103 protein-coding genes, 12 tRNA genes and 3 rRNA genes (1 of these 118 only partly in view) are annotated in these 113,588 nt (G+C 58.3%); 39 read left to right on the forward strand and 79 right to left on the reverse strand.

What is annotated here, in order from left to right; all coding sequences use genetic code 11:
- The first annotated feature begins 1 nt into the window (after position 1).
- Positions 2-172: a hypothetical protein gene (locus ACP8J1_RS09360; RefSeq protein WP_005329175.1), complete on the forward strand. Its 171-nt coding sequence runs from the start codon at positions 2-4 to the stop codon at positions 170-172.
- Positions 173-211: 39 nt separating this feature from the next.
- A complete protein-coding gene (locus ACP8J1_RS09365) occupies positions 212-793 on the forward strand; it encodes an NADPH-dependent FMN reductase (RefSeq protein ID WP_005324045.1) in 582 nt (193 codons plus the stop codon).
- Between the two features lie 173 nt (positions 794-966).
- Here ACP8J1_RS09365 and tig read toward each other — a convergent pair whose 3' ends face one another.
- The 3 genes from tig to ACP8J1_RS09380 all read right to left on the reverse strand — a co-directional run bounded on the left by tig (position 967) and on the right by ACP8J1_RS09380 (position 3,439).
- The gene (gene tig, locus ACP8J1_RS09370) at positions 967-2,325 is read right to left on the reverse strand and encodes a trigger factor (protein WP_023020916.1); all 1,359 of its coding nucleotides are present in this window, start codon (positions 2,323-2,325) and stop codon (positions 967-969) included.
- Positions 2,326-2,415: 90 nt separating this feature from the next.
- Positions 2,416-2,489: transfer RNA gene (locus ACP8J1_RS09375), tRNA-Pro, on the reverse strand.
- Positions 2,490-2,623: 134 nt separating this feature from the next.
- Positions 2,624-3,439, reverse strand: coding sequence for a hypothetical protein (locus tag ACP8J1_RS09380; protein WP_023020915.1), 816 nt, complete (start codon positions 3,437-3,439; stop codon positions 2,624-2,626).
- Between the two features lie 122 nt (positions 3,440-3,561).
- Here ACP8J1_RS09380 and ACP8J1_RS09385 point away from each other — a divergent pair.
- The 4 genes from ACP8J1_RS09385 (at position 3,562) to ACP8J1_RS09400 (ending at position 6,044) form a co-directional block, all read left to right on the forward strand.
- Positions 3,562-3,636: transfer RNA gene (locus tag ACP8J1_RS09385), tRNA-Gly, on the forward strand.
- 104 nt (positions 3,637-3,740) lie between these two features.
- Positions 3,741-4,433 carry a nitroreductase family protein gene (locus ACP8J1_RS09390; protein WP_023020914.1) on the forward strand — a complete coding sequence of 231 codons (693 nt, stop codon included), beginning with the start codon at positions 3,741-3,743 and terminating at the stop codon, positions 4,431-4,433.
- Positions 4,434-4,559: 126 nt separating this feature from the next.
- Entirely contained in the window at positions 4,560-5,192 is a 633-nt protein-coding gene (locus ACP8J1_RS09395) for a hypothetical protein (protein WP_034655494.1), read from the forward strand.
- 18 nt (positions 5,193-5,210) lie between these two features.
- Entirely contained in the window at positions 5,211-6,044 is an 834-nt protein-coding gene (locus ACP8J1_RS09400) for an aldo/keto reductase (RefSeq protein WP_023020912.1), read from the forward strand.
- A gap of 86 nt (positions 6,045-6,130) precedes the next feature.
- Here ACP8J1_RS09400 and ACP8J1_RS09405 read toward each other — a convergent pair whose 3' ends face one another.
- Positions 6,131-6,604, reverse strand: coding sequence for a ribose-5-phosphate isomerase (locus ACP8J1_RS09405; RefSeq protein ID WP_023020911.1), 474 nt, complete (start codon positions 6,602-6,604; stop codon positions 6,131-6,133).
- Positions 6,605-6,720: 116 nt separating this feature from the next.
- On the opposite strand from ACP8J1_RS09405, the gene ACP8J1_RS09410 reads away from it, so the two are divergent.
- Complete coding sequence (locus ACP8J1_RS09410; protein ID WP_023020910.1) at positions 6,721-7,125, forward strand: hypothetical protein; 405 nt, start codon at positions 6,721-6,723, stop codon at positions 7,123-7,125.
- Here the strand turns inward: ACP8J1_RS09410 and ACP8J1_RS09415 are convergent.
- The gene (locus ACP8J1_RS09415; RefSeq protein ID WP_023020909.1) at positions 7,122-7,745 is read right to left on the reverse strand and encodes a mycothiol-dependent nitroreductase Rv2466c family protein; all 624 of its coding nucleotides are present in this window, start codon (positions 7,743-7,745) and stop codon (positions 7,122-7,124) included. The two genes, ACP8J1_RS09410 and ACP8J1_RS09415, sit on opposite strands and share 4 nt — an antisense overlap.
- Positions 7,746-7,843: 98 nt before the next feature.
- Between ACP8J1_RS09415 and pepN the strand changes: the two genes are divergently transcribed.
- Complete coding sequence (gene pepN, locus ACP8J1_RS09420; protein WP_023027893.1) at positions 7,844-10,360, forward strand: aminopeptidase N; 2,517 nt, start codon at positions 7,844-7,846, stop codon at positions 10,358-10,360.
- On the opposite strand, the gene ACP8J1_RS09425 is transcribed toward pepN, so the two are convergent.
- The 8 genes from ACP8J1_RS09425 to ACP8J1_RS09460 form a co-directional block, all read right to left on the reverse strand.
- Positions 10,357-10,482: a hypothetical protein gene (locus tag ACP8J1_RS09425; RefSeq protein ID WP_411707108.1), complete on the reverse strand. Its 126-nt coding sequence runs from the start codon at positions 10,480-10,482 to the stop codon at positions 10,357-10,359. The two genes, pepN and ACP8J1_RS09425, sit on opposite strands and share 4 nt — an antisense overlap.
- Positions 10,483-10,489: 7 nt before the next feature.
- Positions 10,490-11,137 (reverse strand): GntR family transcriptional regulator, encoded by a 648-nt coding sequence (locus tag ACP8J1_RS09430; RefSeq protein ID WP_411707109.1) that lies wholly within the window; start codon positions 11,135-11,137, stop codon positions 10,490-10,492.
- A gap of 74 nt (positions 11,138-11,211) precedes the next feature.
- Complete coding sequence (locus ACP8J1_RS09435) at positions 11,212-11,928, reverse strand: SDR family oxidoreductase (protein WP_023020906.1); 717 nt, start codon at positions 11,926-11,928, stop codon at positions 11,212-11,214.
- A 55-nt stretch (positions 11,929-11,983) separates the two neighbouring features.
- Positions 11,984-13,201: an alkylhydroperoxidase domain protein gene (locus tag ACP8J1_RS09440; RefSeq protein ID WP_023020905.1), complete on the reverse strand. Its 1,218-nt coding sequence runs from the start codon at positions 13,199-13,201 to the stop codon at positions 11,984-11,986.
- Positions 13,202-13,231: 30 nt separating this feature from the next.
- The gene (locus ACP8J1_RS09445) at positions 13,232-14,854 is read right to left on the reverse strand and encodes a dipeptide ABC transporter ATP-binding protein (RefSeq protein ID WP_023020904.1); all 1,623 of its coding nucleotides are present in this window, start codon (positions 14,852-14,854) and stop codon (positions 13,232-13,234) included.
- A complete protein-coding gene (locus ACP8J1_RS09450) occupies positions 14,854-15,666 on the reverse strand; it encodes an ABC transporter permease (protein WP_023020903.1) in 813 nt (270 codons plus the stop codon). The genes ACP8J1_RS09445 and ACP8J1_RS09450 overlap by 1 nt, the downstream gene beginning before the upstream one ends.
- Complete coding sequence (locus ACP8J1_RS09455; RefSeq protein ID WP_023020902.1) at positions 15,663-16,676, reverse strand: ABC transporter permease; 1,014 nt, start codon at positions 16,674-16,676, stop codon at positions 15,663-15,665. The genes ACP8J1_RS09450 and ACP8J1_RS09455 overlap by 4 nt, the downstream gene beginning before the upstream one ends.
- A gap of 3 nt (positions 16,677-16,679) precedes the next feature.
- Positions 16,680-18,335, reverse strand: a complete 1,656-nt coding sequence (locus ACP8J1_RS09460; RefSeq protein WP_023020901.1) for a TIGR04028 family ABC transporter substrate-binding protein — start codon at positions 18,333-18,335, stop codon at positions 16,680-16,682.
- A 202-nt stretch (positions 18,336-18,537) separates the two neighbouring features.
- On the opposite strand from ACP8J1_RS09460, the gene ACP8J1_RS09465 reads away from it, so the two are divergent.
- Positions 18,538-20,406, forward strand: a complete 1,869-nt coding sequence (locus ACP8J1_RS09465; protein WP_023020900.1) for an FAD/NAD(P)-binding protein — start codon at positions 18,538-18,540, stop codon at positions 20,404-20,406.
- 51 nt (positions 20,407-20,457) lie between these two features.
- Here the strand turns inward: ACP8J1_RS09465 and ACP8J1_RS09470 are convergent, their stop codons facing one another.
- Positions 20,458-21,615 (reverse strand): cystathionine gamma-synthase, encoded by a 1,158-nt coding sequence (locus tag ACP8J1_RS09470; RefSeq protein WP_034655498.1) that lies wholly within the window; start codon positions 21,613-21,615, stop codon positions 20,458-20,460.
- Positions 21,616-21,758: 143 nt separating this feature from the next.
- Here ACP8J1_RS09470 and ACP8J1_RS09475 point away from each other — a divergent pair, with 143 nt between their 5' ends.
- Together ACP8J1_RS09475 and ACP8J1_RS09480 are read left to right on the forward strand one after the other, a co-directional pair.
- Positions 21,759-22,769, forward strand: a complete 1,011-nt coding sequence (locus ACP8J1_RS09475) for a mechanosensitive ion channel family protein (RefSeq protein ID WP_034655500.1) — start codon at positions 21,759-21,761, stop codon at positions 22,767-22,769.
- On the forward strand, positions 22,770-23,153 hold the full coding sequence (locus tag ACP8J1_RS09480; RefSeq protein ID WP_023020897.1) for a globin: 384 nt from the start codon (positions 22,770-22,772) through the stop codon (positions 23,151-23,153).
- A 102-nt stretch (positions 23,154-23,255) separates the two neighbouring features.
- Here the strand turns inward: ACP8J1_RS09480 and ald are convergent, their stop codons facing one another.
- The 6 genes from ald to ACP8J1_RS09510 all read right to left on the reverse strand — a co-directional run bounded on the left by ald (position 23,256) and on the right by ACP8J1_RS09510 (position 30,426).
- Positions 23,256-24,347, reverse strand: coding sequence for an alanine dehydrogenase (ald, locus tag ACP8J1_RS09485; protein ID WP_023020896.1), 1,092 nt, complete (start codon positions 24,345-24,347; stop codon positions 23,256-23,258).
- Positions 24,348-24,637: 290 nt separating this feature from the next.
- Entirely contained in the window at positions 24,638-25,276 is a 639-nt protein-coding gene (locus tag ACP8J1_RS09490; protein WP_034655501.1) for a DUF8185 domain-containing protein, read from the reverse strand.
- 42 nt (positions 25,277-25,318) lie between these two features.
- Positions 25,319-25,735: an acyl-CoA thioesterase gene (locus ACP8J1_RS09495; protein ID WP_034660154.1), complete on the reverse strand. Its 417-nt coding sequence runs from the start codon at positions 25,733-25,735 to the stop codon at positions 25,319-25,321.
- A 25-nt stretch (positions 25,736-25,760) separates the two neighbouring features.
- A complete protein-coding gene (ettA, locus tag ACP8J1_RS09500) occupies positions 25,761-27,431 on the reverse strand; it encodes an energy-dependent translational throttle protein EttA (protein WP_023020893.1) in 1,671 nt (556 codons plus the stop codon).
- 119 nt (positions 27,432-27,550) lie between these two features.
- Entirely contained in the window at positions 27,551-28,192 is a 642-nt protein-coding gene (locus ACP8J1_RS09505) for a single-stranded DNA-binding protein (protein WP_023020892.1), read from the reverse strand.
- Positions 28,193-28,374: 182 nt separating this feature from the next.
- Positions 28,375-30,426, reverse strand: coding sequence for a bifunctional copper resistance protein CopD/cytochrome c oxidase assembly protein (locus ACP8J1_RS09510; RefSeq protein WP_023020891.1), 2,052 nt, complete (start codon positions 30,424-30,426; stop codon positions 28,375-28,377).
- Positions 30,427-30,492: 66 nt separating this feature from the next.
- On the opposite strand from ACP8J1_RS09510, the gene ACP8J1_RS09515 reads away from it, so the two are divergent.
- From ACP8J1_RS09515 to cmrA, 3 genes are all read left to right on the forward strand, one after another.
- Positions 30,493-31,410, forward strand: a complete 918-nt coding sequence (locus ACP8J1_RS09515) for a LysR family transcriptional regulator (RefSeq protein WP_023020890.1) — start codon at positions 30,493-30,495, stop codon at positions 31,408-31,410.
- 39 nt (positions 31,411-31,449) lie between these two features.
- Positions 31,450-31,523 (forward strand) — tRNA-Arg (locus ACP8J1_RS09520).
- A gap of 94 nt (positions 31,524-31,617) precedes the next feature.
- Positions 31,618-32,418: a mycolate reductase gene (gene cmrA, locus ACP8J1_RS09525; protein ID WP_023020889.1), complete on the forward strand. Its 801-nt coding sequence runs from the start codon at positions 31,618-31,620 to the stop codon at positions 32,416-32,418.
- On the opposite strand, the gene ACP8J1_RS09530 is transcribed toward cmrA, so the two are convergent.
- Positions 32,415-33,956 carry an alanine/glycine:cation symporter family protein gene (locus ACP8J1_RS09530; protein ID WP_023020888.1) on the reverse strand — a complete coding sequence of 514 codons (1,542 nt, stop codon included), beginning with the start codon at positions 33,954-33,956 and terminating at the stop codon, positions 32,415-32,417. The genes cmrA and ACP8J1_RS09530 overlap by 4 nt on opposite strands.
- Before the next feature lie 211 nt (positions 33,957-34,167).
- Here ACP8J1_RS09530 and orn point away from each other — a divergent pair, with 211 nt between their 5' ends.
- Both orn and ACP8J1_RS09540 read left to right on the forward strand, forming a co-directional pair.
- A complete protein-coding gene (gene orn, locus ACP8J1_RS09535; protein WP_023020887.1) occupies positions 34,168-34,815 on the forward strand; it encodes an oligoribonuclease in 648 nt (215 codons plus the stop codon).
- Between the two features lie 49 nt (positions 34,816-34,864).
- Positions 34,865-34,940: transfer RNA gene (locus tag ACP8J1_RS09540), tRNA-His, on the forward strand.
- A 28-nt stretch (positions 34,941-34,968) separates the two neighbouring features.
- Here ACP8J1_RS09540 and ACP8J1_RS09545 read toward each other — a convergent pair.
- Both ACP8J1_RS09545 and ACP8J1_RS09550 read right to left on the reverse strand, forming a co-directional pair.
- Entirely contained in the window at positions 34,969-35,925 is a 957-nt protein-coding gene (locus tag ACP8J1_RS09545) for an MsnO8 family LLM class oxidoreductase (RefSeq protein ID WP_023020886.1), read from the reverse strand.
- 29 nt (positions 35,926-35,954) lie between these two features.
- On the reverse strand, positions 35,955-37,229 hold the full coding sequence (locus ACP8J1_RS09550) for a L,D-transpeptidase (RefSeq protein WP_023020885.1): 1,275 nt from the start codon (positions 37,227-37,229) through the stop codon (positions 35,955-35,957).
- 167 nt (positions 37,230-37,396) lie between these two features.
- Between ACP8J1_RS09550 and ACP8J1_RS09555 the strand changes: the two genes are divergently transcribed.
- Positions 37,397-37,469: transfer RNA gene (locus ACP8J1_RS09555), tRNA-Lys, on the forward strand.
- Positions 37,470-37,585: 116 nt separating this feature from the next.
- On the opposite strand, the gene ACP8J1_RS09560 is transcribed toward ACP8J1_RS09555, so the two are convergent.
- The 6 genes from ACP8J1_RS09560 to ACP8J1_RS09585 form a co-directional block, all read right to left on the reverse strand.
- Positions 37,586-38,764 carry an IS256-like element IS1249 family transposase gene (locus tag ACP8J1_RS09560; RefSeq protein ID WP_005323424.1) on the reverse strand — a complete coding sequence of 393 codons (1,179 nt, stop codon included), beginning with the start codon at positions 38,762-38,764 and terminating at the stop codon, positions 37,586-37,588.
- Between the two features lie 275 nt (positions 38,765-39,039).
- Positions 39,040-39,801: an ABC transporter ATP-binding protein gene (locus ACP8J1_RS09565; RefSeq protein ID WP_023020884.1), complete on the reverse strand. Its 762-nt coding sequence runs from the start codon at positions 39,799-39,801 to the stop codon at positions 39,040-39,042.
- On the reverse strand, positions 39,792-40,847 hold the full coding sequence (locus tag ACP8J1_RS09570; protein ID WP_023027896.1) for a FecCD family ABC transporter permease: 1,056 nt from the start codon (positions 40,845-40,847) through the stop codon (positions 39,792-39,794). The genes ACP8J1_RS09565 and ACP8J1_RS09570 overlap by 10 nt, the downstream gene beginning before the upstream one ends.
- Positions 40,847-42,010, reverse strand: coding sequence for an ABC transporter substrate-binding protein (locus tag ACP8J1_RS09575; RefSeq protein ID WP_023020882.1), 1,164 nt, complete (start codon positions 42,008-42,010; stop codon positions 40,847-40,849). Before ACP8J1_RS09575 ends, ACP8J1_RS09570 begins: the two co-directional genes overlap by 1 nt.
- Positions 42,011-42,100: 90 nt before the next feature.
- Positions 42,101-43,378 carry a glutaminase gene (locus ACP8J1_RS09580; protein WP_023020881.1) on the reverse strand — a complete coding sequence of 426 codons (1,278 nt, stop codon included), beginning with the start codon at positions 43,376-43,378 and terminating at the stop codon, positions 42,101-42,103.
- 58 nt (positions 43,379-43,436) lie between these two features.
- On the reverse strand, positions 43,437-43,715 hold the full coding sequence (locus tag ACP8J1_RS09585) for a DUF3618 domain-containing protein (RefSeq protein WP_023020880.1): 279 nt from the start codon (positions 43,713-43,715) through the stop codon (positions 43,437-43,439).
- 96 nt (positions 43,716-43,811) lie between these two features.
- Here ACP8J1_RS09585 and bcp point away from each other — a divergent pair, with 96 nt between their 5' ends.
- Positions 43,812-44,279 carry a thioredoxin-dependent thiol peroxidase gene (gene bcp, locus ACP8J1_RS09590; RefSeq protein WP_005327287.1) on the forward strand — a complete coding sequence of 156 codons (468 nt, stop codon included), beginning with the start codon at positions 43,812-43,814 and terminating at the stop codon, positions 44,277-44,279.
- Between the two features lie 258 nt (positions 44,280-44,537).
- On the forward strand, positions 44,538-45,524 hold the full coding sequence (locus tag ACP8J1_RS09595; protein ID WP_023020878.1) for an HNH endonuclease signature motif containing protein: 987 nt from the start codon (positions 44,538-44,540) through the stop codon (positions 45,522-45,524).
- Positions 45,525-45,545: 21 nt separating this feature from the next.
- On the opposite strand, the gene bioD is transcribed toward ACP8J1_RS09595, so the two are convergent.
- Entirely contained in the window at positions 45,546-46,205 is a 660-nt protein-coding gene (gene bioD / locus ACP8J1_RS09600) for a dethiobiotin synthase (protein ID WP_023020877.1), read from the reverse strand.
- Positions 46,202-47,473: an adenosylmethionine--8-amino-7-oxononanoate transaminase gene (locus tag ACP8J1_RS09605; RefSeq protein WP_023020876.1), complete on the reverse strand. Its 1,272-nt coding sequence runs from the start codon at positions 47,471-47,473 to the stop codon at positions 46,202-46,204. Before ACP8J1_RS09605 ends, bioD begins: the two co-directional genes overlap by 4 nt.
- 43 nt (positions 47,474-47,516) lie before the next feature.
- Here ACP8J1_RS09605 and ACP8J1_RS09610 point away from each other — a divergent pair, with 43 nt between their 5' ends.
- Positions 47,517-48,947, forward strand: a complete 1,431-nt coding sequence (locus ACP8J1_RS09610; RefSeq protein ID WP_034655505.1) for a peptide MFS transporter — start codon at positions 47,517-47,519, stop codon at positions 48,945-48,947.
- A 131-nt stretch (positions 48,948-49,078) separates the two neighbouring features.
- Here ACP8J1_RS09610 and ACP8J1_RS09615 read toward each other — a convergent pair whose 3' ends face one another.
- The 5 genes from ACP8J1_RS09615 to pflB are packed head-to-tail and all read right to left on the reverse strand — an operon-like array spanning position 49,079 to position 54,788.
- Positions 49,079-50,227: an SPFH domain-containing protein gene (locus ACP8J1_RS09615; RefSeq protein ID WP_023020874.1), complete on the reverse strand. Its 1,149-nt coding sequence runs from the start codon at positions 50,225-50,227 to the stop codon at positions 49,079-49,081.
- Between the two features lie 59 nt (positions 50,228-50,286).
- Entirely contained in the window at positions 50,287-51,525 is a 1,239-nt protein-coding gene (locus ACP8J1_RS09620; protein ID WP_023020873.1) for an alpha/beta fold hydrolase, read from the reverse strand.
- An 11-nt stretch (positions 51,526-51,536) separates the two neighbouring features.
- Positions 51,537-52,406, reverse strand: a complete 870-nt coding sequence (gene pflA, locus ACP8J1_RS09625) for a pyruvate formate-lyase-activating protein (protein ID WP_023020872.1) — start codon at positions 52,404-52,406, stop codon at positions 51,537-51,539.
- A 2-nt stretch (positions 52,407-52,408) separates the two neighbouring features.
- Complete coding sequence (gene grcA2, locus ACP8J1_RS09630; RefSeq protein WP_005323969.1) at positions 52,409-52,660, reverse strand: autonomous glycyl radical cofactor GrcA2; 252 nt, start codon at positions 52,658-52,660, stop codon at positions 52,409-52,411.
- 40 nt (positions 52,661-52,700) lie between these two features.
- Complete coding sequence (gene pflB / locus ACP8J1_RS09635) at positions 52,701-54,788, reverse strand: formate C-acetyltransferase (protein ID WP_023020871.1); 2,088 nt, start codon at positions 54,786-54,788, stop codon at positions 52,701-52,703.
- Between the two features lie 313 nt (positions 54,789-55,101).
- Between pflB and ACP8J1_RS09640 the strand changes: the two genes are divergently transcribed.
- Positions 55,102-57,012, forward strand: coding sequence for a solute carrier family 23 protein (locus ACP8J1_RS09640; RefSeq protein ID WP_023020870.1), 1,911 nt, complete (start codon positions 55,102-55,104; stop codon positions 57,010-57,012).
- On the opposite strand, the gene ACP8J1_RS09645 is transcribed toward ACP8J1_RS09640, so the two are convergent.
- Positions 57,013-57,603 (reverse strand): hypothetical protein, encoded by a 591-nt coding sequence (locus ACP8J1_RS09645; protein ID WP_232212609.1) that lies wholly within the window; start codon positions 57,601-57,603, stop codon positions 57,013-57,015.
- A gap of 74 nt (positions 57,604-57,677) precedes the next feature.
- Positions 57,678-57,762 (reverse strand) — tRNA-Leu (locus ACP8J1_RS09650).
- A 90-nt stretch (positions 57,763-57,852) separates the two neighbouring features.
- Here ACP8J1_RS09650 and ACP8J1_RS09655 point away from each other — a divergent pair.
- Complete coding sequence (locus ACP8J1_RS09655; RefSeq protein ID WP_023020868.1) at positions 57,853-58,275, forward strand: hypothetical protein; 423 nt, start codon at positions 57,853-57,855, stop codon at positions 58,273-58,275.
- Positions 58,276-58,277: 2 nt separating this feature from the next.
- Positions 58,278-58,622 (forward strand): DUF3817 domain-containing protein, encoded by a 345-nt coding sequence (locus ACP8J1_RS09660; protein WP_023020867.1) that lies wholly within the window; start codon positions 58,278-58,280, stop codon positions 58,620-58,622.
- Here ACP8J1_RS09660 and rdgB read toward each other — a convergent pair.
- The 8 genes from rdgB to clpS form a co-directional block, all read right to left on the reverse strand.
- Complete coding sequence (rdgB, locus tag ACP8J1_RS09665) at positions 58,619-59,227, reverse strand: RdgB/HAM1 family non-canonical purine NTP pyrophosphatase (protein ID WP_023020866.1); 609 nt, start codon at positions 59,225-59,227, stop codon at positions 58,619-58,621. The genes ACP8J1_RS09660 and rdgB overlap by 4 nt on opposite strands.
- The gene (rph, locus tag ACP8J1_RS09670; RefSeq protein WP_005323955.1) at positions 59,221-59,949 is read right to left on the reverse strand and encodes a ribonuclease PH; all 729 of its coding nucleotides are present in this window, start codon (positions 59,947-59,949) and stop codon (positions 59,221-59,223) included. Before rph ends, rdgB begins: the two co-directional genes overlap by 7 nt.
- A 15-nt stretch (positions 59,950-59,964) precedes the next feature.
- A complete protein-coding gene (locus ACP8J1_RS09675; RefSeq protein WP_023020865.1) occupies positions 59,965-60,726 on the reverse strand; it encodes an MBL fold metallo-hydrolase in 762 nt (253 codons plus the stop codon).
- Between the two features lie 72 nt (positions 60,727-60,798).
- Positions 60,799-61,578, reverse strand: coding sequence for a glutamate racemase (gene murI, locus ACP8J1_RS09680; RefSeq protein ID WP_023020864.1), 780 nt, complete (start codon positions 61,576-61,578; stop codon positions 60,799-60,801).
- Positions 61,578-62,231 (reverse strand): rhomboid family intramembrane serine protease, encoded by a 654-nt coding sequence (locus ACP8J1_RS09685; RefSeq protein WP_023020863.1) that lies wholly within the window; start codon positions 62,229-62,231, stop codon positions 61,578-61,580. Before ACP8J1_RS09685 ends, murI begins: the two co-directional genes overlap by 1 nt.
- A gap of 13 nt (positions 62,232-62,244) precedes the next feature.
- Positions 62,245-63,171, reverse strand: a complete 927-nt coding sequence (locus tag ACP8J1_RS09690) for a P1 family peptidase (RefSeq protein WP_023020862.1) — start codon at positions 63,169-63,171, stop codon at positions 62,245-62,247.
- A complete protein-coding gene (locus ACP8J1_RS09695; RefSeq protein ID WP_023020861.1) occupies positions 63,171-63,707 on the reverse strand; it encodes a DUF2017 domain-containing protein in 537 nt (178 codons plus the stop codon). Before ACP8J1_RS09695 ends, ACP8J1_RS09690 begins: the two co-directional genes overlap by 1 nt.
- Positions 63,708-63,711: 4 nt before the next feature.
- Positions 63,712-64,038 carry an ATP-dependent Clp protease adapter ClpS gene (gene clpS / locus ACP8J1_RS09700; protein ID WP_023020860.1) on the reverse strand — a complete coding sequence of 109 codons (327 nt, stop codon included), beginning with the start codon at positions 64,036-64,038 and terminating at the stop codon, positions 63,712-63,714.
- Positions 64,039-64,160: 122 nt separating this feature from the next.
- On the opposite strand from clpS, the gene ACP8J1_RS09705 reads away from it, so the two are divergent.
- Positions 64,161-65,489: a nicotinate phosphoribosyltransferase gene (locus tag ACP8J1_RS09705; RefSeq protein WP_034655966.1), complete on the forward strand. Its 1,329-nt coding sequence runs from the start codon at positions 64,161-64,163 to the stop codon at positions 65,487-65,489.
- Positions 65,490-65,507: 18 nt separating this feature from the next.
- Positions 65,508-67,487 (forward strand): ATP-dependent DNA helicase, encoded by a 1,980-nt coding sequence (locus ACP8J1_RS09710; RefSeq protein WP_023020858.1) that lies wholly within the window; start codon positions 65,508-65,510, stop codon positions 67,485-67,487.
- Here ACP8J1_RS09710 and ACP8J1_RS09715 read toward each other — a convergent pair.
- The 4 genes from ACP8J1_RS09715 to nrdF form a co-directional block, all read right to left on the reverse strand.
- Positions 67,453-68,184: an aminoacyl-tRNA hydrolase gene (locus tag ACP8J1_RS09715; RefSeq protein ID WP_023020857.1), complete on the reverse strand. Its 732-nt coding sequence runs from the start codon at positions 68,182-68,184 to the stop codon at positions 67,453-67,455. The two genes, ACP8J1_RS09710 and ACP8J1_RS09715, sit on opposite strands and share 35 nt — an antisense overlap.
- The gene (gene serB, locus ACP8J1_RS09720) at positions 68,177-69,367 is read right to left on the reverse strand and encodes a phosphoserine phosphatase SerB (protein WP_034655508.1); all 1,191 of its coding nucleotides are present in this window, start codon (positions 69,365-69,367) and stop codon (positions 68,177-68,179) included. The genes ACP8J1_RS09715 and serB overlap by 8 nt, the downstream gene beginning before the upstream one ends.
- 102 nt (positions 69,368-69,469) lie before the next feature.
- Complete coding sequence (gene ctaD / locus ACP8J1_RS09725) at positions 69,470-71,164, reverse strand: aa3-type cytochrome oxidase subunit I (RefSeq protein ID WP_023020855.1); 1,695 nt, start codon at positions 71,162-71,164, stop codon at positions 69,470-69,472.
- Between the two features lie 342 nt (positions 71,165-71,506).
- The gene (gene nrdF / locus ACP8J1_RS09730; RefSeq protein WP_023020854.1) at positions 71,507-72,496 is read right to left on the reverse strand and encodes a class 1b ribonucleoside-diphosphate reductase subunit beta; all 990 of its coding nucleotides are present in this window, start codon (positions 72,494-72,496) and stop codon (positions 71,507-71,509) included.
- A 142-nt stretch (positions 72,497-72,638) separates the two neighbouring features.
- On the opposite strand from nrdF, the gene ACP8J1_RS09735 reads away from it, so the two are divergent.
- The gene (locus ACP8J1_RS09735) at positions 72,639-73,334 is read left to right on the forward strand and encodes a FadR/GntR family transcriptional regulator (RefSeq protein WP_023020853.1); all 696 of its coding nucleotides are present in this window, start codon (positions 72,639-72,641) and stop codon (positions 73,332-73,334) included.
- Positions 73,335-73,389: 55 nt separating this feature from the next.
- Here ACP8J1_RS09735 and nrdE read toward each other — a convergent pair whose 3' ends face one another.
- The 4 genes from nrdE to ACP8J1_RS09755 form a co-directional block, all read right to left on the reverse strand.
- On the reverse strand, positions 73,390-75,552 hold the full coding sequence (gene nrdE, locus ACP8J1_RS09740) for a class 1b ribonucleoside-diphosphate reductase subunit alpha (RefSeq protein ID WP_023020852.1): 2,163 nt from the start codon (positions 75,550-75,552) through the stop codon (positions 73,390-73,392).
- A 54-nt stretch (positions 75,553-75,606) separates the two neighbouring features.
- Positions 75,607-76,038, reverse strand: coding sequence for a class Ib ribonucleoside-diphosphate reductase assembly flavoprotein NrdI (gene nrdI / locus ACP8J1_RS09745; RefSeq protein WP_023020851.1), 432 nt, complete (start codon positions 76,036-76,038; stop codon positions 75,607-75,609).
- 22 nt (positions 76,039-76,060) lie between these two features.
- Positions 76,061-76,300, reverse strand: a complete 240-nt coding sequence (gene nrdH, locus ACP8J1_RS09750) for a glutaredoxin-like protein NrdH (RefSeq protein WP_023020850.1) — start codon at positions 76,298-76,300, stop codon at positions 76,061-76,063.
- 304 nt (positions 76,301-76,604) lie between these two features.
- Positions 76,605-77,510, reverse strand: a complete 906-nt coding sequence (locus tag ACP8J1_RS09755; protein ID WP_023020849.1) for an esterase/lipase family protein — start codon at positions 77,508-77,510, stop codon at positions 76,605-76,607.
- Between the two features lie 186 nt (positions 77,511-77,696).
- Here ACP8J1_RS09755 and ACP8J1_RS09760 point away from each other — a divergent pair, with 186 nt between their 5' ends.
- The gene (locus ACP8J1_RS09760) at positions 77,697-78,875 is read left to right on the forward strand and encodes an IS256-like element IS1249 family transposase (RefSeq protein ID WP_005323424.1); all 1,179 of its coding nucleotides are present in this window, start codon (positions 77,697-77,699) and stop codon (positions 78,873-78,875) included.
- 191 nt (positions 78,876-79,066) lie between these two features.
- On the opposite strand, the gene ykgO is transcribed toward ACP8J1_RS09760, so the two are convergent.
- Positions 79,067-79,189, reverse strand: coding sequence for a type B 50S ribosomal protein L36 (gene ykgO, locus ACP8J1_RS09765; RefSeq protein ID WP_003847162.1), 123 nt, complete (start codon positions 79,187-79,189; stop codon positions 79,067-79,069).
- Between the two features lie 120 nt (positions 79,190-79,309).
- A complete protein-coding gene (locus ACP8J1_RS09770; protein WP_023020848.1) occupies positions 79,310-80,665 on the reverse strand; it encodes a sugar porter family MFS transporter in 1,356 nt (451 codons plus the stop codon).
- A 27-nt stretch (positions 80,666-80,692) separates the two neighbouring features.
- Here ACP8J1_RS09770 and nadE point away from each other — a divergent pair, with 27 nt between their 5' ends.
- Positions 80,693-81,514: an ammonia-dependent NAD(+) synthetase gene (nadE, locus tag ACP8J1_RS09775; protein WP_023020847.1), complete on the forward strand. Its 822-nt coding sequence runs from the start codon at positions 80,693-80,695 to the stop codon at positions 81,512-81,514.
- Here the strand turns inward: nadE and ACP8J1_RS09780 are convergent.
- Together ACP8J1_RS09780 and ACP8J1_RS09785 are read right to left on the reverse strand one after the other, a co-directional pair.
- Positions 81,511-82,236 (reverse strand): fructosamine kinase family protein, encoded by a 726-nt coding sequence (locus ACP8J1_RS09780; RefSeq protein ID WP_023020846.1) that lies wholly within the window; start codon positions 82,234-82,236, stop codon positions 81,511-81,513. The two genes, nadE and ACP8J1_RS09780, sit on opposite strands and share 4 nt — an antisense overlap.
- Before the next feature lie 30 nt (positions 82,237-82,266).
- Positions 82,267-82,641 carry a DUF805 domain-containing protein gene (locus ACP8J1_RS09785; protein ID WP_023020845.1) on the reverse strand — a complete coding sequence of 125 codons (375 nt, stop codon included), beginning with the start codon at positions 82,639-82,641 and terminating at the stop codon, positions 82,267-82,269.
- Positions 82,642-82,719: 78 nt separating this feature from the next.
- Here ACP8J1_RS09785 and ACP8J1_RS09790 point away from each other — a divergent pair, with 78 nt between their 5' ends.
- Positions 82,720-83,628, forward strand: a complete 909-nt coding sequence (locus ACP8J1_RS09790) for an NAD(P)/FAD-dependent oxidoreductase (protein WP_023020844.1) — start codon at positions 82,720-82,722, stop codon at positions 83,626-83,628.
- A gap of 53 nt (positions 83,629-83,681) precedes the next feature.
- Here the strand turns inward: ACP8J1_RS09790 and ACP8J1_RS09795 are convergent.
- The 4 genes from ACP8J1_RS09795 to pgm form a co-directional block, all read right to left on the reverse strand.
- Positions 83,682-83,754, reverse strand: a tRNA-Ala gene (locus ACP8J1_RS09795).
- 76 nt (positions 83,755-83,830) lie between these two features.
- Positions 83,831-84,580, reverse strand: a complete 750-nt coding sequence (locus ACP8J1_RS09800; protein WP_023020843.1) for a DsbA family protein — start codon at positions 84,578-84,580, stop codon at positions 83,831-83,833.
- A 54-nt stretch (positions 84,581-84,634) separates the two neighbouring features.
- Positions 84,635-85,099, reverse strand: coding sequence for a MauE/DoxX family redox-associated membrane protein (locus tag ACP8J1_RS09805; RefSeq protein ID WP_023020842.1), 465 nt, complete (start codon positions 85,097-85,099; stop codon positions 84,635-84,637).
- A 16-nt stretch (positions 85,100-85,115) separates the two neighbouring features.
- Positions 85,116-86,732: a phosphoglucomutase (alpha-D-glucose-1,6-bisphosphate-dependent) gene (gene pgm, locus ACP8J1_RS09810; protein ID WP_023020841.1), complete on the reverse strand. Its 1,617-nt coding sequence runs from the start codon at positions 86,730-86,732 to the stop codon at positions 85,116-85,118.
- Between the two features lie 133 nt (positions 86,733-86,865).
- Here pgm and ACP8J1_RS09815 point away from each other — a divergent pair, with 133 nt between their 5' ends.
- The 5 genes from ACP8J1_RS09815 (at position 86,866) to ACP8J1_RS09835 (ending at position 92,516) form a co-directional block, all read left to right on the forward strand.
- Positions 86,866-88,287, forward strand: coding sequence for an alanine/glycine:cation symporter family protein (locus ACP8J1_RS09815; protein WP_023020840.1), 1,422 nt, complete (start codon positions 86,866-86,868; stop codon positions 88,285-88,287).
- Between the two features lie 10 nt (positions 88,288-88,297).
- Positions 88,298-88,600: a fluoride efflux transporter family protein gene (locus ACP8J1_RS09820; RefSeq protein ID WP_023020839.1), complete on the forward strand. Its 303-nt coding sequence runs from the start codon at positions 88,298-88,300 to the stop codon at positions 88,598-88,600.
- A complete protein-coding gene (locus ACP8J1_RS09825; protein WP_023020838.1) occupies positions 88,597-88,956 on the forward strand; it encodes a fluoride efflux transporter FluC in 360 nt (119 codons plus the stop codon). Before ACP8J1_RS09820 ends, ACP8J1_RS09825 begins: the two co-directional genes overlap by 4 nt.
- A gap of 61 nt (positions 88,957-89,017) precedes the next feature.
- The gene (locus ACP8J1_RS09830; protein WP_023020837.1) at positions 89,018-90,220 is read left to right on the forward strand and encodes an alpha/beta hydrolase; all 1,203 of its coding nucleotides are present in this window, start codon (positions 89,018-89,020) and stop codon (positions 90,218-90,220) included.
- On the forward strand, positions 90,207-92,516 hold the full coding sequence (locus tag ACP8J1_RS09835; RefSeq protein ID WP_034655971.1) for a bifunctional lysylphosphatidylglycerol flippase/synthetase MprF: 2,310 nt from the start codon (positions 90,207-90,209) through the stop codon (positions 92,514-92,516). Before ACP8J1_RS09830 ends, ACP8J1_RS09835 begins: the two co-directional genes overlap by 14 nt.
- Positions 92,517-92,570: 54 nt before the next feature.
- Here the strand turns inward: ACP8J1_RS09835 and ACP8J1_RS09840 are convergent, their stop codons facing one another.
- The 8 genes from ACP8J1_RS09840 to ramA all read right to left on the reverse strand — a co-directional run bounded on the left by ACP8J1_RS09840 (position 92,571) and on the right by ramA (position 105,688).
- Entirely contained in the window at positions 92,571-95,114 is a 2,544-nt protein-coding gene (locus ACP8J1_RS09840) for an ABC transporter permease (protein ID WP_023020835.1), read from the reverse strand.
- A complete protein-coding gene (locus tag ACP8J1_RS09845; protein ID WP_023020834.1) occupies positions 95,115-95,843 on the reverse strand; it encodes an ABC transporter ATP-binding protein in 729 nt (242 codons plus the stop codon).
- A 144-nt stretch (positions 95,844-95,987) separates the two neighbouring features.
- Positions 95,988-97,235, reverse strand: a complete 1,248-nt coding sequence (locus ACP8J1_RS09850) for an HNH endonuclease signature motif containing protein (RefSeq protein WP_023020833.1) — start codon at positions 97,233-97,235, stop codon at positions 95,988-95,990.
- Between the two features lie 415 nt (positions 97,236-97,650).
- Positions 97,651-97,768, reverse strand: a 5S ribosomal RNA gene (rrf, locus tag ACP8J1_RS09855).
- A 134-nt stretch (positions 97,769-97,902) separates the two neighbouring features.
- Positions 97,903-100,970 (reverse strand): 23S ribosomal RNA (locus ACP8J1_RS09860).
- A 468-nt stretch (positions 100,971-101,438) separates the two neighbouring features.
- A 16S ribosomal RNA gene (locus tag ACP8J1_RS09865) occupies positions 101,439-102,955 on the reverse strand.
- Together the 16S, 23S and 5S rRNA genes form the textbook arrangement of a ribosomal RNA operon.
- A gap of 603 nt (positions 102,956-103,558) precedes the next feature.
- Positions 103,559-104,827: a UDP-N-acetylglucosamine 1-carboxyvinyltransferase gene (murA, locus tag ACP8J1_RS09870; protein WP_023019848.1), complete on the reverse strand. Its 1,269-nt coding sequence runs from the start codon at positions 104,825-104,827 to the stop codon at positions 103,559-103,561.
- 21 nt (positions 104,828-104,848) lie between these two features.
- On the reverse strand, positions 104,849-105,688 hold the full coding sequence (gene ramA, locus ACP8J1_RS09875; RefSeq protein WP_005325834.1) for an acetate metabolism transcriptional regulator RamA: 840 nt from the start codon (positions 105,686-105,688) through the stop codon (positions 104,849-104,851).
- Positions 105,689-105,953: 265 nt separating this feature from the next.
- On the opposite strand from ramA, the gene cysK reads away from it, so the two are divergent.
- Positions 105,954-106,889, forward strand: coding sequence for a cysteine synthase A (gene cysK, locus ACP8J1_RS09880; protein ID WP_023019849.1), 936 nt, complete (start codon positions 105,954-105,956; stop codon positions 106,887-106,889).
- Positions 106,890-106,959: 70 nt separating this feature from the next.
- Positions 106,960-107,523, forward strand: coding sequence for a serine O-acetyltransferase EpsC (gene epsC, locus ACP8J1_RS09885; protein WP_034655513.1), 564 nt, complete (start codon positions 106,960-106,962; stop codon positions 107,521-107,523).
- Between the two features lie 40 nt (positions 107,524-107,563).
- Here the strand turns inward: epsC and ACP8J1_RS09890 are convergent, their stop codons facing one another.
- The 6 genes from ACP8J1_RS09890 to ACP8J1_RS09915 all read right to left on the reverse strand — a co-directional run bounded on the left by ACP8J1_RS09890 (position 107,564) and on the right by ACP8J1_RS09915 (position 108,735).
- Positions 107,564-107,854, reverse strand: coding sequence for a GNAT family N-acetyltransferase (locus tag ACP8J1_RS09890; protein ID WP_023019851.1), 291 nt, complete (start codon positions 107,852-107,854; stop codon positions 107,564-107,566).
- Positions 107,855-107,902: 48 nt separating this feature from the next.
- A tRNA-Phe gene (locus tag ACP8J1_RS09895) sits at positions 107,903-107,975 on the reverse strand.
- 19 nt (positions 107,976-107,994) lie between these two features.
- Positions 107,995-108,068 (reverse strand) — tRNA-Asp (locus ACP8J1_RS09900).
- Positions 108,069-108,151: 83 nt separating this feature from the next.
- The gene (locus ACP8J1_RS09905; RefSeq protein WP_023019852.1) at positions 108,152-108,466 is read right to left on the reverse strand and encodes a DUF4288 domain-containing protein; all 315 of its coding nucleotides are present in this window, start codon (positions 108,464-108,466) and stop codon (positions 108,152-108,154) included.
- Positions 108,467-108,550: 84 nt separating this feature from the next.
- Positions 108,551-108,624 (reverse strand) — tRNA-Asp (locus tag ACP8J1_RS09910).
- Positions 108,625-108,659: 35 nt separating this feature from the next.
- Positions 108,660-108,735, reverse strand: a tRNA-Glu gene (locus ACP8J1_RS09915).
- A gap of 82 nt (positions 108,736-108,817) precedes the next feature.
- Here ACP8J1_RS09915 and ACP8J1_RS09920 point away from each other — a divergent pair.
- Positions 108,818-109,150, forward strand: a complete 333-nt coding sequence (locus tag ACP8J1_RS09920) for a metal-sensitive transcriptional regulator (RefSeq protein ID WP_023019853.1) — start codon at positions 108,818-108,820, stop codon at positions 109,148-109,150.
- Positions 109,151-109,181: 31 nt separating this feature from the next.
- On the opposite strand, the gene ACP8J1_RS09925 is transcribed toward ACP8J1_RS09920, so the two are convergent.
- Both ACP8J1_RS09925 and scpC read right to left on the reverse strand, forming a co-directional pair.
- Positions 109,182-109,254 (reverse strand) — tRNA-Lys (locus ACP8J1_RS09925).
- Positions 109,255-109,364: 110 nt separating this feature from the next.
- Positions 109,365-110,867: a succinyl-CoA:acetate CoA-transferase ScpC gene (gene scpC, locus ACP8J1_RS09930; RefSeq protein WP_023019854.1), complete on the reverse strand. Its 1,503-nt coding sequence runs from the start codon at positions 110,865-110,867 to the stop codon at positions 109,365-109,367.
- A 191-nt stretch (positions 110,868-111,058) separates the two neighbouring features.
- Here scpC and dusB point away from each other — a divergent pair, with 191 nt between their 5' ends.
- The gene (dusB, locus tag ACP8J1_RS09935; RefSeq protein WP_023019855.1) at positions 111,059-112,204 is read left to right on the forward strand and encodes a tRNA dihydrouridine synthase DusB; all 1,146 of its coding nucleotides are present in this window, start codon (positions 111,059-111,061) and stop codon (positions 112,202-112,204) included.
- Positions 112,205-112,305: 101 nt separating this feature from the next.
- Positions 112,306-113,034 carry a phosphate signaling complex protein PhoU gene (phoU, locus tag ACP8J1_RS09940; protein ID WP_023019856.1) on the forward strand — a complete coding sequence of 243 codons (729 nt, stop codon included), beginning with the start codon at positions 112,306-112,308 and terminating at the stop codon, positions 113,032-113,034.
- 69 nt (positions 113,035-113,103) lie between these two features.
- Here phoU and pstB read toward each other — a convergent pair whose 3' ends face one another.
- A protein-coding gene (gene pstB / locus ACP8J1_RS09945) for a phosphate ABC transporter ATP-binding protein PstB (RefSeq protein WP_023019857.1) crosses the window boundary here: on the reverse strand, positions 113,104-113,588 show its 3' portion. The gene runs 289 nt beyond the window's last position; only the last 485 of its 774 coding nucleotides appear in the window; its start codon lies off the right edge, out of view; the stop codon is at positions 113,104-113,106.

The raw sequence follows: 113,588 nt of genomic DNA on the forward strand, positions 1-113,588 counted from the left end.
CATGCGGCTGTTGAATACATCCGCCGCACGAGAGGCCGTCCTCGGGGGGCTTCTAGGACTCATCGAACTGTACTTCCGCCATGAAGAAGGAGACAAAGTAGATGGCTTCCTCACCGCCGCCCACGCTGCCGGCCCACCACCGGCCTTTGGCTGCAAGCCTTTTCTCCCTTGACCACGTCTCCCTACACCCAACTAAGAAAGAAGGTTTACCATGACCACCCCACGTATCAGCGTTATCGTCGGCAGCCTGCGCCGAGAGTCATTTGCACGCAAGATTGCACACGAGGTGCTCACGATGATCCCTGAAGGCTACGAGGCAAACATCGTGGAAATCCGTGACTTGCCGCTCTATGACTTCGACTACGATGACCCCGCCGTCACGGACAAGCCCACTCCGGCTGAGTACACCACCTTTCGCGAGACCATCAAGAACTCGAGCGGGATCCTCTTCATTACGCCAGAGAACAACCGCACTATCCCTGCCTGCCTCAAAAACGCAGTGGACATCGGCTCTAAACCCAACTCAGATGTGGCGTGGAAGAACCTTCCCGCAGGTATCATTAGCCACTCTGTAGGCCGCATGGGCGGCTACAGTTCACAGAAGAACCTTCGCCTCGCTCTGTCCTACTTCGACATGCCGCTCCCTGGTCAGCCCGAAGTATTTCTGGGCCAATCCCCCACCCTTTTCGAAGAGTCCGGACATCTCAATCAACGTACCGCAGACTTTGTCAAGGATTACGTTATGCGCTTCCTGCAGTTGACCGACGAGGCCTTTAGAGCCAAGAACGGCTAGCGGTATCCCCAGCCAACACACATCACGCCCTCTTCGAAGTACTCAAAGACTCCTAGAGGGCGTTCACAATGACACAAACCCCGGATTCAGGCTCATCCTTGAGTTACCTGAATCCGGGGTTTCATGCGCGCTCGCCACCACACATGTGGCAGCAGCGCGTTACAAGCGGGAGATTACTTCTCCTCGGAAGCTTCTGCAGCGTCCTCTTCTTCGATTTCACCGAAGTACTGGTCAACGTCAACCTTATTGCCCTCTTCATCCTTGACGGTGGTGCGGCAGATAGCGGCAGCCAGTGCCTTGCCACGGCGCACGTCAGAGAAGAGGTTTGCGATCTGGCCGTTGGACTGCAGCTGCTGGATGAACTGGTTCGGGTCCATGCCGTAGGACTGAGCGGTGAACAGGATGTGGTCGGTCAGCTCCTGCTGGGAAACTTCCGGCTCTTCCTTCTCTGCTACGGCGTCGAGGAACAGCTGAGTGCGGACGGACTCTTCTGCCTGCTCACGAGTCTGCTTATCAAACTCCTCGCGGGAAGTGCCCTGTGCCTCAAGCAACTGAGCCAGTGCCTTCTCATCGTGAGCCAGCTGGCCCAGAATCTGGTGCAGCTGGGAGTGAGCCTGCTCGTCCACTACGGACTGCGGCAGTTCGAATTCGACCTCGGAGAGCGCGGACTTCAAGACCTCATCGCGAATCTGGGCAGCCTGCTCCGCCTTCTTGGTCTCCTCCACCTGGGTCTTGGTGGATTCGCGCAGTTCATCCATGGTGTCGAACTCGGAAGCCATCTGAGCGAACTCATCGTCCATGGCCGGCAGCTTGCGCTCCTTGGACTGCTGGACGTGAACCTTGATGGTGGCCTCTTCGTCCTTGTGCTCGCCAGACTGGATGGTGGAAGTGAACTCATTATCCTCACCGGTCTTCATACCACGCAGGGCGGTGTCCAAGCCCTTGATGAGGTCATCGTCACCGATGCGGTAGGACAGGCCCTCGGTGGAAGCGTCCTCGATCTTCTCGCCGTCAATCTCAGCGGTGATGTCGATGATTGCGTAGTCGCCGGTCTTCATCTTGCGCTTGGTGTCCTTGAGCTCACCGAAACGCTCTGCCAACTCCTCCAGAGCCTTGTCGACGTCCTCTTCGTCAGCCTTCAGGGCCGGGACGGTAACGGAAATCTTGGAGAAGTCTGGGACCTCGAACTCAGGGCGGATATCAACCTCGGCAGTGAACTCCACGAAGTCTTTATCTTCAATCTTGGAAATATCAACGTCCGGCTGGCCAATAACCTTCAGATCGTTTTCCTTGACTGCCTGCTCGTAACGGGAAGGCAGCATGTCATTGACAACCTGCTCCAGGATGGGGCCGCGGCCGAAACGAGCGTCAATAAGCTGGCGCGGTGCCTTGCCCTTACGGAAACCTGGAATAGAAACCTGCTGCGCGATTGCCGCGTAAGCTTGATCGATTTCCTGGTCCAGCTCCGCAAACGGAACGTTGACGGTGAGCTTAACGCGGGTATCGCTCAGCTTGTCTACGGTGGTCTTCACGAGTGAATCTCCCTGGCTTCATTGTTTTACGTACATAAACTTAAAGGGGGTCCGGAAATCCTTATTAGGGCATTTCCAGACCCCCATACGTCGGGGCGACAGGATTTGAACCTGCGACCCCCTGCTCCCAAAGCAGGTGCGCTACCAAACTGCGCCACGCCCCGTATGTAGGCCACCAAGTAACCTTGGCTGCGTTGCATACCTGAGACAGTGTACCGTGTCCGTTTTAAATCTCCTAAACGGACCCCCACTTAAAGGTATAAACGCAGCCCAGCGGCCGATTTTGACAGTGCTTCAGCTAGAAATCGAAATCAAACATTCCATCAAAGAAGCCGTCACCGTCGCCGTCAGTTAGACCATCGAAGAAACCGCCGCCATCATCGCCGCCACCAACGTCGCCAGCATCACCGGCGTCACCACCCACGTCGCCAGCGTCACCCATGCCATCGGGACCGCCCCAATCGCCGCTTTCTGCAGCAGCCGCAGAGTAGCCAATGCCCGACATGCCGGAGAAGAGGGCATTAAACATCATGGAGTAGCCAACCATCCACACGCCGGTGTGCAGCGCATCGGCCCACCATGGACGGGAGTACCAACCTGCCGGAACCGGACGCCCTGCCACGATTCCACCCGGGTAGTAGTTGGGAGTATTCGCAGAAGCATATGGTGAGGCCGTAATCTCTTGGCCATTTGCTTCGACCGTACGCTCTTCCGTCACCTTGCCAGCCGCACGCTGCCCCTCCAGCGGCGGGAGTTCTGGGCCTGGGTTCATGCCCATAATTTCGCGCGCGGCATTCACATAATGCATGCCTTCCAGGGCCGACTCACGCGCCAAATTCGCCTGCTTGGCGGTAGTAGCACGCGAAATCGCCGCGTTAGCTGCAGTGAACCGTTCAGAAGCATCAGCCATCGCTTGCTGGGAGGCAGAATCCGTGCCAGAAATCTGCATTACTTGGCCACCCAGGCGTTCAATCCACCGACGTGCATCAGCCTGTGCATCGGCCAATTGCTGTGCCTCGCGTTCTTCCCGACGTTTGTGAGAGCTACGGGAGGAAAGAAACCAGACGCCTCCACCAATTGCCAGCGCAACGAGCAAAATTCCCACTATGATCATCGCTTTCTATAGATAGATCCGTTCCTCTTATAACAACGGCTCAGGCGCCAGCCTAGTTCCCTATTTTCTTTTTTGGCCGCGGTTGCGCTAAAGTATGGCCCAGCGTTGATATAGCGCGTTGTGGGAATGTCGTATAGTGGCTAATACCTCAGCCTTCCAAGCTGAAGACGCGGGTTCGATTCCCGTCATTCCCTCCAGTTTTCGCCCACCTCTAGGTGGGCGATTTTTCGTTTTCCACCCATCATCATCGGATGTTCACGGTATACGGCGAAAACATGCGACGAAGTGTAAGGTGGCGCGCATGACTTCAACCAATAAGTATTCCGAGTTTATTCGCAGCCGCCATTCGCCCCGCGCGTTCCTGCCAGAACCCATGCCGGTAGAAGACATCAAGCAGGTTTTGCTGGATGCTCAATCCGCACCGTCCAACTCCAATACCCAACCGTGGGACGTGCATTTGGTGGGCGGAGAAAAGCTCAAGGAACTAAGCGCCGCGCTTATTAAGGAATTCGACACCAACGGGCTCAGCCCAGACTTCACCACCGATTATGGTGAGGGTATCCATCCCAAGCGCTCCCAAGAGCTAGCCGCCAAAATGTACGGCCTCCTGGGCATTGAGCGCGAGGACAAAGCAGGTCGCGTGGAATTCATCCGCGAAAACTTGCGCTTCTTTGGCGCACCCCATGCGGTACTTCTCTTTATCCCGCCGATGGGTGACCGCATTCGCGCCGCCTTTGACCAAGGAACCTATACCGAAAACTTCCTGCTTTCTTTGGAAGCACACGGCTACCACGGCATCCCACAGGGGATGATTTCCTTGATTGCGCCAACCGCGCGTGAATTCCTCGGCGTAGACGAGGACTACAAGCTGGTCACCGCTATTACCTTTGGTAAAGCTGATGAATCGAGCCCGGTCTTTAAAACGAATCCAGGCCGCGCGCCACTTTCGGAAACCGTGACAGTTCACGGCATCGATGGCCTCGACCTCGATTAGCCCCCGCCCCATCAGGAAGCTACTTTCAACGATTTCGTCCATCTAAACCACCGCAACCGTCGACGAGACAGGCGATCTGTGGGGACGAAATCGTTGAATCGCCTCGGCAAGCCTAGAATTATGGCTATGGATATCACTCTTGCGACCTTTGACCATGCGCCTGAGACTGCACTGCGGGGCGTACGCTTCAATAACACGTGGGTGCCGTCGGAGACGTACGCTGATTCCCGCCGCGGCACGCTGACTGGGCAGTATCCGCAACGCCAAGCCACCACGCGCATTAGCGAGATTTTTGCGGGCGTCGGTTATGAGGTGCGCGAGGATACGCAGCCGGCCGGTAGCGATGTCTTTCGCTTGCTAGAGCAGCCCAGCCTAGAAGAACTCAACGACGTCAATGGCGTCATCGCCGTCTGCTCGCTACTAGGTGGAAATTCACCTATGTCGGTGTTGTGGCCGGGTGTAGCCGAAAGCGGGGAGAATAATGAGTTGGTCTCCCCTATTGACTTAGCGCCTACGCTCGCTGCCATTGCCGGCCTCGACGTGCGCCCTAATGCGCAACTGTCCTTTGATGGATTGAACTTGGTGCCGGTGCTGCGGCACGGCGCCTCGGGGCACGCAGCGTTGTTCTTTGACAATGGAGTGCGCATGATTGATGCCTCGCTTATCGACGACACCGCTACCCCGCCCCATGAGCGTGCCCGCCTGCAGGATGAGTGGGAGACGTGGAATAAATTCATCACTCTCGGCCCGCTGCAATAGATAGGTAGTCTGGGGCGCATGAGCGTACCTAAAATCACCCTTAATGACGGCAATACCATCCCGCAGCTGGGCTTTGGCGTGTTCCAGATGGATCCGGAGCAGACCGAAGATCTGGTAGCTGAAGCCCTGCGCGTGGGTTATCGCCATATTGATACCGCCGCTATCTACGGCAATGAGGAAGGCGTAGGACGGGCTATTGCCAAGTCTGGCATTCCCCGCGAGGAGCTTTTTATCACCACCAAGCTGTGGAATGACCGCCAGACCGATGCTGCTGCAGCGCTCGATGAGTCCTTGGAAAAGCTCGGCTTGGAGTATGTGGATCTTTACCTCATCCACTGGCCTACACCAGCAAAGGGCACCTATGTTGAGGCTTGGCAGCAACTCATTGATCTGCAGAAGCAGGGCAAGACAAAGTCCATCGGCGTCTCCAATTTCGAGCTGGAGCACCTGGAACAGCTGGAGCTCAAGACCGATATAAAGCCAGCGGTCAACCAAGTCGAGCTTCATCCCTATCTGCAGCGCTGGAGGGAGCTGGACGCCTTCCGCGCCCACACCGTGGCTATCGAGGCATGGGGCCCGCTGGGGCAGGGAAAGAGCGATATCTTGGATGCCCCCGAGGTCACCGACGCCGCTGCAGCGCACGATGTCAGCCCAGCGCAAGTCATCATTCGTTGGCACCTACAAAATGGCGTCATCCTCTTCCCCAAGTCTGCGACGCCCTCGCGCATTGCGGAAAACTTTGATGTCTTCGGCTTTGAACTAACCGAGGAGGAGATGGCTGCCATCACCGCCTTGGACGAAGGCGAGGAGGGACGCGGCGGCCCGCACCCGAATGACATGAATGATGCCTAAGTCTTAGCGCCCTAGCTATGCCTGGCCGAAACACAAAGAAACGCCGCGGAACCAACTTTGTTCCGCGGCGTTTATTTTCTCAAGGCTTAGGCCTCGGGCAGCTCTGGGGCGATGCCGGTGCGCTCGTACTGCGCCAAGATGTCGATACGGCGCTGGTGGCGCTCCGCACGGGACCATTCTTGATCCAGGAAGGCGTCTACGATTTCCAGTGCCTGCTGCTCGGTGTGCATGCGGCCGCCGATGCCGATGAGCTGGGCGTTGTTGTGCTCGCGGGCAAGGCGGGCAGTCTCGGCGGACCAGGCCAGTGCACACCGGGCTCCCTTGACCTTATTGGCGGCAATCTGCTCGCCATTGCCGGAGCCGCCAAGCACAATGCCCAAGGAACCCGGATCATTGACGGTGCGTTGTGCCGCTTCGATGCAAAATGCCGGGTAGTCGTCCTCAGCATCATAGGTGTGGGCGCCGCAATCAATGACTTCGTGGCCCTGTTTAGTGAGGTGTTCAGCGATCAGGTTCTTGGTTTCAAAACCTGCGTGGTCTGCTCCTAGATATACGCGCATGGCCCTTATCCTACCGGCCCGGCGCGCCTTGAGGAGGCTTAGCGCCCGCCCTGTTTCGCATTACAAATTCCTGATAGGCTCGCGGACAAGCATTTTCGCGATAAGAGAGGAAAGCCATGCCTATAACCAAACCGGTCCTCACGCTATACGGTGGGCTCCTTCTAGCCTGGTTCATTATGCTCGGCGTTCAGGTTTCCGGAGGCGGAGGCTTTCTCCTACCGCTTATCGCCAGCACCCTAGCAACGTTGGCTCACGTGGGCTTAGGCATCTGGTGGATTGCCCAGAAGGTGCGCGGGAATCCGCGGGCAAATGGGGGCGCTATTGCGGCCGGCATTATCGCGCTTCTTGCCGGCGCCTCATGGGCTTCCTGGGTACTTGTTGCGTGGGACGACTTTCGAGCCGGCATGGCGCTGCCCGCTATCAATATCGCAGGTCTTCCGGCATTCATCTTGACCCCGCTGACCATCGCGCTGTGTGTCGGCGCCGCAGTTGAGCTGCGCCGCCGACAGAAAAGCGCTTAGTTCTCCTCTACCTGCGGCATCTCGGTGCGGGAGCGCTTGAGTTCGAAGAAGTAAGGGAACTGGGCAAGGCGCAAGGAGGCGTCGAAAAGCTCGCCTGCTTCTTCCCCGGTAGGGACGCGGGTAATGACCGGGCCGAAGAACGCGGTCTCCCCCAGCTTGATAACCGGGGTGCCCACCTCATCACCCACGGAAGAGATGCCATTGTGGTGGTATTCGCGCAGCTTCTCGTCATAGTCTTCGGTATTGGCTACCTCGGCGAACTCGGCCGGAAGCTCCACTTCTGCAAGCGCCTGAGCGATGATGTCATCATAAGCACCAAAGCCAGTTCGTCCGCCATTGCCCTTGGTGTGAACCAGGGTGCCCATAGCGGTATAAAGCTCATCTACCTTTTCTGGACGCTCGGCCTTTACCTTGGCAAAGACGCGGGCCGGACCCCAGTTAGCCTTCATCATGTCCATGTAGGTGGGGTCCAGATCGCGGCCGTCATTCAGCACAGACAGGGACATCGGCTCGAACTCGACCTCAATATCGCGAACCTTTTCTACTTCCTTGATCCACCGCGAGGTGGCCCAAGCGAAGGGACAAGAAACGTCGAACCAGAACTTTACTGCCTCAGCCATGATTGCTCCTTTGATTGATAAAAGTTTGCCCCACCAGCCTAGGCGCGCGACTACTGTGGATGCAGAACTATTTTCGGCACAGAAGGAGAATATATTCTATGACCTCCGTAAACCTGACTCGCACGGAAGCGGTTGAGCGCTCCCGAATGATTGAGGTGGGCCATTATGATGTCACTTTAGACCTCAAGTATTCAGATACCCATTTCCTTTCCACTACGAAGGTGAGCTTCACCTCGCGCGAGATTGGCTCCACCTTCATCGATCTGCGCGCCGAGGAAATCCAAGAGGTGCGCCTCAACGGCAATCCGCTGCCCACGAATTCTTATAACCCCACCTACGGCATTCCGCTTTCCGGCCTCCAAGTGGCCGACTACACGCTAGAAGTCACCGCGAAGATCCCGTATTCGCGCACCGGCGAGGGCCTGCACCGTTTTGTCGATCCCGCCGATGACAAGGTCTACCTCTATACCCAATTTGAAACCGCCGATGCCAAGCGGGTCTTTGCTTGCTTTGACCAGCCGGATATGAAGGCCACCTACGCGCTGCATTTCAAGGCGCCGGAGGATTGGACCGTCATTAGCAATGGGCCAGTGAGCTGGGAAGGAGACGTGGCCAGCACGGCTATCGACTACCCACTATCGACCTACCTGGTAGCCCTGTGCGCCGGTCCCTACCACGAGGTCACCGATACCTGGCGCGGCGAGCTGACCGCACACCCAGAGGGCAAGCCGGCCCAAAAGCTCGAGGTACCGCTGGGCATCTACTGCCGTGCTTCGCTCGCCCACGCTTTAGATGCTGAGCGCTTATTTACGGAGACCAAGCAGGGCTTTGATTTCTATCACCGCAATTTCGGTTTCCCCTACCCCTTTGGCAAGTATGACCAGATTTTCGTGCCGGAGTTCAACGCCGGCGCGATGGAAAATGCCGGCTGCGTTACCATCCGCGATGAATACGTCTTTACCTCCCAAGCCACGCACTATAAATATGAGCGCCGTGCCGATACCATTCTGCACGAATTGGCCCATATGTGGTTTGGTGATCTGGTCACCATGCAGTGGTGGGACGATCTGTGGCTCAATGAGTCCTTCGCCACTTGGTCGGCGGCCATTTCCCAAGCGGAAGAGACCGAATACGATACCGCGTGGGTAACCTTTGCCAACGTAGAAAAGTCTTGGGCCTACCAGCAGGATCAGCTGCCTACCACGCACCCGATTTCTACCGATGCAAGCGATATCGAAACCGTCGAGCAAAACTTCGATGGCATCACCTACGCCAAGGGCGCTTCGGTGCTGAAGCAGCTCCAAGCTTATGTTGGCCGCGAAAACTTCCTGGCCGGGGTCCGCCGTCACTTCGCCGCCCATGCCTGGGGCAATGCCACCTTTGATGATCTGCTTGGCCACCTGGAACAGGCCTCCGGCCGCGATCTTTCCTTCTGGGCGCAGCAGTGGCTTAAGACTTCCGGCATCAACACTCTGAGCATAGCGCTCAATGCAGATGAGTCCGGCACGATTACCCATGCCTACCTCTCCCAGCGCGGCGATACGCTGCGCACCCACCGCGTGGCGGTGGGCCTGTATAACCTGCAGGACGGTCAGGTGGTGCGCACCGATCGCATCGAGATGGATGTTGATGGCTCCTCCACCGAGATTCCAGAGCTCATCGGCCGCCAGCTAGCAGACATTGACTTCCTGCTGCCCAATGACGATGACCTGACCTACTGCCTCATCGAATTGGACGCGGGTTCCCTGCAATTCCTGCTGGATAATATCGATAAGTTTGCTGATCCTATAGCCCGCACCCTGTGCTGGTCCACCGCCTGGGAGATGACCCGCGCCGGCACTATGCGGGCCCGCGATTTCATCCAGCTAGTTGCCCGCGGTATGCAGGCCGAGACCGAGCTTGCCGTCCTCGAGCGCATTGTTTTGCAGGCCTCGAACGCGCTGAAGAACTATGCCGATCCACGGTGGGCCGCGCAGAGCACCCTGCTTGCCGACGCCCTCCTCGACGGCGCCCGCAGTTCCGATGCCCAGCGCTCCATCATCTGCACCCAGGCGCTGGCGAAAATTCGCCTGCACGATAGCGCGCGTGACTACCTGCGCGGCGTGCTCGAATCATCCGCGGATGCAGGGCAGCGTTGGTCCGCGCTCGCGGCACTTGCCGCCGATGGCGCGATAGAGGACGTCCCCGCTGCCGCGGATGCGCAACTGAAGCGGGATAATTCCGCCACCGGCTACTACTCTTCGCTGCGCGCTCGCGCCGCGGTGGCAACTGCGGAAAACAAGCGCGCGGTATGGGAAGAAATCGTGGCGGGTAACCTCACCAACCGCGAGCTGACCTCCAAACTTGAAGGATTGCTCTATCCGCATGGCGATACGTTCCTTCCCACCGCGGACTTCTTCGATATCGCGGAAAAGGTGTGGGCTTCCCAATCCTCAGAGGTGGCTCTGACCACAGTTACCGGCCTCTTCCCTTCCTGGGATATCACCCGCAAGGGCTTGGACCGCGCCGATGCCTTCTTGCAGAAGGACCTGCCCGGTGGTCTGCGTCGTACAGTCACCGAGCAGCGCGACCGCGTGGCCCGCGCGCTACGCAACCGCCAGGTGGACGCTGGCTAGGCCGGCTTTCCTGCGCCGCCGTCCCGGGGTTGTACGGGTTGTGGCGCAGGATCCTCGCCCAAGACCACTTCTACATTGGCGATATCAGAGCGCAGCGACTCTTCGACATAGGCAAAGACCACGCCGGTCTCATTCTTCAGCAGCCGTACGAACCGCAAAAGCGGGTGCGATCGGCTCAGCGCCCAAGAGTTTCTGTTCTTCTGTGCGAGCGGTAGCGGCGCTCATACTCTCGCGTTTGAAGACCGGCTGGAGGTCATAGCCTGCCAGTATGTTTAGGATGGGCTCGCGCAGGTCGTGCTGATTGAGCTCGGGAGCCATGTCCACTGGGATGGTGTAGCGCGAGACGATGACGGGCTTACCATCGACGATAAAAAGGCGTTTAATATCCCACGCATAGGTGGCATCGTTCACGCCCAGGGCCGCTGCCACATGTTTGGGCACATGGGTTTTATTCACGGAGACCACCCGCACGGTGATTTCGTGCCCACGCTCGCGCAGTTGAGTGGCGATGCTGTCCTTTTTGGTCAGGCTCAGTGTAGGGGGAACCGTGCGCACGTAGGTGCCGCCGCTGCGCCCACGGCGGCGATCAATAAGGCCTTCATCTTCCAAAATGTCTAATGCATGGCGCACGGTCATGCGCGCAACATGAAATTCTCGGACCAATTCGCGTTCGGTAGGAAAACGCTGACCAGGCTCTAATTCATTGCGCTCGATCTTGTCGCGTAGGGCATCTGAGATAAGGAGATAGGCGGGCCGTTTTCGGCTTTGGGAAGTCACAGCCCTCGAGTGTAACGGGCGGGCCGAAACCAACCCCCATCACTGCATGGTGAACCTTAATAACACTTGATTTATTACTTGCGCAGAGATAGTTCGATTCGCGGCCTGACCTGGATTTCCGTCAACTGAGTGGTCGGCCCCGCCTCTACTACGGTACGAATGGCACGCGCCACCTCGACCGGTGCAATGACCTGGGAGGGATCATAATCCTGCAGGCCCTGCAGCATCGGAGTATCGGTAGGCCCGGGCGCGACGGTGGAAACGCGGATTCCCGGCTCGGAGATGCGTAGTCCGTCTGCGAGTGCATACAACGCGTGCTTCGTGGCCGCATAGATGACGTTATCGCCATAGCTGTGGCGGCCAGCACCTGAGTTAATAAAGACCACTGTGCCTTCGGCTTTACGCAGCTGCGGCAGCAAAACGCGGGTCACCTCTGCGGGGGCGTGCACGTTGAGGTCCATGTGCGCGCGCCAATTTTCTGGAGTGGCTTCCTCCACGGAGTACTTGGTAGCCCGTGCGGCGGCGTGCACGAGCACATCTACGCGATCCAGCTCCGGCAGCGCCATGCCTTCATCGAGGCCGGCTACTAGGTCGATGGCGATCGGCGTGATGGATTCCGATTTAGGCAGGTCCGCCGCGCTCCGTCCCAGTGCGTACACGTGGTAGTCACCAGCCAAGTCGGCGATGATTTCGCGGCCCATGCCACCGGTGGCGCCGGTGACGACGGCCACCTTGCGCGGGGCTGCGGCCTCTGAGTGTGCTGGTGCGGTGAGATTCTTAGTATCAGTCATGCCGCCCCATCATAGGGATCCTCCGCTGAGGTTGCCGCACCAACCCAATCACCACCTATTGTCGAAAGCGCTTGGGCACATCCGGCTGCCCCAAGGTAAGCATCAAGCGATTGGCCCAGTTAAAGAAGGACGATGCGTAGATGAGGTCCAGAATGGACTGATCATCGAAACCGGCGTTGCGAAGGTCGGTGCATAGCTGCGCATCGAAGGCGAAGGGAGTTTCGGTCAACGCCACAGCTGCGCGACGGATAAGGTCCCACTCTTTAGAACCCAGGTCGGCGTCGATGCCTGTGTCCAAAAGGCGGTCTACGATGTCACGGTCGCCGTCTTCCTGGACGCACCGTGCCTGGTGCACGGAAGCGCAGTACTCGCAACCGTTGTACCGCGAGGCCACAGTGGCAGCGAGCTCGCGGTCTGCACGGGAGAGGCCGCCTTCGGTGTTATAGAAGATGTCCAAGTCAGTTAGCGTACGCGCCTTCAAAGCCGCGGGATCGCGGGCGAGCAACCGGAAGTACTCGGAATCAATGCGCTCTGGTTTGATGAGGGCGTCGGTATGCGCTGCGGTGAAATCCTCTTTCGCCAGTGCCTCTACCCAAGGCTTCCAGCCCAGGGAGTGGTTGACAAAGTGGTCCGGCAGCACGGTATCGGGTTGCAGGGTATTCGCGGTAACCTGCCAGCCTGGGTCAGCTACCCCGGCTGCACGCTCGGCCGCGGGGCGTGCGGCGCCCTCCTCTCCAGAGAGCACCCGCAGACCGTGGACCACGCGCAGCTGGAAAGCCAAAAATGCCACAAGCTGAGACAGGCTGACAATATCGGTAGCCGACCACCCGGCGGCGTCGAGGTGACCGATGGCCTGCGGGGAGGCGTCCTTGGGGTGGAAGGCCAAAAGGTGCGCCCAGTCAAAGGCAGCGGCTAGGCGCTTTCCGAGCGCTGCCTCCGCAGCAGTTTCGCCAAAAATAAGGAAGTCACCCTGGTAGTAGGGGCCGGTAGACACACCACGCTGGCTTGCGGCGCGCACGGCGGCAACAAGGTCCACATCGGCCTCATCCCCCAGCAGGTCGAAGTAGAAATCTGCTGCCTCCCCCGCCTGGTAGACCGCAGCGCTAAAAGCTGCGACGGCATAGCGCTCTGCATAGGTGAATTCACCTGGCTCTGCAGGCTCAAGCAAAGCGTTAAAGCTCAGCTGCGCATTGTCCTGCGCCTCTTGGCGCGCGCGGCGCAGTTGCTGCACCTCGGCGGAGGCGTGGGAGAGCTCGTTAATAATGTCGGTCATATTCTCAGTCCAACCTTTCTAGGGCTCGGCTTATAGCCCCAAGTTTAGGTCTCCAGCGCGGTAGCGGGAGCCTGGGATGGCGTCAATTAGCTGACGGGTGTATTCGGTTTCTGGGTGTGCAAAAACCTGCGCCGTGGGCCCGGATTCCACTTGTGTGCCGTGGGAGAGCACGGAGACGGTATCGGAAATCTGGTTGACTACCGCGAGGTCGTGAGAGATGAAGATATAGGTAAGCTCCAACTCGCGCTGCAGCTCATCGAGCAGGCGCAGGATCTGTGCCTGTACGGTGACGTCGAGCGCAGAAACGGCCTCATCGAGCACCACAAGATCGGGTTCAATGATCATGGCACGGGCGATAGCCACGCGCTGGCGCTGGCCGCCGGAGAGCTCACGGGGACGGCGGGCTGCCATGGAAGAGTCCAAGGCCACCAAATCAAGAAACTTTTGTGCTTTCGCGCGGGCATCGCGTTTCGAGGCCCCGGTAAAGTTGCGCACCGGCTCAGCGATGGTATCGCCGATACTCAATCGTGGATCGAGCGAGCCAAAGGGATTTTGGTAGACCATCTGGATAGAGCGGCGCAGCTCCCGGCGGCGCTTGCCGCGGGCGGTGCTGATATCTTCTCCCGCCAGGCGAATACTTCCTGAGGTAGGCGTGCTCAACAGAGATATGGCACGGCCGGTGGTTGTCTTTCCGGAACCGGACTCCCCCACCAAGGCATGGGTAGTGCCACGGGCTACGGAAAAGTTGATGTCATCTACCGCGGTGAAATCCCCGAAGCGCTGGGTGAGCCCCTCGACTTCGAGCAACGTCTCCTGCTGGGCGGGCGTACTATTCCGCACCGGAGATGCGGTCTGGGAGGAAGTAGGGGCGGTGAGCGAGGGTGCGTCGGCAAGCAGACGCTTGGAGTAGGCATGCTGGGGATCGGTGAGGACACGGGCGGCTACGCCCGACTCGCGGACGGCGCCCTTTTCCATCACCACAATATTATTGGCGCGGTCACCCGCCACGGCCAGATCATGGGTAATAAAAAGGATGCCCATGGTGAGCTCTTCGCGCATTTCATCAAGGAGATCCAGGATGATTTTCTGCACGGTGACATCCAGCGCGGAAGTAGGCTCATCGGCGATGATGAGCTCTGGCTCCAGTGCCACAGCGGCAGCGATGAGCACGCGTTGCTTCATGCCGCCGGAAAGCTCATGCGGGTACTGATGATAACGGCGCTGTGGATCATCAATGCCCACGCGCTCCAGCAACTCCAGAGCACGCTTCTTCCGGGACTCCTTATCGTCCTGCCGGTGGATGGCCATGCCCTCTTCCACCGAGGCTCCGATGGTCTTGAGCGGATTGAGCGAGTTATTGGGATCCTGCGGAATCAACCCGATGCGTCGGCCACGCAGGGTGCGCCACTGCTTTTGGGAGAAATGGGTGACATCGTGGCCGTCGAAAGTAATGGTGCCGGAGACAATCGAGGCATTGTCTGGCAGCAGGCCAATGGCGGCCATGGCGGAGGTGGACTTGCCGGAGCCGGACTCGCCCACGATGGCGGTCATTTCCCCGGGGTTCACTTCGAGCTCAATGCCGCTGACCGCTTCCATCTCGCCGTGGGCGGTGCGGTACGTAATGGATAAATCACTAATACTAAGCAGGGACATTAGGCCGCCTTTCGCAGTGTCTGGCTGAGGTGGTTGGCCGCAAGAACCACGGCGACGATAACGATGCCGGGGGCGATGGTCAGCCAGCCGGCGGTGGCAATATAGTCGCGTGATTCAGAAATGAGCAGGCCCCATTCCGGTGTTGGGGGCGGAGCGCCGTAACCAAGGAAGCCAAGGGTGGCTAGCTGCAAAATGGCCAGGCCGAATTGCAAGGCGGCTACGGCGAAGACTGCGGTGAGTGAATTGGGAAGAATATGGCGCACGAGCACCTGGAAGGCAGAGCCGCCGGAGCCGTAGGCGGCCTCGACGAAATCGGAGCCTGCCACGCTGAGAACCTGGGAGCGCGCGAGGCGCGCAAAGGTTGCCACGGAGGTAATGCCCACGGCGATGGCAGCATTAAAGATGCCGTGTCCGAGCACGATGATGACGGACAGGGAAAGCAAGAGGCCAGGAATAGACAACAGCACATCCACGATGCGCATGATGATGGCATCTACCCAGCCGCGGCGCACTCCGGCGATAATGCCCAAGACGGTGCCAACGATCAGGCCGAAAAGTACCGCCAATAGCGCGCCGAGTAGGGATTGGCGCGCGCCATAGACCACGCGGGTATAGAGATCACGGCCCACGGCATCGGTGCCGAACCAGTGTTGGAAACTGGGCTGCAGCAGCGCTGTGGTGTCACCGCCCTGGTTAGGATCCTGGGAGGTAAATAGTTGGGGGAACAGTGCGCAGAGCACCGCCAGGCCCAGCACAATAAGCGAGATGATGGTGCCCGGGGTGAGCTTCAGGCGTGTGGATTTAAGCTTCATGCTTGGACCTTCTTCTCGTTCTTTGCGGGAGTATCAGCGGTGGCGGTGGTGGTGGCATTGCTGTGCGCGCTATCGTGGTTGCCCTCGCGCAGGCGCACGTCAAGCACTGGGTAGAGCAGGTCCACGATGAGATTGATAAGAACAAAGACGGCCGCGGCCAGCACCACGATGGCGAGCAATACGGAGGTATCGCGGTTGGCCACCGCATCCACGGTCAGCGCGCCAATGCCGTGGCGGGCAAAGACCGCTTCCGTCACCACGGAGCCGCCAACGAGCTCACCAAAGGTAAGGCCGGCCATGGTCAGCGCCGGCAGCAACGCATTGCGCAAAACATTGCGCCACAGCAACCAGGCACCGCTAGCACCCTTGGCACGCACTACCTGCACGAAGGACATATCCATTACCTCATCGATGGAGCGCAGGAGCACCTGTGCCAGCGGTGCGGCCACGAAGATGGCCAAGGTAATCACCGGCAGGATAAGGCTTTGGGCATCGCTCGCGCCGATAACCGGCACCCATCCCAAACCAAAGGAAAATATCTGGATCAAAATGATGCCGATCCAGAAGGTGGGCAGGGAAACCATCACGGAAGGCAGGCTACGGAAGAAGCTACGCAGCCAAGAAAATGGGCCAAAGGTGGAGGCGATGGCCACCGCGAAGGCCAAGACTACGCCTACGAGAAAGGCGAGGACGGCCAGCGCCAGCGTGGAAGGAAGGGCGTCCGCCAACATCTCCGATACGGCGGTGCCAGTAGCGACGGAAAAGCCGAAATCACCGGTGAGGAATCCACCAAGCGCACTGACGTAGCGGCTTAAGAGCGGTTCATCGGCACCATAAACCTCGCGAATAGCGGCCAACTGCTCAGCGTTGAGCCCTAGGGTCGGGTTGTCATAGCGGGTCGCGACGGCGTCACCGGGCAGCGCCGCCAAGAGGATGAATGAGAGGGTGAAGGTTGCCCAGATAACCAGCACGGCTTGGCCGATGCGTAGGGCGATAGATTTCAGGCTCATGGATTAGTCCTCCCCTTCTGCGGTGTTGATGTCTACCGCATAAAACGATGGACGGCCGATAGCCTCGGTGCTAAAGCCCTCGATATAAGGCTGGAAACCATATACCTGCGGCTCTTCGAACATGGGCAGGATATAGGCCTGTTCAGAGAGGTAGTCCTGCATGCGGCCAGTCATGGCCAGGCGGTCCTTTTCGCTGCTGAGGTCGAAGTACTCGTCCACCAATTTCTGCAGCTTCTTATCGCCGAAGCTATCGGTCTTTTCGTCATAGTTGAGGAAAGAATTGCGGCCCGTGCCATCTAGCCACGTGGCCAAGGTATCCACATTGGCTCGGCCGGTCATGGTGTGGCGTACCTGCACGGTGTCTTGGTCCTTCATGGCCTTCTGCTGCGCGGAGCGGTCGCCTGGGTTGAGGTTGGCCTCGATGCCGACGTTCTTGAGCATCTCTTGGGCCTTGGTGAACATCTCTTTAGAGCGCGGCTGCGGGACTGCCTCATTAAAGGTCACGGACGGGCGCTTGCCGTCTTTCTCGCGGATGCCATCTTCTCCTTCGCACCAACCGGCTGCATCGAGCAAGCGCTTAGATTCCTCTGGATCGAAGGCATAATTCGCTGCTTGATCCTTATAGCCAATAGCCGTCTTGGCCAGGATCGATGTGCCTTTGGGATAGGAGTCAGAAAAGAGGGTGTTCAGAATATTATCGCGGTCGATGGCGTGAATGATGGCCTGACGCACGCGTTTATCCGCCAAGAGTGGGTGGCGGAAGTGGAAGTGGAAGCTATTGTTTACGCCACGGGTGGGCGCGGCGAAAATCTCCAGGTTTTGATCCTTGAGGTGCTTCTCATCGGGGGCTTCGATCTGGCGAGCAATATCGGACTGTCCGGCCACGAGCGATCCCACGCGCACGGAATCCTCGGCCGCGAGAACAATATTGATGCCCTCAATATCGGCCGGCCCCTGGTGGTCCTTGCGGGCCGGCGGTGCCCAGTCATAGTCTTCCCGATTTTTGAGCACCAGCTTGGTTCCCAGCTCTTCTTCCTCGATGACGAAGGGGCCCGAACCAGAAATCGCAGTAGCGTTGCCCGGCGCGAAGCCGGTGTCATCCAGATCCAGAGTGGCATTAGAAAGCAGCCCTTGGTTCATCACGGAGGTGGACTGCGGGAAGCCTGGGGAGGGCTCACTGAAGTAGAACTTCACCGTGTAGTCATCGATGACCTCGGATTTTTCATAGTTGGGCAACTGCTCCGAAGGGGTGAGCATGCGGTCCTCATCGCCTAGGGCGTAGAGGTCATAGTTCTTCTTTACGTTCGCGGCATCTAGGCGAGAGCCATCAGAGTAGGTCACGCCCTTGCGAATCTTGAAGGTGAACTCGGTATTGTCCTTGTTCGACTTAGGCATCTCCTCCGCAATCCACGGGTGCAGCTCGAGGGTATCCGGGTCCTGCCACAGCAGGCGGTCCGTGATGTTATTGAGCACGCCACCGTTGGGGTAATAGCCGCCGGAGGGGGGATAGAGGTTATTGAACATATTGGGCTCGACGTAGGTGACCATGCCATCTTCCGCGGCGTGGGAAGTAGAGGCGCAGGAGGTTAGCGAGAGAGCTAGCGCACCGCTGGCCAAGACCGCGGCCACTGGTCTCAGGAGCCGAGAAAGTTGCTTCATAAAAGCTCGAGTTCCTTTAATTCTTAAGTAGTACTCGCCCATTAGAGCATATCCATACCCACAAATACAAGACTGAACGGTCTACCCTATTACCTGCCATAACAGGGGAAAAGAAAGTTTTGTATAGACTGATTAGTCTATTTAAATACCACCGCCGGGTTCGATGCTCCTGGAAGGGTCTGGATGTGGCACGATAGGTAGTATGTCTACTCCAGCAATCGCAATCGTCGGCATGGGCCCACGCGGCATTTCCATCTTGGAACGCCTCTCCGCCCGCATGGACGATTCCAGCGACCCCATAACCGTCCACCTCATCGATGATGCCCAACATGGTGCCGGCCGCATCTGGGAAACGGACCAAACCAAGACCCTGTGCATGAATACTCGCGCCGGCGCTGTCACCCTTTTCACCGAGCCCGGCTCCACTGTGGACGCCCCCGTGCTCGAGGGCCCCATCCAATACGAGTGGATTCAGCTGCTGCGCGGCGATGGCGACAATGTCTCCGCCGCCAAGCGCGAGCTTTTTGAGAAGTATCCTCCGGCCGCACATATTGCGCAGGACTACCGCGAAGAACTTGCCGCTACCCGCCCCGAATCCAACCCCTCGCGCGCGCTGTATGGCGAGTACCTGCGGTGGGTCTATGACGTGGTCATTGCTCGCCTGCCTAAGAGCATTTCCACCGTGAACCACTTCAGCCGATTGGAAACCATCAGCGAAGATGGCCACGTAGACGTGCTCCGCTTGGCCGATGGCTCCGAGGTGCGCGCCGATGCCACCGTGCTGGCCTATGGCTGGATGGTTCCGGAGTACAACGAGCAGGAAAAGCAGCTGGCGGCTTCGGGCCTGAACTGGATCGCTCCCGATAACCCAGTGGAGCAGGACTATGCCGCCATCCCCGGCGGTGAAGACGTGCTGGTACGCGGGCTGGGCATGGGCTTTTATGACATCATGGCGCTGACCACCATCGAGCGCGGCGGCACCTTCGTGGTGGATTCTTCCACACGTTCCGGCCTGCGCTATGAGCCCTGCGGCGACGAGCCCAACTTCATCATTTCCTCCGGCCGCGGCTATCCCTACCACCCCAAGTCCGAATACGGTGAGCTGCCGCCTACCATGCCACGCCGCCGTCTGAAGAATGTCATTGCGGAGCTCAGCGGCACCCAAAACATCGACTTTGACGCCCAGGTTTGGCCCGCTATCGCCCGCGATAGCTACGAGGCCTATATCACCACTTTGGAGCGCGTGCGCCCGGATTCCTTGCTGCGCCCGCGCGCAGACATTCTCGAGGTCATCGATGCCACCGCCCCGGATGAGCTAGGCGCGGCTATTGCGCCCATGGTTACCGAGCCGTGGGACATGAACGATCTCATGTACCAAATTGCCGGGTTTACCGGGGACATAGATGAGCTCACCGAGCATATTGCCCAGTCCATGGAAAGCGATATCCGGGAGGCCTCCGCCGGCCACGACTCCCCCATCAAGGCCGCGCTATGGTCGCTATCGCAATCGCGCAAGCCCGCCTCCATCCTTGGCGCGGAGGGCCGCTATACCCGCGAGTCCCGCACCGGCCGCTATGCCCAAGTAATGTCCTTTGGCCAGATGATAGGTTCCGGCCCGCCGCTCTTCCGCGTGCGCCAGCTGCTCGCGCTTGTTGACGCCGGCTTGGCCCACTTCCTAGGCGATCACCCCACCCTGGCCATCGAGGCAGATCACTTCACCCTAACCTCCGGCCCACGCTCGGCTTCTGCACCCACGCTTGTCGACGCCTTTATGCACCGCCCCGATATCCGCACCGCCGGCGATTCCATGACCCGCTGCCTGGTAGATTCCGGCCGCGTTCGCCCCTTCCCCGATCACGGACAACCCACCGGTTCGCCGGAAACCGATGGGACGACCCGCCGCACCGTTCACCCGAACGGCGAGCTGGATGCGCGCCTGCACATTGTGGGCATCCCCACCTATTCCCAGTGGCCAGATACCACTATTTCTCCGATGCCGGGAACCGACCCACTCATGTTGCAGGAAACCGATAAAACCGCCGGTTCCCTCCTCGCCGTGGTGCGCTCCTAAGCCACCACCGCGCTAAGGGCTCGGTCCCGGTCCTGGCCCCGGTCCCGCGGCCTATAGCGCGTCGAGGGCCTGCTTCAAGTCCGCGAGCAGGTCATCGATATCTTCGATTCCGATTGAGATGCGCACCATATCATCTGGCGGCACCAGCTCGGATCCTTCCGCGGATACGTGCGTCATATTCTTCGGGTGCTCGATGAGCGATTCCACCCCACCCAGCGATTCCGCTAGACAGATAAGCCGCGTATTGAGGCAGATCTGCTTGGCATGCTCCGCGCTATGAAAGCGCACGGACATCATGCCGCCAAATCCGCGCATCTGCTGTGCTGCCAACTTATGCCCTGGGTGATCTTTCAGCCCTGGGTACAGCACCTGCTTTACCTCGGGGCGGCCCTGCAGGAACTCTGCCACCTTTTGCGCATTGGCGCAGTGGCGATCCATCCGCACCGAAAGAGTCTTGATTCCGCGAGCCGTAAGGTAGGCGTCGAAAGGCGAGCTCACCGCACCCACATTGCCTTGGAAGTAGAGCAGGCGCTCGTCCACGTGGGCATCATTAGTAACCACCGCACCGCCCAGTACATCGGAATGCCCACCCAGGTACTTGGTGGTCGAGTGCAACACATGGTCCGCGCCGAGCTCCAATGGGTTCTGCAGGTAAGGCGTAGCAAAAGTATTGTCCACTAGGACCTGCGCGTTGCCCTTAATCTTGGCCACCGCGGCGATATCGGTGATATTCAACGCCGGATTGGTGGGCGTTTCCAACCAGATGAGCCTGGTATTGTCCTGGACCGCCGCGGCTACTGCGGCGGTATCACTGGTATTAACGATGGACATCTCCACGCCCCACTCAGTGAAATCATTCAGTAGCCGGTAGGAACCACCATAGGCATCATTACCCAAAATGACGTGATCCCCTGGGCGCACCAAGATCCGAATCAGCGTATCGGCGGCGGCCATGCCGGAAGAGAACACGCGGGCATACTCAGCGCCCTCTAGCGCCGCTAGAGTGCGTTCGAGCGAGCGCACGGTGGGGTTTGCCACGCGTCCGTATTCGAACCCGCCGCGCAGCTGCGCTAAGCCATCTTGCGCAAACGTGGTTGACGCATAGACCGGCACATTGATAGATCCCATGTGCGGGTCTGGGTGGTAGCCGCCATGGATGGAACGGGACGTAAAGCCTTGAGCGAGGTTCTGCGTGCTGCGTTCTGTCATAGCCACACAGTCTAGACCAAGCTGTTCACTTGCTAAGGAAAGATAGGTATTTATTTTCACCCACCTAGCCACCCACACTCATCGCGTTTTCAGGCTCAGCCTTTACAATGGGCGCGGTTCATTATGTCCTCGACTTAGAAAGAATGATGAATACTCAATTCTTAGCCTCAGCCGCTTCCACCAAGGATTCGGCCATCGAGTCCGTCTCCAGCTTTTGGAACGACGAAAAGGTGCAAAGCTGGCTCATCGAGCGCCCCATTCGCATCGCCGTCATCCTTATCCTGGCCGTCATTGCCCACTGGCTCCTCCACCGCATTATCAACAAGGTGGCCGAAAACAGCATCAAATCTTCCGGGCTGGATAAGCAGCGTTTCCGCGGAAAATTCAAGGGTCGAGCCAACCGCCCCGAACCGACCCAGCAAGAAGAGGCCATGCGCCATACCCGCGAAAGCCGGCGCGCCTCCCGCATTAAGACGCTAGCCGGAGTGGCCCGTTCCGCCGCCGCTATTTTCGTGTGGGTATGGGCCGTTATTGCCATCTTGGATGAGCTAGACGTTAACGTGGCACCGCTTATCGCCTCCGCCGGTGTTATCGGCGTCGCCCTTGGTTTTGGCGCCCAGGCGCTGGTGAAGGATTTCCTTTCCGGCATCTTCATGCTCATTGAGGACCAATACGGCATTGGCGACGTGGTTGACCTTGGCAACGGCGTCTTTGGCGATGTCGAGTCCATCTCCTTACGCATCACCACGGTCCGCGATATCGACGGTGCTCTGTGGTACGTGCGCAATGGCGAAATCCTCCAGGTAGCTAACCACTCCGATGAGTACTCCGTTGCCCGCATCCAGATTCCTGTGGGCCTTTCTAATGACCCAGAGCTCGCCGGCGAGGTCATCGAGGACGCGGTGAAGGAAGCCGCGCAGGACGATAAGGTACGCAAGCTCATCCTCAGCACGCCCCGTGTGGATGGCATGTCCGGTTTCGAACCGGACTATGTTTCCTTCCGCGTGTCTACAAAGACCCTGCCGGGCAAGCAGTGGGACGTCCAGCGTTTCTTGCAATCCCGCGTGCTCAATGTCATGCACACTAAAGGCATTACTACCCCCTACCCGCACGGCATCGGCATTCCCGATCCCCGCAAAGAAGAAGAAGAGTAAATGGATTCTGTTTATGAGGCTATTGGCGGCATGGAAACCTTTGAGCGCCTCGTCCACGGCTTTTATTCCCAGGTCAAAGAGGACAATGTCATCGGTCCCATGTACCCCGATAATGACTGGGAAGGCGCCGAGCAGCGCCTCACTTGGTTCTTGGCGCAGTATTGGGGTGGCCCACAGCTTTTCTCTGAAAACCGCGGCCATCCGCGCCTTCGTATGCGCCACGCCCCCTACCCCATCGATATAACCGCGCATGACCGGTGGCTAGAGCTAATGGGTAACTCCCTCGCGGAAATCGACGAGGAAACCATCCCACCGGCCTACCGCGAAATGATCTGGGATCATATGCAGCGCGTGGCCGCCATGATGATCAACAAGGCACCATAATCGCACCGTCTTGCCCCACCCAAGAGACAAAGCCCGGCTCCCGCTATTTAGCGAGGAACCGGGCTTGTGGTTTATCTAGCCCACACTATGGGGACCTGATGCTTAGTCTTCCCAGTCAAAGGCCTTACGTACAGGCTCGGAGACCAAACGGCCACCACGAGTCATTACGCCACCCTCTAGGCCCGGGAAGCGCTTGATGGCGGCATCCAGGCTGTCATTGGCCACCGCGCGAATGTAGGGCAGAGTTGCGGAGGACAAGGCACGGGTGGAGGTATTGGCCACCGCACCCGGCATATTCGCCACGCAGTAGAACAAGGTGTCATGGACCTGGAAGGTTGGGTCATCGTGGGAGGTCTTCTTGGAGTTCTCGAAGCAACCACCCTGGTCGATGGCGACGTCCACGAGGACGGCACCCTTCTTCATCTTCTTTACGGTCTCCTCACGCACCAGCTTCGGTGCAGCGGCGCCTGGGATGAGTACGGCGCCAATGACGAGGTCAGCTTCCTGCAGTTCCTTATCGATGGTGGCCGGATCCGAAATCAAGGTGCGCACGCTGCCGGCGTACTGGTCATCGAAGCGCTGCAAAACGTGCGGATCAAGGTCCAGTACGGTGACCTCGGCACGCAGACCGTGGGCCATGGCAACGGCGGACGCACCAACCTGGCCACCGCCGATCACGACGACGCGTGCTGGCTGGGTACCTGGAACACCAGAAACCAGCAGACCGCGGCCGCCCTGCGTGGACAGCAGGTGGTGGGTGCCCTCGATTGCGGCAAGGCGGCCTGCCACCTGGGACATCGGGGTAAGAAGTGGCAAGGTACCGTGGCGGTCAGTAACCGTCTCATATGCAATGGCCGTGGTATTGGCGTCAACAAGCGCCTCAGTCAAAGGGCGGTCCGCGGCAAGGTGCAGGTAGGTAAAGACGGTAAGGTCCGGACGCAGGTACTGGTACTCAGACTCGAGCGGCTCCTTGACCTTCAGCAGCAGTTCCGCCTGTGCCCAAGTATCCTCCGCGGTGCCAACGATGCTGGCACCGGCGGCCTCGTACTCGGAATCCGGGAAGGATGCGCCCTCACCAGCACCGGTCTCAATGAGGACCTCATGGCCATCGTGAACGAGGGTCTGCGCGCCGCCCGGGGTAAGAGCCACGCGATTCTCGTTATTCATGATTTCTTTAGGCACGGCAATACGCATTACACAATCTCCTTGCGGGTGGAGTAAATTACATCGACCACGTAAGGGTAACGCAGGACACGTTTGCGTGCGGCACTATGTTCATGAATTCACAAAGCGGGGGGTAGCAACGCAGCAAGCCATCTTGTAAATGTGCAGTTCAAAAGAGTATTGACCCCACTTGGCCAGAGTCCCCCTCCCCCTAAGACGGACCGCTTTTCGGACAAAATCTCCAAAGCAGGGCGCGTGCGCGCCGATTCTGTTGAACAGAACCGCTACGTGGCAGGCCGGTTTTTCGCGAGCGAGCGAAGTTAGAACAGCGACAAGCGGGTGGAACGGTAGATGCTGCCAAAGGGGGCGTCGAGGCGCACCCACCTGCCTAGCTGAGCCACCCGCAGGTGCCGCGGCACATCCATCGGCGCGGAAAAGCCCGGGATCAAACCCAAATTGGTGCAGGCAAAAATCATACGCATGGGGATTTCCACCGTGGCACCTTCCCCCTCGACCGTGACAACGGTCTGATTCAGCAAGCTGGATGGCGGGCCCATGGGGCCAGAAAATTGCCGGGTCAGTTGTTGACCCTTATCGGAGAGCTCGCGCACCACGGTAACCGGCAAGGTATCGACCACACTGTAGCCAGTGGCCGGCGGAAGCGCTCCCGGCCAGGACGCATCGCGGGCAGGTCCCAAATCTAGCGTTCCGCTCGATTCTTGCTCCTTGAGCTGCTCGGCCAGGGTAGCTGCAGAAACCACTGCCCCATCGCGGGAAACGACGCCCTGCACGCGGCGGGAGGCAACCACCTCGAAAGGTGTGGTGACAAAGACATCGACGACGTCGTCAGTCAGCTGGCGTAGCCGCACCGAAGCACCCGAATCCAAGCCAACCGCGCGCGTGACAAGGGCCCGAAGGCCAGGTCCACCGCTTCCAATCTCTAGAGTTTCGGTGACCATGCCTTCGGGCCCTGCCTTTCTCATCTTCGCTCCGTTCCGCGGTTAATTGGCCGCGGTATTTTGCAGAATATCCTTTTCCTGTTCCGTCAGCGGACGAGGAGTCTGCTGCTGACGATCAATGACTACCTGCACGCACTCCACGGTTGCCGCGACCTCGCCCTGGTCATCCTTGACCTGCTGGGTGGTGGTAAACGAGGTGGTACCAATCTGCGAAATGGTAGTTTCTACCTCCACCGTAGTGGTGTCCTTAAACTCCATCGGGCGAAGGAAGTCCACATCGAGGTGGCGCACGAACGCAATGAAGTCAAGGCCTTTGGAATAGATATGTTCCTTCGCAAAGGCCAAGCGCGCTTCCTGGGCGAGCTCGATGTAGTTTGCATTCATCATGTGGCCGTACATATCAAAATCCGACCAGCGGGTTTGAATACGATACGTGTGCACACTTGGGGTTGCCATCATTCTCCTCAGTAAATGCTTCAGCTACTTAGCGGGTCAGCTTGCGGTGGGTCACGCGAGAAGGACGGGCTGCCTCTTCACCAAGGCGGTCGACCTTATTCTTCTCATAATCGCCGAAGTTACCCTCAAACCAGAACCACTGACCTTCTTCCACATTGCCTTCCCAGGCCAAGATGTGGGTACAGGTGCGGTCCAAGAACCAGCGGTCGTGGGAAATGACCACGGCACAGCCCGGGAACTTCTCGAGCGCGTTTTCCAGCGAGCCGAGGGTTTCCACATCCAAGTCGTTGGTCGGCTCGTCAAGGAGGATCAGGTTACCGCCCTCTTTCAGGGTCAGCGCCAAGTTCAAACGGTTGCGCTCACCACCGGAGAGCACCTTGGACGGCTTTTGCTGATCCGGGCCCTTGAAACCGAAAGCGGATAGGTAGGCACGCGAAGGCATCTCGTTTTGGCCCACGTGAATATAATCCAGGCCGCCGGAGACGACCTCCCAGACAGTTGCCTCGGGGTCGATATTCTCACGGTTCTGATCCACGTAAGACAGCTTGACGGTATCGCCCACCTCGACGGAACCGGCGTCCGGCTGCTCCAGGCCAACGATGGTCTTAAACAGGGTGGTCTTACCCACGCCGTTCGGGCCGATAACGCCCACGATGCCATTGCGCGGCAGGGTGAAAGAGAGGTCCTTAATCAAGGTGCGGCCATCAAAGCCCTTCTGCAGGTCCTTGACCTCCACGACCTTATTACCCAAGCGCGGCGGGGTAGGAATCTGGATCTCTTCGAAGTCGAGCTTCTTGTATTTCTCGGCTTCTGCAGCCATCTCCTCGTAGCGCTCCAGACGGGCCTTGTTCTTGGCCTGGCGAGCCTTCGCACCGGAGCGTACCCACTCCAGCTCGTCCTTCAAGCGCTTGCGCAGCTTCGCGTCCTTCTTGCCGGCAACCTCCAGACGCTCCTGCTTCTTATCCAGGTAGGTGGAGTAGTTACCCTCGTATGGGTAGAGCTTGCCGCGGTCAACCTCACAAATCCAGCCCGCGACGTGGTCGAGGAAGTAGCGGTCGTGGGTCACGGCCAAGACAGCGCCCGGATAATCAGCCAAGTGCTTTTCCAGCCACTGCACAGACTCGGCGTCCAAGTGGTTCGTAGGCTCATCGAGCAACAACAAGTCCGGCTCGGTAAGCAGGAGCTTAGCCAGCGCTACGCGACGGCGCTCACCACCAGAAAGGTTGGTCACCGGGGCATCGGAAGGCGGGCAGCGCAAAGCTTCCATTGCCTGCTCGATCTTGGAGTCAACCTCCCATGCATCGGCGGCATCGAGCTCTTCTTGCAGCTTGCCCATTTCTTCCATGAGCTCATCGCTGTAGTTGGTGGCCATCTCTTCGGCGATCTGCTCGAAGCGCTGCTTCTTTTCAAAGATTTCGCCCAAGCCCTCTTCGACGTTGCCGCGCACGGTCTTCTCGTCGTTGAGCGGCGGCTCCTGCTGCAGGATACCCACGGTGGCGCCCGGATCTAGGAAGGCCTCGCCATTGGAAGGCTGGTCCAAGCCGGCCATGATCTTCAAAATGGAGGACTTACCGGCACCATTGGGGCCGACCACGCCAATCTTGGCACCTGGGTAGAACGCCATTGTTACATCGTCAAGGATGACCTTATCGCCAATTGCCTTGCGCACGTTTTTCATCGTGTAGATGAATTCGCCCACTTTTACCCCTTTGCAAAAATTTGGGAGACGTATTTATCTACACAAACACTACATCAGAACCACCGCTCGAGTGCCTCGGGTCAGGTACGCCCGAGGCGATCAAGCCAGGGAGGAAACGCTTAAGCGTTCACTGGGGCGGATTCTGCCTCGGCAGCCTCCTCTTCCACTTCGGCGTCGAAGGCATCTTCTTCCCCACCGCGTGCAGCTGCGGCTCGTTCGGCAAGGTAGCGGTCCGCTGCGGTATCGGCAGCGGTGTCTCCCTGCCCCGCCTGCTGCGACGGCAGGCTGTGGTCCACGTCTGGTTCGATAGCATTGTCCCCCAGCTCTGGGACCGCGATATTTTCCTGGTTGTACTGCGGGACGAGGCGCTTTGTACCGATAACGTGACGGTTCAAGTCCAGGCCCACGTACTGCGCCTTAATATACGTGCGGAAATGATCGGCACCCTGGTCATCACGCCATTGTTCGGTAACGAGAGACCCCACGATGACTAGAGGCATGCCTTTTGCCAGGGATTTGCGCACGTTGATGGCGAATTGATTCCACATCTCGACGTCGATATAAAGATGATCCACGTCACGCCACTGCGGCGCCTTGGTGTTGTGCCCTTCCGTATTGTCCATACCGGCATCGGCTTGGCGGTCCGGAATCCGGCGCGAGGAGGCGACGCGCAGCTTGGCTTTATAGGCCCCAGTGGAGGTTTTGGTCAAGATTGGGTCGCGAGTAAGGCGACCGGTCAAGGTAATTGGGTATTGGGACATGGTGCTAGAAAATCCTTTGCTGGATAGTTGGGTTGGCGAGTGTGGTTTTCCTCGCTCGTTTGCACATCCTGATGCCCGCGCACAAGCCACACCATGCCGGCGACCCCAACCCTGTGAATAACTTGTTGTATCCGTCAACGAAGGACAGAGTTTGGGGAGATTTTTAAACGGTTATCCACAGGCTAGCGCCCGCGGAAGCTCGATTCATCGCCGTGTCCCATATCCTGCAGCATCGCGTTATAGCGTTCCAATTCGGCATCATCGTCCGCATCCGCCTGCATATCATGGCGGCGGGCGGTAGCACGGTCATCGCCCAGCCAATCCAGGAAGAGCTTGCCAAAGACGATGACCAGCGGGAACTGGCCAAAGCCCCACGCAATGCCGCCGCCCACGCGCTGATCTTGGAGCAGATCCTGATCCCACGGCAGGTCCAAATACTGATAGAAGTCGGCACCCAGCACGCTTTGCAGCTGCATGAGATATACACCAGCAAAAAGGTGGAACGGCATGGAAAGGAATAGCACGGCCAAGCGGAATGGGGTAGATCGACGATTGGGAAGCGGGTCCGGCCCGATGATTTCCCAAAAGTAGAAGCAGCCAGAAACGATGAACGCAAAGTTCATAATGAGGTGGCCTGCGTGTTCCGAGATGGCAAATTGATACAGGCTCGGGAACAAATACAACACGTACAGGAAAAATAGGTACTGCACGAGATTGACAAACGGATTGGTAATAAACGCGACGACCTTAGATTGGGTGGCCGCCAGCGCATAGTCATGCAGGCTCGGCTGACCCTTTGGCCCAGGCTCAAAGGCCTCCATAAGCAGGGTCAGTGGTGCACCAAGGACGAGCAGAAGCGGTACCGCCATCGACAAAATCATATGTACCAACATGTGCATCGAGTACATCGCTGGCATATAAAGTCCCAGGCCGGTAGACATCACGAGGGTCATACCCAACGCGCCGCTCATAAACCATGCAGTACGTCCCTTATTCCACGTCAGGCCACGCTTATGCACGCGGTAGACGCAGTAGCCATACGCCGCGGCCAAGAGCAGGCCAATGGTGCCGAACATGATGTCAAAGCGGAACATGGTCCACACATTGAGCACCGTGGGCTTTTCAAAGAGCTCATAGCCCATCAAAATCTGCATCGAGTTGAGGTTCGGATCGCGCGGCGCTGGGGGCACGGTGCGACCCAGCGTAATGGCCACGCCAATGGTGCCGGCCATAACCGCTACTTCCACAATGGCGATACGAATAAAAAGGCGCGGATCCTTGCCCAGCTGCGGGATGGTGAGCTCGCGGTGAGCAAGGCCGAAGATTCCCAGCAAAATCGTGAGTACGAACTTAGTGATCAAGATGATGCCGTAGGCAGAATCCACCAAATCGGAGATATTCATGCGGATGAGGGTGTTGATCAAGCCCGATACTGCCAGCACCACAATGGCCATGAAGGCAATGCCGGAGTAACGCTTTACCGCAAAGGCGAGATTGGGGCCAAGGCGCCGACCATGGGCGATTAGCGCCATGAGCCCGCCTACCCACAGCATGACAAAGACCAAGTGCCACAGGAGCGAATTGGTGCCATAGTCGTGGTCACCACCAGCCGCGGAATGGCCTTCCATGCCGATGGGCACAACCTGCAAGATGGACAAGAAAAGCAGCACCGGCTGCATCGACCAGCCACGACCGCACAGGCCAAGAACGCCCACGACAAGGGCGATGAGTACGGAGATTCCCCACACAATGGTGGTAGAAATTTCCGTCAACGCCATCTTCATAGTGGAAGGTTCAAATACCTGAAAAAATGGCGCTCCGGTGAGATCGGACATAATGAGCGGAATTTCCACTAGCCCCACGGCCGCCACACCAAAGGAAGCCCAGGTACCTGTGCGCGCGGCGATGTGGCCGTCGACGGACAAGGGGGCGTCGATAAGCGCAGCGTTGTCTCCACGCGGAGCAATGAGGAACGACGAGGCGAGGAACGAGCCGATGGACAAAGCCATGAGTATCCAAGCCAAGCCGCGAAAGAGCGGCAGGCCAAAGGTGGTAATGCGGCCGGGGTCCGGAATTCCCAGGGCCGCTAGGGAATCAGCGAGGAGAAACAGGGAAATGAAACCAGCGATCAAGCCGGCAATAAGCATCGCTGCGACATAAATTCCCCAGGAAGAACGAGGTTTCTTCCCCGCTTTATTTACACTGTTAACCTGCTCATTTGCCATAGTGCGCATTGTATAGCGCAACCTAGTTCCCCACCTAACACACATTTTGTCTTTACATGTGCCATGATGGAGCTTATGGACACCCGTCAACTTCTTTATTTTCGCGCCGTTGTAGACAATGGCTCTTTCACGCACGCTGCCGAGTCCCTCGACATGACCCAGCCGTCCCTGAGCCTTTCCATACGAAAGCTAGAAAAGGAACTTAATGCCCAGCTCCTTTCGCGCGGGCGCTCCGGCGTCTCCACCACGGAGGCCGGCGATTATGTCTATGAAACGGCCGTCAAGGTTGACGCTTTACTGAACGAAACCCAGCGCCATATCAGCGAAATCACCGGCGACAAGGCCAGCACCGTTTCCCTCGCCTCCGCCCCCATTTTGAACTGGGAATTTACCCCTTCCGCCCTGGCCGAACTGAAGCGGATTTACCCCACTGCCACTATCTCGCTGGACGACGCCGCGCCGGCCACCGCCATCAAACGCCTGCTGGATGGCCAGGTAGACCTAGCGCTTTTGCCGACATCCGACCCGAAAGCCTTCCTCCGCCGCTACGCCCACGAGCTCACCATCCACCAGGTGGCCACGTTTGATTACTCCGTCGCCCTACCCCAACGCCTTGCAGGGCTTGAGTCTCCCGTCTCGCTCGCGGACCTGCGCGGCGAAACCTGGCTCATTCCGCCGCGCAGCCGCGAGCTTCCTGAGCTAGCAGAATTCTATAGCGACCTGTGGAATAGCCGCCCTGGCCTCAAGCCAGAAAGGACCCAGGAGGTAGCCAGCCTCAATAGCGCCATTCCCATGGTCTCCAGTGGCCTAGGCGTAAGTATCGTGCCCAATTGCGCACCTGCTGTGCAGCCACAGGGCATTATCAACCGCCCAATTTCCGATGAGCTGCCGCACTACTACGCCATCGTGGCCTACCGCACGGATCGCGAGCTGACCGCTGCCGCCCAAGACTTGGTAGACATCCTGCGCGCCCCGCAGCGCACCCTGGCTTAGGTTTCCCCGCCGTCGTGGGCTACTATGAGTGGGTCATAAGCCCCCATAGCTCAGTGGATTAGAGCAGTGGGTTTCTACCCCATGTGTCGCGGGTTCGAATCCTGCTGGGGGCACCGCGCGAAGCCTTGAGGCGCCGAGTTTCTCGCCGCTTCAAGGCTTTTTGTTTACGCTAGGTCTCACCATGCCCCATCCCGGAAAGGATTAACCATGTCGCTTCCCGCCCCCTCCCGCACCTCCTATGCCCTCGTCACGGGAGCCAGCCAAGGCATTGGCAAAGCCATGGCACAGGATTTCGCTGCCCTGGGTTATAACGTCATCCTCGTGGCCCGCCGCCGCGAGTTACTGGAGTCCATTGCTGCGGAGCTCGAGCAGCGCCACAATATTGACGCCATCGCCCTACCGGCGGATCTCGCCGTGGCTGACGACGTCGCCCGCGTAACCGACACCATCGCCACCCACGAGGTGTCGATCCTGGTTAATTCCGCCGGCATCGCCAGCTTCGGCCCCTTCATGGACCAGGACTGGTCCTACGAGACCACCCAGTTTGAGCTCAATGGCACTGCTGTCCATCACCTCACGCGGGCCGCCTTGGAACACATGCTGCCGCGCCGCAGCGGCGCCATTTGCAATGTCGGCTCTGCCGCGGGCAATATCCCCATCCCCAATAACGCCACTTATGTCTTCACCAAGGCTGGCGTTAATGCGTTTACAGAGGCCCTACACTACGAGCTAAAGGGCTCCGGCGTATCTTGCACCCTGCTCGCCCCCGGCCCAGTGCGCGAGGCCACCATCGCCGAAGAAGACCAATCAATCGTGGACAAGGTAGTTCCGGATTTCTTGTGGACCACCTATGAGTCTTGCTCCCAAGAAACAATTGCAGCGATGCGCCGCAACCAGCGCCGCGTGGTGCCAGGGCCCTTGTCGAAGGCTATGAATAGCCTCAGCCAAGTGCTGCCCACCCCGGTAATTGCACCGCTGGTGGGCAGCTTCTACGCCAAGATGGGCTAAGCCCCGGCGTCTTCTAGATCCTTGTTTTTGAGCACGCTGTCCTCGCCGCGTGCTCGCTTGCGCTCTACCCAGAAGTCTGCATTCCTGATTCCCAAGGCCTCGGGGTCGAACTGCGGATCCTTGCCAGCCTTCTTCTGCTTCTCATAGTCTTTGAGTGCCTTGATGGCAGGAACCTGGAGGAAGAGGATGGCAATGATATTAAGCCATGCCGTCGTGCCAACGCCGATATCACCGAGCGCCCACGCCGCCCCCGGGCTGGTGGTAGCACCGACGATGACGGAGACAATAATCAGCGCGCGCAGCACCCAAATCAGGCCACGGCGAGCAGCGCGGGAGCGTACCCACCGGTTGAAATAGGTCAGGTTAACCTCGGACATGTAGTAGTACGCTAGGACCGTCGTAAAGGCGAAAAAGGCAATGGAGACCGCGATGAAGGTGGGTCCCCATCCTGCAAAGACGCTATCGAGACCGGACTGCACATAGCCAGGCCCCACCTCAACGCCTTCTGGCAGCGAACCGTGGTAGACCACTTCACCATCCTCGGAGCTACCGCGGAAGACGGTGTACATATCCGTAGAAATGATCATGAACGCGGTAGCCGAACAGACAAAGAGCGTATCGACGTAGACCGCAAAGGACTGCACGAAGCCCTGCTTAGCTGGGTGGGAAACCTCAGCGGCTGCAGCGGACTGCGGACCGGTGCCTTGACCGGCCTCATTGGAGTAGATGCCGCGCTTTACACCCCACATGATGGCCGCGCCGAGCATGCCGGAGAAGCCGGCTTCCATATTGAAAGCAGATTTGAAGATAAGCCCGAAGACCTCTGGAATCTGCGAGAAGTTCATGCACATGACCACCACAGAAATCACAATGTAGATAACCGCCATAAAGGGCACGACGATGGTGGCGAAGTTCGCAATACGCTTCACGCCACCGATAATGATGATGGCCAAAATGCCCGCCAGGACAACGGCCGCCCAGGTAGAGTTCACGCCCCACGCGGTATCGGCCGCGGCAGCTACCGCGTTGGCCTGAATTGCGGGAAGGAAGTAGCTGGTTGCCAGGATCATGGCGACGGCAAAGACGATTCCGTAGACCACCATGAAGGGTGCAGCTTTAGTGTGCTTGTAGGCCTTCTCGATGTAGTACGCAGGCCCTCCGCGGTATTCGCCGGTGTCCTGGTCCTTTTCCTTGTAGATCTGGGCCAACGTACATTCAATGAACGAGGTGGACGAGCCCAAAAGCGCCACTGCCCACATCCAGAACACGGCACCAGGTCCACCGAAGGCAATGGCCGTGGACACGCCGGCGATATTACCCACACCCACGCGGCCAGATAGCGAGACCATCAAGGATTGGAAGGAAGAAACGCCGTCTGCGGATTTTTCTCCGTTCACGATCTGTTTGAGCATGTCCGGAATGCAGCGCACCTGCAAACCGCGTGTCACCACGGTGAAATAAATACCCGCGCCGAGGCATAAAAACACCAAGACAGGGGACCAAATTACGGTATTGAGGGCATCGAGGAAGTTTGCCATCTGCTCTCTCCTAAGTCTGTCGCACCTCCCGAATGAAGAGCGATAACCCAGAGTATGCCCTAACTCACACTACGATATGAGGCAAATCACCAATTATTTTTATGCAGAACAGAAACACACTCACGGGAAGGCCGCCCTACCCAGTGACAATCACCCCTCCAGAACAACCCCGCCCGTACCCCATCTAGGGGTAAAAGGAGGCGGGAGTAGAATGGGCCGCATGCCACATTCCGACATTGCCGCAAAGCACGACCGCCTCGTTTGGATCGATTTGGAAATGACCGGCCTGGACCCCGAGCGCCATGTCATCGTCGAGGTCGCCGCCGTCATCACCGATGGCAATCTCAACATCCTGGGAGAGGGCATCGATCTGGTCGTCCACGCCACCGAGGAGGAGCTGGCACAGATGGATTCCTTCGTCACCGAGATGCATGCCAATTCCGGGTTGGATAAAGAAATCCGCGAGTCCACCACCTCCATCGGCGAGGCCGAAGATGCCGTACTTGCGCTCATCAACGAGTACTGCGATCCGGAGCACCCCGCTCCCCTGGCCGGCAATTCCATCGCCACTGATCGCACCTTCATCCGCACCTATATGCCCCGGCTCGATAGTGCCCTGCACTACCGCATGATCGACGTGTCCACCATCAAGGAGCTTGCCCGCCGCTGGCACCCGCGCGCCTATTTCAACCAGCCCGATAAAGGCATGGTCCACCGCGCACTGCAGGACATCATCGAATCCATCCGCGAGCTAGACTTCTACCGCCGCAGCGTCTTCCGCACCGATGAGGGCCCTACCTCCCCCGAGGCGGAACAGATAAAGGCGGAAACCACCGCAGATTACCAGGCGTTTTTGTAATTTAGGCGGCGTGAGTTAACCTATATCTCGTTGCTTTAAAGCAGCGATGGTGGCTGTAGTTCAGCTGGTAGAGCACCAGGTTGTGATCCTGGGTGTCGCGGGTTCGAGTCCCGTCAGCCACCCCAAGTGCCCGAGCCTTGCGCTCGGGCTTTTTCAGTTTTCTACCTGCATGCTCGCCAGCAGCTCCTCCGAACGAGCCCGGCCGGCAATATCTGGCATATCTCCGGTGACCACAAACTCACTAACGCCTAGCCGCTTGCCGACGCCCCTTAGTTCCTCCCTCACTTCCTCCACCGTTCCCCAAACGTCATGGGCCAACGCCTCCTCAATGCGCCGTCGCTGCTGCCCCGTGAGGGCATCCATGTCCAGCTCGCCCGCCGGCCGCAAGGTCGCGAACTCGCCGGTCGATTGCGCTCGCACCTTCGCATAGGCTTCCGGCAACAAGAGATCACGGGCGGCCGCGGACGTCTCGGCAACGGCGATATTGAGCGAAGAGATAATAGGCGGGGCGTCGGCAAGCGCATGTTCGCGATACACTCGCGCAGCGGCCTCCTGCGTGGCTACAGGACCGCCCAGAATGACACCAAGTCCCAACTTTGCCGCCACCATTGCCGAGCGAAAGCCCGCCAAAACATAGAGCGGGGTGCCCCTATACTCAGGCCTGACCGTCACCGCCTCTTCGCCGCGCAGGTAGCGCAAGAGCGTGGCTAGCTCCGCCTTGAAGCGCTGCTTCACCTCGGCCGGTTCCCCCTGGCGCAGCGCCTTTCGCACCGGCGAGGTAAACCCGACGGAGGAGCCAATCCCTATATCAATGCGCCCGGGATACAGCGCCTCGAGGAGATTAATCTGCTCGGCCACCAGAAACGGCGGGTGATTGAGCAACATAATGCCGGCCGTGCCCACCCGAATGCGCTGCGTCTGTGCCGCAACGTGCGCCGCGAGCATCCCCGGCTGCCCCGCTGGTATTCCCGGCACACCGTGATGTTCGGCCACTAGAAAGCGCTGAAACCCTAACTTCTCTACGTGCCGGGCGTGTTCGGCCACCTGATCCAGTGGGCCGGCTGCCCCGCGGTCCAAAACAGAAAAGCGCATGGCCACCACTGTAGCCATGCGCTTGTGCCTTGCGCGGCCCCTAGCCGCTACTGATTAGCGTCCGTGTTACCTTTAGACCACTCGTCCCAGGACATATTCCAGTCACCGAGACCGTCCAACGCATTAAGCGTCTCGCCGTAGGTGTTGAATACCCGCACCACGTCGCCACGCTTCATCGTCTCCTGGAACCACTGCGCAGCCTCCGGCGTCACGTTGACGCAACCGTGGGACGTATTGGTATTGCCCTGCGCCCACACGGACCACGGAGCGGAGTGGACATAGATGCCGGAATAAGACATTTGCGTAGCCCAGTCCACGGTCGTGCGGTAGCCGCCCGCGTCATGGGCTAGGCCAAAGGTCTCCGAGTCCATGACTAGCTGCGGGTGCTCATCGCCGATAACGTAGCGGCCATTGGGCGTATCGTACTGATAATCGCGGCCAAGCGAGACCGGGATGGCACGCAAGAACTTCTTATTCTTAAAGACCTTCATCGTCTTGGTGGCGTTATCAATAATGGCCACCGTGCGGTCACCGATGGTGAAATTCGTCTTGGCGTTTTCACCGCCATAGATTCCCCCACCTAGGTCCTTGCCATACTGGTCCACCTTTACTTCAACCTTAGTGCCCGGCTCCCAGTAATCCTTCGGACGCCAGCGCACCTCCTGGTTATTGACCCAGTGGAAAGCGCCTTCCACCTTGGGGTTAGTGCTCACAGTAATGGTCTTTTCAGCCGCCTTCCGGTCCGTAATTGGCACACCGAAATTCACCCCAATAACCTGACCGACGCCGACTTCAGAATCCGGAATAGGGGAAAGCGAGACTTCGGCAACACCCGCTGCTTGCGGGGTGGAAAAACTGAGGCTCTTCTTGTTGCCATCTACATCGGAGGCCACGATGGAATAAGTGTGGTTATAGCCCAAGTCCTCCGCAGTAGACCACGTCTTGGCGTCTTTAGAGAGCTTTTCTTTAACTTCCACGCCCATTTCATTGGTCATGGTGACGCTCTTGAGCTTGCCCGTGGTCTCCACGGTGACTGGCTTGGACGGATCTACATCCGTCGCCCCGGCCTTTACGGAGGCTACAAGGCCGTCTTTCTTTTTGTCGGACTCTTTGCCGCCGTCCTTGTCTCCATCCGCATGTGCGGCGGCGGTGGATTCTTGGTCGGCAGCCTGATTCTCGGCTGAGGAATCAGAGGAGCAGGAGGCGGCGGCTAGGGAAATGCACGCAACGCCCACGGCCGCTACGAGACGGCGCGCGATAGGGAGGGAATTTTTCACTGAGTTGCCCTTAGACACGTAATTGCTGCTTTCAAAGACCAACATAGATTAGCGTCTCCCTCCGCCAATTACCAGAAGCCACTTCAGGCATTAACCAATTTGTTATACACCCTTCAAAAACCGCTTTGAACAGGCGATTTTACACTTTTAAAGAATGGCTGCTAGAGTATCTACTCGTTGCACAGAGAGCCACACGGCAGGAAGTCAACAATGCGCCATTAGCTCAATTGGCAGAGCAACTGACTCTTAATCAGTGGGTTCGGGGTTCGATTCCCTGATGGCGCACAATACGAATCTCGAGGCGTTGTTTTTAGAACGGCACCTCGAGATTTTTCTTTTTATGAGCCAGTCCTTGTGGGTTAAGGGTCAAAATGTGTGTCTGGCTCGGCGTGTCGCGGGGGTTAGATTTGGCCTTTTTGAATGCCGATTGAGTGGGTGTAGTCGGTGTCGATAGCGTTGTCGTAGAGGGCTGGGCGTCCTGTTTCGTGGTCGGCTTGGTTCTCGGTTTGGGTCAGGGTGGATACTTTGGCGAGTTGGCCCTGGCCCCAGTCGGACTGCCTGGCGATTCGTACTGGATCGTCAGGCAGTTCCGTTTTTAAGTAGAGCCACCAATCCAGCATGCGGCGTTGTCGTTCGCCTGATCTGCCGCGGTGGGTTCTGGCGAGCAGTTTGAGCTGGGCGTTGATGCCGCCTTCTAAGCTGTTGGTGGTGGATTTGATCCGCTCGGGCGCAAGGACTCCTGCTGGCGGGTTGAGGTAGACAAACAGCATCTCGGACCGCCAAAGATGGTTGAGGCTGTTGTAGGCCTTGCGCACGTTGTGGTGGGTCCACACGCGGGTCCATGCACCTGTTTTGGGGTCTTTGATCATGGTTTTCTCGTTCATCCATTCCCGGTAGATCGTTGAAAACTCGTGCAGTTGCACACCCCACGCGGCGGCTTCATCCAGTGTGGTGATCCGGGTCAGTTTCAGCGCAAGTCGGTAGATGGTGCGCCCGGCATCGGTGCGTGGGTTGGTGGTGGTGTAGCGGCGGACCACACGTTGGGCGTGGACGAGGCAGCGTTGAATTTTCGTAGTCGGCCAGCACTTTTTGATTGCGCTGTATGCGCCTTGGCCGCCGTCGATGACGGCGATGAGTGGGGCTTCGATGCGTTCAAGCAGCAGTTGGTAGTCGCGGGTGGTTTCGTGTTTGCACCAGTGCCAGGCGATCACGTGGTCGATGGTCGCCGCGACGATCAGGCAGCCACCGGCGGTGTAGGTGCCATCGAGAAATACCTGGTCGTAGATCCGCTTGTGGTGGCCGGCGGTGGGGTCAGGCACATCAACGAGCCAGCACCACTTGAAGCGCCGCTTCATGGTGGCGCGGCTAACACCGTTTCGTTTGGCTAGGTCGTCGAGTGATATTGCGGTGGTGCAATGCTCGATGAACTGGGTGAACACTGCCGCGTTGGTGATGTCGTTTCGACGTTTGACGCTGGAGGCGCCGCATTGTTTGCAGCGCCATCTGGTGGTGCCTTTGCTGGTGGTGCCGTTGCGTTTCATTTCACCGCCGCAGTGGCAGCGTGGTTGGTTCTTCGACATTGCGACACCACACCACGCCGCGCATAGCACATCACGGCTGCCACACCGAGGATTTCCCGTCGGGGGCTAGATATATGCTTCCGGAGCATATACTTTCCGGAAACCTACAGGTCAATCCGTGAAAATCCGCGATTCCGGACACACTTTTTGACCCTTAACCCGTCCTTGTCACCGCGCCGCACATGACTTATGTGCTCACGGCGCCAAGAAACCAGATGCCTGATGGCTCACCACTAAAACTAATAAAATAGGCCGGGCGATTACCCGGCCTTGTGCTATCTCACCCGCAACGGGGCAATGAGTGGAGCGCCGCCATGCTGGACGACGTCCGCCTCTACCCCATACACGCCTTCCACGAGCTCCCCCGTGAGAACGTCCGCAGGGCTACCTTGAGCACGAATATGACCCTTTTTAAGCACCACCAGCTGGTCACACATGCGCGCGGCCAGGTTGATGTCATGGATGGCCACAAGTCCCAGGCTGCCATCGCGCTGCGCTTTGGCACGGACCTCATCCAAGACAAAGATCTGGTGATGGAGGTCGAGGGCGGACGTGGGTTCGTCGAGAAGCATGAGGCCTGGATTGCCCACCAGCATCTGTGCCACCGCCACAAGCTGACGCTGGCCACCAGAGAGCTCATTGAGGTAGCGCGAAGCAATCGCGTCCAGCCCCAAGGAGTGCAGCACCTCACCCGTGCGTGTAATCGGGTCTTCGCAGGCCTCCCGGCGCGCGGAAATCAGCACGGCTTCAAAGGCCCGCAGCGCGGCCGTGCTCGTAAGGTCCTGTGGCACGTAGCCGATAAGCTGGCGGCGTCGCTTGCCGCGCGGGGCCGTGCCATCGACGCGGAAATCCACCTCGCCGTCACAGCCGCGGTGCACGCCGGCTAGGGACTTGATAAGCGTGGTCTTGCCGGAGGCATTCGGCCCCAAAAGGCCAACTAGCTGCCCGCCGTGGAGCTTTTCCACATCCACGGACTCCAGCACGCGATGCTTGCCATAGGCCGCACTTAGGCCGGAAATTGTCAGTTCTACGTCCACAGTGCCCTCCTTCGGGTCATGACGATAGCAATGAAGAATGGCACGCCCAGAAGCGAAGTAACGATACCAATAGGAATAGCCAAGCCTGGTTTAATCATCAGGCTCACCGCATGCGCGGCACACATCACGGCCGCGCCCGCCGCCATGGAGGCCGGCAAGAAGTAGCGCTGGTCCTCGCCCACCAGCATGCGGGCGATGTGCGGGCCCACCAAGCCAATGAAGCCGATGATGCCTGCGAAGGCCACGGTGGTCGCCGCAACGAGCGAAACCACGATGAGCACTACAACGCGCAGACGGGAGGTATTGATTCCCATGGCGGTAGCGCGGGCGTCGCCAAGCCGCAAGGCAGTAAGGCGCCAGCCCAGCGCCCATAGGATGGGCAGGGCGATAATCAGCACGGCGGCCAGTACGCCGTTGGCCGCCCAATTGGCGCGGGTAAGTGAGCCCATGGACCAAAAGACGATCTGTTGCAGCGCTTCGGCCGAGGACTGGTACTGGATGAGCGCCAGCATGGCTTGGAAGAAGAACACCAAGCCGATGCCCAACAGCACCATGGTCTCCGCCTTCGCGCCGCGGATAACGGCCGCGATAACAATAATGGCCGTAGCCACCGCGGCAGCAAGCCACGCCATCAGCGCCAGGTTGAACTGCGGCTGCGCAATCAGCTGCCACTTGAGCACGATGGAGGTGGCGCCGCCAAACGCGGCGGCCGCAGAAATGCCGAGGGTAAAAGGCTCAGCCAGCGGGTTATTGAGGATGGTCTGCATCTCCGCGCCAGCCAAAGACAGGGCCGTGCCGATGAGCACGGCCATCACGGCCATGGGCAGGCGCAGCTGCCACAGCACCGTGCGCGTCTGGTCATCCAGCCCCGCGGGATTCACGATGCCCTTCATGACCTCGGCCGGGCTGATATCAATCGCGCCCACAAAGTTGCTGATAATAAAGGCCACGGCCGCAATCAGCGTCAGGCCCGCAACGATGCCGATGCGTTGCCAGGTTAACTTCTTATGTTGCCGCGCGAGGGCGGCTACCTCTGCGCCCTGCATTAGTTGGTGCTAAAGAAGGTTCCCTCGCCGGAGACCGGCGAGTACTTTTCTTGCGCATCCATCCACTGCTTGGCGACGTCCATATCGGCATACGCCTCCGGGTCGATCCACTCCGCCACCTGCAGCAGTGCCAGGTAGTTAAACGGCGAATCATAGAACTGGTGCCACATGCTGTGCAGGTGGTGCTCCTTAACCGCACGCAGCTTATCGAAGCCAGCCTGCTTCTCCGGCAGCTTCGCGATGCTGCCCTTGGCTTCCTTTTCATCAATGCCGTAGCCCACTGCAGCGTATCCGACAGGGTGGCCTTCATCGTCCTTCATCTCGGACCAATCGCCACCGGTGGCGATGATCATATCCGGGTCAGATTCCAGGACCTTTTCCGGGGTGATTGTGCCGGACTCGCCCGGAATGACTTTATCGCCGATATTCTCGCCGCCGGCCGCGTTGACCAGCTGGGAGATATTGGAATCGTTCCACGAACCGCAGCAATCGGAGACACCTGCTGCTCTCCAAACGAAGGTCTTTGGTTTATCTTTTACCTTCTCTGCGCGGTCTTCAACCAGATCCACCGTCTCTTGCCAGTCCGCGTTGAATTCCTCAGCGCGCTCCTCTTGGCCGAAGATCTCGCCGAAGATGTCCATAGTCTTAGGCGTATTCTCCAGCGGGTCGCGGCGGAAGTCGGTGACCGCATACTTCAAACCAGCCTGGTCCATCTTGTCGGTCAGGCCAGCTTCGCGGGAGGCATCGTATTGATCCAGCGAGAGCACAATGAGGTCCGGGTCTAGGCTCACGAGTTTTTCTACGGTGACATCGCCCTTGGCAAAGCCGCCGATCTCTGGAACCTCGTTTACGGACGGCAGTTCTTTTTCCAGCGCCGCGTAGTAATCCGGCACGTTCTGCTTGAGATCCGTACCGATGCCAACGACCTTGTCCAGTGGATTATCGGGGTCGAGTACACCGGTGGCAAAAATCGATCGGCCCTCCCCCAAAATCACGCGATCGGGAGCGTTATCCAGTTCCACGTCACGGCCGGTGATATCGGTGAAGGAGAACTCGGCATCGCCACTGGAGCCGCCAGTTACTTCCTCAGCTGCGCCACAGCCGACGAGTGCGGTTGCCGATGCCGCCACAACCGCCATCACCTTGAAGGGGGTATGAGCCATTTTTAGTCCTTGGTTGTTGGATGCCCTCGCAGCAGCCGCGATGGGCCTTACATAGGACATCCTAACCTGACTAAGTAAGGTAACCCAAACCTAAACGGGTTCGCCGTTGATCGTGTAGTCTTCCGGCTCTCCCTTGGGCACCTCAGTTCCGTCCGCCATGGTGCGGTTTTCCAACTCTCCATCCGGATCCACAATCGCAATATCGAAGCCGGACTCGCGAATTCGGCGCAGCCCCTCTTTCAGCATGCGCCGGCCCATGCGGTTCGTACCGGTGATATGCGATAGCTCGAGCACCACCGTGCCTTCGCCAAAATCCGACTCCATCAGCTCGTACAAGATGGTCTCGGCCGCGTTGAAGTTAATCAGGCCCTGCAGATAGATGACGGTCAGCTCGGCATCCTGCTCCACCTTGCGCACTGGGTTCACGCCATAGCGCTCATCCGTAGACATTAGGTGCAGGCCCATATCCTTCGACAACAACTTAAACGCATCCACCCCGCGCACCGAGTTGCCCTCCTTGTTCAGCCGCGGCGAGAACGTCGCCACACCCAGCTGGCCAGGCAGAGTACCCAAGAGGCCACCTGAAACACCCGACTTCGCCGGGATTCCCACCTCGGCCATCCACCGGCCGGCGCCGTCGTACATGCCGGCCGAGCTCATCACCGACAGCGTCAATCGGCACACGTCCGCATCCAAAATCTTGTCTCCCGTTACCGGCTGCACCCCACCATTGGCCAAGGTTGCCGACATCACTGCCAAGTCCCGCACCGTCACCACAATCGAGCACTGCTCGATATACGTCGAGACCGCATCGTGCGCTTCGTCCTGGATGATGTCGTAATTGCGCAGCATGTGCGCTAGCGAAAGGTTGCGTTCGCTGACATCGAGCTCGGAGGAGCGCATGGCGTCGTCGATAAGCAAGTCGCGGCCTGCCAACCGGGAGAAATAGGTGCGCAGTCGCTCCACGCGCGCGGCCGGCTCCGAATCCACGCCATTAATCAACTGCGTGACCGCAATCGCGCCCGCATTGATCATGGGGTTGACCGGCCGGTGGTCATCACGGTTGAGCGAAAGCTCATTGAAAGCCTCCCCCGAAGGCTCCATGCCCACTATCTCGCGCACCGCGGAAAGGCCGAGCTCCTGCAGCGCCAGTGCGTAAACAAACGGTTTAGACAGGGATTGCAGGGTAAATTCCACCTCATCATCGCCCGCGGAATATACGTGGCCGGTGGTGGTGCACATCGCGGCGCCGAGGTACTCGGGCTGCGCCTTAGCCAACTCCGGAATATAATCCGCCACGGTGCCGTCGCGATTATCGCGCACCTTATTGAGGATTTCCTGCAAATAAAAAGGGATTGGTGTCTTCATCCCAACCCAGCCTACGAAAAAAGTCCCCGCGGTGTGCGGGGACTTCCTTAATTAGTAATTAGTGGCGCTCGGACAGCAGGCGCTGCAGCTCCTTCAAGTCGCTCTTGCGGCGGCGAGAACGGAAGATCGAGAAAGCAATTAGTCCAACCACAGCGGCGCCGACGCCGCCAAGGGCCATCTGCACGTTGCGGTCCTGCAGCTTATCGGTAGCCGCGGTCTTGGCCTCGTTGGCAAAGTTCTGCGGCTTGCTGCGCTGCGCAAGCTCGTCCAGGGTGCCGGCCAGCTGGCGGCGAGTGCGCTCGATATCGCGTTGAATGTCTTCAATATTGCGTGCCACGAAGTTCTCCTCTTAACTTAGGTTCGCTCTTAACGGGATCATTCTACCCCGCCGGTGCAAAAGCGTGCAGCCCAGCCGGTAAGTATGGTGGGAACCATGACTGAAAACCGATTGAACGTTGGAGATACCGCCCCTGCCTTTGCGCTCGCCGACGACGCCGGAAACACCGTTTCCCTCGCCGATTACGCAGGCCAACGCGTACTCGTCTATTTCTACCCCCGCGCCAATACCCCGGGCTGCACCAAGGAGGCCTGCGATTTCCGTGATTCCTTGGAGCAGCTCAATGATCTCAATATTGCCGTCGTAGGCATCTCGCCCGATAAGCCAGAGGCGCTGGCAAAATTCCGCGCGGACCATGAGCTGAACTTCCCGCTCCTGTCGGATCCGGATAAGTCCGTTATGACCGCCTACGGTGCCTTTGGCGAGAAGAAGAATTACGGCAAGGTCGTCCAGGGCGTCATCCGCTCCACCTTCTTGGTCGAGCCGGACGGCACCATCGGCCAGACGCACTACAATGTCAAGGCCACCGGCCACGTCGCCCGCGTGATGAAGGGCCTAAGCTAGCGCGGCGTCGTCCAGCGCAGTGACGAACGCATTGACCGGGCCGGTCTCCTTATCCACAGCCTGGCCGTACGGTGCAATTGCGCAACTGCGCGCGATCCGGGGGCCTTTCTAGCACGGTGGTAGCGATCTAAAGCGCGCTCGTTTCGCGCCTTTGTGCCACTTCCGCCCACCGCAGGCAGTTGACACTTAAACAAGCTATCCACAGCTGCGGCCGTCTACGACTCGGTTCTACTGCCGGTCCTGTTTAGAGTTGCGGCCATGAGCGCACTGAAGGCTTATGCCTCCCACATAGCCTCGGCGATGGATATCCTCGCCGAGGCCCGCGGCCTGTCTGAGCGCGCCCTCATCGAGCTGGGTCTACCAGATGTAGAAGCTCGCAACCTCCGCGCGCTTGCCGCAGTTTATTACGGCCCAACCCGCTTCAGCCGGAAGCAACGCCACGCCACCACGGCCGCTCGCCACCATGACCTCATAACGCTCAAGCTGATTGAAAAATATGTCTCCCGCGTGCGCACACAGCGCGATGCGTGGAACTTGCGGGTAGAGCTGTGCCGCCTGCGAGGCCCCGCCTCTGAAATCGCCCGCCGCGCCAAGCAACGCCTGCGCGACCTCCGCCCGCGCCGCACGCCGCCCCGCGAAGGGGTCCAGCTCCTTCGCCGCCCGAATGGCCCCTGGACCATGCGGATTACCGCCCCCTCGGCCTTCCTCGCGGAGTTTGACGCCGCGCTCGACCCCGCGCGCCCACTCGATTCCCTGCGCGATCTCCTTCGCGGCACGGGTGCGCCTTCGGCGCGCACCACAACCAACGTCATCATCCCGCTCAACGCGCTGGACCGCATCTTGGACGGCGACGGTGAAGAAGTCACCCTGCGGCTGACTAATGGCGCCACGATTACCGGCGCCGAGTTGGTCGAGCGCACCTTCACCGAGCACGGACTAGCCACCCTTATCCATCCCGTTAAAGGCCCCGTCAACCTGTATCGCACCTCGCGCTACGCCACCGAGAAACAGCGGCAGATGGCCGCGGCCGAAAACCCTACCTGCCCGTGGCCGCCGTGCAACCACCCTGCGGACAAGGCCCAGATCCATCACCTGAAGGCTTGGAAGCACGGAGGACTGACCAATATGGACAACCTCACGGTGTGCTGCCCGTATCACAACGGGGTCAACCAAGATGATCCGAATGCCCCGCCGCTGCGTGGGCGCCTTGCCCGAGTCAATGGCAAGGTTCGTTGGGTCCGCTAGCGCTGCCTCTGCGAGGTAGCGCTACTCGGCGTGCTCGACAAAGTCCGCGTAGACTTCCGCGGCTACCCGCGCGAATTCGGCCGGTGCCATGCGCGCCATGCCCTCCGGCAGGCTGCCCCACAACGTACAGCCTGTCACCTCCGGCATCTCCTCCAGGTTCAGGCGCGTAGCCAAGTCCGGATCGGCCGGCAGCGAGCCACCAACTAGCCCGAGCACCTCAATTCCACGGCGTTGTGCCTCGCGCACGGTCAGCTCGGCCGCGTTGAGGCTTCCTAGGTTAAGGGAGGTGACGATGAGGAGCTTATCGGCGACGTCGGCAAGCGTATAGGCGTCCGTTAAACGCACGAGGAGCCCGCCGGCGCCTTCCACGAGCACCACACGGCCGGGTGCGTCAAGGGAGGCAATCCACTCTTTAAGTTCCTGCAGGCTGGGTTGGCCCATGCCGGCCCGGCGCGCAGAAAGATTCGGCGCCAGTGGCTCCGGAAAGCGCACCATCTCTGCTACCTCCACCCCCGCCAGCTTGCCGACGGTCGCCGCATCCCCCTTCCCCTCCGGCTCTCCCGTCTGCAGCGGTTTGGCGTAGATGACCTCGCGGCCGCGTTGCTTGAACGCGCTGGCGAGCGCGGCCGTGGCCACAGTCTTACCGACGTCAGTATTCGTCCCCGTCACGTAAATTATCACTGTCGTCCTCCTGCCACCGCAGCGCGCACGCCGCGGCACATTTGCGCTATTTCATCTGCGGTGCTGATAAACGGCGGCATGATATAAATCAACCGGCCGAACGGACGTAACCACACACCTTGGGCTACGGCTGCGGCCGTCGCTGCGGACATATTTACATCGCATTCCATTTCCACCACACCTATGGCGCCAAGTACGCGCACGTCGGCTACCCCAGGTTCCTCGGACAGGCCCTCAAACCCTCGTTGCAGCTGCTTTTCGATGCCGGCTACCTGCTCGCGCCAATTGCCCTCCAAAATGAGCGCAGTTGCCTCGGCCGAAACGGCACAAGCGAGTGGATTAGCCATAAATGTTGGTCCGTGCATCAGCGCGCGCGGACTCATCCCCTCGGCCACCTTCGCGGTGGCGAGCGTGGCAGCCATGGTCATAAAACCGCCGGTCATCGCCTTGCCAACGCACATGATATCTGGCACAACGCCAGCGGCTTGGGTGGCAAAGAGTTCACCTGTGCGGCCGAACCCGGTGGCGATTTCGTCCGCGATGAGCACGATACCGTGGCGGTCACAGATTTCTCGGGCCCCGCGGACCAGCTCGTGGTCGTGAAAGCGCATGCCACCCGCGCCTTGGACTACAGGTTCAATAATTAGCCCCGCAACTTCTTCCGTGATGCACGCTTCCAGCTCGCGCAGATAGTTCGCGCGCTCGGCCGGGCTAGCCCCGCGAGTAGGCGGCGCCGGGGCAAAAATCTGCTGCGCTAAGGTACCGGTCCACATCGAGTGCATGCCGCCTTCGGGATCGCACACGCTCATCGCCGCGAAGGTATCGCCATGATACCCCGACCTCCACGTCAACATCTTGGAGCGCTCTGGGTGCCCTGCGCCACGGGCATACTGCAGTGCCATTTTGATGGCTACTTCTACCGATACAGATCCGGAATCGGAATAAAAGACCTGCTCAAAATTACCACGCGTTAATTCCATGAGGTTACGAGTAAGCCGCGTAGCCGGTTCGTGGGTGAGTCCGCCGAACATGACGTGGCTCACCCTCTCGATTTGTTCGTTCGCTGCCGCCTTGAGCCGCGGGTGGCCGTGGCCGTGGGCGGCGGCCCACCAGGAAGACATGGCGTCGATAAGCGTGGTGCCATCTGCGAGTGTTAAATAAACGCCGGCGGCCGAGTCCACCACAAGCGTGGGCTCGCCTGGCTCGGCGTAGGGATGCCAAATGTGGCGTGCGTCGAGAGCGGCAATGTCCTCCGCTGAAATATCCATGATTTTAGGTTTATCACAGACTTTCGGCCGTTATAGTGCTTTTATGACAATTATTAAACATCGTTCAATTCGGCGTTTACCGGTGGCTTTGCCGGCTATCGCCGGAATTGAAATGTGGGAGCGCTTTAGCTTCTACGGCATGCAGGCCATCCTCGCCTACTACCTCTATTCCACCTCCGGCGGACTCGGCATGGACCAGGCGCAGGCCACGGCGCTCGTCGGTGCCTACGGCAGTCTGCTCTACCTGTGCACGTTCGTGGGCGGGTGGGTCAGCGACCGGCTCCTAGGTGCCGAACGCACGTTGCTTGCCGGCGCGAGTCTGCTCATGTGCGGGCACCTTTCGCTGTCCTTCGTGCCTGGTATGGCGGGCCTCGTGGCCGGACTGTTGCCGCTTGCGCTGGGTTCAGGGCTGCTTAAAACGGCGGCAATTACCATTCTGGGCGCGGCTTTTCCTCCCACAGCCGGCGCACGGGATGGGGCTTTTCAAATCTTTTACCTGGGGATAAATATTGGCGCTTTACTCGGACCGATGCTCACGGGCTGGCTGGCACAAAAGCACGGCTACCATGCCGGTTTCCTCGCAGCCGCAGGCCTCATGTGCTGCGGGTGTGTCTTCTACGGGTTATTGCGCCAGCGGGTAGTCACGGAGTTCGACACCCGGCCTCCCAACCCTACTGCCGCGCCAGGCAAGGCCGCGGCGGTAGCTGTGGTGGCTGTAGTGGGCAGCGTCGCGGTCGCGGTGACGGTTCCACCAGACAAGCTGGCTATGCTTTTGCTCTTTGCGACGTTCGCGGCCGCTCTCACCCTCTTCGCCAGCATGCTGCGATCCCCGCGGGTCAGCGTGCCGGAGCGGAAGCAGGTTCTGGCGTATATCCCGCTCTTTTTCTGCTCGACGGCCTACTGGACTCTCCAGCCGCAGATTTACGGGGTGCTAGCCGTGTACTCGGATCAACGTGTAGACCGCATGGTCGGCGGGTTTGAGATTCCGGCGGCATGGACGCAATCACTCAATCCACTGTTCATCCTGGTTTTGTCCCTACCGCTGGCGGCGAGCATGTCTCGGTGGGCATGCTCGCGGCGTGTGCTGATGGCCGTAGGCATCATGGTGGCAGGTTCCGGAATGTTTGTGCTGTTGCCGTTCGTCGGGGGCGGAGAAAATTCAACGCCATTTGTGGTGTTGGCCATGACCATCTTGTTGATGTCGCTCGGCGAGCTATTCATCGGGCCGGTGGGCATGGCGGCATCGGCCGCGCACGCGCCGCGAGCGTACGCGACGCGCTTTTCCGCGCTGTATTTTCTCACCATGGCCATTGGAACCTCGCTAGCGGGAACGCTGTCGACGCTGTATGACCCTTCCTCGGCGGGTGCGGAGCGGACCTACCTACTTGTTGTCGGAATTGTCCCCGTCGCGCTGGGGCTCATGCTCTTGGTCGGAAGAAAGGACGTCGTGAACGAGGCTTCGGGCAGCGTTTAAGGCATCGACTTGTGAGGCAGCCCTGGTCTCGGCGGGGAAAATCTGGCACTCGTGGTCGGGTACAACTTCTGCGCGGCGGGTAATACCGCGCTGGGCGGTATAGGCGTCAAAGAGGTTATCGATGCTCAGGGCTAGTCCTCGTTTTTGAGTTGGTCGCGCAGCTGCTGGAAGTACTCGCGAGCAGCCTGGGGCTGCGCGGTGGGGTGCTGACCCTGCTGCGACTCTTGCTCACCGCGATTTTGCTCGGAGCGCTCCTGCTCAGCACGCTGGGAGGCAGCGATGGCTTCGCGCTTGGCACGCTCTGCCTGATGCTTGGACTCGCGCTCGATTTCCTCGGCGCGGGATGGCTTGTGCGGCTGCGGGCGGCGGTGCTGAGGCGCCCCCTCGGCGGAGTCGAGGGCGCGGTTGGCCATGAGCACGTCGCGCATGCCGCTAAAGAGGTCACCCATGCCCTGCGGGTTGGAGGGCATGTACAGCACAGAGGCCTGGCCGTTGTGGGAGACATCGACCATCGCGTCGAGGTATTGAGAGACCAGCATGAGCGCCTCGGGGGATTCTTCCACGCCGGCGTCGCGAAGCATTTCGTATTGCTGGGCAATGCCCTCGACGATTTCCTTGCGCTGGTCCGCAACGCCGCGTCCCTGCAGCTTCTTTGCTTCGGCAGCACCCTCGGCCTCTTTGACCACGCGGATCTTCTCGGCCTCTGCTTGGGCGACGGCCGCTTCACGCTCACGCTGCGCCGCGTTAATGGAGTTCATGGACTCGCGTACGCGGGAATCGGGGCGGATATCGGTAACCAGGGTGTTGACAAAGTTCCAGCCGTACTCGGCCATATTATCGCGCAGGGAAGCCGCAACATTGCGAGCAATGGTGTCCTTGGAGGAGAAGGAATCATCCAGGTCCATATTCGCCACGGAGGAGCGAACATTATCCTGCACGTAGGCCACAATCTGCTGTTCGTGGTTGGAGAGCATGTAATATGCCTCGCGCTCTCGGCCTTCAACTACCTCGTATTGCACGGCCACAGGGATCTGGACGAAGACATTGTCCTTGGTCTTGGTCTCCACCATCACATCCAGCTGGCGCACCTGCAGCGAAATTTTATCGCGTACGCGGTCTACCCACGGCATCTTGAAGTGCAGGCCAGCATGCGCCACCTTTTGGAATTTACCCAAGCGCTCCAAGATGGCAGCTTCGCGAGTGCGAACGATGAAATAGCCATCAAAGAGGGTTCCCAAGATAAGCAACAGGATGAGGACTATAACTATGGTGGCGATCAAAATATCTCCCTAAATGTCGTGACAATCACCAATATTTTCGCATAGGAAATAGCGAAACGCTAGTGATCGTCGATAAGCGCAAAAAGCCTGCCCAGGATGGTCGCACCGTCTTCGCGAATGCCGTTGTGCTGGAACTCGTTGCTAATCCACGGCCGCAGGTCCCCCAGGTGGGCGGCGGTAGCCAAGGATTCTTCGAGCGGAACGAAAATATCATCGACATATATGGCCGCGGCCGTGGTCGGCACCTCACCGAGCGCATAGGGCGGGGAGAATTCGTGGCGGGCGAGGCCGTGGGCGGCGTCGGCAAACGCGTGCAGAGCAGGGTCCTCGTCGAACTGCCAGGGAAAGATATGCTCGCCAGTCAACCACGTGCCGGACTCCGCAAACTCCGGGAATTCCTCGCGCACACGATGCGCCGCCCAATGAGTAACGGCCTGCCCACCGGCGCCGCCATAGATTGACTCATGGATAGCGGCATACAGCGGGCCGTCTGCAAAGCTCACGCGCTGGCCGACGTCCACCAAGAAATCGCCGCGCAGCCGCTTCTCCCCTGCCACGGTGCGGAAAGGCTCTTCCAGCAGATAAGCCAGCGAATCAAAACCGGTGCCGCGGCCGAGCTCAATACCGATGGTGCGAAACCGCAGCGAGGACAGACGCTCTCCGGTGGGAAGGCACTCATCCGAATTGTCCAAGTGGGAGATGATCTCCTCGATACGGTCCTGGGCCCACGGGAATTCGCGGTAGAAACGCTGCTGGCGGGCCTTGAGCTTGCTAAAAGTGGCGCGGTATAGATCGTCTGCACCCTTCAGCGTGGGGATGCCACCGGTGAAAAATGCATGCTCAATGTGCTCGGGCGCCTGGGATAGGTAGGCGGTAATGCAGAAGCCACCGAAAGATTGGCCAAAAAGTGACCACTTCTCCAGGCCGAGGTGCTCGCGCAAACGCTCGGCGTCGCGGACGATATTATCTTGGCGCAGCAACGCCAAGTGCGCTGCGGTGCGCTCCGCGGCCGGGCTCAATGCATCGATGCGGTGCGATCGGCCGGTGCCGCGCTGGTCCATGAGGATCACGCGGTACCGCTCCAGTGCCTTGCCAATAAGCCCCCTGGGTGTCAGCGGCCGGGGTGCTGGGAAACCAGGCCCGCCCTGGAGGTAAAGCAACGCGGGCAGGCCCTCTCCGCCGGGCGGGATGATTTCGCGGGCATAAAGCCCAAAAGTCCCGTGGGGATTGGAATAATCCCACGGGACTTCTAGGTGGTGCTCTTTAATTGTGTGGCCAAAGCGGCGGTAGTCGGTCATGCCCTCCCAGGCTAGTAGACTTCCAAGCCCTTCGAGCGGAAGACGTCGCGGATTTTCTCCACGTCCTCCGGCTTTGGCGGCTTCGTGTCTGCCAACTGGTAGGTCATATCTAGGCCTTCCCACTTGTCCTTGCCCATATTGTGGAAGGGCAAGACCTCGACGCGTTCGACGTTAGATTTCCAACGCGCCACGATATTGGCCACATTTTCCACGTTCTCTGGCGAGTCCGTGAGGTCAGGCACCACTACGAAGCGGATCCATACCGGCTTACCTATCTTGTTCAACCTGTCGCCGAAGTCCAGTGTTGGCTGGAGCTGGCGTTGGGTGACCTTGCGGTAAGTCTCCTCGTCGCCCGACTTGACGTCGAGAAGCACGAGGTCGATATTGTCTAGGTCCTCGTCCCGCAAGCGCGAGCCCAAGTACCCAGCCGTATCGATGGTGGTGTGAATACCCGCATCGTGGACTTCCTTAAGCACGCGGCGCGTGAAGGAAATCTGGAAGAGGGGTTCGCCACCGGAGATGGTCAGACCGCCACCGGAAGCTTGGAAGATGGGCTTATAACGCTTGATGCGCTTGACCACATCCTCGACCCGCTCCAGTGTGCCGGTCTTCATCTCCCAGGTGTCTGGATTATGGCAGTACTGGCAGCGCAGTGGGCATCCGGACATGAACATCGTCATGCGGGTTCCCGGGCCATCGACGGCGGTCACGAGCTCCCAAGAGTGCACGAGGGCGATATCGCCGGTACGGCGCGCCTCCATGAGCTCCGGGCGGGTAATGTCATCGAGTTGTGCATTATCTCCCAGGCCCGCAGCTACGCCGCGGACACGCTCTCCTTCTTCCGGAGAGAGGGTGACAACACCAGTAACGCCATCAGCCATGATTAAGAACCCTGGTGGAAGGTGCGGGAGATAACGTCGAGCTGCTGCTCCTTGGTCAGCTTGACAAAGTTGACAGCGTAGCCAGAGACGCGAACGGTGAGGTTCGGGTACTTCTCTGGGTGCTCAACGGCGTCCTCGAGGGTGGACTTGTCCAGCACGTTGATGTTGGCGTGGTACAGACCAGAGTTCATCTGGTGTGCATCGCGGTTTGCCTTCATTGCTGACATACGGTCTTCGAAAGTTGGGGTTGCCATGATTTTCTCCTTTTCGAGATGGTTGAGGGTTGAGTGGTTTTTACTTCTCCATGATGAAGCCGGCATCCAGAACGCCCACCAGGTTAGTGATGCGCTCTTCTGGGGTGCGGCCCAATCCGGAAGGAGTAATGGTGTTGGTCAGCGAGATGCCGTCCAAGGCGTCCTTGTAATCCAGCTTGCCAACGGACAGCATGGAAGCAACCATGCCGTGGCTGTCGGCACCGTTTTCAGGGTTAGCGCCTGGGGAGAACGGCGTGCCGGCCTTGTGGCCCGACGGGAAGGCGCCTGTTGCCTTGCCGTAGACCACGTTCGAGGTAATGGTCAGCACGGACTGAGTTGGGATGGCATTGCGGTACATCGGGATGGCCTTAATCTTTTCCATCACGGTGTGGACAATGGTTGCGGCGATGTCATCGGCGCGGTCATCGTCGTTGCCATAGAACGGGAACTCGCCCTCGGTGACGTAGTCCGTAATCAGGCCGGTCTCGTCACGGACCGGGGTGACCTTGGCGTACTTGATAGCAGCCAGGGAGTCGGCGACGATGGACAGACCGGCGATGCCGCAGCCCATGGAGCGTACGATATTGGAATCGTGCAGCGCCATCTCGACTGCCTCGTAGGCGTACTTGTCGTGAGAGTAGTGGATGATGTTGAGGGCCTCAACATAGGTGCCAACAACCCAGTCCAGCATCTCTTCGTACTTCTGCCAAACTTCATCGAAGTCCAGCGGGCCATCGCCCTTGATGGGCTCGTAGCCTTCTACGACCTGCTTGCCGGTTACCTCATCGCGGCCACCGTTGATGGCGTAAAGCAGAGCCTTAGCGGCGTTCACACGAGCGCCGAAGAACTGCATCTGCTTGCCCACTTCCATCGGGGAAACACAGCAGGCAATTGCGGCGTCGTCGCCCCACTGCTCACGAATCTGGCGGTCAGACTCGTACTGGATGGAGGAGGTCTCAATCGAGATGTGGGCACAGAATTCCTTGTAGCCCTCTGGCAGCTTTGGATCCCAGAAAATGGTGATATTTGGCTCTGGTGAGGGGCCAAGGTTTACCAGGGTCTGCAGCAGACGGAAGGAGGTCTTGGTGACCATGTGGCGGCCGTCGTTGCCGAAGCCAGCATCAGACCAGGTTGCCCAGTACGGGTCGCCGGAGAAGATCTGGTCATAATCGATGGTGCGCAGGAAGCGGACGATGCGCAGCTTGAGAACCAGGGAGTCGATGATTTCCTGGGCGTCTTCCTCGGTGATGATGCCAGCGGCGAGGTCGCGCTCGAAGTAGCAATCGAAGAAGGCGGACAGGCGGCCGATGGACATTGCGGCGCCATCCTGGGACTTAATGGATGCCAGGTAGCCGAAGTAGGTCCACTGTACTGCCTCGTGAGCGGTCTTAGCCGGCTTGGAGATGTCGAAGCCGTAGGACTCAGCCATCTTCTTGAGCTTCTTCAGGGCCTTGATCTGCTCGGAGTGTTCCTCGCGGAAGCGTGCCCAGTGCTCAGAGAAGCCAGCGTCTGCGACGGAATCGCGGGAAGCCTGCTTTTCCTCGATCAGGTAGTCCACACCGTAGAGAGCCACGCGGCGGTAGTCACCGATGATGCGGCCACGGCCATAAGCATCCGGCAGACCGGTGATGATGTGTGATGAACGAGCAGCGCGGATGCGCGGGGTGTAGATATCGAAGACCGCATCGTTGTGGGTCTTGCGGTAGCGGGTGAAGATCTTCTCCACCTCAGGGTCGACTTCCTTGCCTGCTTCGGCGATGGCCTGCTTGACCATGCGCCAGCCACCGAACGGCATCATGGCGCGCTTCAGCGGGGTATCGGTCTGCAGACCGACGATGACGTCATCGTCGTCTGAGATGTAGCCGGCCGGGAAAGCGTCAATGTCGGTCGGGGTGTGGGTGTCAACATCGTAGACACGCTTTTCGCGCTCGACGGACAGGTAGTTCTTCTCCAGGGTCTCCCAGACGCGCTTGGTCTTTTCGGTCGGGCCCGCCAGGAAGCTGGAATCGCCGTCGTACGGCGTGTAGTTACGCTGAATGAAGTCGCGGACGTTGATGCCCTCGGTCCATGGACCGGACTCAAATCCCTTCCACGCTTCAAACTGTTGAGGCTGCGTTGCGGTAGTCATAATTCCCTTCTTTCGGGCGAATTTCTATCAGGGGTAAATGCCGCTTTTCGAGCCACAGCACCAAGCCCCTCTGGCCTCAATTGTTGACTACATCAGCGGTAATAACAAGTTCAGCAGACGTTGGAAAGGCTAAATATAAACCGGTCGTGTTGTTTCGCTGGTTAGTGATTTCATGCAGAACGCACGTACGTCTTAGATCGGGGGTGGACTAGCCCCGAACGTGTTCCTCATCACCCCGATTTTTTGGTCGCTACCTGCACGAACCTCTACTGTTAAACCCGTTCAGCTTCGCTTCCGCACAAAGGAGGACTTCGTGGCTTCCCAGCCCAAGCATCCAGTAGATACCGTCCCACCCGCCCCCAAACTAGCCGCCTTGGGTGTGCAGCACGTACTGGCCTTTTATGCCGGGGCGGTTATCGTTCCACTGCTCATCGCCGGCTCGCTTAACCTGGATGCGGAAACCACCATCCACCTCATCAATGCGGACCTTTTGACCTGTGGCATAGCAACGATCATTCAGTCTATGGGCGTCGGCAAGCGCATTGGCGTGCGCCTGCCCATCGTGCAGGGCGTAACCACAACGGCCGTCTCCCCGATCATCGCCATCGGCCTGGGCGCAACCGACGGCGAAGGCGGGGTGGCCTCGCTGCCGACCATTTATGGCGCCATCATCGTCGCCGGCCTGTTTACTTTCTTCGCGGCGCCGGTCTTTGGCAAAGTGCTGCGTTTCTTCCCGCCGGTGGTCACCGGTTCGGTCCTGCTGGTGATGGGCACTTCACTATTGGGGGTTTCGGCCAATGACTTTGTCAATTACGCCGAGGGAGTTCCAGCCACCCGTGACCTGCTCTACGGTTTTGGCACGCTCGCGGTCATCATTTTGGTGCAGCGTTTTTCCTCTGGCTTCCTAGGCACCCTGGCCGTGCTCATCGGCCTAGTCTTGGGTACGGGCGTAGCGCTCGTGCTAGGCGACGCCTCCTTTAGCGAAGTCTCCTCCGCCCCCGCCCTCGGTATCACCACCCCGTTCTACTTCGGCATGCCAAAGTTCGACGTGGTGGCTATTTTCTCGCTCATCATTGTCATGATCATCACCATGGTGGAGACCACTGGCGATGTCTTTGCCACCGGCGAGATTGTAAAAAAGCGCATCCGTCGCGATGATGTCGTGCGCGCCATCCGCGCCGATGGCCTTTCCACCCTGGTGGGCGGCGTAATGAACTCCTTCCCGTATACCTGCTTTGCACAAAACGTCGGTCTGGTCCGCCTGACCAGCGTGAAATCGCGCTGGGTGGCCGTGGCTGCCGCCGGATTCATGATGGTATTGGGCATTTTGCCCAAGGCCGGTGCGGTCGTGGCCGCCATCCCGTCCCCTGTGCTTGGCGGCGCCTCCCTGGCGCTTTTCGCCAACGTAGCGTGGGTGGGCCTACAGACCATCGCCAAGGCCGATCTTTCCGATGGCCGCAACTCCGTCATCGTCACTTCCGCGCTCGGCCTGGCCATGCTGGTGACCTTCAAGCCGGATATCGCCTCCGCCTTCCCGGAGTGGGCGCAAACCTTCGTCTCCTCCGGCATGTCCATCGGCGCCATTACGGCCATCGTGCTTAACCTGCTGTTCTTCCACACCGGGGGTAAGCAGGGCACGCAGGTGTCTCGGGCCGTCGGCAAGAGCGTAAGCCTACAGCAGCTCAACAATGCCTCCCGCGAGGAATTCGTCTCCGCGCTGCGCCCGCTATTCAATAACGAGACGTGGCCGCTCGAACTGGCGTGGGAGTCGCGGCCTTTCAGCGATATCAATGAGCTGCGCGCCGCCATTCAGGTAGCCGTGCTAACCGCGGATGATTCCCGCCGTGCTGCCCTCATCCACGATTACCCGGCCATGGATGAGCTGCTGCTTGCCGACGCCGACGAAGCCGCCACCATCTCCGCCGACCGCGGCTCCTTGGGACTAACCGACTTGGATGATGTGCAGACCGAGCGCATTACCGAGCTTTCCGCCGCCTACCGCGAGCGCTTCGATATGCCCTTTGTGGCTTATCTAGATACCAATGACACCGTTGACCGCGTCATTGACGCCGGCGTACGCAGGCTGGCCAACTCCCCGGAGCAGGAGTACCGCACCGCGATGGGTGAGATCGTAGAGATTGCCAACGACCGCTTCGATATCTTGCTGGCCGATGCCAACCCGGTCCGTTCTTCCTGGGACCGCAAGTTCACCGAGGTGGACTAGCTACCGGAAGGAAAAATCTACCTCAGCCTCCGGGTCCACGCCGGAAATAATGCCGGTGTAGAACTGCTTGGCCTGGCTTTGGAGGACATCGCGATTATCCGCGATGTCCTTTTTCTTTTTGTCCTCATCCAGAATCTTGGTGATGGTTTCCGCTTTATCGATATCCGGGGTAATCCAGCTCAGCGCGCCATTATCTTCCACCGCGGTTTCGAAGTTCTCATCCGAGTGGCCAATGAAAATGAACTCTGGGATCTGCACGCGGAAGTGGTGCGGGGATTCCTCTTCTACGTGCACCTGGGATCCTTCAATGCCGAGCTTCGCGCGGTAGGAGTACTTGATGTATTGGGTACGCTCACTGCCTGGGACCTGCCAATTCCACAGCGTGCTGGTAGCGGACTCCTCCGATATTCCCTCAATCCCCAAGGAGACGAGCACCACCTGTTCCTCGCGCTCCACGGCCTTGATGACCTTGGTATTGCTCGATTCGGTCTCCACGTCCACCGGTTCCCGGACTTGCCACACCACCACCGCAGCTACCGCCAGGGCGGCGATGAGAATGACAACGATAAGGGTGGAAAACAGCTTTTTCATAATGCCCATCTTAGGGTGAAATACGGACGGTGATATGCGAAAACGCCGCCGACCACGAGGGTCGACGGCGCCTATGGTGCGCCCGGTGAGACTTGAACTCACACGTCATAAGACACTAGAACCTAAATCTAGCGCGTCTGCCAATTCCGCCACGGGCGCGGGGGACTTGACATAGTGTACACGGTGGGCGGGTAATCCAGAAACCAGGGGTGTTCTGTTTTCCGGCCGTTGGTGGGTAGGGTGGAACGCGTGAGCACTCAAGAGGAACAGAAAAACAAGCGCGTGCAGGTGCGATGGTGGCACGTCCTCCTCATCGCGTTTTTCGTCGTGCTCTTCCTATTCCTGGCCTATTGGCAATGGACCCGCTTCCGCTCCGGCTCGGGCACCTTCCAAAACCTGGGCTATGCCTTCCAGTGGCCACTGTTTGCCGTGTTCGTGGTTTATGCCTATCGCACCACGCTGCGCTATGAAAACGAGCGCCTCGCGGCCGAGGAAGAAGTCCGCGACATGGATGACACAGACAAAACCGCCCCGGCCGACGCTCCCACACAGCCGCAGGCAGAAACCAAAATTGATGAGGATTTCCTGCCCCAGCGGCCCCAGATGGATGTGGAAACGTTCAACGCCATGAATACCCCGCGCCGCCGGCGCGGCGAGAATGAAGAAAGCTGATTATGACCAATAAAGTTCACCCCGCCCGCCAAGCCCGCATCCGCGGACCCTTGAAGTTTTTCTCCATCGCGGCCACTGTGACCGGTATCTTCTTGATCATCCTGGTCATCCGCATGGTCTGCCAGTACATCATTGGCATGGATATCCCCGAGTGGGCCACCTATATCGCGATCGTGCACGGCATCGCGTACATGACCTACCTGCTGTCCATCCTCATCCTCGGCCCGCGCGCGCTGTGGCCGGTGGGCAAGCTCTTTACCACCGCCCTTGCGGGCGTGGTGCCCTTCCTGTCCTTCTGGATGGAGCACAAGCGCCGCAAGGAAATCACGGAGGAGTTCCAACTCTAAGAGTTGTGGACAAGCTCCGCGATGGCGGGGACAAGTTGACTAAGAGCGCGGCCGCGATGCGAGACCGCGTTCTTTTCTTCTGGGGACATCTCTGCAGCCGATCGGGACTCGCCTTCCGGCTGGAAGAGTGGGTCATAGCCGAAGCCGTTTTCCCCGCGCGGCTCGCGCAAGAAGCGGCCTTCCCAGCGGCCCTCGGCCACGTGCTCTGCGCCTTCGGGCGTGACGAGCGCGCAGACCGAGACAAAGGCTGCGGCACGGCGCTCATCAGGGACATCGGCCATCTGCGCCAAGACTAAGTCATTATTGGCCTGGTCATTGCCGTGCTGGCCGGACCAACGGGCGGAAAGCACGCCGGGCATGCCGTTGAGCTCTTCGATAGCGAGGCCCGAATCATCCGCCACGGTGGCATAACCGGTAGCGGCCACGCCAGCACGGGCCTTGATGAGCGCATTATCGGCAAAAGTGCGGCCATCTTCTACCGGTTCTGGATAAGGTTCCACGGCGGAAAGCGGGCGCAGCTCGACACCCTCGATGCCGGCATCAGCCAGAATCCGTTCCAGCTCGCCGAGCTTCTTAGGGTTATTAGACGCGACGAGAATTACCACCCCAACGCCGCCTTCTGTGCGGCGATGAGTTCGCGGCAACCCTTCTGCGCTACGTCGAGCATCTCGTTGAGCTCCTCTCGGCCAAAGAGACCGTGCTCACCGGTGCCCTGGATTTCAACGAAGTCGCCGGATTCCTGCATCACTACATTCAGGTCGACCTCGGCGCGGGAATCCTCCTCATAAGGCAGATCAAGGCAGATTTCGCCGTCAATGATGCCTACCGAGACTGCAGCGATGGGATCAAGTAGCGGCTCGCCGGGGACGACGCCCTCGGCTTTGAGGTGCGCGATGGCGTCAGCCAGCGCAACATAGGCGCCGGTGATAGAGGCAGTGCGGGTGCCGCCATCAGCCTGGAGGACATCGCAATCGAGCTGAATGGTGTTCTCCCCTAGCTCCTCCAAGTCCACTGCGGCGCGCAGGGAGCGGCCGACGAGGCGGGAAATCTCATGGGTGCGGCCCTTGACCTTGCCCTTCATGGATTCGCGCGGCATACGGTCGTGGGTGGCGGAAGGCAACATGGCGTACTCGGCGGTCAGCCAGCCTTCGCCCGAATCGCGCTTGAAGCGAGGCACGCCATATTCTACGGATGCGGTGCACATGACGCGGGTATTGCCAAACTCCACCAGCACCGAGCCGGCCGGGTTGGTGGTGAAATTGCGGGTAATGCGGACGCTGCGCATCTGGTCCAGCGCGCGCCCATCGGCACGAGTAAATTCAGTCATGCCGTCCAGCGTATCTTAGAACTCCATACCCGCGGCGCCGAGGATAATCTCACCGTCGAATTCGGAGCGAGCGGCCTCCAAGGTAGCTTGGGCATCGCCCCACGGTTGGATGTGGATGAGCACGAGCTTGCCCACGCCCGCCTCGCGCGCCGCCCTGCCAGCTTCCGCGCCCGACATATGCATATCCGGTGCCATCCCCTCCGAGCTCGCGCCCCAGGCTGCCTCACAGAGGAAAATGTCGGCGCCCCGTGCGGCGTCGACAAGCGCGGGCGTATATGAAGAATCACCGGAGTAGGTGATGGTCTGGCCCGTCTTAGTATGTTCCACGCGCAAAGCATAGGCCTCTACCGGGTGGGTGACCGGGAAGGGAGTGATATATACATCGTCGACAAGCTGGCGCTCGCCCGGCTCCCATGCGCTAAAGGCGAAGGTATCGGACATGTCATCGATGCCATCGACCTCATCGGAAGACAGGCGGCCCAGGTGCGTCGGCGTAGCCTCCGGCCCGAAGCACATATTTCTTGAGGCCGCGGGCGCCGTGGGATGGAAGCGGCGCCACACCATCAGAGAGGGGAAATCCAGGCAGTGATCGGCATGCAGGTGACTAAAAGCCACGTGCGCATCGCAAGGATCCTGCTGCTGTTCCAGCTGCGCTAAGGTGCCAGGGCCCATATCGAGGACGATGGACGGCGCATTATCGAAGGACAGCAAATAGCCGGAGGCGGGGTTCTGGGCGGTGGGGACGCTACCGGAGCAGCCTAAGATGGTCAGCTTCATGGGCTCAATAGTTCCATGAAATCGCCCCGCATGCGTACTCAACGTGCAAACGGGGGAGAAATTTGCACCTACTTATGCAATCCGCGGGCCGAGAAAGCGCGTGGCAAGGCGGGCAAAGGCTTCCGGGTCACCGGTCGATTCAAAGGTGTGGACCGGCTGAGTATCCGCAGGGGCCAACATATCGGTTTCCGTGAGAATCCGCATAACGTCCTTGGTGGTTTCCTCCGAAGATGTCACCAGCGAGACATTATCGCCCATAGCTAGCTGGATGATGCCGGTCAACAGCGGATAATGCGTACAGCCCAAGACCAGCGTGTCTACTCCTTGTGCTTGGAGCGGGGCCAAGTAGCCCTCAGCGACGCCGAGGATCTGGCGGCCGGCGGTAATACCGCGCTCGACAAAGGGAACAAAATCCGGGCAGGCGGTAGCAAATGCCTGCACCTTCGGGTTGAGCGCAAAAAGGTCCTGATAGGCGCCGGATTTGATGGTGCCCTCGGTGCCGATGACGCCGATTTTTCCGTTGCGCGTGGTGGACATGGCACGGCGCACCGCGGGGCGGATGACCTCCACAATGGGGATATCGTAGCGCTCGCGTGCATCATGCAAGAAGGCAGCGGTGGCCGTATTGCAGGCTATGACCAGCATCTTGCAGCCACGTTCCACCAGCCGATCCGCCACGTCCTGAGAAAAAGCGCGGACTTCTGAGATAGGCCGCGGTCCGTAGGGGCTATGGGCAGTATCGCCGGTATAGATGACAGATTCCTGCGGCAGCTGTTCCATCACTGCGCGTGCCACGGTGAGCCCGCCCACGCCGGAATCAAAGATGCCAATTGGAGAGGTTGCGGTAGGCATTAGCGCTTCACTGCCTTAACCGGATCGTCCGAGGTAATGGTCATGCCGGCTAGAATGCCGCCGATGGCGCCGAAAAGGTGGCCTTGCCAGCTCACTCCCTCGTAGACGGGCAGCACGCCCCACACCAAGCCGGAATAGGCAAAGCCGAGAACAATGCCCAAAATGGTCTGGATGAGCGATCGATTGAAGATACCGCGCACAATCAGATATGCCAGCCAGCCATAGACCAAACTGGACGCCCCGATGTGGGAGGTACCGGGGCCACCAATGAACCACGTGCCAAGGCCTGCGACCAGAGTGGTAATCAGGGTAACTTCCCACCAAGCCTTGCGGCCGGACAGGCCGATAAGGAAGCAGAAAATGGCGCCGGGCACCGAATTGGACATGAGGTGCTCAAAGTTTGCATGCAGCAGTGGGGCGGTAAAAATGCCCCAGATGCCGTTGAAGTCCAGCGGGCGAATGCCGTAATTGGATAGCTGGCCGCCAAAAAGGAACGCGTTAATAATGTGGACCGCCCACTCCACCACGAGGAAGCCAAAAGCTATAGAAAATCCGGTGGTGATGCGCCCGCTGCGAGTGTAGTTTTTGGAATCGCCACGATTGACCTGGCCCGCGGGCGCCGGCCGGTAGTTAAATGTTCCACCTGAAGTCATAATGCGCCTTATCTTAGTCCAGCAGATCGCGGTACACGCTCAAGCCCAAGCCAGGCTCGGCGGCGGTAACCGCGTTGACAATCGCTTCCTCCACGGCATCGGCGGCAGCGGCGCAAATCTGGGTCATTATCTGCGTGCTGAGTTCGGCCGGGCGCTGCGCGGTGGATAAGGCAAAGATGGTGTCACCATCTAGCGGTGAATGCGCAGGACGCACCGCGCGGGCGATGCCATCGTGGGCAGTCATGGCCAAGCGCTGGGCTTGGGCAGTGTTAATGGGGGCGTCGGTGAGCACGGCACCGATGGTGGTATTGAGCTTGGACTCCGCTGGATGTGGCAAGGCGCGGTAGGCAGCAGCATTGACCGCGGTGCTCCCTGGCGCACCGTAGAGCCGGCCGGACTGCGGATCGATGACCTCACCCACAGGGTTGGCGACCATCGCGGCGCTAACCTCGTAATTTCCTACCCGGCGCGTAGCTAGGCCGAAGCCACCCCGCAGCTTGCCGGCGGTAGCACCCACGCCGGCTCCCACCGTGCCCATGGTTTCATCATTGCTCGCCAGCGCGGCTCGGAGCGCGGCCGCGCCCTCTTCCGGCCCGGGTCGGGAAGGCCCGACCAAGAGGTCAAAAATGACGGCACCGGGAACGATGGGCACACGCGGACCGGGTTTTTCCTCGCCAAAGACCGGGAAGCCAATCCCCTGCTCTGCCAGCTCATTCATCACGCCGTCCGCGGCTGCCAAGCCAAAGGCGGAGCCGCCCGACAACACCACTGCGTGAACCCGCTCGACCGTATTATGTGGCTGCAAGAGATCCGTTTCCCGGGTGCCTGGTCCGCCACCGCGCACGTCGACGCTGCCGAGCGCGCCGCCCGGCCCGCAATAGAGCACCGTGACGCCGGTATCGGTGCCGCTAAAATGCCCGATGCTAATGCCGCCCAGCATTAATCCATCAGCACCTGAAGTAGCGAATCCTGGCAAAAGGCAAGCCATTCCACCAGGCTATCGCGGTCCAACATCAGGTTGTCATCAGAAACATCGCCCGCCGCAACGTAGAGGCGCAGATCGTTTAGGCCGGCAACGAAGGCGTGGGCCTCCTGCTCATTAATGCTGACCTCTACCCCACCGGTGGGGCCGAGAGCCGTGCCGATCACCTGGAGGTTTTCCAATTTGGCGCGCGCAATGTCATTTTCGTGCAGCGAACGCAGCAAAGAAGCATCGCCTTCGTATTCCTCATCGCCGGGCATTTCAAAGTCTGGAAAGAGGCGGGCCAGTGAAGGATCTTCTGGGGCTTCCGTATGCCCAGTAGGCATATCCAGCATCTCTGCTAGCTCATCCTTAGGTGCAGACTGCGCACGCTCGATGATCGCCTCAGAGACGGTAGCGGTGAGATCTCCCAAAACCTCGCGCTCCATCGGCTCGAAGACAGCCGTAATTTTTGGCGCGCGCATAAGGGACTTCTTTTTCTTCCACGGTTGCATCTAGTTAACCTGCCTGCTGCATCGTCGCCCACAGACCAGCGATCTGGAGCTTTTTCACGTCCGCTTCAATCTTGTCTCGCTCGCCGCTGGAGACGGCGGCCTTGCCCTCAGTATGGACCTGCATCATGAGTTCATTGGCCCGCTTCTTGTCGTATCCCAAAACCGTTTGGAATACATAGGACACGTAGCTCATGAGGTTGACTGGGTCATCCCACACGATGCACATCCACGGGAGGTTCTCGCTCGTGGCCACATCTACGTCGATTTCTTCGTCCAATTCGGGCGTAGCCATAGGAGAGCTCATGCGGACTACGGGAAATTGCGCCTTCATGCTTTCTAGCCTAACCACTTTTGGGGATTTATTGTGGGCCAGCCCGATCTGGCTGCGGACAATCTAGGTCCAAAGAATCTAAACCTCTGAAAAACACCTAGTCAGTGGGTATTATCACTCACGTGAATGACAAAGCTATTCCTAATGATCGCTCCACCGCTTTACTGACGGATAAATACGAGCTCACTATGCTCCAGGCCGCGCTGCGAGACGGCTCGGCAAACCGCCAGGTCACCTGCGAGGTATTCGGCCGCCGTCTGCCCAATGAGCGCCGCTACGGCGTGGTTGCCGGCACCGAGCGGGTCCTGCGGGCGGTGGAGGATTTCCGCTTTTCAGCCAATCAATTGGCAGAGATGGACTTCCTGGATGAGAAAACCAAGGAATACCTGCGTCACTACCGCTTTTCTGGGCAGATTGACGGCTACCGCGAGGGTGAACTCTATTTCCCCAACTCCCCCATCTTGACGGTGCGCGGCACCTTTGGAGAGTGCCTCATTTTGGAGACCGTTATTTTGTCCATCATGAATGCCGATTCCGCGGTGGCCTCGGCCGCCTCCCGCATGGTCACGGCGGCCGATGGCCGCCCGATTATCGAGATGGGTTCGCGCCGCACCCACGAGTATGCGGCGGTAACCTCCGCCCGCGCGGCCTACCTGGCTGGCTTCGAAGCCACCTCCAATTTGGAGGCGGGCTACCGCTACGGCATCCCTGTCTCCGGCACCGCGGCCCACTCCTGGACTTTGGCGCACACAAACCCGGATGGCACTCCGAACGAAGAGGCCGCCTTCCGTTCCCAGATCGAGACCTTGGGCGTGGACACCACGTTACTGGTGGATACCTATGACATCACCAAGGGCGTAGAAACCGCAGTGAAAGTAGGTGGCCCGCAGCTAGGTGGGGTCCGCATAGATTCCGGTGACTTGGGCGCCGTTACCCGCCGCGTGCGCAAACAGCTGGATGATTTGGGCAACCACAACACCAATATCGTGGTCTCTTCCGACCTCGACGAGTTCGCTATCGCCGGCCTGCGCGGCGATCCGGTAGACGTCTACGGCGTCGGTACGTCTGTGGCAACCGGGTCTGGCGCACCGACCGCCGGCATGGTCTACAAGGTCGTAGAAGTAGACGGCATCCCAGTGGCCAAGCGCTCTACTTCCAAGCAGTCCGTCGGCGGTGCCAAGCGCGCGCTACGCACCTACCGTTCCTCGGGCGTGGCGGTGGAAGAGATCGTCTATCCCTTTGACGCGCCCGCGCCAGATACCGGCCAGCTCGATACCCGCGAGATGACCATTCCGCTCATGCGCGATGGACACATCGTGGATGAGCTGCCGGATCTGCATGCCTCCCGCGAGTATTTGGATCAGGCCCGCAAGACCCTGCCGTGGGAAGGCCTAGCGCTCTCCCGCGATGAAGCAGCAGTGCCCACACGGATGGTGGGCTTTAAAAAGTAGGCCGCTAGACTGTGTGGGGTGAGTGAGCACGCAGATGAGCCCCTAAACCTCGACACGGAAACGCTGCTGGACAAGGCCGTTGCTGCGTTGGGTGGTAGCCAGCGCGAAGGCCAGGTGCGCATGGCCACGGCCGTCGCGGCCGCGCTCGATAAGGAGCGCCACTTAGCAGTGCAGGCCGGTACCGGCACCGGTAAGTCGCTGGCCTACCTAGTCCCGGCTATCCGGCATGCAATGAACTCAGGGTCCACCGTCATCGTCTCCACCGCTACCCTGGCATTGCAGCGCCAGCTGGTGGAGCGCGATCTGCCCCGGCTCACGAAGGCCCTTGCCCCCGTTATGGAGCGCACTCCTACCTTCGCCATCATGAAGGGCCGCAATAACTACTTGTGCATGAATAAGATTGCGGCGACCCCGGATGATCCGGAAGCTCTTATCGACGAATCCGAAATCTCCCGCCGCGGCAAGGCCGTGCGCCGCATCCACGAGTGGGCACAGGAAACCGAAACTGGTGACCGCGATGACCTCGAGCCAGGTGTACCGGACCTGGTGTGGCGGGCGGTGTCGGTAACGTCAAACGAGTGTTTGGGGGCTTCGCGTTGCCCGCACGGGCCAGACTGTTTTGCGGAAGAGGCTCGCCGGGCGGCTGCCGACGTCGATATCGTGGTCACCAACCACGCCATGCTGGCCATCGACGCTATCTCTGAGGCAAATATTTTGCCCGAACACGACGTGGCCATTATCGATGAGGCCCACGAGCTCGACGGCCGGATCACCTCCGTGTCCACCGCGGAGATTACTACCCGCGCCATCAAGATGGCCGCCAACCGCGCGAAGTCCTTAGGCAATGCCGGCAATCTTTCGGATCTGGCCGAGGAATTCGATGACCTGATGAAAATCCAGGAGCCCGGGCGGTGGACCGACTTGGATGAAACTTCGCAGAGCCACCTGCGCGCGCTTGCCGAAGAGTTCCTGCGCGTTAAGTCTCTCGTTTCACGCGCCCCCGAAGGCGAGGCCACCGATGACCCAGAAAAGAACGCCGAGCGCCAAAACTTAAGCAACCACCTCTCCGACCTCGCGCAAGCCGTATCACGCATGCTGGAGGTCTTCGCCACCGATGACCCAGCCAAGCAGGACGACGTAGTCTGGCTCGAACGCGATCCGCGCAGCGACGCCGAAACCCTCGCCGTGGCACCCCTGTCCATCGCCCACATGCTGCGCGAGAACCTCTTTGGGGAACAAACTGTTGTGCTTACCTCGGCCACTCTCGCCCTCGGCGGCCGCTTTGATGCTATGGCCGCACAGTGGGGCATGCCGAGCGGCACCTATGACACCTTGGACGCGGGCACGCCCTTCGACCCAGCCAAATCCGGCATTTTATACACCGCCAAGCATCTGCCCGCTCCGGGCCGCGATGGGCTGTCTAAAGAATCGATCGAGGAGATCTATGAGCTCATCATGGCCGCCGGCGGGCGCACTCTCGGATTGTTTTCCTCTCGCCGGGCCGCGGAAGAAGCAGCCGCCGCGCTCAAACCCCGTATCCCGTTTGACCTCTTCGTGCAGGGCGAAGATTCCATCGGTGCGCTAGTAGAGAAATTCTCGCAGAAGGAAAACTCCTGCCTCTTCGGAACGCTTACCCTATGGCAGGGCGTGGACGTGCCAGGGCCGGCGTGCTCGCTGGTCATCATCGACCGCATTCCATTCCCTCGCCCAGACGATCCCCTCATGCAGGCGCGCGCCCAAGCAGCCGATGCCGCCGGCCGCTCCGGGTTCATGGAGGTCTCCGCCAATCACGCCGCCTTGCTGATGGCGCAGGGAGCCGGCCGTCTGCTGCGCCACGTGACCGATCGCGGCGTGGTCGCCGTGCTTGATAACCGCCTAGAGTATAAGCGCTACGGCAGCTTCCTCAAGGCCTCCATGCCGCGCTTTTGGCAGACCACTGACGCGAGCACGGTCCGGGGTGCGCTTAAGCGATTGGTCGCCGCAGGGCGCACACGGTAGCCGAGTCTGGCGCGATTTCCGTAAAGCCGGCGTCAACGATGACCACGGCGCCGTCCTGTGCGCAGGCGGTGCGAAAATCCGTCGCGGAAACCTCGCGCACCGAAAGCCGAAAGTCAGTTTCTGCCCAGTCGCGTGCTTCATCCACCGACATCGCAGCGGCCAGCATCATCGAGCCGTGGCCTACCTGTGCCGCGACTTTGCCCGCAGACATGTCGAGGCTGCGGTCGACGTAGATAACGGGGGCATCGCTAAGCGGAGCTCCGGGTTCGTCATAGGCAAGGTCGGTGTGGCCGATCTGCAGCTTGGCAATGAGAGGATCCACCTCTGCTACGGCCGAGGGCGCAAAAGCACGGGCGCGGTCCGCTACGGTCACGCCGGGCAGGCTTTGTACATCGCGCCACGCTTTATTGCGCGCGCGGCGGACGATCTTGCGGATGCGGTGGCCATACCACTGCCCCAGCGCCTGCGCGAAGGCGCCGTCCTCGCCCGCGCGCTCGTCGAGGCACACCGCCACCACAGCGCGCGCGGCCGCTTCTAGCACCGCCGTACGTGTCGGCGGCTCCTGCTTCGGCAGATTAAGCGCAATCTGCATAGCTTGAATCGTGGCCGGATCATCTGGGTTCTCGGGATCATCGCGCCAGGAGCGTGAATCACAGGCTTCCACCAAACGCTGATGCGCTCTGTCGAATTTATTCATCAACAACCTCCTCGGCCGGAATACCCAAAATTTGCAGGACCTCATCCAGCCGCCGGTGGTTTACAGAGGTATCCGCCACTTCCTGCAGGGCCGGTTTAGCATTAAAGGCAATCCCCAGCCCAGCAGCAGAAATCATATCGATATCATTGGCGCCATCGCCCACGGCCACCGTCTGCCGCATATTTACCCCCGAATCCGCGGCGAACTCCCGCAGGAATTCCTCCTTCGCTTTGCGGTCAACCACCTTGCCGGTCACCCGGCCGGTGAGCTTCCCATCTGCGATCTCCAAGGTATTGGCGCGCACATAGTCCAATTCCATCTCCGCAGCTAGGCCCTCTAATACTTGAATGAATCCGCCGGAGACCACCGCAGTGCGGTAGCCAATGCGATTCAACGTGGCGATGGTTTCCCGGGCGCCAGGAGTCAAATGAATATCGCGGGCCACCTCATCGATAATGGCGGCATCCAGCCCTTCCAGCACGGCGACGCGCTCACGCAGGGAAGCCTCAAAGTCCAGCTCCCCGCGCATGGCCCGGGCCGTTACTGCGGCAACCTCGTTCTCCTTTCCGGCATGGGCGGCCAGCATCTCGATGACCTCGCCTTGAATGAGGGTGCTATCGCAGTCGAAGCACACCAAACGCTTGGAACGCCGACCCAGGCCCGCGGGCTCAATGGCGATATCGATGCCGATCTGCTGCGCCAGCTCCGCTAATGCTTGGCGCACAGGTGCGGCGGAACCATCGAGAGATAGGAAAAGCTCCAGCCCGGTCAACGGAGAGGTCGAAAGCCCGCGGATGCGATCGATATTGGCATCGAAGTTGGCCAGTACGCGGGCAACTTCCTCCATGTGATGGGCGGTAACCTGCGTGCCCATGAGGACCACCACATAGCTCGAGCGGGCTCGAGCGGTGGATTCTTCCTCCCGCAGGTCTACGGATACCTGCTGACCGTAAATGCTCAAAGTATTGCGCAGCCCCTGTGCAATTTGCTCGGCGCGCGCACCAGGAATGCGGGTATGGGCAGCGAGGGTAATGCGGCCGGAAAAGATGGCCTGTTCGACGTCGACAAGCGTGGCGTTATGGGACGCCAGAACGCGAAAAAAGGCCGCCGAGACCCCGGGCTTATCCGGCCCGCTGGTGGTGATGACTGCATTGGTATCAGCTTGAGTACTCACGCCGCCCATTATCGCACGTGGGGGTACAGAAGATACGCCAAAGCCGCCTCCCATTGCCCATTAAGGGCTGGGAGGCGGCTTAAGTCAGGAGTTTGTGCGAGTTACTTCGCTTTAGTGGCTACCCACGTGTGCTTCCTCGCGCATGCGCTGAACCATATGCGGGTAGTGCAGCTCGAAGGCCGGACGCTCGGAGCGGATACGCGGCAGGGACACGAAGTTGTGGCGCGGCGGTGGGCAGGAGGTTGCCCACTCGAGGGAGTTGCCGTAGCCCCATGGGTCATCCACGGTGACAATCTCGCCGTAGCGCCAGGACTTGAATACGTTCCAAATCAGCGGGATGACGGAGGCGCCGAGGACGAAGGAGAAGATGGTGGAAATCTGGTTGAAGACCGTGAAGCCATCAGACTCCAAGTAGTCAGCGTAACGACGCGGCATACCCATGTTGCCTACCCAGTGCTGAACCAAGAAGGTGCCGTGGAAGCCGATGAAGGTCAGCCAGAAGTGAATCTTACCCAAACGCTCATCCAGCATACGGCCGGTCATCTTCGGGAACCAGAAGTACAGACCCGCGAAGGCGGAGAACACAACGGTACCGAACAGGGTGTAGTGGAAGTGAGCAATCAAGAAGTAGGACTCAGCCAAGTGGAAGTCCAATGCCGGGGATGCCAGCATAACGCCGGTCATGCCGCCGAAGAGGAAGGTTGCCATGAAGCCCATAGCGAAGATCATCGGGGTATCCCAGGTGATGTGACCCTTCCACATGGTGCCGACCCAGTTGAAGAACTTAACGCCGGTAGGCACCGCAATAAGGAACGTCATGAAGGAGAAGAACGGCAGCAGGATAGCGCCGGTAACGAACATGTGGTGAGCCCACACAGCCATGGACAGGGCGCCGATGGCCAGCAGTGCGAAGACCAGGCCGATGTAGCCGAAGACCGGCTTGCGGGAGAAGACCGGAACAACCTCAGAAACAACGCCGAAGAATGGCAGTGCAAGGACATAAACCTCAGGGTGGCCGAAGAACCAGAACAGGTGCTGCCACAGGATGCCGCCACCGTTAGCGGAATCGTAGATGTGGCCGCCCAGCTTGCGGTCATACAGGACGCCCAGTGCTGCAGCGGTCAGCAGCGGGAAGATCATCAGCACGATGGCGGATGCGGTGAATACGGCCCAGCTGAATACCGGCAGGCGGAACATGGTCATGCCCGGTGCGCGCAGGGTCAGAATGGTCGTAATCATGTTGATAGCGGAGGCAATGGTACCAACACCGGTAGCGCCCACGCCGACGATCCACATATCCGCGCCGATGCCCGGGGTGTGGACGCCATCAGCCAGTGGCATGTACATGGTCCAGCCGAAGTCAGCTGCGCCACCTGGGGTGACGAAGCCCAGCAGCATCACGGTGCCGCCCAGCAGGGTAACCCAGAAGCCGAAAGCGTTCAGTCGGGGGAAGGCCACGTCCGGCGCGCCGATCTGCAGCGGCAGGATGTAGTTACCAAAGCCCCACACAACTGGTGTTGCAAACAGCAGCAGCATCACGGTGCCGTGCATGGTAAACAGCTGGTTGAACTGCTCATTGGACAAGAACTGAAGACCCGGGGTGAACAGCTCCGCGCGGATCAACAGTGCCATAAAGCCACCAAGGAAGAAGAAGCTGAAGGACATGATCAAGTACATGATGCCCAGCTGCTTGTGGTCGGTGGTGGTTAGAAATACCCAAGCCTTTGAACCGGTCTTCGCATTACCGGTTGGCTCTGGACGTGTAGGGGCGACGTAATCGTCGACCCGTGGCGCCACAGCGGTCATAAAATCCTCCTGATTAACAAAGTGTCTGTGGGCAGGGCCCACCTACACCTAGGTTTACTCGCATTATATTAGGCCATTTTCCCCTGTTCTTTCCAGCTTCCCCCAATAATGAGCCGCACGACCACGCCTCGACACTAACCACATCTTTCACATAGGCCCTGCACGTGGCGCGGCCGCCAATTCTGGCACGGATTTTCGGCCCCCAATTACCGTGCTATATGTCACAGACGCGCTTAATTGTGCACCCCCAAAACGCGAAAACACACCCCCGCTCGTTATCAACCTTTCGATTGATTTAGAGCAGAAGGTGTGCCGCTAGACCACGCTGATCAGCGGGAATGCTTAGAAGTCCCAGTCATCATCCGTGGTGTCCTCAGCCTTGCCAATGACATAGGAGGAACCAGAGCCAGAGAAGAAGTCGTGGTTCTCGTCAGCATTGGGCGAAAGCGAAGACAAAATGGCCGGGGAAACGCGAGTCTCGTCTGCTGGGAAGAGCCCCTCGAAGCCCAAATTATTCAGCGCCTTATTGGCGTTATAGCGCAGGAAGCGCTTAACGTCCTCGGTCCAGCCCAAGTCATCGTAGAGATCCTCGGTGTAATCGATCTCATTGTCATACAGGTCGTAGACCAAGTCGAAGGTGTATTCCTTCAGCTCCGCCTGGCGCTCCTCATCCAGCTGCTTATAGGCCTGCTGGAACTTGTAGCCAATGTAGTAGCCGTGCACGGCTTCATCGCGGATAATCAGGCGAATGATATCGGCGGTATTGGTGAGCTTCGCGCGGGAAGAGAAGTACATCGGTAGATAGAAGCCGGAGTAGAACAAGAAGGACTCCAGCAAAGTGGAGGCCACCTTCTTCTTCAGCGGATCCTCGCCCTTGTAATAGGACAAGATGATCTTGGCCTTCTTCTGCAGGTTCTCGTTTTCTTCGGACCAGCGGAAGGCATCGTTGATCATGGGTGTGGACGCCAAGGTCATAAAGATATTGGAATAGGACTTGGCGTGCACGGACTCCATAAACGCAATGTTGGTGTAGACCGCCTCTTCGTGCAGGGTCTGGGAATCCGGGAGGAGGGAAATCGCACCGACGGTGCCCTGGATGGTATCCAGCAGCGTCAGGCCGGTGAAAACCCGCATGGTGGTTTCCTTTTCCTTCTCCGTCAGCGTCTTCCAGCTGGGAAGGTCATTGGAGACTGGGACCTTTTCTGGCAGCCAGAAATTACCGGTGAGGCGCTCCCATACCTCGAGGTCCTTTTCATCCGGGATGCTATTCCAGTTAATGGCCTTAACTGGCTTTTCATGACTAGAAACGTAGTCATCGTACTCGTGCGACACGCGGCGTCACTCCAATACTAAAAACGGACAAATTCAGGTCTCCAGCATACCCAATTCGCCCGCCCTCTAAGCCATTGTGCTGGATACCACTTACCTATACTGATTCCAGTTACTTCGGAGCATGCAAAGAAAGGATTTCCGCATGAGTGCCACCCCTCCCCTGCTGGGTTCCGTGGTGGATAGGCTCGGCGCCGAGATCGTAAGCGGAGACATCGCCGAGGGCGAGCGGTTCCGTCTGGGGGACGTCGAAAAGCGCTTTGGCATCTCCCGCACAGTGGCCCGTGAAGCCATGCGCACGCTCGAACACCTCGGCATGGTCCGCTCTGGGCGTCGCGTGGGAATCACGGTGCTGCCGATGGATAGTTGGGCGGTATATGACCCGGCGATCATTGGCTGGCGGTTAAATGATGACAAAACCCGCGGGCAGCAAGTGGCACGCCTCAACGAGTTGCGGCTGGGAATTGAACCGGTGGCGGCCCGACTCGCAGCCGGCAATGCCAGCGTCCGGCAGCGGGCGGAGCTCCTTCGCCTCGCCGCGCGTTTAGCCGAGCTAGAATCCACTCCTTCCCCGCGCGTGGGCGAGGAACTGGAAACCGATCTGCGTTTCCACACTTTAATTTTGCGGGCTTCCGGCAATGAGATGCTGGCCGCGCTCGCCCCTTCGCTAGTAGCCATGCTCAAGGGCAAGTCCGTCTTTGGTTCCCGCAAGCGCGATCCGATAGGCGGGACCACACAACTGCACATGGAGCTGGCCCGCGCCATTGATGCTGGGCTTGCCGACGCCGCCGAAAGCACCTCCCGCACCATCCTCGACCGCACCAGGGCAGAAAACGGTTAAACGCCTCGATGCACGTCCTTCCCCACGACGTGCATCGAGGCGTTCTACCTACCGTTTAGAGCATGCAGGATACGCAGCCCTCGACCTCGGTGCCCTCCAGCGCCATCTGGCGCAGGCGGATGTAATACAAGGTCTTAATCCCCTTGCGCCACGCATAAATCTGCGCACGGTTGACATCGCGGGTGGTTGCGGTGTCCTTGAAGAAGAGGGTGAGCGATAGACCTTGGTCCACATACTTAGTGGCTACGGCATAGGTATCGACGATCTTCTCGAAGCCGATCTCATAAGAGTCCTTGAAGTACTCCAAGTTGTCATTATCCATGTGCGGCGCCGGGTAGTAGACGCGACCGATCTTGCCTTCCTTGCGGATCTCAATCTTGGAAGCAATCGGGTGGATGGATGAGGTGGAGTTATTGATATAGGAAATCGAACCCGTCGGTGGCACTGCCTGCAGGTTGCGATTATATAGTCCGTACTTGGCCACGTCCTGCTTCAACTCCTCCCAGTCCTGGGCGGACGGGGTGTGGATCGAAGAGGACCCGAAAAGCTCCTGGACCTTCTTTGTCTGCGGCTTGAACTCTTCCGGATCGTAGCGGTCGAAGAATTCGCCGGAGGCGTACTCGGACTGCGGGAACTCCTTAAAGTACTCACCGCGCTCGCGGGCAATCTTATTAGAGGCACGCAATGCCGCATACAGCACGGCCGCGAAGTAGGCATTAGTGAAATCCAAGCCTTCTTCCGAGCCATACTCGATGTGCTCGCGACCCAAGTAACCGTGGAGGTTCATCTGGCCCAAGCCGATAGCATGAGACTCATCGTTTCCGCGGCGCACAGACGGCACGGAATCGATGGACGTCTTATCCGCCACAGCGGTCAGGCCACGGATGGCAGTCTCCACCGTAGTGGCGAAGTCCGGCGAATCCATGGTCATCGCGATATTCAGCGAGCCCAGGTTACAAGAGATATCGCTGCCCAGCTCCTGGTAGGTCAGATCCGCATTGAATTCGGAAGCGGAGTTAACCTGCAGGATCTCCGAGCACAGGTTGGACATGTTGATCCACGATGTCTTTACCGGGTTGGCGCGGTTCACGGTGTCCTCGAACATGATGTACGGGTAGCCGGACTCGAATTGCAGCTCTGCCACGGTCTGGAAGAAGTGACGGGCGTTGATCTTCTTCTTACGGATGCGTGGGTCTTCCACCATCTCCTCATAGTGCTCAGTAACGGAAATGTCACCGAAGGCCTTGCCATAGACGCGCTCTACGTCATACGGCGAGAAGAGGTACATATCGTCATTGCGCTTGGCCAGCTCGAAGGTGATATCCGGCACGACGATGCCCAGCGAGAGGGTCTTAATGCGGATTTTCTCGTCCGCGTTCTCACGCTTGGTATCCAGGAAGTCCATGATGTCTGGGTGGTGCGCATTGAGATAGACCGCACCAGCGCCCTGGCGGGCACCAAGCTGGTTGGCATAGGAGAAGGAATCCTCCAGCAGTTTCATTACTGGGATAACACCGGAAGACTGGTTCTCAATGTGCTTAATGGGCGCGCCGGATTCACGAATATTAGACAGCAGCAGGGCCACGCCGCCGCCGCGCTTGGAAAGCTGCAGCGCGGAGTTGATGGAGCGTCCAATGGACTCCATATTGTCCTCGATGCGCAGCAGGAAGCAGGACACGAGCTCGCCACGCTGGGCCTTGCCGGCGTTGAGGAAGGTTGGGGTGGCCGGCTGGAAACGGCCGTTCATAATCTCGTCCACAAGGCGCTCTGCCAAGCCAGTATCACCATCTGCCAAGAATAGGGCCGTCATGGAGACACGATCCTCAAAGCGCTCTAGGTAGCGGCGACCATCAAAGGTCTTCAGAGTGTAGCTGGTGTAGTACTTATACGCGCCCAGGAAAGACTTGAAGCGGAATTTATAGGAATAAGCGCGCTTAAAAAGCTCCTTAATAAAGGAGAAGTCATACTGCTCGATGACTCGTGGGTCGTAGTACTTGTTATTAATCAGGTAATCGATCTTTTCTTCCAGATCATGGAAGTAGACCGTGTTTTGATTAACGTGCTGCAGGAAGAATTGGTTTGCGGCCTCGCGGTCTTTATCAAACTGAATCTTGCCGTTTGCATCGTAGAGATTCAGCATCGCGTTGAGAGCGTGGTAGTCCAACTGCTCTTCCGGCTTTACTGGCTCGGCGACGGTCTTCCCCAATTGCGTACTCACAGCTGACAAGGCCTTTCTTAAAAATCAGGATCTTTATTTAAGTCGTGGTGGGTGCTAGGCCGCGGCCTCGAGCCCAAGCTCGGCGGCGTTAGCCATTAAGCCTTCACGACAAATTTTTATATCGTCATCGTTTCCCAGCAACTCGAAACGATATACATAGGGCACTTTACATTTGGCACTGATGACGTCACCAGCCTTGCCAAAGTCGGCGCCAAAATTGCTATTACCACCCGCGATTACCGCGCGAATGAAACTGCGGTTGTGCTCATCATTAAGGAACTTAATTACCTGTGAGGGCACGGGTCGGGAATTTTGGTGGCTAATGGACGCGCCCCCGCCATAGGTGGGACACACCAAGACATAAGGTTCGTTGACCTTGAGGGGCTCCTCCGTGCGGCGCAGCGGAATGCGCGCGCTGGGAAAGCCCAGTTTCTGCACGAACCGGTGCGTATTTTCCGTTGCGGAGGAAAAATACACGACCAACATCGCTACTGGCCTCCCCTACCCCTTAGGCGGATGCCGCTAGGGAAGCCAGGCCCTTGATACGGTCTGGGCGGAAACCAGACCAGTGCTCACCGTTGGCCTCAACTACTGGGGCCTGAACGTAACCCAATGCCATTACGTAGTCGCGAGCCTCGTCATCGGCCGAGATATCGACGAGGTCGTACTCGAGGCCGGCACGATCGAGGGCCTTCTTGGTGGCGTTGCACTGGACGCACGCTGGCTTGGTGTAAACGGTGATAGACATATAGATCCTTAAAGCTCCTGCATTGAAAACTCGTCAGAACGGGGAGCGTTTCCCGCCTATTCGGGCGCTTCCTGCGCCGCTCTGAACAACATCAACGACACTATACTTTGGGGGAAAGACCCGCAACCAACACAATATGTAGTAGTTACAAGCATGGTATTCCCAGGATGACACACCCCCAGGCCCCACATGTTGACCACACCCAAGGACAGCCATGAAACTACATCAATGAGATTCCTGCGGGTTTACCTGGAATTCACCGTTTTGTGTGTCAAAGTTCACATTTCCGGTGTGGCGCTTCGCTTCAGGAACCGACCGTCGATGACTCCCCGGAGACACAGGTCGACGGCCGCGGCCCCTCCCCTGGGGCGCGCTTCAGGCCAAAAATGACCTGGCTCAGCGCCGTGCGGTCAGTCGGCAGCTTATCGTGCCGAGGAGCCACGCCGCAGACCTCACCAAGGTCGAGGTTCACCACATCGGCGCCGTCGACAGCTACCAGCTGCGAGGAGCTATTCGGGGTTACCGTCGTATCCGCCGGCGAGTAGATGGAGGTGTAGAGCACGCCCGGCGCGGTGTCCGGCAGCGCATTGAGCCTTTGCATAAATTCCGAACCCACCACCTGTTGGATGCCGGCCGTGCTGGCCAAGAAGGCGGCGAGGCGGGGTGCGAAGGCGATGAATTTGGCCAGACCTTCGCCCTGCCCACCCAGCGTGGTGCCGTGGAAGTTGCCGCCTAGAGCCACAGCCCGAGCGACGTGCTCAGCCCCGCCGTACATTTGGGTATAGGTCTTAATATGGGTACCGCCCTGGGAATGGCCTACCAAGTCCACTTTCTCTGCGCCGGTTACCGCTCGGACATAGTCCACGTGCCGCGCTATTTCCTCGGCCGCATCATCCAAATCTGAAATGGCCTTCGTTGAGGGAGAGGCATTCTGCAAAGAAACATCATCCGCTCCATAATCAAAGGCCCATACGCACGCACCCTGATCCTTCAACATCGGAATCAAGCTTTTCCACACACCCGCGTTGTTATAGGTGCCATGCAGTAGCACCACCGGCTCAACAATCTGGCCAGAAGGCACACAGGAAGGGTCATTGATCCCAAAGGACTCTGGAACAGAGGATTCCCACTCCGACTGAGAGGCATTAGCAATAGGGGCGGATAGCCCAAGGGCTGCAGCAGCAAGCACAGCAACAATTCGCCGGGACATTATTCTTCTTTCTCACGACACATAAGGGTTAAGGGTCAAAAAGTGTGTCCGGAATCGCGGATTTTCACGGATTGACCTGTAGGTTTCCGGAAAGTATATGCTCCGGAAGCATATATCTAGCCCCCGACGGGAAATCCTCGGTGTGGCAGCCGTGATGTGCTATGCGCGGCGTGGTGTGGTGTCGCAATGTCGAAGAACCAACCACGCTGCCACTGCGGCGGTGAAATGAAACGCAACGGCACCACCAGCAAAGGCACCACCAGATGGCGCTGCAAACAATGCGGCGCCTCCAGCGTCAAACGTCGAAACGACATCACCAACGCGGCAGTGTTCACCCAGTTCATCGAGCATTGCACCACCGCAATATCACTCGACGACCTAGCCAAACGAAACGGTGTTAGCCGCGCCACCATGAAGCGGCGCTTCAAGTGGTGCTGGCTCGTTGATGTGCCTGACCCCACCGCCGGCCACCACAAGCGGATCTACGACCAGGTATTTCTCGATGGCACCTACACCGCCGGTGGCTGCCTGATCGTCGCGGCGACCATCGACCACGTGATCGCCTGGCACTGGTGCAAACACGAAACCACCCGCGACTACCAACTGCTGCTTGAACGCATCGAAGCCCCACTCATCGCCGTCATCGACGGCGGCCAAGGCGCATACAGCGCAATCAAAAAGTGCTGGCCGACTACGAAAATTCAACGCTGCCTCGTCCACGCCCAACGTGTGGTCCGCCGCTACACCACCACCAACCCACGCACCGATGCCGGGCGCACCATCTACCGACTTGCGCTGAAACTGACCCGGATCACCACACTGGATGAAGCCGCCGCGTGGGGTGTGCAACTGCACGAGTTTTCAACGATCTACCGGGAATGGATGAACGAGAAAACCATGATCAAAGACCCCAAAACAGGTGCATGGACCCGCGTGTGGACCCACCACAACGTGCGCAAGGCCTACAACAGCCTCAACCATCTTTGGCGGTCCGAGATGCTGTTTGTCTACCTCAACCCGCCAGCAGGAGTCCTTGCGCCCGAGCGGATCAAATCCACCACCAACAGCTTAGAAGGCGGCATCAACGCCCAGCTCAAACTGCTCGCCAGAACCCACCGCGGCAGATCAGGCGAACGACAACGCCGCATGCTGGATTGGTGGCTCTACTTAAAAACGGAACTGCCTGACGATCCAGTACGAATCGCCAGGCAGTCCGACTGGGGCCAGGGCCAACTCGCCAAAGTATCCACCCTGACCCAAACCGAGAACCAAGCCGACCACGAAACAGGACGCCCAGCCCTCTACGACAACGCTATCGACACCGACTACACCCACTCAATCGGCATTCAAAAAGGCCAAATCTAACCCCCGCGACACGCCGAGCCAGACACACATTTTGACCCTTAACCCACACATAACGGCGATTTGATTATATTCATACATGTCTCTTTATTCCCCGTGGCCCTGGAGAAAATTATCCCTTGTGCCATAATTCACCCATAAAAAATCCGCCCCACTCCGGATAGCCGGAGGGAGCGGATGGAATCGCGAATCAATTAGCCCTGACGAGCCTTGAAACGGGGATCCTTCTTGTTGATCACGAAGACCTTACCGTGGCGGCGAATAACCTGGGCGCCCGGCTTCTTCTTCAGCGACCGAAGGGACTTACGGACCTTCATCGGGCGCTCCTTTCGTTATGCGCAATCTACATGCGGTTGAATAAGTAAAGCACGGACTGGGAATCCCCAGCCATGACACGAGGAAAAATTTTACCTCACACGGCCGTCAATACCAAAACACTAAGGCTTGACGACTGCGGACTCGCGCTCGTAGCGCGACTTCATCTCCTCGCCTACCTCATCCAGGCTACGTCCCATTGTCTCTGGAACCAAAATGCGGGTATAGGCAATGGCGATGAGACCAAAGACTCCAAAGACCATAAACGCCACCGGGCCAGTCAGCCACTCCACTAGCGGCAAGAAGTACTGCGCCACGGCCCAGTTGGTGGCCCACAACGATAGCCCCGCAATGCCCATGCCTAGACCACGTACCTGCAGCGGTACTAGCTCGGAGATAAGCAGCCACGTCGTGGGTGAGACCGCCGCCTGTTGGAAAGCAATAAACAGCGCCATAAATACCAAAGACACCATGGCCATAGCGGTGGAATCCTCGGCGTGGGAATAGGCGAAGGAAAGAATGAATAGCGAGACCACGTTGCCGGTCAGGCCGATAAGCAATAGGCGCTTGCGCCCAATGCGGTCTACTACCTTTAGGCCAACCCAGCAGGCGAGCACAGATACCGTGCCGATAACGATGGACGTGTAGACCGAATTGGCCGTAGAAATCCCCACCTGATTCATCATGGTCGGTGCGAAATACACAATGGCGTTGACACCGGTAATCTGCTGTGTGAGCCCCATCAGCATGGCCAGCAGCACCGTAATCTGCATCCACCGGTTGGCGGCAAGCGCCTTCCACTCAGACCCGCTGGACTTGCGCGCGGTCTCCTGCGAAGTCAGCTCCGAAATATCCATTCCGGCGCGCCCGGCAATTTCTTGGGCACGAGCCATCTTGCCGTTCGTCGCTAGCCATACCGGAGTCTCTGGCAGAAACACCATTCCGAGTGCCAACGCTAGTCCTGGCACGGCGGCCAAGCCCAGCATCCACTCCCAACTGCCAGTAGAGGCCAGCGCGGAGTTGACCAGGTAGGCCATCAACTGTCCCACCACAATCGCCAGGGTATTGAGAGAGACCATGCGCCCGCGCACCTTGGCAGGCACGATCTCCGCGATGTACATGGGCGAAACGATGGATACCGCACCTACAGCAAAGCCCAAGAACGTGCGTGCCGTAGCCAGCATGCCCACCGATCCGGACAGGGCGCACCAGATGGAGCCCACCACGAAAATGATGCCACCCGCAATCAGTGTGAAGCGGCGGCCAAACCTATCGGCGATGCGCCCGGCTGTCAGCGCACCAACAGCCGCCCCCACAAGCAGCATCGAGGTCACCCACCCCTCTTGGTGGGCGCTCATGTCGAATGCGGGGCTAATAAAAAGCAAGGCACCGGACATCACTCCGGTGTCGTATCCAAAAAGCAGCCCGCCGAGGGCCGCTATGCCAGCTACTACCTTGACATAAACATCCTTATTCACAGCACAATATTGTGTCAGGCAGCTACCATGAACGTCATGTCGAACGATGCCGAAAACCTGCAGCAAACCATCATAAAAGCCCTGGGTGTACGCCCCTTTATCGATCCAGAAGCGGAGGTCCAGCGCCGCGTAGATTTCTTGGTTGACTACCTGCGCACCACCGGTGCCAAGGGGTACGTGCTGGGGATTTCGGGCGGCCAGGATTCCACCTTGGCAGGAAAGCTCGCGCAACTGGCGGTTGACCGCGTCGACGGCGCGGAGTTTTGGGCCGTGCGTCTGCCTCACGGTGTGCAGGCTGATGAGGACGATGCCCAGATTGCCCTGGATTTCATCCAGCCCGATCACCGCCTCACCGTCGATATCAAACCAGCTACCTTGGCCCTCGACGAGCAGGTGGCGGATGCTGTGCAGCTTGCCGACGTCACCGATTTCAACCGCGGCAATACCAAGGCCCGCCTGCGCATGACCGCCCAGTACGCCATCGCCGGCGAGGTCGGCGCCCTCGTCATCGGCACCGATCATGCGGCGGAAAACGTCACCGCTTTCTTCACTAAGTGGGGCGATGGCGCGGCAGACCTCCTCCCCTTGGCCGGGCTCAACAAACGCCAGGGCGCCGCTCTCTTAGAGCACCTCGGCGCCCCGCGCTCTACCTGGGAGAAAATCCCGACCGCGGATCTGGAAGACGATAAGCCCCAGCTTCCCGACGAAGAAGCCCTCGGCGTCACCTACGCCCACATCGATGACTACCTGGAGGGCAAGGCGGTTCCCGATGCCGCCCGCGAACGCATCGAAACCCTATGGCGCCGCGGCGCTCATAAACGCGTCATGCCGCAGGGGCCGAGCCTTTAGGCCAGCGCCTCCAAGGTTGCGGCAGCCGCACGCTCCAGCGGCCGGTTATAGCTTGCACCGTGCGTGAGCGCATGCACCGCTAGTGGATGCAGCTGATGCATAGGAATCCACTTCTCGATATCTTTCGGCGCACCATAGCCCTGGAAAATTTCTTCTAGGTATGGTGCCCCGAAAAGGGCCAGCATTCCCAAATCCGTATGCGGATGCCCGCCGTGGGCAGCGGGGTCAATCATGATGCCGCCATCGGAACCAAAGAGCAGGTTTCCCGCCCACAGGTCACCGTGGATGCGAGCCGGCGCCACATCCCAACTGCGCGCGGCGATGGCATCGCAAGCTCGCCTTACCAAATCCAACTGCGCCGAACTAATCCCAGCCAGTTCCGCAAAAGGCAGCACGCGCTGTTCGACGTAGAACTCACCCCAGTTATCCGTCGGGATGCAGTCTTGCTCGATGCTGCCGATGAAGTTCTTTCCCTCCCATCCGGCAGGAGGTGCGCCAAACGCTTCGACTCCTGCGCGGTGCATGCGAGCCAACTCCGCACCAAACTTCCTCGCCGCCTCCGGCGTGGGCATGACCTCGTCCACGCGCTCGGTAACGATCTCTAGCCCGTCGGCGCTTACTACGTTGACCACCGCGTCGGTAGCTTCCCCAAGCCACCGCAATCCTGCCGCCTCGGCGCCAGCTTGATCTGTGTCGCGTACTCGCTTTGAAAAAGTCTGCATGGCGCCCAGCCTAATCCGGCAGGGAAATTTTTAAAGCGCCGCGCGCTCCCGCGTGGGCAAACACATCATGAATAGAAGCGCTAACCCACCGAACATTGGGATAAACCCGATCAAGCATAAGAACCCCGTTCTCCCAGAATCGTGCAACCGCCGGAAAATTAAGGAAACGACCGGCATAGCAAGAAATCCTTTTACAACAGGCTTGATATTCACGCCATAATGCTGATCGATGGCGTTAATTGGCACTGAAATCAACACTAGAAAGCCAAATACCCACCAGAACTCACTCACAGACGCTCGGCCCAGGAAGTTGAAGTATCGAATAAAGAACCTGCCCACTGCCTGCGCAGGAGACGCCCCGTAGAGCGCATCGCGTGCAAAGAACCCCGTGGATTCGTAAGCCATAACGCGCGGGCCCCTTCGACGTTGACTGCATATACTCGGCTGCGAACCATGCTACCCACTTCCCATAAAGGATGAGCAATGCAATCAGACGTCATCATCATCGGCGGAGGTTTTGCCGGCACCGCCGCTGCCATCACTTTGGCCCGCGCTAACCGGAATGTTCAGGTTATCGATTCCGGCACTCCCCGCAATCGCTTCAGCGAACATTCCCACGGCATCCTCGGTCTCGATGGCGTGGCTCCCACCGAGCTGCTCGAACGCGGCCACGCGGAGGTTAAAAAATTCGGCGGCGCCATTACCCACGCCACGGTGGAAAGCCTCTCCCGACCTTCCGAGCAGGCCCCGTGGCAAATAAGACTCACCGATGACACGCTTCTAGAATCCCGCCATGCCCTCGTTGCTACTGGTCTCACAGACAAGCTCCCTGAGGTCCCTGGTCTTAGTGATTTATGGGGAACGCGCCTCTTTCACTGCCCTTATTGCCACGGCCACGAGGTCAAGGGGAAGAAGGTTGCGCTCATTGGCGGCGCGAATCCGCCTTTTACTATCCGCATTAGCAAACTGCTTTCTAAGTGGACGAGTGCTCTGACCTTCTACCCCAACGGCCTTGAGCTCACCGAGCTTGACCGCACCCAGCTCGCCGGGTTGGGCGTAGAGATAAACGAAGCGAAGGTGACACAAGTCCAGCCGGATCAGGCATCGCCCACCGGCGTAGAAGTACACAGCGCCGATGGAGTAAGCATCTACGAAGCATGCTTTACTGGGCCCGATTTTCTGCCCAACGATGCACTGTTGCGGGATGCCGGTTGCGAATCGGCCCATGGCTGGGTCAGTGCAGAACGTGGCCAAACTTCAATATCGCGACTATGGGCAGCCGGCAATGTAGTCAGCTCGCCGGACCAGGTCTCTCAGGCAATGGGTAGCGGCGCCGCCGTAGGCATTGCTATCGACCAGTGCATGCTTGATGAGGACTTAGCAAAACTATAGGCACCCGAGACAAACAAAAAGGAGAGGAACTAATGTTCCTCTCCTTTATATTGTGGAGCTAACGGGATTCGAACCCGTGACCCCCACACTGCCAGTGTGGTGCGCTACCAGCTGCGCCATAGCCCCTCAAACGAGGTGCAACCTTGTGGGCTGCAACTCGCTTAAATATACATGGAGGGTATTTAACTCTCCAAATCGCCTGCTACTGGGTGACGATTTCTACCCAATCGCCCAGGTTCTTGCCGGCCTTTTGATCCTTTTCGGATGGAACATCCTTGCCATTTTGAACAATACGCGGCGAAGAGACAGAGCCGGTTTCTTTATCCAGCTTGTCGTAGTTGGTCTTCGCCATCTTATTGCCCTGCTTGATATCCACGTTCTTCATGGACTCAACAACGTCGTCTTCCGCGCCAAGCTCCTTGGCTGCTTCTGCAATGTCCGCAATCTCCCAAGAAGAAGCCACCGTCTGCTGGTTTTGCAGCATGTAATCACGCAGGTTCCAGTAAGTCTTGACGTCACCAGACTTAGACAGCTCAGACATAGCGGCTGCCGCCTTCGTGGAGTAGCCTTCCTGGCCTTCAATATCCTTGCCATCCAGGAAGTTGAGGGTGCGCACGTGAACGATCAGCTTGCCATCTTCGATGGCCTTCTTCATGTCACCGTCGGTAGCCTGAGCCAATTCAGCACAGTGCGGGCAGGAGAAATCCTCGTAGAGATCTACCTCAGGGGTACCCTTCTTGGCACTGTCAGACTTGAGGGTGATGGCTCCGTCGTTGTATTCCATGGACATATTCACGTCCTGGGCTTCAAGGTCACCGACAGAGTCCGTGGATGACTGCTTGCCATTCCACACGATATAGCCGATAACAACGGCAATGATGACGAGAAGTACACCGACTCCCCAGATAAAACCGTTGCCACCCTTAGCGTTCGGGTCAGTTACTTTGCTCATTTGAACCTTGCCTTTGAAAATTCTCGGACCAATACAGCCTACCTTGCCCACCTATTAGGGGTGAAGGGCAAACTTGGTGAAAGGGCGTTTAATAGTCCAAACAGTGAAGAATAGATACGCGGCATCGCGCAACAGCGTCTTCGCATAATCCATTCCGCGGTCAGGATTTTGGGCGTCATAGCCAAAGCAGCCGCAGTCAATATCTAGCCCGCGGGCCCAGGCCTGCGCGATGCCCACCATAAACAGCAGCAACACGATGGTTGCCACGATGGAGGATCTCCGCAAAAACAGCCCGAGAAGCAAGAGCACGCCACCGATAACTTCTAATGGGCCAATGACCGTTGCTAGGTAAAGAGCCCAATCAGGCGTAAAAATGTCATAGCCTTTGATGGCTTGGGTCATGTCCAGAGTTTTGCCGAGCTTGTGCACGCCGGCTTCAATCCACACCCAGGCCATGCCAAAGCGGGCGATGAAGCTGATGATATCGAGCACCAGCTTCCCTTTATTCTTGCTACTCACGAGGATGAGTTTAGCGTTAAACCTCTAATACATGGGTAACAACTGCCTGTGCTTCTGCTTGTACCTTTCTGAGATGCTCCTCACCCAGGAAAGACTCCGCATAGATTTTGTACTTATCTTCCGTACCGGAAGGACGGGCGGCAAACCAGGCATTTTCCGTCGCTACCTTCAGGCCGCCAATGGCCGCACCGTTGCCGGGCGCCTCCGTCAGCTTGGCCACAATGTCCTCCCCCGCCAGCTCCGTAGCGGTGACCTTGTCCGGAGACAGCTTCTTGAGGATGGCCTTCTGCTCGCGGTTCGCGGGGGCGTCGGTGCGAGCATAGGCTGGGGCACCGAATTTTTCTGCCAGCTCTGCATAGCGCTGGGACGGACTCTTGCCCGTTACCGCGGTGCTCTCCGCGGCAAGCAGATCCATAATGATGCCATCCTTATCGGTAGACCATACGGAGCCATCGAAGCGTAGGAAGGAAGCACCGGCCGATTCTTCGCCACCGAAACCAATGGTGCCTTCCACCAGCCCCGGCACAAACCATTTGAAGCCGACGGGAACCTCCACCAGCTCCCGGTCAAGGCTTTCCACCACGCGGTCAATCATGGAGGAGGACACCAAAGTCTTTCCCACACCGGCCTTCCCCCACTGCGGACGGTGACTAAAGAGGTACTCGATGGCCACGGCGAGGTAATGATTGGGATTCATCAGGCCAGCATCGGGCGTGACAATGCCATGGCGATCCGCATCGGCGTCATTGCCGGTGGCAAGGTCGAAGCTTGAGCGGGCGTCGATAAGCGAGGCCATGGCATCCGGCGAAGAACAATCCATGCGGATCTTGCCGTCCGTATCCAAGGTCATAAAGCGGAACGTGGAGTCCACCTCAGGGTTGACCACGGTCATATTCAGTCCGTAGTGATCCGCAATGGCCTGCCAATAGTCCACCGAGGCACCACCCATGGGATCGGCGCCGATACGCAAGCCGGAATCCTTGATAGCCTGCATATCCACCACGTTTTCTAGGTCAGCAACATAGTTTTGTACGTAGTCGTGCTTCACGCAGCGCTCATCCAGCACGCCGTGAACCGAGGTCCGCTTGACCCCCTCCAGCCCGGCGCGCAAGTAGTCGTTGGCGCGCCCTGCAATCCAATCGGTTGCCTGCGCATCGGCCGGGCCGCCGGTTGGCGGGTTGTACTTGAAACCACCATCGCGCGGAGGGTTATGCGAAGGAGTAATCACAATGCCGTCGGTACCGGGGTGGGTCAAAATCGCGTGGGATACCGCCGGAGTCGGGGTATAGCGGCCGCGATCGTCGACGCGAACCTCCAGCTCATTGGCCAGCAGCACCTCGAGGGCGGAGACCATGGCGGGCTCGGATAGCGCATGGGTATCGCGGCCGATAAAAATTGCCCCGGTAACGCCTTGCTCTGCGCGATAGTCCACAATGGCTTGGGTGATCGCCAGGATATGCGCCTCATTGAAAGCGCAGTCGAGTGCGGAACCGCGATGCCCAGAGGTGCCAAAGGAGACCTGCTGGTCTGGGTTCTCCGCATCCGGGGTGCGGGTGTAGTAGGCGGTGACCAATTCTGCGATGTCAATGAGGTCCGATGGTTGTGCAAGCGTGCCGGCGCGCTCGTGGGCCATGTCGTACTCCTTGGGGTTGGGGTCCGTATAGCTATAGCTTGCCTTCTCCCCAGTGATTGCGCAGGACGGATGATCCCCCGGCTGGGGGTATGGCCAAATTTACTCCATTTCTATAGTTCGCTAGATTTGCAGAATGGACTCGCTTAATTCCATTCTCTCCGCCATCAGCACCGTGGTCTGGGGACCATTCATCCTCATTCCACTCCTGTTGGGCACGGGCCTGTGGCTGACAATCCGTTTGGGTGGCCTCCAGTTCCGGACGCTAGGGCGTGCGACGCGCCACGTCTTTGCCACAGACTCTGATGATGAGTCCACCGAAGGAGATATTTCCAATTATCAGGCGCTGACCACCGCCCTTGCCGCCACCGTAGGCGTGGGAAATATCGTGGGCGTGGCCACCGCGCTGTCTATTGGTGGCCCCGGCGCGCTGGTATGGATCTGGATTACGGGCCTAGTGGGCATGGCCTCTAAATACACCGAGGCGTACCTCGGTGTGCGCTTTCGCACCACCGACTCCAATGGCGAGATGTCCGGCGGCCCGCAACAATATCTCAAGCGCGGTATCCCCGGACCGCTCGGCTCCGTGCTAGCTGTCTTCTTTGCCATCTTCGCAATCTGCGCCTCCTTTGGCATCGGCAACCTCGCCCAAGCCAATGCCGTGGCCACCAATATGGAATCCACTTTCGGCATCGCCCCAGCGGCCACCGGTGCAATCCTGTTCGTCTTGGTAGGCTCCGTACTCCTCGGGGGAATCCAGGCCATCGGCCGCATCACCGCGGCCTTCGTGCCTTTAATGATCATCGTTTATGTTCTTGGTGGACTGTTTGTGATCTTCTCGCACGCTAGCGAGATCCCCGCCGCCTTCGCCATGATTTTCAGCGGTGCTTTCACCGGCACGGCCGCCGGCGGCGGCTTCGTGGGTTCTACCTTCATGATGGCTATTCAATACGGCGTCGCCCGCGGCATCTTCTCCAATGAGTCCGGCATGGGCTCCGCCGCCATCGCCGCGGCGGCCGCCAAAACCCCGCACCCGGCGCGCCAGGGGCTAGTCTCCATGACGCAGACCTTCATTGACACCATCATTGTGGTCACCATTACCGGCTTGGTCATTGTGGTGGGTGGCACCTGGGACATGGGCCGCGACGAGGCCGGAATCATGACGGCTGAGGCCTTCTCTCGTGTACTGCCCGGAGACTGGGGCGGCACCATCGTTTCGCTCTCCATTATTTTCTTCGCCTTTTCCACCATCATGGCCTGGGCTTATTATGGCGAGCGTTCCCTGGAATCCCTCTGCGGCCGCAAGGCTTCCATCCCCTACCGCATGTTCTTTGCCTGTCTGCTTTTTGTCGGTTCCGTCTCAGAGCTCGAACTTGCCTGGACCTTCTCCGATCTGGCCAATGGTCTCATCGCCATCCCGAACCTCATTGGGCTGCTCCTCCTTTCCGGCCTCGTGGCACGCGAGACTAAGGCGTACCTAGCCTTTGATCCCAAACTCACTAAACCGGTAGATGAGGTACGCGTGTTCGTAGAGTCCCAGGGAATGGACTGGAAGTAACATAGGCCGCATGCCTCAATTCCTCGTCGTGGGTGCTGGCGCCGCGCTCGGTGCGGCTGCCAGATACTTGCTTTCCGTAGCACTCGGCGGCGGCATGTTCCCGCTGCTCATCATCAATATCCTTGGCAGCGCGCTCATGGGTTTTTTCCGCCCCAGCCCATTCTGGGGCACGGGCGTGCTGGGCGGTTTCACTAGCTTCGCTACCTTCGCTTTCCTGACCTCCGAGGCGCACTGGACCATCGCTCTGGCTTATGTTCTAGCCACCATCGTTGGCTGCGTGGGCGGCTACCTGGCGGGTGACAAGCTGCGATGAATCTTCTATGCGTCCTTCTCGGCGGCTTCATAGGCGGCAGCCTCCGCTATGGTTTTACCCGGCTTTTACCTGCCCCCTACTGCACCTTCGTGGCGAATATTTTGGGCTCCCTCGCCCTCGGCCTGGCTTATGGTTTCACCCAGCTTGCCGACGTCCCCCTCATCCACCCCTTCCTCGCCCTCGGCCTTGCAGGTGGCCTGTCCACCTGGTCCACGCTGGCCAAGGAACTAGGAGAAATGATCAAACGCAAACAATGGTGGCGGCTGAGCAAGTATCTCTTCTGGACCATCGGGCTCGGCATCGTTTTAGCCTGGCGCGGCACCATCTGGGCGGCCCGCATTTATCACGGGATTTAAGGGGTAAACTCCCAGCTAACTAGCAGTTACTTTTGGCCCGCTCAGGCCTAATATTTTTCGGGTGAGTTTCCTCTTGAATCTGCCTTTGGCGGATCCCATCAATGGCGTGATCTTCTACGCCATCCTCGCGATTGCGGCCATCATCATTCTCCTCCAACGCAAGGTGTGGCCACTGGTCATCGCCGCCTTGCTGTGCATTATTGCTTGGTTCCTACTCCGTCACTGGCAAGTACCGTGGTACATCTTCCTCGCCGCCTTCGTCCCCGTGGCGGCGCTAGTACGCAAACCTAAGATTGTCACGGTCACCGCCGGAATCTTTTCCCTTTTGGCCACGGTCGGCATCGTCAACATGGAATACCAAACCTATCCAGATATTGCGTCCCTTGACCCGCGCCCTGTGGCAAAGGAAATGAGCTACGAAGAATTTTCCCACACCAAGTCTGGTGCAGCCATCGTCCATGTCGATCTTCCCGGCACCACCTCCCATTTCGCCGCTCGACAAGCCACCGCGTATATTCCGCCGGCATACTGGACGGACCGTACCTTGCCTGTCATCGTGCTCCTGCACGGCAACCCGGGCGGCCCGGATCAGTGGTTCGGTTCGGGCGAGGCAGCCGAAACTGCAGACCAATTCCAGGCGGCTAACGGGGGCCGCAGCCCCATCGTCATAGCCGTGGACGCCACCGGCTCTGAAACCGCCAACCCCATTTGCGCCGATAGCTCCCAGGCTAAGGTAATGACCTACCTCAGCCAGGACGTACCACAGGCCATTAAACAAAAATTCAAAGTCAACCCGGATCAGCGCACCTGGACGGTGGGCGGATTAAGCTACGGCGGCACCTGCTCCCTACAGATCGCCACCAACCGCCCCGAAGCCTATGGTTCCATCATCGACATTTCCGGCGAGGCTGAGCCCACCATTGGCAACCACGCGGCGACGGTGAAGAAATTCTTCGCCGGGGACGAATCCGCCTTCAATGACCAAGACCCCGCCCACCTGCTCGCCCACAAGCACTTCTCTACCCAAGCCATCTTCATCGCTGGCGATAAGGACACTGCTTCGGTCAATGCTTTGCGCTCGCTTTCCGATGCCGCCCGCGCCGCCGGCATGAAAACCTACTTTGGCACCCGGCCCGGCGGCCACTCCTTCCAGGTGTGGCGCCCAGCCCTGCGCGAATCCTTCGCTTGGGCCGCTAGCCGCGGTGGAATGACCGCTATCAAGGATCCCTTCGATGGAATTGGAGCCCACGATGTCCGTTCTTAAAACCATCCTGACCAGGTTTCCCGTTTCCCTAGCCGTCTTAGTCATTATGTGGGCACTTCACCTAGTGGATTTCCCCACCTCCCACTGGCTGGCGCTGACTACCGCGCACCCCGGTGGCGCCATTATTTTGTCCGTGCTCATCGTGCTCTGGCTCGTTCCCGCTGAATGGCGCTTAGGGTCCTTGCGCACATTGGCGGTAGGAGTTGTCTCCCAGCTCATCAGCGTCCCGCTGTCCATCGTGCTCGCCCGCGGCATTGAGACCGTAGGCCTAAATCGATGGGGCAATGACTTATTGAGCGATACCTTCCTCACCCCTATCGGCTTTATCGCCGGTGCCGCTGGTTTTGCTTCGGCTTTACTCCCCCGCCTATGGCGCCGCCGACTGCGCGTTTCGCTTATCGTGCTTACCGCCACTTTTGTGCTCTACTCCGGCACCATGTCAGATGTTCTCGGCATCGTCGCCGCCATGCTTTCCATTACGGCTGGCCAATTGCTCTTTAAGCCCGAATCCGCGCCGCCTTCCATCAGGGAGCGTCGCGTGCTCCTCGCCGTCGGTATCGCCTGCGTAGCCATTGGCCCTGCCTTCGTGGCACTCGACCCCATGGCCGAAGGTCCGTTCTCCCAAATCACACAGCTCCTGTGGGCACCACACCTTTCGGCTCTGGAGGCCACTCAAGTCTGCGCAGATTCGCTAACTTCTACCAGTTGCACTGCCGCAGTCGATCTCGCCCGTGCCCAAGGCATCGGCGCCTTGGTAGCCAATATCATGCCATTCATCATCCAGCTGGTGGTGTGCTTTGGTCTCATGCGGGGCCGCGTGCTCGCTTGGTGGATGGCGGTTATCACCCAAGTACTGGCCATCGCGTTGCTGACCTACCAGCTTTGGGATGATTCCCGCCTGAGCTACCTCCTGCCCAACCTCGTGCTCGTCATCCTGCCCTGGCTCTTGGCGCTATTCATGCTGCTTATCAATTATTCGCTCTTCCGGATCCGCGAAAACCGCGCATTTTTCTCCCGCACTATTGTCTTCGCCATCCTTGCCTCTTCCCTCGGCGCGGGCTTGTGGATCCTTACGGCCTCGTTGCACAACACCGTTCCCCCAGCAAATCTTGCCGACATCCTCGCAGAGACTCCCTTGCGCTTCGTTCCGGCCGTTGTTGCGCTTATCCTTCCCCACCACGTCGCGCCGGCAACGATGTTTTCCTGGTTCATCTACCTATGGGTTGGAAACGCCTTCTGGATCCTGCTGGCAGTCCGGCTCTACCTTGGCTTTTCTCGGCCCGTTGACCCTGCGCAAGAATCCGACCGCGACTCGGCCCGCCGCCTGCTCGAATCCGGCACCGGCGATCATCTTTCCTTTATGACGCTGTGGAAATCCAACCGGTACTTCTTCCACGGTGACTCCTATGTGGCCTATCGTGTCTCCAATGGCATTGCGCTCACGCTGGGCGCCCCCGTCGGCCGCGATATCAGCGCCGAATTCGAGCGCTTTGCCTCCGAGCAAGGCTGGGCCGTGGCGTGGTATTCCGTCAATGCGCAGTTCGCGGATGCTCACCCGCAGCTCAAGCGCCTTCAAGTTGCAGAAGAAGCAGTCCTCAACTGCGAATCCGTGGAATTCAAAGGAAAGAAATTCCAAAATGTGCGCACGGCCCGAAACAAAGCCGAGAAGGAAGGCGTTAGCACTCGGTGGACCACGTGGGAGGAGCTAGATATTGCTTCTATCGCCCGCATTAGCGCACTCAGCGAGGACTGGGTTTCCGACAAGGCCCTACCCGAGATGGGCTTTACCCTCGGCGGCTTAGAAGAAATGACGGTGACCGGCACCCGGCTTTTGCTTGCTGAGTCCGCCGACGGCACTTTGCATGGTGTGACCAGTTGGATGCCGGTATACGAAAATGGTGCTATTGCCGGTTACGTTCTCGACGTCATGCGCCGCAACGAGCACGGCTTTAAGGGAGTAATTGAGCTCCTCATCTCAGAGGCTATGCTCATTGCCCAGTCCGAAGGCCTTGCCTGGATCTCCTTGTCCGGTGCGCCATTGGCTGGACAGCCTGACGAGCCTAACTGGCTCGACGTCGCCCTCAATCGCATTGGGGAGGAAGTAGAACCTCTCTATGGCTTCCGCACCCTCGCGGCCAGCAAGCGCAAATTCCAGCCCGAGGAGCACCCGTGGTACCTGTGCTATCACGATGAATTGAAGCTTCCTTCCATCGCGCTGGCCACCATGCACGCCTACCTGCCCGATATGAAGACCAAGGATGCGGTATCGGCAGTCAAGGCATGGATGGCCGCGTAAAAGCATTAAGGCCTCCCCTCAACGTGTGATGAGGGGAGGCCTTAGACTAGGCAGCTAGTCGGCGATTGCTTCCAATGGCGGCGTCTTCGCCGCGCGGTGCGACGGCCATACTGCCGCGATAATGCCGACGAGGGCCGAGCCCACAAGCATAATGAGCACCATCGCCCACGGAATCTGCGCAGAGTCTAGTCCCTCATCGCCGAGGATCTTGATGAAAGACCAGCCCAAGCCGAGCCCAATGAGGATGCCCATCACCGCGCCAAAGAGCGCGATCTGCACGGACTCCAGGGTAATCATCGTGCGGATCTGGCGGCGTTGTGTGCCCACAGCCCGCAACATACCGATCTCCTGGCGGCGCTCGATTACACCCAAGGTCAAGGTATTGACAATGCCCAACACCGCAATAATGACGGCAAGGGCGAGCAGACCATAAAGGATGGAGAGCATCTGGTCAATAAAGCCTGCAGCTTGGCCCGCATACTCCTCACCGGAATTGACCTGAACCACAACCAGATCCTTGACCGCATCCTCCAAGTTATGGCGCAGTTCTTCCTTGTCATAGCCTTCTTGACCCAAGACGCCCACCATCTGGACGGTAAAGGACTTCTCCGGTGCAACCTTTTCAGCTACCTCCTGCGAGAGCACCATATTCTGCACCACATCGGTGGACTTAAAGATGCCGACCAATTTGGCCTCGGCCTTCTTGTCCTTTTCCGCAGAAGCTACCTTATAGGTCTCTCCTACCTTCCAGCCGTGTTCCTTGGCAAAGTCTTCGGTAGCAATGAATCCCTTATCCAAGTTGGCATCGCCCTCGACCATATCGAGCGCAATCATCGACGACGGATCTCCATCCGCAGTCGTGGTCTGCTGGAATTGCGGACCATAATCCATCGATGCCTGACCATCAACGGTCACCGGAGCCATACCGATGGTGATGGCCTTATCTACGCCCTCAGCCTCAGCCGCACGCTTACCAGTGTCCTTCGGTGTTGGGAATTCACCGGAGCTAGGGCCAGAAAGGAGGTAATCGGAGGTGATGTTCTGCTCCACGGTATCGGCCACGGAGGACTTCATCGTCGCGCCAAGCATGCCAATAGCCGTCACCAAGGCCACGCCTAGGGTCAGGGCAAATGCAGTAGCAGCCGTGCGGCGTGGATTGCGACGCGAGTTCGTCGCCGCCAAAGAACCGATAGCACCGAAAGGCACACCGATTACCTTGCCTACCGTCGGCACCAAAGGGAGCGACAGGGCTGGGCCAGCCAAGAAGAATCCGACAATGATCCCGAACGCGCCCACACCGACGAGGACGGCGCGGACGTTCGTCTCGCCGTCGGAAAGCACGCCTGCCAACGCCGCAACAATGCCAACCAGCAAAATAATGGCACCGAAAATTGTGCGGACCTTCAGGGAAGACGCAGAAGCAGACTCGGTGGTGCGCATCGCTTCAACCGGTTGCACGCGACCTGCGCGCCGTGCCGGGGCCCACGCGGACACGACCGTCACGATGGTGCCCAAAATAATCGGGACCACGATGGCCGAAACGCTCAGGCCCAAGCCACCGTCGAACGGCATTCCTTTCGCGCTCATTACTGCCTTAATGATGGCCACCAAGCCCATGCCGGCAACAACGCCGACAATGGAACCCAGAAGTCCCACGATGGCAGATTCCACCACCACCGAGTTCGTAATCTGGCGGCGGGAAGCGCCCAGCGCGCGCAGGAGAGCGAATTCCTTGGTGCGCTGCGCGACAATCATAGAGAAGGTATTAGCGATGATAAACGTGCCCACCAGCAGTGCAATCAGGCCGAACGCAATGAGGAAGTAGTTAATGAACTTCAAGGCGGAGGACATCATCTCAGAGGTTTCCTCCGCCAGGCGCTCGCCCGACTCCGCCTTGACGTCATATTTGTCATTTAGGTGATCCACCAAGGCGTTCGCATCCACGCCTTCGGCCGCAGAAACCTTGAGCTGGCTCGGATCGCCGTAGCGCTCCAGGTAGTCCTTCTCGGCCATGCTCAGCACGATGCTATCGCCCTGGTCGACGGCGGGCTCCGAGATACCAGAAACGGTAACCGTATCCTGCTCATCGGGGTGAACCACAATGAGCTTTTGTCCCACGGAGATTCCGTATTTATCCGCCGCGGAGGAATTGACAAGGACTTCGTCCTTACCGCTCGGCTCCTCGCCCTCCTTTAGCTTATCGGCACCGCCAACGACCTTATCCTCTGGATAAAACGGGACAACGCTGGCCGTACCGCCCTGAGTCTGATAGGCCTCCGAGTTCTCATTGGCTGCGACGACAGTCTCCGAATCCGCAATATTGATGTTCTTGACATCTTCATCATCGGCCAACTTCTGGCGAAGCTTTTCATCCAGCTTCGCGCCATTGTCGTCCTTCTGGCTCACCACCGCATCCACGCCACGAAATTCATTATCCACGGCGGAGTCAAAAGTAGACTTCAGCGAATTGGTGAACATAAACGAGCCGGCAATAAACGCTGTGCCCAAGACCACCGCGAGAATTGTCAGCCCAAGGCGCAACTTATGCGCCACGATATTGCGCAGGGACACCCTGCGCATTGCATTTCCGCGTGCCATTTAGCCCTCAATCTCCGCCATTACCTGGTGAATGGCCTCCATCGTCGGATTGTGCAACTCGTTGACAAGCTTGCCGTCAGCAAGGAAAACCACTCGGTCCGCGTACGACGCTGCCTTCGCATCGTGCGTCACGATGACCACGGTTTGGTCATCCTTGTCCACTGCCGTGCGCAAAATATCGAGCACCTCGGCCGAAGAATTGGAGTCCAGGTTGCCGGTTGGCTCATCGCCGAAGATAATTTCCGGACGGGAAACCAGCGCGCGGGCACAGGCCACGCGCTGCTGCTGACCGCCTGATAGCTCAGCCGGTCGGTGCTCCAAGCGCTCTGCCAAGCCTAGACGGCGAGTTACCTCTTCGAACCACTGCTTATCGACGTCCTTACCCGCAATGTCGGTCGGCAACGTGATGTTTTCCGCGGCAGTCAGCGTAGGAACAAGGTTAAAGGACTGGAAAATAAAGCCCAGCCGATCACGGCGCAGCGCCGTAATGTCCTTGTCGTTGAGCGCCGACATATCGGTATCGCCGATAAACGCCGAACCGGAAGTCGCGGAATCCAAACCAGCCATAGTGTGCATTAGCGTCGACTTACCGGAGCCCGATGGGCCCATGATCGCAGTGAATTCGCTCTTGCCGAACTCAATGGAAACATGATCCAGGGCCACAACGGCTGTGTCATCGCTTCCGTATTGCTTGAACAAGTCAACGGCGCGAGCCGCAGCATCAGTCATGAAACAAATTCTCCTTGTAAATGGGAAATTACCTCTTATAGTTTAGCTACCATGAACGACGGCCAGCATCATCCCAGAGGAGGAAAACGGCACACTAAGGCATGGCGAGATCAATCATGGAGCCGTACTCCGGTTGCCATCAACCTAATCTGTTGCCGTTCCTCTTTTTGTTCTTTGTTGTTGTAGTGCGAGGTATTGTGCCCAGGTGTGGTTCCAGTGTGTTTGGTGTGTGGCTAGGGGCCCGGTGGGGTGGTCTAGTTGGTAGGTGCCGTCTCGGTGGAGCCAGGCGATGGTGCCGGTGATGTGGTCGAGGATGTAGTGGACGCGGCGGTCGGTTTTGATGTTGTGGTGGTGTTGGCAGAGGTTTACTAGGTTGTCTGGGCTGGTCGGTCCGCCTTGGTGGTATTCAATGCGGTGGTCTAGTTGGCATCGTGTGGCGGGGATGGTGCAGCCGGGCCAGCGGCAGGTGGCGTCTCTGCCTTGGGTGTAGGCGCGGATGTCAACATTTGGGGTGTAACCATCAACGTCATCGGCGACTAGGCAGCGCACGAAAGCGTGGTCTATGGGTGCTTGGTTGATGTTTATCCATCCGGCACCAGGAACATAGACGCTGTTTGCTTCTGGGTTGGTGGTAAAGGTGTTGATAGCCACGCTGGTGTGGGTGTCTTCCAAGATGAGGTCGATAAGTCCTTGTGCTGCGGTGGTTTTCGCTTTATTGACGTAGGCGTCGATGTGGTGGGCGATGATGGCGGCTGTGGCGCGGTCGCAGGTCAGTGACAGGGTGGTGGTGTGGTCTGGATTGATATGAATTCGAAGGCGGGGTTCGGGCTGTTGTTCTTTGTCTTCTGGGCAAAGGTGGGTATCGATGAAGGTGCGGATAAACCGGCGTAGGTCGGCGTCGGTGGGTACTGTTTCGTTTGGTGTGGTGGGGGTGAGGAAGTCTGCGAGTGCTGCGTCGATGGCTTCGAGGTCATCTAGGTTGTTATCTAGGCGGTATAGTTCGCGGTCGATGATGCGCAGTTTGGTCAGATCGAGTATCCAGTGGTGGCCTTGCACTTCGGTAACGAGGGGTAGTTGGCACATGCGGTAGTGGGCGCGGATATACCCGAGGAGTTTGGAATAGCAGATGCCGAGGTCTTTAGCCAGGCTGGTGAGGCTTAAGTCGACGTCGTCGTCTAGTTGGGGGAGGATTGCGCGGTAGAGGAACCAGGAGGTTTTGCGGGTGTAGGTGCCGGCTTTACCGATGTGGTTGCCGGGTGCGTTGGTGGTGTAGAACGCTTCCGGCATATCATCTTCGTCTAGGGGATCAGTATCGGGGTGGTTGGCAATGAGGAGAGTGTCGGGATAGTCGAGAGCAACATCAGGCTCGGGTGGGGCGAGTGTGGCAGTCACGAGGTGCACTCCAACAGGACGTAGGGGTTCGTATGTGTTTTCTAACGTATGCTCGTATACTATCCCAGGTGCCGGACATATGCGCGCGATGGGGGTGTTTTTGTTCGAATAGGGTGACCTAAACCCGCAGGGAACCCCGGAGTCGACCTTCACTAGGCAACGGGGGTAAAAGGAAAGGTTGAGGGTTGGTTTCCGACTTCCCATTATGGTGGATGTTGAAGCCATCGTTGTGCGGTTGGTGGGCTGGCCTAGAACGATGAGTGTAAACGCAAAAGGAAGCCGTAGGGGCAACACGTATGTGTGTTGTTCCTACGGCTTCCACCAGCTGGGAGGGCTGGTAAAACGCAAGGAAGAGGGCGGTGGTATACCGTCCTCTTCTTTGTTGTTTGTATTTTGTTGTGTTTTTGTTGTTTGGTGTCGGCGGTGACTTACTCTCCCACAACCTCCCGGTTGCAGTACCATCAGCGTGTGCAGGCTTAGCTTCCGGGTTCGGAATGGGACCGGGCGTTTCCCTGCAGCTATTGACCACCGACAAACCTTCAGAACATCTACCCTCTTCATGGGTGTCTGGGTGTTGTGTCAGATACTGCATAGTGGACGCGGTCACGACAGTGACAAATTTGTTGTTTCTTGTTTTTGTTGTTTTGCCAGCACACATAGTGTGTGTTGGTGTTTGTTGTGGTCAATTAGTACCAGTAGCCTTCACACCTTACAGTGCGTCCAGGTCTGGCCTATCTACCCTATCGTCTTTAGGGGACCTTAACGAAACCTCATCTTAAAACAGGCTTCCCGCTTAGATGCTTTCAGCGGTTATCCCTTCCGTACGTAGCCAACCAGCGATACCCCTGGCGGGATAACTGGCACACTAGAGGTACGTCCGTCCCGGTCCTCTCGTACTAGGGACAGCTTTCTTCAAGTTTCAACGCGCGCGGCGGATAGAGACCGAACTGTCTCACGACGTTCTGAACCCAGCTCGCGTGCCGCTTTAATGGGCGAACAGCCCAACCCTTGGGACCTACTCCAGCCCCAGGATGCGACGAGCCGACATCGAGGTGCCAAACCATCCCGTCGATATGGACTCTTGGGGAAGATCAGCCTGTTATCCCCGGGGTACCTTTTATCCGTTGAGCGACACCACATCCACAAGTAGGTGCCGGATCACTAGTCCCGACTTTCGTCCCTGCTCGACATGTCTGTCTCACAGTCAAGCTCCCTTGTGCACTTACACTCACCACCTGATTGCCAACCAGGCTGAGGGAACCTTTGGGCGCCTCCGTTACATTTTGGGAGGCAACCGCCCCAGTTAAACTACCCACCAGGCACTGTCCCCAACCCAGATCATGGGCCAAGGTTAGATGCTCAATCCGATCAGAGTGGTATTTCAACAACGACTCCACCACCACTAGCGTGATAGCTTCCAAGTCTCCCACCTATCCTACACAAACCGAACCAAACACCAATACCAAGCTATAGTGAAGGTCCCGGGGTCTTTTCGTCCTGCCGCGCGTAACGAGCATCTTTACTCGTAGTGCAATTTCACCGGGCCTGTGGTTGAGACAGCAGAGAAGTCGTTACGCCATTCGTGCAGGTCGGAACTTACCCGACAAGGAATTTCGCTACCTTAGGATGGTTATAGTTACCACCGCCGTTTACTGGGGCTTAAATTCTCAGCTTCGCCAACAACGTTGACTAACCGGTCCTCTTAACCTTCCAGCACCGGGCAGGCGTCAGTCCATATACATCAACTTAACGTCTTCGCATGGACCTGTGTTTTTGATAAACAGTCGCTTCCCTCTATTCTCTGCGACCCCACAACGCTTAACACCGCAAGGATGCTCACATCGTAGGGCCCCCCTTCTCCCGAAGTTACGGGGGCATTTTGCCGAATTCCTTAACCACAGTTCACCCGAACGCCTTAGTATTTTCAACCTGACCACCTGTGTCGGTTTAGGGTACGGGCCATACACACACATCGCTAGAGGCTTTTCTCGACAGTACAGGATCACCACCATCAACCCCAATGGGTCTACGCATCACGCCTCAACCAAAATGTGCGGCGGATTTACCTACCACACGGTCTGCACGCTTACACCACCAATCCAATAAGTGGCGTGGCTACCTCACTGCGTCACCCCATCACTTGAACCACACATCAGGCCCCACGACATCAACACCACCAGACTTCAAAGAAGACCAGCAATGCATCCGCGGTGGTTAGTATCAGTGCTTTATCATGGGCGCGCATGTACGGGTACCAGAATATCAACTGGTTATCCATCGACTACGCCTGTCGGCCTCGCCTTAGGTCCCGACTCACCCTGGGAAGACGAACTTGACCCAGGAACCCTTAGTCATCCGGCGGATAGGATTCTCACCTATCAATTCGTTACTCATGCCTGCATTCTCACTCGCACACAGTCCACGCCTCCTTACGGTAACGCTTCAACCCATGCACGACGCTCCCCTACCCAACAAAAAATTGTTGCCGCGGCTTCGGCGGTGTACTTGAGCCCCACTACATTGTCGGCGCAGAACCACTCGACCAGTGAGCTATTACGCACTCTTTCAAGGATGGCTGCTTCTAAGCCAACCTCCTGGCTGTCTTCGCGATCCCACATCCTTTTCCACTTAGTACACCCTTAGGGGCCTTAACCGGCGATCTGGGCTGTTTCCCTCTCGACTATGAAGCTTATCCCCCACAGTCTCACTGCCGTACAACACAATTAGTGGCATTCGGAGTTTGGCTGACATTGCTAAGATTGTAGTCCCGCTCAACCAACCAGTCGCTCTACCTCCACCAAGCTATAATACGACGCTGCACCTAAATGCATTTCGGGGAGAACCAGCTATCACGGAGTTTGATTGGCCTTTCACCCCTACCCACAGCTCATCCCCGCAGTTTTCAACCTACGTGGGTTCGCGCCTCCACAACCTCTTACAGCTGCTTCACACTGGCCATGGGTAGATCACCCCGCTTCGGGTCCAGGACATGCCACTTGACACCCCATTAGGATTCGGTTTCCCTACGGCTACCCCACACGGGTTAACCTCGCGACATGCCGCTGACTCGCAGGCTCATTCTTCAAAAGGCACGCCATCACACACACACGGTGCTCTGACGGATTGTAAGCACATGGTTTCAGGAACTATTTCACTCCCCTCCCGGGGTACTTTTCACCATTCCCTCACGGTACTCATACACTATCGGTCACACTGAGTATTTAGGCTTACCGGGTGGTCCCGGCAGATTCACAGCAGATTCCACGAGCCCGCTGCTACTCGGGCAACCCAACAACCCACACATCATCATCTTCAGCTACAGGACTCTCACCTACTCCGGCAGGCCATTCCAAACCACTTCACCTAACAACAATGCGAGGGCGCGGCAATGGTAGTCACCGCACATCAGGGCCCACAACACCGCACACACAACCCCTACCAGGTATCACATGCACACGGTTTAGCCTCATCCACGTTCGTTCGCCACTACTAGCAGAATCATTATTATTTTCTTCTCCTACGGGTACTGAGATGTTTCACTTCCCCGCGTAAACCCCCACAACAGCTATGAATTCACTGAAGGGTAACCCCACATAACCAGGGCCAGGTTTCCCCATTCGGACATCCTCGGATCAACGCTTAATTGACAACTCCCCGAGGCTTAACGCAGCCTTTCACGTCCTTCATCGGCTCAGCATGCCAAGGCATCCACCATGCGCCCTTAATAACGAACACACAAACCACCACACACAAAAAGCGCGGGCGGCCACACAAGTGAACTTGACAAAATAAACACAAAAAAGAAATCACACAAACACACACAACACACCACACAAAAGCGCAGCCTGCCATACGTGTTTAATGCTCGCGTCCACTATACAGTTCTCACACAACACCCCAACCACAAACCAGCACACACACTGTGTCCACCAGTCATATGGTCAGGCACCACAAAAAGGGGATAATGCCCCAGACACCCAACAATGCACCAACATACAAACAAATACTTTTTTCAAACTGTGCACGACACTGTGTGTCACAAAGCGCCATTCAAACACTCGGTCTTTGTCTTAAAGGTGTATCTTCCACCCGGAAATTTTCAAACAAACAACGTTGGCAGCATGACACTCGCACACTCAACCAACACCCACCACAAAGTGGCAGGACAAGGCACAACTGTGCCCAAATAATAAAGCTCCTTAGAAAGGAGGTGATCCACCCGCACCTTCCGGTACGGGTACCTTGTTACGACTTCGTCCCAATCGCCGATCCCACCTTCGACGGCTCCCTAACAAGTTTGGGCCACCGGCTTCGGGTGTTACCAACTTTCATGACGTGACGGGCGGTGTGTACAAGGCCCGGGAACGTATTCACCGCAGCGTTGCTGATCTGCGATTACTAGCGACTCCGACTTCATGGGGTCGAGTTGCAGACCCCAATCCGAACTAAGGCCGGCTTTCAGCGATTCGCTCCACCTCACAGTGTCGCTGCGCGTTGTACCGACCATTGTAGCATGTGTGAAGCCCTGGACATAAGGGGCATGATGATTTGACGTCATCCCCACCTTCCTCCGAGTTGACCCCGGCAGTCTCTCATGAGTCCCCAACCAAATGCTGGCAACATAAGACAAGGGTTGCGCTCGTTGCGGGACTTAACCCAACATCTCACGACACGAGCTGACGACAACCATGCACCACCTGTACACCAGCCACAAAGGGAAAGACTATCTCTAGCCCGATCCGGTGTATGTCAAGCCCAGGTAAGGTTCTTCGCGTTGCATCGAATTAATCCACATGCTCCGCCGCTTGTGCGGGCCCCCGTCAATTCCTTTGAGTTTTAGCCTTGCGGCCGTACTCCCCAGGCGGGGCGCTTAATGCGTTAGCTACGGCACGAAAGTCGTGAAAAGACCCTCACACCTAGCGCCCACCGTTTACGGCATGGACTACCAGGGTATCTAATCCTGTTCGCTACCCATGCTTTCGCTCCTCAGCGTCAGTAACTGCCCAGTAACCTGCCTTCGCCATCGGTGTTCCTCCTGATATCTGCGCATTTCACCGCTACACCAGGAATTCCAGTTACCCCTACAGTACTCAAGTTATGCCCGTATCGCCTGCACGCCCGGAGTTAAGCCCCGGAATTTCACAGACGACGCGACAAACCACCTACGAGCCCTTTACGCCCAGTAATTCCGGACAACGCTCGCACCCTACGTATTACCGCGGCTGCTGGCACGTAGTTAGCCGGTGCTTCTTATCTAGGTACCGTCACAAAAGCTTCGTCCCTAGCGAAAGGAGTTTACAACCCGAAGGCCGTCATCCCCCACGCGGCGTCGCTGCATCAGGCTTGCGCCCATTGTGCAATATTCCCCACTGCTGCCTCCCGTAGGAGTCTGGGCCGTATCTCAGTCCCAATGTGGCCGTCCACCCTCTCAGGCCGGCTACCCGTCGCCGCCTTGGTAGGCCATTACCCCACCAACAAGCTGATAGGCCGCGAGCTCATCCTACACCGAAAAAACTTTCCAACCATCACACTAAAAATGGCTCCTATCCGGTATTAGACCCAGTTTCCCAGGCTTATCCCGAAGTGCAGGGCAGATCACCCACGTGTTACTCACCCGTTCGCCACTCGAGTACCCTGCAAGCAGGGCCTTTCCGTTCGACTTGCATGTGTTAAGCACGCCGCCAGCGTTCGTCCTGAGCCAGGATCAAACTCTCCACAAAAAATTTCAGAACAAATCCGAAACAGGCCGTGAAAAGCCCGAAACCCAACAAAAGAACAAACCACCACAAACCACACAAAATGCAGCTCATGCTGGCGTCCAAAAAATTACTACAAAGAAAAAATAAACAGTCCCCTCAACCCGACGGGGTCAAAAAGAGGAAACCAAAAAAGGTAAACACAATCACATGCCAACCAATCCATCTCAATGCAGCCGAAACACCAAACAGCATTCAAAAAGGTACGTGTTCCACATACCCAACCGGCACACACCAACCAACAAACCACTAAGCCTGCTGGCAGACAAACCAATCAACACACAACCATGCACACAAAAAATAAAAAGTACATTGGCACACTATTGAGTTCTCAAACATCACCACCAACCAACAAAAAATTAACTTCCCGTTAACCTCTCATCGGCAGCCCGTACAAACTTACTCAACTCAAAGAACAAAGTCAAATCATCGAACCAAGTCCGTACAAAATGTCACCATCAAGTAACCTCCCGGCTACCTCTCGGCGACTTGGATTAATCTAGCCCACCACAACCAAACAACACAAATCCCCAGCACACTACGGAAAACTGTGTACTGAGGACGTCGTTAAAAGAGCTCTTCTTCTTGAGTTCTTTCGATCGTGGCGCCGAGACGCTGCAGGTTTTCTACAAAATTCGGATAACCGCGGTCGATGTGGAAAACATCGTGAACCGTAGTGGTCTCATCCGCACACAACGCAGAAAGCACCAAGCCCGCACCTGCGCGGATATCGGAGCTCCATACGTGAGTAGAAGACAGCCGCTCTTTGCCACGGACTACTACATGGTGGCCGTCAACCTGGGCGTCGGCACCCAGGCGCAGCATTTCATCTACAAAACGGAAGCGGGATTCAAAGACATTCTCTGTAATGACCGTCGTTCCGTCCGCAATGGCGGAGATGCCAATGGCCATAGGCTGCAAATCAGTAGGGAACCCCGGAAATGGCAGGGTCTGATAGTCCACCGACTGCGGGCGCTGATCCATGCGTACGCGGAAGCCGTTCTCATAGGTTTCCAGTTCGGCACCGGCGGACTTCAGCTTTTCCAGTGGCAGGTGCAGGTGGCGCGGTGAGATACCGCCCACCGTGATGTCCCCCTGGGTCATGGCGGCGGCATATGCCCATGTACCTGCCACGATGCGGTCACCGATAACCTCGTGCTGGGTGGGCTGCAGCTTATCGACGCCCCGGATAGTCACCACCGAGCTTCCTTCACCTTCGATATCGGCACCCATGGATTTGAGCATGGTGCACAGATCGACGATTTCGGGCTCACGAGCCGCATTATGCAGAACGGTTTCCCCCTCAGCGAGAACCGCGGCGGTGAGGATGTTTTCGGTTGCACCCACTGACGGGAAATCAAGGCGAATATTCGCGCCACGTAGGTGGGTGGCTTCTGCCACGACGGCACCGTGCTCAATACGAGTGGTAGCGCCCAGCTTTTCCAGGCCCGTCTGGTGCATGTCTAGCGGGCGGGAACCAATCGCGTCGCCGCCGGGCAGCGCTACCTTGGCATGACCACAGCGGGAGGTCAGGGGTCCGAGCACACAAACGGAGGCGCGGAACTGGCGGACTGCATCAAAGTCCGCATTAGATTGTGGCTGCGCAGGAGTAGTAATCCGGACTTCAGAGCCCTCGATAACTACCTCGCAACCGAGCCCCTCGAGGACCTTCTTCATCAGGGGGACGTCCAGAATTTCTGGGCAGTTGGTCAGCGTCGTAGTGCCCTCCGCCAGCAAGGATGCGGCCATGAGCTTTAAGACGCTATTTTTTGCGCCATCTACTTTGACGGTGCCCTCTAAGCGGGCACCGCCGGAAACAATAAACTGATCTTTCACAACTGCCTACGCTACCGGTTCTTAAGGCAACGCGCCGATGCGACGGGCGGCATTGACCGCCTCGTAGCGGGTGTGCGCACCGAGTTTACGCATTACCGAGCGCAGATAAGACTTCACAGTTTCTGCGCCGATTCCCATTTCCTCAGCCGCTTCCACGTTGGTGTGGCCCAGGGCCACACAAGAGAGAACGTCGAGCTCGCGGGCGGAGAGCTTGGTGGATTGCTTCACGCGCACCGGAGAAACCATCTGGTCACATAGCGTCTCCAGTTCCTTGCGCAGCTCCTCGTCTTCCACGCGGTTAGCCAGCATGCGCAGCTTGGAGTGGGTGGAGCGTACCTGTTCCCACTCAGCACCGTTCATAACGTGGCCGCGGGCGGCTCCGCCTTTAGACCCATCGGCGCGGCGCATCGCGGAATTTACAGCTAGGTCCTGCTCAAGAGTGCGCGCGGTCATCGTCACTTCTTCAATGACCTTGTCGCCCAGGCGAACTGGTGAATGCACTCCCACGTAGAGGACGCCGCGGATTTCGCGCTGGACCGTAACGGGCACAGCCACGATGGAGTGCAGGCCCTCGTCTTGGATTACGCGATCATTCTCGTGCGAAATGGTAGTAGCACGGGTGTAATCGGAGACGCCTACCGCGCGGCGAGTGCTCACCACTCGCCCACCCACACCAACGCCTGAGTCAATGATCAGATTCTGCAGCGCTGGGGTACGTAGGCCCACCCACTGCGTAATCTGCAAGCGATTGTCTGGCAGCAGCGTGGCATACATCGTCACCGGAATACCTGTAGCGGTTTTCAGGGACGATAACGCCGCGCGTACGGATTCTTCATCATCTTTGAGGCGATGCGACTCCATGAGACTCTTTCCTCGTCGGGGGTAACCAAGCAGGTGTACCCGTCTTCCCCCCGGGAATTTGGGGGCCAGCGGGCAACTGAGTGGAAGTATAGACAGCATGTGGGGGTAATTCGAAATCGCCCCTGGCTTATCCGGTGTTGTAATCCCACATGGAATGCCCGAATGCCCGGTCTAGAATTTATATACTGACCGGTCTACTTGTGTAGTGTACCCTTGCGTTGTACACGATTTGAATCCAAATCCGATTCCCAAAGGAGTCAATACAATGGCTGTCTACAACAACATTATGGAAACCATCGGCGGCACCCCGCTGGTCCGCCTAAACCGTCTTACCGAGGGCAAGGGTGCAACCGTGCTTGCCAAGGTTGAATCTTTTAACCCCGCTAACTCCGTGAAAGACCGCATCGGCAAGGCCATCGTTGAGGCCGCTGAGAAGTCTGGTCAGCTCAAGCCGGGCGGCACCATCGTGGAAGCCACGTCCGGCAATACCGGCATTGCCCTAGCTCTGGCCGGCGCCACTTTGGGCTACAAGGTCATCTTGACCATGCCGGAGACCATGTCCAACGAGCGCAAGGTGCTGCTGCGCGCCTATGGCGCAGAGATTGTACTGACCCCAGGCGCGGCGGGCATGCAGGGCGCCGTCGACAAGGCGAATGAAATCGTCGCCGAGAACGACAACGCTATCCTGGCTGCACAGTTCGCCAACGAGGCAAACCCGAAGATGCACGAGGAGACCACCGGCCCGGAGATCTGGGAAGACGCCGAGGGCAAGGTTGATGCCTTCGTTGCTGGTGTAGGCACCGGCGGCACCGTTACCGGTGTGGGTCGCTTCCTCAAGTCCAAGAATCCGGACCTGCACTTGGCCGCCGTCGAGCCGTCCGACTCCCCTGTCCTATCTGAAGGCCACGCTGGCCCGCACAAGATCCAGGGCATCGGCGCCAACTTCGTTCCTGAGGTACTTGACCGCGAGCTTCTCGACGAAGTCTTTACCGCCACCACCGAGGAGTCCATTAAGGCCTCCCGCGACTTGGCCACCCAGGAAGGCCTGCTGGTAGGCATTTCCGCCGGCGCTAACGTCTCTGCAGCTTTGAAGCTGGCAGAGCGCCCAGAGTTTGAGGGCAAGACCATCGTGGTTGTCCTACCGGACTTCGGTGAGCGCTACGTCTCCACCATCCTCTTCGAGGACATCCGCGAGGCTTAAATCACTTCGGATGAATAAAAGCACCCGCCAACCTTGGCGGGTGCCTTTTTTATGCCAGTACTATGTGAGCATGAACATTATGAGCTACATCCGTGAAGACTTAGCGAATGCAAGAGATCACGATCCAGCCGCTCGCGGCGACGTCGAAAATGCAATAGTGTACTCCGGCCTCCACGCGGTGTGGTCTCATCGCATTTCGCACTGGATGTGGAAGCGCGGCCTACGCGGGCCCGCGCGCATATTAGCGCAAATTAACCGCTTCTTTACCGGCGTGGAAATCCACCCGGGCGCCACTATCGGTCGCCGCTTCTTTATTGACCACGGCATGGGCATCGTCATCGGTGAAACCGCCGAGATTGGCGATGGCGTCATGCTTTACCACGGTGTCACCCTCGGTGGCCAGGTACTCACTCAGACTAAGCGCCACCCCACCATCGAGGACAATGTAGTCATCGGCGCAGGCGCTAAGGTACTCGGCCCCATCACGATCGGTGAGGGATCGGCCATTGGCGCCAATGCCGTAGTGACGAAGGACGTGCCCGCCGAACATATCGCGGTGGGCATCCCGGCCAAGAACCGCCCACGCAATCCAAATGAGCGCATCAAACTGGTCGACCCCGACTACTACATCTAAATTCTCTCCCAGCGGCCCACAGGCACTTGTGGGCCGCTTTTTATATGCCTTCTGGGCGTAGCAGGTCGCGGTATTCGGGATTCTTTTCTATAAAGTGCGCCACGGCGGAGCAGGAAGCGATGACTTGCTTGCCGACGCCCCGGGCATCATCAAGCGCAGCCTTAATCAACGGCGCAGACAGTCCTTGGCCGCGAAAAGCGTCCTTGATGACCGTGTGGTTGAACTCGCGGGTATCGCCCGCGTCTACGTAGTAGCAAGCACCCGCCTCAGTACCGTCCACGGTGAGGACGTAACGGGATTTATCGGTCTGGTGTGCAATAGCGTGTTCCATGCACCTATACTAAAGCAAAATGGCCCCTCTTAAGAGGAGCCATTATTGTGGCCAGAGCCAGGATCGAACTGGCGACCCCACACTTTTCAGGCGTGTGCTCTACCGACTGAGCTATCTGGCCAGAAACCCGAAGGTTTCCGCGACCTTGACGGGACTTGAACCCGCGACCTCCGCCGTGACAGGGCGGCGCGCTAACCAACTGCGCCACAAGGCCATTTTAAATTATGTGTGCTCTCTGGCACGGATAATTACTTTACAGAAGACTCCCAACACTCACCAAATCAGCACGTCATAACACTATTCGGGAGCCTGAAGAGGATCGCTTCCTCCTAATTTCATCTCAAAGCGCTCATAGTCTTCCAGTGCGGCAAAGTGTCGCGAGTAAAGGTCGCAATCTCGGTCCACATAGCCATACAGGGCCGGAGCAACATCTACAATGTGGCGCAACTTCAGCTCTTCATACTCTTGCTCGTGAGCTCGGTTAGCAACCTTGTGGTGCGCCTCCTCCTCAGAATCTGCGTAGACGAGGAAGAAGTCTTCCCGGTAGAAATTCCTAAGCTCCGAATCCTGCGACACGAGCTCAAAGACGACAATCCCTACGTATGGTTCCACAGTGCTGACTCTCCTAATTCCTTAGTTGGCGCCAGCGTACCAAAACAAAAAGCAGCAATCGTAGAAACGATTGCTGCTTTTCTGCGACCTTGACGGGACTTGAACCCGCGACCTCCGCCGTGACAGGGCGGCGCGCTAACCAACTGCGCCACAAGGCCAATCGAATATTTAATTCGTACCAACACTTTCATGTTGGTACCCCCAACGGGATTCGAACCCGTGCCGCTGCCGTGAAAGGGCAGTGTCCTAGGCCGCTAGACGATGGGGGCCCGTCGCGCTATGGCGACCTCTAGAAATATACTGGAGACCTCACCTAGTTACAAAATCGCTCCCCCAGAAAGATTAGGAACCATGTCTGACCAGCATCAAACGTGCTCCTGTCACGAGCCACACGTGCACGGATATAACGCAGATTCACAAAGTAAAGATCGCTACCTCGCACGGCTCAAACGTATTGAGGGCCAAACACGCGGCATCCATCGCATGATCGAGGAAGACCAGTATTGCATTGACATTATTACCCAGATTTCGGCCGTGAAGTCAGCGCTAGAAAATGTCTCACTCGCGCTCCTAGAAGACCATATCGAGCACTGCGTGGCCGGTGCTGCCGCCGAGGACGGCGAAGTGGCCACGGAGAAGCTAGAAGAGGCGATGCGCGCCATCAAGAAGATGGTGAAAAACTAAAAGGAGCCACCCTACCGGGTGGCTCCAGTTGTGGGCCCTGTGGGGATCGAACCCACGACCTGCGGATTAAAAGTCCGTAGCTCTACCAACTGAGCTAAAGGCCCAACGTCGCTACATCTTAGCTTGCGGCATTTGCAAAGTCCTAATTAGGGGGGGCGTCGGCAAGCGAAAGGCGCCCAGCTTAGCACTGAGCGCCTGCCAGGACGCAGCTAGATTAGCCGCGCATATCGCCCTTTTCCATGAAGTTCACTTGGAAGTCGAAGGCGGTCTTCAAATCGTGCGGGGTGTGCTGGAACTTGTTTTCCTTGGCACGCTTGAAGTAGTCCTCCAGCAGCGGACGGTAGTCCGGGTGAGCCACAGAGATGACCTTCTCCACGCGCTCCTTCGGAGCCAGTCCGCGCAGGTCAGCTACTCCGTACTCGGTAATGATGACCATGGTGTCGTGTTCGGTGTGGTCCGTGTGGGACACAAAAGGAACCAGCGCGGAAATGGCGCCATCCTTGGCCACGGACGGCGAGACGAAGGTGGAGATATAGGCGTTGCGGGTGAAGTCACCCGAGCCACCGGTGCCGTTCATGATTCGGGAGCCGGAGACGTTGGTGGAGTTGATATTGCCGTAAATATCGGCCTCAATCATGCCATTGGAAGAAATCAGGCCAACGCGGCGAATGACCTCTGGGTGATTGGAGACCTGCTGTGGGCGAAGAATGATGTGCTTGCGGTAGCGCTCTGCCTCCGCGTTCATCTTCTCGGCATACTCCGGGGAAAGGGCAAAGGAGGTAGCAGAGGCCATGGTCATCTTGCCGGCGTCAATAAGATCAAGCATGCCATCCTGGATAACCTCGGTGTAGGCCTGGATATTTTCAAACTTGGAATCCAGGAGGCCAGCCATCACGGCATTTGGCACGTTGCCCACGCCGGACTGCATGATGAACTTGTCATACTCAAGGCGGCCGGCAGCCACCTCACCCTCAAGGAACTCGATGAAGTTTGCAGCGATCTTTTCCGAGATCTCGTCCGGCTCCTTAAACGGCGCGTTGCGGTCGGGGGCATCGGTCTTGACCACTGCGACCACCTTCTCCTCCGGCACCTCCATGTAGGTGGTACCGATGCGGTCACCCGGCTTGGTGATAGGGATAGGCTGACGGTTCGGCAGCTTTTCGATGCGGTAGATATCGTGCATGCCCTCGAGGTTGATGGACTGCCACTCATTAATCTCGATGATGATCTTATCCGCAGCCTCAATGTATTCGAGGTTATTGCCCACGGCGGAGGACGGGACGACGTGGCCTTCCTCGGTGATGCGCACAGCCTCGATGATGGCTACCTGGAAATCACCGTAGAAGCCCTCCTCTACTTGCTGGCCAGAGTGAGACAGGTGAATGTCCTGGTAGAGCGCGGTTCCGTCATTGAACTGCTTACGCAAGGTGGGATCGGAGTTATAAGGAGAGCGGAAGCGAATCGCCTCAGCTTCCGCGAGGACGCCATCGCAATCCGGAGCAGTAGAGGCACCAGAGAAGACATCGATCTTAAATTCCTCGCCCTTTTCGTGCAGGGCCTTGGCCTTTTCTGCAATGGCGGTAGGCAGGCCCTTAGGGTAGCCAGCGCCGGTAAAGCCGGAAATGCCTACGCGATCACCGTGGTTTACGTGCTGAGCAGCCTCTTCTGCCGAAACTACGAGCTTTTGAAACGGGGCATACGCGATTCTTTCGGACAAGGGTAATCCTCCTTCATCGAGAGACTAGCCAAAATAACGGCCGTCCTAATTAGTTACACAGACCACATTAGCGAATCTTTGCAAGATTTCCACCACATTTGTGTGACCCCCACCCCATAAAACGGAAATAAGGAACGCCACCACTGTGCCCCTAGTTGCTATTTTGGCCCGTCAACTAGCACAATTGGGGCGTGAATTTGCGCATTGGACACTACGATCTCTCCTCCCCCGTCATCCTCGCCCCGATGGCGGGGGTAACCAACGTTGCTTTCCGCACGTTGTGCCGCGAGCAGGAATTGGCGCGCACTGGCACGGTTTCCGGCCTCTACGTCTGTGAGATGGTCACCGCCCGCGCGCTAGTAGAGCGCAATGAAAAGACGCTGCACATGACAACCTTTGCTCCGCAGGAGGAACCCCGATCACTGCAGATTTATGCGGTGGATCCGGAATATACTTACAAGGCAGCAAAGATGATCGTGGACGAGAACTTGGCGGACCACATTGATATGAACTTTGGCTGCCCGGTTCCCAAGGTGACCCGTCGCGGCGGTGGATCCGCTTTGCCTTATAAGCGACGCCTCTTTGGCAATATTGTCTCCGCCGCCGTCAAAGCTACTGAGGGCACCGACATCCCAGTAACGGTAAAGATGCGCGTAGGCATTGACGATGAACACCATACGCATCTTGATGCGGGGCGCATCGCCGTCGAATCCGGCGCCGCCGCCGTTACCTTGCATGGCCGTACCGCCGCCCAGCGCTATTCCGGTGAAGCACGGTGGGACGAGATCGCCCGACTAAAAGAGCACCTAGCAGACACTGGAGTCCCGGTTTTGGGCAACGGCGATATCTTCCGCGCCGAGGATGCGCGCCGCATGATGGAACAGACCGGTTGCGACGGCGTGCAGGTCGGGCGCGGCTGCCTCGGCCGCCCGTGGCTCTTTGCGGAGCTCGGCGCTGCCCTTCGCGGCGAGTCCATCCCAGCTGAGCCCACCCTGGGTGAGGTTACCCAGGTTATTCTCCGCCACGCAGAGCTACTCGCAGAGCACGATGGCGAGGATAATGCTTCCCGCGACATTCGCAAACACATTGGCTGGTACCTGCGCGGCTTCCCAGTCGGCGGCCAAGTACGCGCGGGCTTGGCCAAGGTGGATTCCCTCGACGCACTGCGAGAGCTCCTAGCCCCATGGGCAGATTCCGACGCCTTGGCTGCCGACGCCGACGGTGCCCGAGGCCGCCAAGGTTCGCCTTCCAAGGTGGCATTGCCAGATGGCTGGCTCGACGATCCGGAGGATGAATGCGTTCCCGTCGCCGCAGATATTATGAATTCCGGCGGTTAACCTTATTAGGGCATCAGAACACCCTGGGGTATATAGGTATCGTGCATTTATCTTCCACTTAAGTTGCGCGGGAATGGAAAGTTTTCGCTATTATTTCTGGCATGCGTGCTGCCTACAGGGAACACTTAGACAACTTCTCCCATGACCTCATCGTCATGTGCGATACCGTGCGCACCATCATGGATAAGGCCTCACAGGCGCTAATCCAGGGCGTTTTGGAATCTGCCGAAGAAGCTCTCACTATGACTGAGGAGCTCGATGAGATCCGCACTCGATGCTCGGAGCGCGCCGTAAAACTTTTAGCACTAGAAAACCCCATGGCGCAGGATCTCCGCCAAGTTGTCTCTTCCATCTATATCGTGGAAGACCTCTACCGAATGGGAAAGCTTGCCCAACACATCGCGGATTCCGCACGCCGCCGCCACCCCGATCCCGTGGTGCCTGCGAACTACATGGGCTACTTTGAGGAGCTGTACCGTCTCACTGAAGAGATGGGTTCTGTGCTGCACAATATTCTCGTTACTCCCGACGCGGATCTATCCGTGAACCTTCGCGCCGATGACGACGCCGTGGACGATATCAACTCTCATCTTTTGCGCCTCCTGACCCAGCGCGAGTGGGAAGGATCCGTCCGAGAGGCAGTGGAGACCTCGCAGATTACGCGCTATTACGAGCGCTATGCCGACCACTGCGTTTCGGTTGCCGGCCACATTATCTATTTGATCACTGGGCTGCTGCCCCACGACTATGCCAAAAAGCTAGAAGAGAGCAAGAAGGACGCGGAGTTCGAGGCCCGTATGGCCGAGCTGGAGCGTCAGTTCCGCCGCTAAGGAATAAAAACTAAGAAACGGGCCGGTTCGAATGAACCGGCCCGTTTTCTCGGACAATCTCTCTACTCTTTAGCCAAAGCGGCCAGAGATATAATCCTCGGTCTCCTTCTGGGAAGGATTCTCGAAGATCTTGGTGGTGTCATCGAACTCCACCAGGTGACCCGGCTTGCCGGTTGCTTCCAGGGAGAAGAAGCCGGTCTTATCGGACACACGGGCTGCCTGCTGCATATTGTGGGTCACGATGACGATGGTGAAGTTCTCCTTCAGCTCGTGGATAAGGTCCTCCACGGCGAGGGTGGAAATCGGGTCTAGGGCGGAACAAGGCTCGTCCATGAGCAGCACCTCTGGCTCCACGGCGATGGCGCGGGCGATGCACAGACGCTGCTGCTGACCACCGGAAAGGCCGCCGCCCGGCTTGTCCAGGCGGTCCTTGACCTCGTCCCACAGGTTGGCGCCGCGCAGGGACTTCTCCGCGACTTCCTTGAGCTTCTTCTTGTTCTTCTCACCGGAAAGCTTGAGGCCAGCCACGACATTGTCCTCAATGGACATCGTGG

The sequence above is a fragment of the Corynebacterium sp. LaCa_205 genome (assembly GCF_057458085.1).

What these genes read in the sequence shown, in the direction of transcription:
- ACP8J1_RS09360 (WP_005329175.1), top strand. Translation starts at nt 2, where the DNA reads ATGCGGCTGTTGAATACATCCGCCGCACGAGAGGCCGTCCTCGGGGGG.
- ACP8J1_RS09365 (WP_005324045.1), top strand. Translation starts at nt 212, where the DNA reads ATGACCACCCCACGTATCAGCGTTATCGTCGGCAGCCTGCGCCGAGAG.
- ACP8J1_RS09380 (WP_023020915.1), bottom strand. Translation starts at nt 3,439, where the DNA reads ATGATCATAGTGGGAATTTTGCTCGTTGCGCTGGCAATTGGTGGAGGC.
- ACP8J1_RS09390 (WP_023020914.1), top strand. Translation starts at nt 3,741, where the DNA reads ATGACTTCAACCAATAAGTATTCCGAGTTTATTCGCAGCCGCCATTCG.
- ACP8J1_RS09395 (WP_034655494.1), top strand. Translation starts at nt 4,560, where the DNA reads ATGGATATCACTCTTGCGACCTTTGACCATGCGCCTGAGACTGCACTG.
- ACP8J1_RS09400 (WP_023020912.1), top strand. Translation starts at nt 5,211, where the DNA reads ATGAGCGTACCTAAAATCACCCTTAATGACGGCAATACCATCCCGCAG.
- ACP8J1_RS09405 (WP_023020911.1), bottom strand. Translation starts at nt 6,604, where the DNA reads ATGCGCGTATATCTAGGAGCAGACCACGCAGGTTTTGAAACCAAGAAC.
- ACP8J1_RS09410 (WP_023020910.1), top strand. Translation starts at nt 6,721, where the DNA reads ATGCCTATAACCAAACCGGTCCTCACGCTATACGGTGGGCTCCTTCTA.
- ACP8J1_RS09415 (WP_023020909.1), bottom strand. Translation starts at nt 7,745, where the DNA reads ATGGCTGAGGCAGTAAAGTTCTGGTTCGACGTTTCTTGTCCCTTCGCT.
- pepN (WP_023027893.1), top strand. Translation starts at nt 7,844, where the DNA reads ATGACCTCCGTAAACCTGACTCGCACGGAAGCGGTTGAGCGCTCCCGA.
- ACP8J1_RS09435 (WP_023020906.1), bottom strand. Translation starts at nt 11,928, where the DNA reads ATGACTGATACTAAGAATCTCACCGCACCAGCACACTCAGAGGCCGCA.
- ACP8J1_RS09440 (WP_023020905.1), bottom strand. Translation starts at nt 13,201, where the DNA reads ATGACCGACATTATTAACGAGCTCTCCCACGCCTCCGCCGAGGTGCAG.
- ACP8J1_RS09445 (WP_023020904.1), bottom strand. Translation starts at nt 14,854, where the DNA reads ATGTCCCTGCTTAGTATTAGTGATTTATCCATTACGTACCGCACCGCC.
- ACP8J1_RS09450 (WP_023020903.1), bottom strand. Translation starts at nt 15,666, where the DNA reads ATGAAGCTTAAATCCACACGCCTGAAGCTCACCCCGGGCACCATCATC.
- ACP8J1_RS09455 (WP_023020902.1), bottom strand. Translation starts at nt 16,676, where the DNA reads ATGAGCCTGAAATCTATCGCCCTACGCATCGGCCAAGCCGTGCTGGTT.
- ACP8J1_RS09460 (WP_023020901.1), bottom strand. Translation starts at nt 18,335, where the DNA reads ATGAAGCAACTTTCTCGGCTCCTGAGACCAGTGGCCGCGGTCTTGGCC.
- ACP8J1_RS09465 (WP_023020900.1), top strand. Translation starts at nt 18,538, where the DNA reads ATGTCTACTCCAGCAATCGCAATCGTCGGCATGGGCCCACGCGGCATT.
- ACP8J1_RS09470 (WP_034655498.1), bottom strand. Translation starts at nt 21,615, where the DNA reads ATGACAGAACGCAGCACGCAGAACCTCGCTCAAGGCTTTACGTCCCGT.
- ACP8J1_RS09475 (WP_034655500.1), top strand. Translation starts at nt 21,759, where the DNA reads ATGATGAATACTCAATTCTTAGCCTCAGCCGCTTCCACCAAGGATTCG.
- ACP8J1_RS09480 (WP_023020897.1), top strand. Translation starts at nt 22,770, where the DNA reads ATGGATTCTGTTTATGAGGCTATTGGCGGCATGGAAACCTTTGAGCGC.
- ald (WP_023020896.1), bottom strand. Translation starts at nt 24,347, where the DNA reads ATGCGTATTGCCGTGCCTAAAGAAATCATGAATAACGAGAATCGCGTG.
- ACP8J1_RS09490 (WP_034655501.1), bottom strand. Translation starts at nt 25,276, where the DNA reads ATGGTCACCGAAACTCTAGAGATTGGAAGCGGTGGACCTGGCCTTCGG.
- ACP8J1_RS09495 (WP_034660154.1), bottom strand. Translation starts at nt 25,735, where the DNA reads ATGATGGCAACCCCAAGTGTGCACACGTATCGTATTCAAACCCGCTGG.
- ACP8J1_RS09505 (WP_023020892.1), bottom strand. Translation starts at nt 28,192, where the DNA reads ATGTCCCAATACCCAATTACCTTGACCGGTCGCCTTACTCGCGACCCA.
- ACP8J1_RS09510 (WP_023020891.1), bottom strand. Translation starts at nt 30,426, where the DNA reads ATGCGCACTATGGCAAATGAGCAGGTTAACAGTGTAAATAAAGCGGGG.
- ACP8J1_RS09515 (WP_023020890.1), top strand. Translation starts at nt 30,493, where the DNA reads ATGGACACCCGTCAACTTCTTTATTTTCGCGCCGTTGTAGACAATGGC.
- cmrA (WP_023020889.1), top strand. Translation starts at nt 31,618, where the DNA reads ATGTCGCTTCCCGCCCCCTCCCGCACCTCCTATGCCCTCGTCACGGGA.
- ACP8J1_RS09530 (WP_023020888.1), bottom strand. Translation starts at nt 33,956, where the DNA reads ATGGCAAACTTCCTCGATGCCCTCAATACCGTAATTTGGTCCCCTGTC.
- orn (WP_023020887.1), top strand. Translation starts at nt 34,168, where the DNA reads ATGGGCCGCATGCCACATTCCGACATTGCCGCAAAGCACGACCGCCTC.
- ACP8J1_RS09545 (WP_023020886.1), bottom strand. Translation starts at nt 35,925, where the DNA reads ATGGCTACAGTGGTGGCCATGCGCTTTTCTGTTTTGGACCGCGGGGCA.
- ACP8J1_RS09550 (WP_023020885.1), bottom strand. Translation starts at nt 37,229, where the DNA reads ATGTTGGTCTTTGAAAGCAGCAATTACGTGTCTAAGGGCAACTCAGTG.
- ACP8J1_RS09560 (WP_005323424.1), bottom strand. Translation starts at nt 38,764, where the DNA reads ATGTCGAAGAACCAACCACGCTGCCACTGCGGCGGTGAAATGAAACGC.
- ACP8J1_RS09570 (WP_023027896.1), bottom strand. Translation starts at nt 40,847, where the DNA reads ATGCAGGGCGCAGAGGTAGCCGCCCTCGCGCGGCAACATAAGAAGTTA.
- ACP8J1_RS09575 (WP_023020882.1), bottom strand. Translation starts at nt 42,010, where the DNA reads ATGGCTCATACCCCCTTCAAGGTGATGGCGGTTGTGGCGGCATCGGCA.
- ACP8J1_RS09580 (WP_023020881.1), bottom strand. Translation starts at nt 43,378, where the DNA reads ATGAAGACACCAATCCCTTTTTATTTGCAGGAAATCCTCAATAAGGTG.
- bcp (WP_005327287.1), top strand. Translation starts at nt 43,812, where the DNA reads ATGACTGAAAACCGATTGAACGTTGGAGATACCGCCCCTGCCTTTGCG.
- ACP8J1_RS09595 (WP_023020878.1), top strand. Translation starts at nt 44,538, where the DNA reads ATGAGCGCACTGAAGGCTTATGCCTCCCACATAGCCTCGGCGATGGAT.
- ACP8J1_RS09605 (WP_023020876.1), bottom strand. Translation starts at nt 47,473, where the DNA reads ATGGATATTTCAGCGGAGGACATTGCCGCTCTCGACGCACGCCACATT.
- ACP8J1_RS09610 (WP_034655505.1), top strand. Translation starts at nt 47,517, where the DNA reads ATGACAATTATTAAACATCGTTCAATTCGGCGTTTACCGGTGGCTTTG.
- ACP8J1_RS09620 (WP_023020873.1), bottom strand. Translation starts at nt 51,525, where the DNA reads ATGACCGACTACCGCCGCTTTGGCCACACAATTAAAGAGCACCACCTA.
- pflA (WP_023020872.1), bottom strand. Translation starts at nt 52,406, where the DNA reads ATGGCTGATGGCGTTACTGGTGTTGTCACCCTCTCTCCGGAAGAAGGA.
- grcA2 (WP_005323969.1), bottom strand. Translation starts at nt 52,660, where the DNA reads ATGGCAACCCCAACTTTCGAAGACCGTATGTCAGCAATGAAGGCAAAC.
- pflB (WP_023020871.1), bottom strand. Translation starts at nt 54,788, where the DNA reads ATGACTACCGCAACGCAGCCTCAACAGTTTGAAGCGTGGAAGGGATTT.
- ACP8J1_RS09645 (WP_232212609.1), bottom strand. Translation starts at nt 57,603, where the DNA reads ATGAAAAAGCTGTTTTCCACCCTTATCGTTGTCATTCTCATCGCCGCC.
- ACP8J1_RS09660 (WP_023020867.1), top strand. Translation starts at nt 58,278, where the DNA reads ATGACCAATAAAGTTCACCCCGCCCGCCAAGCCCGCATCCGCGGACCC.
- rph (WP_005323955.1), bottom strand. Translation starts at nt 59,949, where the DNA reads ATGACTGAATTTACTCGTGCCGATGGGCGCGCGCTGGACCAGATGCGC.
- ACP8J1_RS09675 (WP_023020865.1), bottom strand. Translation starts at nt 60,726, where the DNA reads ATGAAGCTGACCATCTTAGGCTGCTCCGGTAGCGTCCCCACCGCCCAG.
- murI (WP_023020864.1), bottom strand. Translation starts at nt 61,578, where the DNA reads ATGCCTACCGCAACCTCTCCAATTGGCATCTTTGATTCCGGCGTGGGC.
- ACP8J1_RS09685 (WP_023020863.1), bottom strand. Translation starts at nt 62,231, where the DNA reads ATGACTTCAGGTGGAACATTTAACTACCGGCCGGCGCCCGCGGGCCAG.
- ACP8J1_RS09690 (WP_023020862.1), bottom strand. Translation starts at nt 63,171, where the DNA reads ATGCTGGGCGGCATTAGCATCGGGCATTTTAGCGGCACCGATACCGGC.
- ACP8J1_RS09695 (WP_023020861.1), bottom strand. Translation starts at nt 63,707, where the DNA reads ATGCAACCGTGGAAGAAAAAGAAGTCCCTTATGCGCGCGCCAAAAATT.
- clpS (WP_023020860.1), bottom strand. Translation starts at nt 64,038, where the DNA reads ATGAAGGCGCAATTTCCCGTAGTCCGCATGAGCTCTCCTATGGCTACG.
- ACP8J1_RS09715 (WP_023020857.1), bottom strand. Translation starts at nt 68,184, where the DNA reads ATGAATAAATTCGACAGAGCGCATCAGCGTTTGGTGGAAGCCTGTGAT.
- serB (WP_034655508.1), bottom strand. Translation starts at nt 69,367, where the DNA reads ATGGGCGGCGTGAGTACTCAAGCTGATACCAATGCAGTCATCACCACC.
- ctaD (WP_023020855.1), bottom strand. Translation starts at nt 71,164, where the DNA reads ATGACCGCTGTGGCGCCACGGGTCGACGATTACGTCGCCCCTACACGT.
- ACP8J1_RS09735 (WP_023020853.1), top strand. Translation starts at nt 72,639, where the DNA reads ATGAGTGCCACCCCTCCCCTGCTGGGTTCCGTGGTGGATAGGCTCGGC.
- nrdI (WP_023020851.1), bottom strand. Translation starts at nt 76,038, where the DNA reads ATGTTGGTCGTGTATTTTTCCTCCGCAACGGAAAATACGCACCGGTTC.
- nrdH (WP_023020850.1), bottom strand. Translation starts at nt 76,300, where the DNA reads ATGTCTATCACCGTTTACACCAAGCCAGCGTGCGTCCAGTGCAACGCC.
- ACP8J1_RS09755 (WP_023020849.1), bottom strand. Translation starts at nt 77,510, where the DNA reads ATGTCCCGGCGAATTGTTGCTGTGCTTGCTGCTGCAGCCCTTGGGCTA.
- ACP8J1_RS09760 (WP_005323424.1), top strand. Translation starts at nt 77,697, where the DNA reads ATGTCGAAGAACCAACCACGCTGCCACTGCGGCGGTGAAATGAAACGC.
- ykgO (WP_003847162.1), bottom strand. Translation starts at nt 79,189, where the DNA reads ATGAAGGTCCGTAAGTCCCTTCGGTCGCTGAAGAAGAAGCCGGGCGCC.
- nadE (WP_023020847.1), top strand. Translation starts at nt 80,693, where the DNA reads ATGAACGTCATGTCGAACGATGCCGAAAACCTGCAGCAAACCATCATA.
- ACP8J1_RS09780 (WP_023020846.1), bottom strand. Translation starts at nt 82,236, where the DNA reads ATGCAGACTTTTTCAAAGCGAGTACGCGACACAGATCAAGCTGGCGCC.
- ACP8J1_RS09785 (WP_023020845.1), bottom strand. Translation starts at nt 82,641, where the DNA reads ATGGCTTACGAATCCACGGGGTTCTTTGCACGCGATGCGCTCTACGGG.
- ACP8J1_RS09790 (WP_023020844.1), top strand. Translation starts at nt 82,720, where the DNA reads ATGCAATCAGACGTCATCATCATCGGCGGAGGTTTTGCCGGCACCGCC.
- ACP8J1_RS09800 (WP_023020843.1), bottom strand. Translation starts at nt 84,580, where the DNA reads ATGAGCAAAGTAACTGACCCGAACGCTAAGGGTGGCAACGGTTTTATC.
- pgm (WP_023020841.1), bottom strand. Translation starts at nt 86,732, where the DNA reads ATGGCCCACGAGCGCGCCGGCACGCTTGCACAACCATCGGACCTCATT.
- ACP8J1_RS09815 (WP_023020840.1), top strand. Translation starts at nt 86,866, where the DNA reads ATGGACTCGCTTAATTCCATTCTCTCCGCCATCAGCACCGTGGTCTGG.
- ACP8J1_RS09820 (WP_023020839.1), top strand. Translation starts at nt 88,298, where the DNA reads ATGCCTCAATTCCTCGTCGTGGGTGCTGGCGCCGCGCTCGGTGCGGCT.
- ACP8J1_RS09825 (WP_023020838.1), top strand. Translation starts at nt 88,597, where the DNA reads ATGAATCTTCTATGCGTCCTTCTCGGCGGCTTCATAGGCGGCAGCCTC.
- ACP8J1_RS09835 (WP_034655971.1), top strand. Translation starts at nt 90,207, where the DNA reads ATGTCCGTTCTTAAAACCATCCTGACCAGGTTTCCCGTTTCCCTAGCC.
- ACP8J1_RS09840 (WP_023020835.1), bottom strand. Translation starts at nt 95,114, where the DNA reads ATGGCACGCGGAAATGCAATGCGCAGGGTGTCCCTGCGCAATATCGTG.
- ACP8J1_RS09845 (WP_023020834.1), bottom strand. Translation starts at nt 95,843, where the DNA reads ATGACTGATGCTGCGGCTCGCGCCGTTGACTTGTTCAAGCAATACGGA.
- ramA (WP_005325834.1), bottom strand. Translation starts at nt 105,688, where the DNA reads ATGGAGTCGCATCGCCTCAAAGATGATGAAGAATCCGTACGCGCGGCG.
- cysK (WP_023019849.1), top strand. Translation starts at nt 105,954, where the DNA reads ATGGCTGTCTACAACAACATTATGGAAACCATCGGCGGCACCCCGCTG.
- epsC (WP_034655513.1), top strand. Translation starts at nt 106,960, where the DNA reads ATGAACATTATGAGCTACATCCGTGAAGACTTAGCGAATGCAAGAGAT.
- ACP8J1_RS09890 (WP_023019851.1), bottom strand. Translation starts at nt 107,854, where the DNA reads ATGGAACACGCTATTGCACACCAGACCGATAAATCCCGTTACGTCCTC.
- ACP8J1_RS09920 (WP_023019853.1), top strand. Translation starts at nt 108,818, where the DNA reads ATGTCTGACCAGCATCAAACGTGCTCCTGTCACGAGCCACACGTGCAC.
- phoU (WP_023019856.1), top strand. Translation starts at nt 112,306, where the DNA reads ATGCGTGCTGCCTACAGGGAACACTTAGACAACTTCTCCCATGACCTC.